At 39.3% G+C, this 115343-nt stretch carries 87 protein-coding genes and 6 pseudogenes (1 of these 93 running past the window's edge); 20 read left to right on the top strand and 73 right to left on the bottom strand.

Features of this window, described 5'->3' with window-relative positions:
* Positions 1-38: the beginning of a DegV family protein gene (locus tag CE058_RS16410; protein WP_163144117.1), read on the bottom strand. It extends 802 nt beyond the left edge of the window; 38 of the gene's 840 nt are visible here — the first part of the coding sequence; the start codon lies at positions 36-38; its stop codon lies beyond the left edge, outside the window.
* Positions 39-253: 215 nt separating this feature from the next.
* Between CE058_RS16410 and CE058_RS16405 the strand changes: the two genes are divergently transcribed.
* Both CE058_RS16405 and CE058_RS16400 read left to right on the top strand, forming a co-directional pair.
* A complete protein-coding gene (locus CE058_RS16405) occupies positions 254-532 on the top strand; it encodes a hypothetical protein (protein WP_163144115.1) in 279 nt (92 codons plus the stop codon).
* A gap of 146 nt (positions 533-678) precedes the next feature.
* The gene (locus CE058_RS16400; protein WP_095243406.1) at positions 679-870 is read left to right on the top strand and encodes a hypothetical protein; all 192 of its coding nucleotides are present in this window, start codon (positions 679-681) and stop codon (positions 868-870) included.
* 2 nt (positions 871-872) lie between these two features.
* On the opposite strand, the gene CE058_RS16395 is transcribed toward CE058_RS16400, so the two are convergent.
* Positions 873-1553: a response regulator gene (locus CE058_RS16395; RefSeq protein WP_163144113.1), complete on the bottom strand. Its 681-nt coding sequence runs from the start codon at positions 1551-1553 to the stop codon at positions 873-875.
* Positions 1554-1611: 58 nt separating this feature from the next.
* On the bottom strand, positions 1612-2751 hold the full coding sequence (locus CE058_RS16390; protein ID WP_048009872.1) for a sensor histidine kinase: 1140 nt from the start codon (positions 2749-2751) through the stop codon (positions 1612-1614).
* Between the two features lie 408 nt (positions 2752-3159).
* Between CE058_RS16390 and CE058_RS16385 the strand changes: the two genes are divergently transcribed.
* Both CE058_RS16385 and CE058_RS16380 read left to right on the top strand, forming a co-directional pair.
* A complete protein-coding gene (locus CE058_RS16385) occupies positions 3160-3798 on the top strand; it encodes a YigZ family protein (protein WP_163144111.1) in 639 nt (212 codons plus the stop codon).
* 87 nt (positions 3799-3885) lie between these two features.
* Entirely contained in the window at positions 3886-4968 is a 1083-nt protein-coding gene (locus CE058_RS16380; protein WP_163144109.1) for an LCP family protein, read from the top strand.
* 376 nt (positions 4969-5344) lie between these two features.
* On the opposite strand, the gene CE058_RS16375 is transcribed toward CE058_RS16380, so the two are convergent.
* The 6 genes from CE058_RS16375 to CE058_RS16350 form a co-directional block, all read right to left on the bottom strand.
* Positions 5345-6406 carry an MraY family glycosyltransferase gene (locus CE058_RS16375; RefSeq protein WP_048009875.1) on the bottom strand — a complete coding sequence of 354 codons (1062 nt, stop codon included), beginning with the start codon at positions 6404-6406 and terminating at the stop codon, positions 5345-5347.
* A 251-nt stretch (positions 6407-6657) separates the two neighbouring features.
* A complete protein-coding gene (gene csaB, locus CE058_RS16370; RefSeq protein WP_163144107.1) occupies positions 6658-7776 on the bottom strand; it encodes a polysaccharide pyruvyl transferase CsaB in 1119 nt (372 codons plus the stop codon).
* Between the two features lie 3 nt (positions 7777-7779).
* Entirely contained in the window at positions 7780-9642 is a 1863-nt protein-coding gene (locus CE058_RS16365) for a DUF5693 family protein (protein WP_163144105.1), read from the bottom strand.
* Positions 9643-9673: 31 nt separating this feature from the next.
* Positions 9674-11239, bottom strand: a complete 1566-nt coding sequence (locus CE058_RS16360) for a putative polysaccharide biosynthesis protein (RefSeq protein WP_163144103.1) — start codon at positions 11237-11239, stop codon at positions 9674-9676.
* A 1-nt stretch (position 11240) separates the two neighbouring features.
* The gene (locus CE058_RS16355) at positions 11241-11972 is read right to left on the bottom strand and encodes a WecB/TagA/CpsF family glycosyltransferase (RefSeq protein ID WP_163144102.1); all 732 of its coding nucleotides are present in this window, start codon (positions 11970-11972) and stop codon (positions 11241-11243) included.
* A gap of 415 nt (positions 11973-12387) precedes the next feature.
* Positions 12388-15525, bottom strand: a complete 3138-nt coding sequence (locus CE058_RS16350; RefSeq protein ID WP_163144100.1) for an SH3 domain-containing protein — start codon at positions 15523-15525, stop codon at positions 12388-12390.
* 493 nt (positions 15526-16018) lie between these two features.
* Here CE058_RS16350 and CE058_RS16345 point away from each other — a divergent pair, with 493 nt between their 5' ends.
* Together CE058_RS16345 and CE058_RS16340 are read left to right on the top strand one after the other, a co-directional pair.
* Positions 16019-17560 (top strand): glycosyltransferase family 2 protein, encoded by a 1542-nt coding sequence (locus CE058_RS16345; RefSeq protein ID WP_163144098.1) that lies wholly within the window; start codon positions 16019-16021, stop codon positions 17558-17560.
* A 75-nt stretch (positions 17561-17635) separates the two neighbouring features.
* Positions 17636-18643, top strand: coding sequence for an acyltransferase (locus CE058_RS16340; protein ID WP_163144096.1), 1008 nt, complete (start codon positions 17636-17638; stop codon positions 18641-18643).
* Positions 18644-18678: 35 nt separating this feature from the next.
* Here the strand turns inward: CE058_RS16340 and CE058_RS16335 are convergent, their stop codons facing one another.
* The 5 genes and pseudogenes from CE058_RS16335 to CE058_RS16315 form a co-directional block, all read right to left on the bottom strand.
* Complete coding sequence (locus CE058_RS16335; RefSeq protein WP_163144095.1) at positions 18679-21102, bottom strand: C39 family peptidase; 2424 nt, start codon at positions 21100-21102, stop codon at positions 18679-18681.
* Between the two features lie 222 nt (positions 21103-21324).
* Positions 21325-22134: a teichoic acids export ABC transporter ATP-binding subunit TagH gene (tagH, locus tag CE058_RS16330; protein ID WP_163144094.1), complete on the bottom strand. Its 810-nt coding sequence runs from the start codon at positions 22132-22134 to the stop codon at positions 21325-21327.
* A gap of 16 nt (positions 22135-22150) precedes the next feature.
* Complete coding sequence (locus CE058_RS16325) at positions 22151-22960, bottom strand: ABC transporter permease (RefSeq protein ID WP_163144093.1); 810 nt, start codon at positions 22958-22960, stop codon at positions 22151-22153.
* Positions 22961-23051: 91 nt separating this feature from the next.
* Positions 23052-24245 (bottom strand): annotated as a pseudogene (locus CE058_RS16320) (CDP-glycerol glycerophosphotransferase family protein); the annotation flags it as partial.
* A 36-nt stretch (positions 24246-24281) separates the two neighbouring features.
* On the bottom strand, positions 24282-27599 hold the full coding sequence (locus CE058_RS16315; protein ID WP_163144091.1) for a CDP-glycerol glycerophosphotransferase family protein: 3318 nt from the start codon (positions 27597-27599) through the stop codon (positions 24282-24284).
* 495 nt (positions 27600-28094) lie between these two features.
* Here CE058_RS16315 and tagD point away from each other — a divergent pair, with 495 nt between their 5' ends.
* The gene (tagD, locus tag CE058_RS16310) at positions 28095-28493 is read left to right on the top strand and encodes a glycerol-3-phosphate cytidylyltransferase (protein WP_163144089.1); all 399 of its coding nucleotides are present in this window, start codon (positions 28095-28097) and stop codon (positions 28491-28493) included.
* Positions 28486-29658, top strand: a complete 1173-nt coding sequence (locus tag CE058_RS16305) for a CDP-glycerol glycerophosphotransferase family protein (protein WP_163144087.1) — start codon at positions 28486-28488, stop codon at positions 29656-29658. The genes tagD and CE058_RS16305 overlap by 8 nt, the downstream gene beginning before the upstream one ends.
* Positions 29659-29692: 34 nt before the next feature.
* Here the strand turns inward: CE058_RS16305 and CE058_RS16300 are convergent, their stop codons facing one another.
* The 3 genes from CE058_RS16300 to CE058_RS16290 all read right to left on the bottom strand — a co-directional run bounded on the left by CE058_RS16300 (position 29693) and on the right by CE058_RS16290 (position 35106).
* Complete coding sequence (locus CE058_RS16300) at positions 29693-32035, bottom strand: N-acetylmuramoyl-L-alanine amidase (RefSeq protein WP_163144085.1); 2343 nt, start codon at positions 32033-32035, stop codon at positions 29693-29695.
* A 290-nt stretch (positions 32036-32325) separates the two neighbouring features.
* On the bottom strand, positions 32326-33366 hold the full coding sequence (locus tag CE058_RS16295) for an acyltransferase family protein (RefSeq protein ID WP_163144084.1): 1041 nt from the start codon (positions 33364-33366) through the stop codon (positions 32326-32328).
* A gap of 294 nt (positions 33367-33660) precedes the next feature.
* Positions 33661-35106: an N-acetylmuramoyl-L-alanine amidase family protein gene (locus CE058_RS16290; protein WP_163144083.1), complete on the bottom strand. Its 1446-nt coding sequence runs from the start codon at positions 35104-35106 to the stop codon at positions 33661-33663.
* 260 nt (positions 35107-35366) lie between these two features.
* Between CE058_RS16290 and tagU the strand changes: the two genes are divergently transcribed.
* The gene (tagU, locus tag CE058_RS16285; protein ID WP_163144082.1) at positions 35367-36305 is read left to right on the top strand and encodes a polyisoprenyl-teichoic acid--peptidoglycan teichoic acid transferase TagU; all 939 of its coding nucleotides are present in this window, start codon (positions 35367-35369) and stop codon (positions 36303-36305) included.
* A gap of 1882 nt (positions 36306-38187) precedes the next feature.
* Positions 38188-39579: a right-handed parallel beta-helix repeat-containing protein gene (locus CE058_RS16275; protein WP_204260548.1), complete on the top strand. Its 1392-nt coding sequence runs from the start codon at positions 38188-38190 to the stop codon at positions 39577-39579.
* 340 nt (positions 39580-39919) lie between these two features.
* On the opposite strand, the gene rfbB is transcribed toward CE058_RS16275, so the two are convergent.
* From rfbB to CE058_RS16200, 15 genes and pseudogenes are all read right to left on the bottom strand, one after another.
* Positions 39920-40939, bottom strand: a complete 1020-nt coding sequence (gene rfbB / locus CE058_RS16270; protein WP_163144079.1) for a dTDP-glucose 4,6-dehydratase — start codon at positions 40937-40939, stop codon at positions 39920-39922.
* A gap of 1 nt (position 40940) precedes the next feature.
* Positions 40941-41795 (bottom strand): dTDP-4-dehydrorhamnose reductase, encoded by an 855-nt coding sequence (gene rfbD / locus CE058_RS16265; protein WP_163144077.1) that lies wholly within the window; start codon positions 41793-41795, stop codon positions 40941-40943.
* Positions 41796-41799: 4 nt separating this feature from the next.
* On the bottom strand, positions 41800-42360 hold the full coding sequence (gene rfbC / locus CE058_RS16260) for a dTDP-4-dehydrorhamnose 3,5-epimerase (RefSeq protein WP_163144075.1): 561 nt from the start codon (positions 42358-42360) through the stop codon (positions 41800-41802).
* Complete coding sequence (gene rfbA, locus CE058_RS16255) at positions 42360-43259, bottom strand: glucose-1-phosphate thymidylyltransferase RfbA (protein ID WP_163144073.1); 900 nt, start codon at positions 43257-43259, stop codon at positions 42360-42362. Before rfbA ends, rfbC begins: the two co-directional genes overlap by 1 nt.
* 118 nt (positions 43260-43377) lie before the next feature.
* Positions 43378-44796, bottom strand: coding sequence for an MATE family efflux transporter (locus CE058_RS16250; protein ID WP_163144071.1), 1419 nt, complete (start codon positions 44794-44796; stop codon positions 43378-43380).
* A 170-nt stretch (positions 44797-44966) separates the two neighbouring features.
* Positions 44967-46286 (bottom strand): nucleotide sugar dehydrogenase, encoded by a 1320-nt coding sequence (locus CE058_RS16245; protein WP_163144069.1) that lies wholly within the window; start codon positions 46284-46286, stop codon positions 44967-44969.
* 66 nt (positions 46287-46352) lie between these two features.
* On the bottom strand, positions 46353-47354 hold the full coding sequence (locus CE058_RS16240; protein WP_163144067.1) for a glycosyltransferase family 2 protein: 1002 nt from the start codon (positions 47352-47354) through the stop codon (positions 46353-46355).
* Positions 47344-48516, bottom strand: coding sequence for a glycosyltransferase family 4 protein (locus tag CE058_RS16235; RefSeq protein ID WP_163144065.1), 1173 nt, complete (start codon positions 48514-48516; stop codon positions 47344-47346). Before CE058_RS16235 ends, CE058_RS16240 begins: the two co-directional genes overlap by 11 nt.
* 125 nt (positions 48517-48641) lie before the next feature.
* Positions 48642-49967 (bottom strand): O-antigen polymerase, encoded by a 1326-nt coding sequence (locus CE058_RS16230; RefSeq protein ID WP_163144063.1) that lies wholly within the window; start codon positions 49965-49967, stop codon positions 48642-48644.
* Positions 49968-50091: 124 nt separating this feature from the next.
* Complete coding sequence (locus CE058_RS16225; protein WP_163144061.1) at positions 50092-50982, bottom strand: glycosyltransferase family 2 protein; 891 nt, start codon at positions 50980-50982, stop codon at positions 50092-50094.
* A gap of 144 nt (positions 50983-51126) precedes the next feature.
* The gene (locus tag CE058_RS16220) at positions 51127-52257 is read right to left on the bottom strand and encodes a glycosyltransferase (protein ID WP_163144059.1); all 1131 of its coding nucleotides are present in this window, start codon (positions 52255-52257) and stop codon (positions 51127-51129) included.
* 8 nt (positions 52258-52265) lie between these two features.
* On the bottom strand, positions 52266-53123 hold the full coding sequence (locus CE058_RS16215) for an NAD-dependent epimerase/dehydratase family protein (protein WP_163144057.1): 858 nt from the start codon (positions 53121-53123) through the stop codon (positions 52266-52268).
* Entirely contained in the window at positions 53120-53749 is a 630-nt protein-coding gene (locus CE058_RS16210) for a sugar transferase (protein ID WP_163144054.1), read from the bottom strand. Before CE058_RS16210 ends, CE058_RS16215 begins: the two co-directional genes overlap by 4 nt.
* 372 nt (positions 53750-54121) lie before the next feature.
* Positions 54122-54316, bottom strand: a complete 195-nt coding sequence (locus tag CE058_RS16205) for a hypothetical protein (protein ID WP_163144052.1) — start codon at positions 54314-54316, stop codon at positions 54122-54124.
* A 384-nt stretch (positions 54317-54700) separates the two neighbouring features.
* Positions 54701-55366 (bottom strand): annotated as a pseudogene (locus tag CE058_RS16200) (UTP--glucose-1-phosphate uridylyltransferase); the annotation flags it as partial.
* On the opposite strand from CE058_RS16200, the pseudogene CE058_RS25115 reads away from it, so the two are divergent.
* Positions 55360-55505 (top strand): annotated as a pseudogene (locus CE058_RS25115) (UTP--glucose-1-phosphate uridylyltransferase); the annotation flags it as partial. The pseudogenes CE058_RS16200 and CE058_RS25115 sit on opposite strands and share 7 nt — an antisense overlap.
* Here the strand turns inward: CE058_RS25115 and CE058_RS16190 are convergent.
* The 5 genes from CE058_RS16190 to CE058_RS16170 form a co-directional block, all read right to left on the bottom strand.
* On the bottom strand, positions 55434-55580 hold the full coding sequence (locus tag CE058_RS16190; RefSeq protein WP_163143973.1) for a hypothetical protein: 147 nt from the start codon (positions 55578-55580) through the stop codon (positions 55434-55436). The pseudogene CE058_RS25115 and the gene CE058_RS16190 sit on opposite strands and share 72 nt — an antisense overlap.
* Positions 55581-55592: 12 nt before the next feature.
* Complete coding sequence (locus tag CE058_RS16185; protein ID WP_163144051.1) at positions 55593-57413, bottom strand: polysaccharide biosynthesis protein; 1821 nt, start codon at positions 57411-57413, stop codon at positions 55593-55595.
* 327 nt (positions 57414-57740) lie between these two features.
* Positions 57741-58502 carry a tyrosine-protein phosphatase gene (locus tag CE058_RS16180; protein WP_163144049.1) on the bottom strand — a complete coding sequence of 254 codons (762 nt, stop codon included), beginning with the start codon at positions 58500-58502 and terminating at the stop codon, positions 57741-57743.
* 97 nt (positions 58503-58599) lie between these two features.
* Positions 58600-59304 carry a CpsD/CapB family tyrosine-protein kinase gene (locus CE058_RS16175; protein WP_163144047.1) on the bottom strand — a complete coding sequence of 235 codons (705 nt, stop codon included), beginning with the start codon at positions 59302-59304 and terminating at the stop codon, positions 58600-58602.
* A complete protein-coding gene (locus CE058_RS16170) occupies positions 59294-60034 on the bottom strand; it encodes a YveK family protein (RefSeq protein WP_163144045.1) in 741 nt (246 codons plus the stop codon). Before CE058_RS16170 ends, CE058_RS16175 begins: the two co-directional genes overlap by 11 nt.
* 213 nt (positions 60035-60247) lie before the next feature.
* On the opposite strand from CE058_RS16170, the gene CE058_RS16165 reads away from it, so the two are divergent.
* Complete coding sequence (locus tag CE058_RS16165) at positions 60248-61048, top strand: SGNH/GDSL hydrolase family protein (RefSeq protein WP_163144043.1); 801 nt, start codon at positions 60248-60250, stop codon at positions 61046-61048.
* A gap of 46 nt (positions 61049-61094) precedes the next feature.
* Here CE058_RS16165 and CE058_RS16160 read toward each other — a convergent pair whose 3' ends face one another.
* From CE058_RS16160 to CE058_RS16140, 5 genes are all read right to left on the bottom strand, one after another.
* Positions 61095-63149 carry a hypothetical protein gene (locus CE058_RS16160; protein ID WP_163144041.1) on the bottom strand — a complete coding sequence of 685 codons (2055 nt, stop codon included), beginning with the start codon at positions 63147-63149 and terminating at the stop codon, positions 61095-61097.
* A gap of 174 nt (positions 63150-63323) precedes the next feature.
* Positions 63324-65057 carry a glycoside hydrolase family 26 protein gene (locus CE058_RS16155; RefSeq protein WP_204260547.1) on the bottom strand — a complete coding sequence of 578 codons (1734 nt, stop codon included), beginning with the start codon at positions 65055-65057 and terminating at the stop codon, positions 63324-63326.
* A gap of 232 nt (positions 65058-65289) precedes the next feature.
* Complete coding sequence (locus CE058_RS16150; RefSeq protein WP_163144039.1) at positions 65290-68115, bottom strand: Ig-like domain-containing protein; 2826 nt, start codon at positions 68113-68115, stop codon at positions 65290-65292.
* Between the two features lie 165 nt (positions 68116-68280).
* A complete protein-coding gene (locus CE058_RS16145) occupies positions 68281-68931 on the bottom strand; it encodes a class D sortase (protein WP_163144037.1) in 651 nt (216 codons plus the stop codon).
* A gap of 1 nt (position 68932) precedes the next feature.
* Positions 68933-69961 carry a processed acidic surface protein gene (locus CE058_RS16140; RefSeq protein WP_163144035.1) on the bottom strand — a complete coding sequence of 343 codons (1029 nt, stop codon included), beginning with the start codon at positions 69959-69961 and terminating at the stop codon, positions 68933-68935.
* A gap of 165 nt (positions 69962-70126) precedes the next feature.
* Between CE058_RS16140 and CE058_RS16135 the strand changes: the two genes are divergently transcribed.
* Positions 70127-70384 carry an excalibur calcium-binding domain-containing protein gene (locus CE058_RS16135; protein ID WP_445662652.1) on the top strand — a complete coding sequence of 86 codons (258 nt, stop codon included), beginning with the start codon at positions 70127-70129 and terminating at the stop codon, positions 70382-70384.
* Between the two features lie 38 nt (positions 70385-70422).
* Here the strand turns inward: CE058_RS16135 and CE058_RS16130 are convergent, their stop codons facing one another.
* Positions 70423-72435: a penicillin-binding transpeptidase domain-containing protein gene (locus CE058_RS16130; RefSeq protein ID WP_163144031.1), complete on the bottom strand. Its 2013-nt coding sequence runs from the start codon at positions 72433-72435 to the stop codon at positions 70423-70425.
* Between the two features lie 216 nt (positions 72436-72651).
* Positions 72652-72873 carry a hypothetical protein gene (locus tag CE058_RS16125; protein ID WP_163144030.1) on the bottom strand — a complete coding sequence of 74 codons (222 nt, stop codon included), beginning with the start codon at positions 72871-72873 and terminating at the stop codon, positions 72652-72654.
* Positions 72874-73066: 193 nt separating this feature from the next.
* Between CE058_RS16125 and CE058_RS16120 the strand changes: the two genes are divergently transcribed.
* A complete protein-coding gene (locus CE058_RS16120; protein WP_163144028.1) occupies positions 73067-73354 on the top strand; it encodes a hypothetical protein in 288 nt (95 codons plus the stop codon).
* A 307-nt stretch (positions 73355-73661) separates the two neighbouring features.
* Here the strand turns inward: CE058_RS16120 and CE058_RS16115 are convergent, their stop codons facing one another.
* The 3 genes from CE058_RS16115 to CE058_RS16105 all read right to left on the bottom strand — a co-directional run bounded on the left by CE058_RS16115 (position 73662) and on the right by CE058_RS16105 (position 75321).
* The gene (locus CE058_RS16115; RefSeq protein ID WP_163144026.1) at positions 73662-73892 is read right to left on the bottom strand and encodes a hypothetical protein; all 231 of its coding nucleotides are present in this window, start codon (positions 73890-73892) and stop codon (positions 73662-73664) included.
* 45 nt (positions 73893-73937) lie between these two features.
* A complete protein-coding gene (locus CE058_RS16110; RefSeq protein ID WP_163144024.1) occupies positions 73938-74825 on the bottom strand; it encodes a helix-turn-helix domain-containing protein in 888 nt (295 codons plus the stop codon).
* A 343-nt stretch (positions 74826-75168) separates the two neighbouring features.
* The gene (locus CE058_RS16105; protein ID WP_156185131.1) at positions 75169-75321 is read right to left on the bottom strand and encodes a YwzD family small protein; all 153 of its coding nucleotides are present in this window, start codon (positions 75319-75321) and stop codon (positions 75169-75171) included.
* Positions 75322-75651: 330 nt separating this feature from the next.
* On the opposite strand from CE058_RS16105, the gene CE058_RS16100 reads away from it, so the two are divergent.
* The 3 genes from CE058_RS16100 to CE058_RS16090 all read left to right on the top strand — a co-directional run bounded on the left by CE058_RS16100 (position 75652) and on the right by CE058_RS16090 (position 78136).
* Positions 75652-76533, top strand: coding sequence for a helix-turn-helix domain-containing protein (locus tag CE058_RS16100; protein WP_163144021.1), 882 nt, complete (start codon positions 75652-75654; stop codon positions 76531-76533).
* A 141-nt stretch (positions 76534-76674) separates the two neighbouring features.
* Positions 76675-77739, top strand: a complete 1065-nt coding sequence (locus CE058_RS16095) for a LysM peptidoglycan-binding domain-containing protein (RefSeq protein ID WP_163144019.1) — start codon at positions 76675-76677, stop codon at positions 77737-77739.
* 97 nt (positions 77740-77836) lie between these two features.
* Positions 77837-78136, top strand: a complete 300-nt coding sequence (locus CE058_RS16090) for a hypothetical protein (protein ID WP_163144017.1) — start codon at positions 77837-77839, stop codon at positions 78134-78136.
* A gap of 41 nt (positions 78137-78177) precedes the next feature.
* Here CE058_RS16090 and CE058_RS16085 read toward each other — a convergent pair whose 3' ends face one another.
* The 10 genes and pseudogenes from CE058_RS16085 to argH all read right to left on the bottom strand — a co-directional run bounded on the left by CE058_RS16085 (position 78178) and on the right by argH (position 89684).
* On the bottom strand, positions 78178-79392 hold the full coding sequence (locus CE058_RS16085) for an efflux RND transporter periplasmic adaptor subunit (protein WP_163144015.1): 1215 nt from the start codon (positions 79390-79392) through the stop codon (positions 78178-78180).
* A 14-nt stretch (positions 79393-79406) separates the two neighbouring features.
* Positions 79407-80069, bottom strand: a complete 663-nt coding sequence (locus CE058_RS16080; RefSeq protein WP_163144013.1) for a hypothetical protein — start codon at positions 80067-80069, stop codon at positions 79407-79409.
* Between the two features lie 512 nt (positions 80070-80581).
* Positions 80582-81871 (bottom strand): hypothetical protein, encoded by a 1290-nt coding sequence (locus CE058_RS16075; protein WP_286168029.1) that lies wholly within the window; start codon positions 81869-81871, stop codon positions 80582-80584.
* A gap of 74 nt (positions 81872-81945) precedes the next feature.
* Positions 81946-83024 (bottom strand): annotated as a pseudogene (locus CE058_RS16070) (isocitrate/isopropylmalate dehydrogenase family protein).
* 11 nt (positions 83025-83035) lie between these two features.
* Positions 83036-83284, bottom strand: a pseudogene (locus tag CE058_RS16065) (SDR family oxidoreductase); the annotation flags it as partial.
* A gap of 264 nt (positions 83285-83548) precedes the next feature.
* Positions 83549-84811: a PTS ascorbate transporter subunit IIC gene (locus CE058_RS16060; protein ID WP_048009154.1), complete on the bottom strand. Its 1263-nt coding sequence runs from the start codon at positions 84809-84811 to the stop codon at positions 83549-83551.
* A gap of 124 nt (positions 84812-84935) precedes the next feature.
* Positions 84936-85205, bottom strand: a complete 270-nt coding sequence (locus tag CE058_RS16055; protein ID WP_048009155.1) for a PTS sugar transporter subunit IIB — start codon at positions 85203-85205, stop codon at positions 84936-84938.
* 13 nt (positions 85206-85218) lie between these two features.
* A complete protein-coding gene (locus tag CE058_RS16050) occupies positions 85219-87336 on the bottom strand; it encodes a BglG family transcription antiterminator (protein WP_163144009.1) in 2118 nt (705 codons plus the stop codon).
* A 203-nt stretch (positions 87337-87539) separates the two neighbouring features.
* Positions 87540-88103, bottom strand: coding sequence for a hypothetical protein (locus CE058_RS16045; protein ID WP_163144007.1), 564 nt, complete (start codon positions 88101-88103; stop codon positions 87540-87542).
* A 90-nt stretch (positions 88104-88193) separates the two neighbouring features.
* Entirely contained in the window at positions 88194-89684 is a 1491-nt protein-coding gene (gene argH / locus CE058_RS16040; RefSeq protein WP_163144005.1) for an argininosuccinate lyase, read from the bottom strand.
* A 508-nt stretch (positions 89685-90192) separates the two neighbouring features.
* On the opposite strand from argH, the gene CE058_RS16035 reads away from it, so the two are divergent.
* From CE058_RS16035 to CE058_RS16025, 3 genes are read left to right on the top strand one after another with little or no spacing between them, the layout of a single operon-like run.
* On the top strand, positions 90193-91161 hold the full coding sequence (locus CE058_RS16035) for a nuclease-related domain-containing protein (protein WP_163144003.1): 969 nt from the start codon (positions 90193-90195) through the stop codon (positions 91159-91161).
* A 60-nt stretch (positions 91162-91221) separates the two neighbouring features.
* Positions 91222-91482, top strand: a complete 261-nt coding sequence (locus CE058_RS16030) for a CGCGG family putative rSAM-modified RiPP protein (RefSeq protein ID WP_163144001.1) — start codon at positions 91222-91224, stop codon at positions 91480-91482.
* Entirely contained in the window at positions 91467-91742 is a 276-nt protein-coding gene (locus tag CE058_RS16025; protein ID WP_163143999.1) for a hypothetical protein, read from the top strand. The genes CE058_RS16030 and CE058_RS16025 overlap by 16 nt, the downstream gene beginning before the upstream one ends.
* Positions 91743-92434: 692 nt before the next feature.
* On the opposite strand, the gene CE058_RS16020 is transcribed toward CE058_RS16025, so the two are convergent.
* The 16 genes and pseudogenes from CE058_RS16020 to CE058_RS15945 form a co-directional block, all read right to left on the bottom strand.
* Entirely contained in the window at positions 92435-94432 is a 1998-nt protein-coding gene (locus CE058_RS16020; RefSeq protein WP_163143997.1) for a HAMP domain-containing methyl-accepting chemotaxis protein, read from the bottom strand.
* Positions 94433-94445: 13 nt separating this feature from the next.
* Positions 94446-94982 (bottom strand): annotated as a pseudogene (locus CE058_RS25350) (methyl-accepting chemotaxis protein); the annotation flags it as partial.
* A gap of 572 nt (positions 94983-95554) precedes the next feature.
* On the bottom strand, positions 95555-97012 hold the full coding sequence (locus CE058_RS16010; protein ID WP_163143995.1) for a CoA-acylating methylmalonate-semialdehyde dehydrogenase: 1458 nt from the start codon (positions 97010-97012) through the stop codon (positions 95555-95557).
* Between the two features lie 21 nt (positions 97013-97033).
* The gene (locus CE058_RS16005; protein ID WP_163143993.1) at positions 97034-98383 is read right to left on the bottom strand and encodes a GntP family permease; all 1350 of its coding nucleotides are present in this window, start codon (positions 98381-98383) and stop codon (positions 97034-97036) included.
* A gap of 15 nt (positions 98384-98398) precedes the next feature.
* The gene (locus tag CE058_RS16000; RefSeq protein WP_163143991.1) at positions 98399-99595 is read right to left on the bottom strand and encodes an iron-containing alcohol dehydrogenase; all 1197 of its coding nucleotides are present in this window, start codon (positions 99593-99595) and stop codon (positions 98399-98401) included.
* A gap of 151 nt (positions 99596-99746) precedes the next feature.
* Entirely contained in the window at positions 99747-101546 is a 1800-nt protein-coding gene (locus tag CE058_RS15995; RefSeq protein ID WP_163143989.1) for a sigma 54-interacting transcriptional regulator, read from the bottom strand.
* 489 nt (positions 101547-102035) lie between these two features.
* Complete coding sequence (locus CE058_RS15990; protein ID WP_163143987.1) at positions 102036-103346, bottom strand: GntP family permease; 1311 nt, start codon at positions 103344-103346, stop codon at positions 102036-102038.
* Positions 103347-103542: 196 nt separating this feature from the next.
* A complete protein-coding gene (locus CE058_RS15985) occupies positions 103543-104550 on the bottom strand; it encodes a LacI family DNA-binding transcriptional regulator (protein WP_227888460.1) in 1008 nt (335 codons plus the stop codon).
* 48 nt (positions 104551-104598) lie between these two features.
* The gene (hisD, locus tag CE058_RS15980) at positions 104599-105882 is read right to left on the bottom strand and encodes a histidinol dehydrogenase (protein WP_163143983.1); all 1284 of its coding nucleotides are present in this window, start codon (positions 105880-105882) and stop codon (positions 104599-104601) included.
* Between the two features lie 57 nt (positions 105883-105939).
* Positions 105940-106701 (bottom strand): SDR family NAD(P)-dependent oxidoreductase, encoded by a 762-nt coding sequence (locus CE058_RS15975; RefSeq protein WP_163143981.1) that lies wholly within the window; start codon positions 106699-106701, stop codon positions 105940-105942.
* Between the two features lie 18 nt (positions 106702-106719).
* Positions 106720-107655, bottom strand: coding sequence for a 3-hydroxyacyl-CoA dehydrogenase family protein (locus CE058_RS15970; protein ID WP_163143979.1), 936 nt, complete (start codon positions 107653-107655; stop codon positions 106720-106722).
* A 1002-nt stretch (positions 107656-108657) separates the two neighbouring features.
* Positions 108658-109725: a M42 family metallopeptidase gene (locus CE058_RS15965; RefSeq protein ID WP_048009173.1), complete on the bottom strand. Its 1068-nt coding sequence runs from the start codon at positions 109723-109725 to the stop codon at positions 108658-108660.
* Between the two features lie 58 nt (positions 109726-109783).
* The gene (locus tag CE058_RS15960; RefSeq protein ID WP_048009174.1) at positions 109784-111403 is read right to left on the bottom strand and encodes an ABC transporter substrate-binding protein; all 1620 of its coding nucleotides are present in this window, start codon (positions 111401-111403) and stop codon (positions 109784-109786) included.
* Positions 111404-111839: 436 nt separating this feature from the next.
* Positions 111840-113105, bottom strand: a complete 1266-nt coding sequence (locus tag CE058_RS15955; protein WP_163143977.1) for a cytosine deaminase — start codon at positions 113103-113105, stop codon at positions 111840-111842.
* Positions 113095-114363: a cytosine permease gene (gene codB, locus CE058_RS15950; protein ID WP_163143975.1), complete on the bottom strand. Its 1269-nt coding sequence runs from the start codon at positions 114361-114363 to the stop codon at positions 113095-113097. Before codB ends, CE058_RS15955 begins: the two co-directional genes overlap by 11 nt.
* A 337-nt stretch (positions 114364-114700) precedes the next feature.
* Positions 114701-115057 (bottom strand): SpoIIAA family protein, encoded by a 357-nt coding sequence (locus CE058_RS15945; RefSeq protein ID WP_048009177.1) that lies wholly within the window; start codon positions 115055-115057, stop codon positions 114701-114703.
* Positions 115058-115343: the final 286 nt, after the last annotated feature.

Here is a 115343-nt window from a genome sequence, read left to right as displayed (position 1 = left end):
ATGTATGCTGTACTATCCGTTACAACAGCCGTTTTCATAAATAGAGGTACCATCCTTATCTTTTTTCTCTACTGTATGTTCCATTTTATATGATAGCGGGGGAAATTGCATTAAGTTATAGAGTCGGGAAGTAAATAATCCTATGCCCCATTATGCCTACTTTTAAGACCTGGTAATTTTTTACCTTAAATCCTTCCCATGTGTATGATAAAATGCTCCTTGTGTCTTTATTTTGTAAAGGAGCTGTAACACATTGATTAAAAGCATTTCTTCCACAAATACCACCGTATCTAATAAATACAGCTTAGATATCCTTCATCAAATGCTTAATAATGAATTAAGTAAGTATAAACACATTAAAGTTCCTAATATCAACCATTCTGTCAGCGGGACAGAACTTGCTTCATGGCTGATGGACAGTGCATCCCCCAAAGAAATCGAAGAGCTTGTTCACATGGTGAACCAGGCTAAAAAAAGATCTTCCAATACAAAAGCTATTTTTCAAATAGCCGCAGCCGCACTTATAAAATAAACACGCCAAGGTGAGTGCTACACGCACTAATTTGGTTAATATTTCAAGAAAAGTGTATAAATGCCTTTAAATCATATGATCTATCCGTTATCATTAATATATATAAGTAAATTTCCATTTGAAACAATAAAGAATAGAGGTAAATCATGGCGCAAGCAATCACAATTATTCTTTCTTCGTTTATAATTTTTTTATTAATTGAGGAGATTTCCCATCTTGCCTTTAGAAGGTATTTAAATGGTCCTTTTGTTTTCTTAGGAAATTTAATGAGATTATTGAGTAAAGTTAAAAATAAAAAAGAAAAAGCCCCTTCCAAAAAGGACTTTTTCTCTCAATAATATTATCGAACCTCTACCCAGCCGTTCTTAATAGCTACAACAACTGCCTGAGTACGGTCATTCACATTCATTTTTTGCAGGATATTGCTCACGTGATTCTTTACCGTTTTTTCGCTTATGTATAAAGCTTCCCCAATTCCGCGGTTGCTTTTGCCATCAGCCAGGAGCTGAAGCACTTCACATTCGCGGCGTGTCAGCAAGTGAAGAGGACGGCGGATTTCCACCTGTGAGTAAGATGTTGTTCCTGTGCCTTCTGCTGCAAGTCTGCGGTATTCATTTACCAGGTTGTGTGTCACCTTCGGATGTAAGTAAGATCCTCCATCAGCGACAACCTTTACAGCTTCGACTAATGCATCTGCATCCATTTCTTTTAAAAGGTATCCGCTAGCTCCAGTCTTAAGGGCGTGCGTTACATAGTTCTCATCATCGTGGATGGAAAGAATGATTACCTTAGATTCTGGATATTTATTAATCAGCTGGCGGGTCGCTTCCACACCATTCGTATTTGGCATATTGATGTCCATGATGATGACATCTGGATCATACTCTTCGACAAGAGCCATGGCTTCACTGCCATCATCGCCTTCTGCCACTACACTAAAGCTCTTTTCGAAATCTAAAATGCGTTTTACCCCTTCTCTGAATAATTGATGGTCATCAATTATGACGATCTTTGTATTCAAATGCTTCGCCTCCCAAATCTCCAGTTCGTTTTATCTATCTCTATTCTTAAGATGTTTCCTATTTCAATGGCACCTGGATTATGACAATGGTTCCTTTTCCCGGTTTGGAATCTATGGACATCTGGCCTTCCAAAAGTTCCAGCCTTTCACCCATCCCCATAATTCCAAAAGAGCCCGGACGCTTCTCGCGTATATTGAAGCCTTTCCCATCGTCTTTGACGACTACTGCTACCCTAGTGCTGTTTATCTCTATTTTCACTTGAATTTCTTTAGGATCCGCATGCTTGAGAGCATTTGTCACAGACTCCTGAATCAAACGGAACAATGCGACTTCATATTGTGGCGGCAATCGCCTTTCTTCGCCAACATTCGCGAAATATATCTTGGTACTCCTGTGATACTCTTCGATCGTTGTTAAGTATTTTTTGAGGGTAGGTATTAAACCCAGATCATCAAGAGCCATTGGACGCAAGTCATAAATAATCCTTCGGACCTCATATAGAGCATTGCGGACCATTTTTTTCAGGTCTTTTATTTCCGTAATGGCTTCATCTGCACCGCGTTCTTTGTATACCCGCTCAATTAAATCGGATCTCATCATGACATTCGCCATCATCTGGGCAGGTCCGTCATGGATCTCACGGGATACTCTTTTCCGCTCTTCTTCCTGTGCTTCGATGATTTTCAGGCCAAAATCCTGTTTCAGCTTCGCATCTTCAATGATTTCGCCCATTTGTTTCAAGTCACTTGTCAGATAATTCATTACAACCGTAATTTGTGAAATAAGAACTTCCGATCTATCGATGGTGTCATTAACACCTACAAGCCGTCTTTCAATGTCATCACGACGATCCCTCAGCTGTTTTTCAAGCTGACGGTTCATGGATAAATCCATTTGAAGCTGATGGGCTTTCTCATAGGCTTCACGGACTTCAGACTCAGAATAATCCTTAAAATGCATGCTTACTTCAGAAAGGCGCTTTCTTGCAAAACGGGTTTGCACCTCCAGCCGATCCCCTTCTTCAATTACTTTAAGGACCATTTGTTTTACTTCCATCAATTCTTCCGTCAGGGTCTCGTAATCTTTACGGCATTGCTCTCCTATACGGAATATTTCATCTTTACTGGTACCTACTGTTTGAACCATTTTTTCAAGGATAAGATCCAGAGTCTTGGAATCGAATTTCTTAATACTCATTTACATTCCTCCAAGGGCGTAACCCTTCCGCTATGTACCTTTATTTTAGCGCTAAATGAGTTAAGATACTATCTTTCCAGTCTGAAAATTATACCAAGTTACCTAAAATTCGGTAAAAAGGCTTAGGCTTGTGATTTCACCCTATGTCTTATATCCTATATAAAAGCAGGGTAAACATGACTACCAGGGAAAATAATATGTATATTTATACCACTTAAAGATTAAAATCGGCACATTTTTATTATAGCAGCATAAACATCAGATTTGCTTACATTATAACATGGGAAAAAATGTTCTATATTAAAGTTTCATTACATTCTGTTAAAAAATTGATGTTGGGAAACTTGTCGAATTATAATGAATTTAGCTGAATTTTTTTGTACAAAGAGTTAAGAAAGGAGCGGTTCTGTGCTGCCCTCTTATTATACAGTTAAGGGATACGGAGAAAATGAAATTGAAATAGAAAGATCCAGGTTTATTGCTCATGTAGGAAGAGCAGAAACAGCAGATGAGGCCCTGGAATTTATTCAGAAGATTAAGAAAATGCATTCCAATGCCACCCATAATTGTTCTGCCTACTTAATTGGTGAAAACGATCAGATCCAAAAAGCAAATGATGATGGAGAACCAAGCGGCACCGCTGGTGTGCCTATTCTGGAAGTGTTGAAGAAAAAAAAGCTGAAAGATACAGTTGTTGTCATAACCAGGTATTTCGGCGGAATAAAATTAGGAGCAGGCGGATTAATCAGAGCTTACGGAAGGGCAACCTCTGAAGGCTTGCAGGCGACTGGAATAGTTGAACGAAAGCTCATGACAGTTATGAAAACAAAGATTGATTATACGTTGCTTGGCAAAGTCGAAAATGAGCTGAGATCTTCCATTTACGCGATAAAGGAAGTTCATTATCTTGATACAGTCACAGTTGAAACATTTGTTGAAGAAAATCAAACGGGGGCTTTTACTGACTGGATGACCGAATTAACAAATGGGGCGGGTAAAATTACTTTAGGTGATAGCCTATACCTGGAAGAAGAGGTAATACAATAGCCTACCCAAAGTTTTGTTTTACTAAACTCCCTAAAAATTATAAAATAACATATGGCACTCTTTACTTTTAAATAAAGGAGCATACAGATGTCTCATGATAGACGTTCAATAGTTATCGAAAAAAGAAAATCCAAAAGGAAGAGAAGAATCTTTTTATTTATTTTCCTTCCTATTATCTTACTGACACTCAGCGCAACGGCTTATGGAACATTTTTATATAATAAAGCACAATCAGTTATGGAAGATTCATATAATCCTATAGATCGCACAACAAAAAGAGCATCGGCAGCCCAGCCGGATATTGATAATATTTCTGTGCTATTCATCGGTGTGGATGACAGCAGCAAAAGGTCTTTCAGCACATCCTCCAGATCGGATGCGCTTATGCTTGCTACTTTTAATAAGGATTCCAAATCAGTTAAATTACTTAGCATCCCAAGAGACTCTTATGTTTACATTCCGAAATTGGGATACCAGGATAAAATTACTCATGCCCATGCGAATGGCGGTCCTGCAACCACCATTGAAACCGTGGAAGAGATGCTTGATATTCCAGTCGACTTTTATGTGAAAGTGAACTTCAATGCGTTCATCGATATAGTGGAAGCTTTAGATGGTATTAAAGTAGATGTTCCTTACGCTTTTTCAGAGCAGGACTCAAATGATACACCTAATGCCATAAGTTTAGAGCCAGGATACCAATTATTAAATGGTGAAGAAGCACTGGCATTGGCCCGTACCAGAAAAAAGGATAGCGATATCCAGCGCGGCGAAAGACAGCAGGAAATCCTGAAAGCCATTGTAAACAGAGCTGTTTCAGTTGGCTCTATTTCAAAGTATGCTAATGTTATAGAAGCAGTTGGAAAGAATATGGAGACTGATTTAACCTTTGATCAGATGAAGGCATTCCTGAACTATGCCACTGAAGGATCTTCGATAAACATCCAATCATTGAATATCGCCGGACAGGATATGTACCTGCCGAACAGCAACGGAAATCGCGTTTATTATTATGAATTAGATCAGACCAGCCTGGCAGAAATCCAGACCGAGTTAAAAACCCATTTAGATCTGAGCGATACAGAATTCGGACAAAATTCAATGGATGATGATGAAAATCAATTACAGAGTGATAGTCAGACAGACTATCAGGCCGAAAGTGAATATTAAAAATGCAAAAACCTCTCAACTCCAGTAAGAGTTGAGAGGTTTCTTTGTGATTTATCCTGGGGACAAAAAAATACAGCCTATAAATGCTGTATCAGTTTTAATTGATGATATTTTGATTTTTTAAAAAGACTGGAATTATAAGGTGATGTAGAGGCCGAGCATAGGATCGTGTTATAAGTCAAAAACCAAAACTGATGCCAACTAATCTTCATTTTCTTGACCATGTTATCACTCCTTAAGTTCCTTTATATAAAAAATAACATGGATTTGTTAAGCGAATATTATGTAAATGTTAAGAAAATTTTCAGATTTTTTTACATAAGTCCATTTGCACAAGCATAAAAATAAGCAACCTAATAAGGCTGCTTATATATCTTTATCTATTTTTGGCAGAGGAAGCAACTCTGCTTTTCAGCCTTTTTAACAGCGGCTGATAATCCTTACCCACTAATCCAATCACTTCCGCAAATAACTCAATTAAAAGCGCGATGACCGTGATGAATAATAGGGCCCCCCACACTTTTGCCTGAGAAAAGATGATCGCTGCAAGGCCGAAGAAAACTGAAATCGCATAAATCATCAATACCGTTTGCCTGTGTGTAAATCCTAAGTTCAATAAACAGTGATGCAGGTGAGATTTATCTGGTGCCGATAAAGGCTTTTTATTCACAATTCGTCTGATGATCGCAAAAAATGTATCTGATAGCGGCACACCCAAAATCAGAATCGGGATGATAAACGAAATCACTGTGACATTCTTGAAGCCCAATAGGGACAGCACACCAATGATATACCCTAAAAAAAGAGCTCCGGTATCACCCATGAATATCTTTGCCGGGTGAAAGTTGTAGAAGAGAAAGCCCAGTGTACTAACCAATACAAGGGTTGAAACAGCGATAACATAGGTATTCCCCATGATGATCGCCATACTTGATATGGTGATCAGCGCAATCGATGATACCCCTGCCGCCAAACCATCTAAACCATCAATCAGGTTGATTGCGTTCGTCACACCGACAATCCACAGGACTGTAATCGGAATGGCAAAATAACCAAATTCAATTTCCCCGCCAAAAGGAGTATTGATGGAATTAACATCCACTCCTCCCCACAAAACAACAATTAAGGCAGCTGCAATCTGTACAAGCAGCTTAATTCTCGCAGAAAGCTCATACTTATCATCCAATGCACCAAGAATAACAATCAGCAAACTGCCCGCCAGAATGGGAATATGGTACTCCTTGTCAGGCTGAAAAATGAGCATTCCAAGCAAAAAACTGATATATATCGCAAGCCCGCCTAATCGGGGCATTACTTTTTGATGAACTTTTCTATGGTTAGGCCGATCTGTAGCTCCTATTTTCAACGCCAATTTTTTTACAAAAGGGGTCATAATAACAGAGCATAAAAAACATAATACTAAGGTCAAGTAAAACATAAAGACCCTCCTTATGAGTATAATGCCCCCATTTCACTTTCGGAATCAGGCATATTTTTCCTAACAAATGTATGTATATACCGAGCCTAATTATATCATACATCTGCATCAAATAGCTTTTTTATTTTGACTTGGCTTCCAGGCATACTTACAATTTTTTCGAAAATTCCCTTCATCCTGATTCCTTATTTCGACATGAACTATGCATTCCTTTAATAAGACGTTCAAGGCGCCATAATAGTTACATGCTTTTAGCGTTTTTTCAGTGACCCCTCACCAATTTTATTCCCCCTCACCTCCTTTTCGAAATATTGAATAGCTTTTTGAGCCGTACTGCCAGCTTCCCGCTGAAGGTGCCCGATTGTTTCCTCAAGATGAGCAGATTCCGCACCTTTGTTTTGCAAAGCGGCTCTTATCGCTTGTGATAGAGATGATCCATTCCAGCTTTCGTCCATCACATGTCCTGCTACAGGCTGGCCGGCAATCTCAGCAAATGCTTCAATTTTCGGATCATAAGAGATAGCAATGAAAGGAGTATAGGTGATTGAAGAAAAGATCAGGGCATGCAGCCTCATTCCAACCAGCAGATCTGACTTTCCGATGATGGCTATTTTTTCTTCAATGGAGGCATCATAAGGAGCAATATAGCTTTTCTCCTTCATTTTTTCAGCCGTTTCTTTAGAAGCTTTTTCATCGTGTTTACCGTGCATAGGAACAAAAACAATCTGCTTTCCTTCCTGTGCAATCTTATCTAAAGCCTCTGCCAGCTTGTGTTTATAGTCTGCCGAAGACGGCCAATCTCTGACGGATACCGTAACAACAGAACCTGTAAAGGCCTGCTTCTCCCACCAGGTGCTGATTTGCTCTGCAAGCTTAAGCCCTAATACAGGATCGGGCACAATTTTAATTGGATTTTGGACTCCTATTCTTTCGAGCAGTTTCTTGGATGCCTGGTCGCGTACTGTTATCTCCGTTTTTCTTAATACTTTCTTTACAACAGCCCTGCTGAAAGGATGGTGCAGCGGACCAATTCCTTGTGCATAGATAAATACCGGTTTTCTGATAAGGTTAGCAAATTGAATCACGCCTGTGTAATAAGGAATTGACCTAAGTTTCGTCTCATCCTGCAGCAGACTGCCCCCTCCGCTTATCAAGCCGTCAGAAGCAATTAAGGCTTTGCATACTGCTAACATGCTCCAGCGGTCCACTGCCTTGACATCGTACGTTTTCTCTGTAAATGGCGGGTTATTCGATAGTACAGTTATTTCAATTCCTGGTTCATTATCCCGTAAAGCCTGGATGATCGAATAAAGAATCGCCTCATCCCCTACATTATCGAAACCATAATAACCTGAAAGAACTACCTTCATTGATTAACACCTCAGTTTCCATTTCTTCTCGTAAATGGACCGGCCCTGTTTATATAAAAAGATAAATATCAGGCCGATCACTAACCCTAATGCAAGGCTGTAAAAAGTCCTCAGAAGTGAAATATAGAGAGGTATATGCAAATGGGTAAAGGTGTTAACAATAGATAAATACCCGATTACACCCGGAATAAGCAAATACAAGCCAATCTTTTGATTTAGCGGATAGATGTACAGCGCAAGTACAAAGAACGGGAAGCCAATCAGGAATTCCTTCGTTCTCGGCCTTACATACAACACCTCTTCCAGCCATTGGCGAAAAGCCAGCTCAATGGAGGATACGCTCCCCGCATTTCCTGTCCGGCTTATATAGTACAAGCCGATAATGCCTATTAAACCTATAACAGCTAAATGCCAATACTGAACCTTCATGTTCAGAATGCCCTTGAGGTCCCGTAAAAGCGCATAAATCATGACAAATAGGATTGGAACGATGTAGGTCAGCTTAACCCCGCGGAACGCTTCAATCTTTACCAAATACTCATTTCCATTCAAAAGCGAAGTAATAATGATAATGCCCGCAAAGCTGATTAGAGCCGCCCGGCCATATGGCAGGAATATCCCTTTTCTATTTCTAATAGGGATGACAGCAAAAATTGGCGTAATAACGGCAACCAGTAAAGCAAGCCCCTGCAGCAGGATCTGGGCCTTCAGCAAAAAGGCTGCTGCTGCAATCAAAAAAGTGCCTGCAAGCGATGCATAGAATAAAGCCCGCCTGGAAAAAATCGCTTGTACAGCAAGTGAAATGAAAAGGACAGCAGCCATTAAAGCAGACAATTGACTCCAGAAAGGTACAAATATTTGATCAAACATTTGGGCTTTACCAGGTTTATAATGGACTGGCATTTGGCTATTTATCGCCTGAATAAACTCTTCAGTGTTCAAAAGTGCTTCCCCAGGGTCTGCCCCCTCCTCCACTCTAATGAACAGGGAGCGGATATTCCTTTCCTTTACGGCCCGAACAGCCCTATCCACGCCTTCCTCCATGCTTGGGACTTTATTCAAGTCAATGCTGTGCAGCCGGATTATATCAAAATCTATCGCTCTGGCCATCGTACCGATTCCAAGCTGATCGGCAAATTCAATGGCATAAACGGCTATATTCTCATCTTTAAGTTTTTGTGCAAAGCTTTTGATCTTTTCTGCATCCGGATAGCCGATGACTTCATCACCGGAAAACAAAAGGCGATTTGATTTCTCATCTGAAAGATCAAGCAGCTGGTTAAATACATATGGATTTTTTTCATTCAAAGAATTAGGCATTCTAAAAACGACTGAAAGATCTGCTCTCTTAATTTCATCTATAATTTCTTCCGTATAGCCAATAGGTGTTTCATTGAATTGGGCACTGTTCAGTGCAGGAAAGTGAATGAAATCCTTCTTGGAAATTCTGACTGTTTCTTCTGTCTGAAAAACATCCCTAAGCCTGCCTGTCAGCTCGTTTTCATTTTGGATATGTATATAAGCTCCTTCATTAGAAACCCGGTCAGCTGCATCTTCCAATTCACTATTCAGGATAGACATTTCCCGGATTCGCCCGCCGGTCAGGACGTTAATATCCCCTCTGTCCTCCAGGCTATTTAAAGTTTCAGGCTGTATACTGACAGCATGCAGCCCAGCACTTTTCAAATCCTGCAATACATCCTCCAATTGCAGACTGGGATCCATAGACACCAGTGATTGAATATCCTGAAACGGAATAATCGTTTCATAATTCCGATTATTCCATTCAGCCTGGTGCCTTTGCATAAGGCCAGGCAGCGCTAAAAGAAGAGAAAGAATCAATAAACCCAGAACTGCTTTTTTCAATCTCGACATCCTTTCAGAGAAGCTCCGAATGCTAATTTGTTCCTTTTGACTTCCATTTGTTTAATAAAGGCAAAGAGGCGATTTCTGTTTTATCAATACCCCTTGTAATAAATAAAAGGATAGAGTAGATGAAGGCACCTGCTATAACGGCAGATCCGGAAAATAATAAAGCTTTCATTCTGCTCCACTGTTCAACATCAGCATAAAAAACCAAAAGACTAATGAGCCCGCCCATAATAATGGAAGAAATCACCACAGCGGAATCCTTCCATTTCCAAACAGTGAACGGAACGGCCTTCTTAATAAAAATAGTATTGGCAATGAAAATGACCACATATACGGCCAGTGTCGAATAGGCTGCCCCGATTAGGCCAAACAGGCCGACTAGGATGATGTTAGCTGCTGCTTTAAGAACCACACCGCAGACAATGATATAGGCAGCCTGCTTGGCCAGATTGATTCCCTGCAAAATCCCTGTACCCAATACAGTTAACGAAGTAAATACAGAACTAAAGCCGATGACCGCCAGCACAGCACTTCCTTCCAAGTCTTTAAAAAGAGCCAGATTTAAAGGAATACTTAATGCCAGCAGCCCAAATGCTGCGGGCCATGACACAAGATGCGTCAGACGGTGGGTTTTTTCCAGGATTCCCCTTGCTTTTTGATGGTTCTTTTCCGCCAGCGTCTCTGTTAATAGAGGGATAAGCGGAAGCACGATCGAGCTTGAGAATACAGTAGCGATTTGAACAAGCGACAGTCCCCGCCCGTAAATTCCATACATGTAGGTAATATTTTGGTCAATATCTGCCTTCTTTAGACTATATGGAATGGTCACAGAATCCACGAAATTCAAAAGCGCCATCGTGATGGCCCCGATACAGATCGGCAGGGAAATATAGAGTATCGTTTTTCCTGTTTTCAGAAAATCGCTGTATGTATAGCGAAACCCTTCTGATATGGGCTTTAAAGAAGAACGGGCAAACAAAATCCGCAAATATACAGCGGAAGCAGCAGCCCCTAAAATGGAGCCAGCCATAATGCCCGCTGACACCGCCTCATCGGAATAATTTCTTTCAACGAGCACATAAGCAATGATTAGGATAAATGCCACCCGGATAAATTGCTCCAGCACCTGCGAAACGGCTGTTGGCCTAATATCCTGAAAGCCTTGAAAGTAGCCTCTATACACAGCCATATACGGTGCCACAAGAAGAGTGGCCGAAACAACAATTAATGCCAGCCGGGTGCTTGCGCCGCCCAGAATCGCCGCTATCGGTGCAGAAAAGCTATATATAAGCGTAAAACTGGTCAGCCCAAACAAAAAGGCCAAAATCACTGCAGTGACATATATCTTATGGACCTTCTCATGATCTCCATGCACATTGGCTTCAGATATCAATTTGGAAATAGCAATCGGAATTCCGGCAACTGAAAGAATCAGAGCCACCATGTAGACAGGATAGACTAAGCTAAAAATACCCAGCACTTCATCTCCGGCAATATTCTGAAGCGGAATTCTAAAAATGCTGCCAAGTACCTTTGATGCCAGCGTGGCTATGGATAAGATTAAAGTGCTTTTAATAAACGTTTGCTTCATGCTAGCTTCTTGCTTTCTGTGCTAAAATCTTGAAAGCGAATCTCGGGAGTGCCATCATCCGTCCAAAACGGCTTGGCTGCTTTAACAGCCTGTAAAACCATTCCAGATTCATCCTTTGCCAGATTTCCGGCGCTCTTTTCACGGTTCCGGCAATGACATCAAAGCTGCCCCCGACACCGACAAACACACCTTTGTCAAATTGGTGAATATTTTCAGCGATCCAATTTTCCTGCCTTGGAACGCCCAGTGCCACAAAAATGAGATCCGGCTGCTTTTCAGCAATTTCCTGCTGAATATGACTGCTTTTCCAGTCAAAAAACCCATTATGGGAACCGACTATTTTCAGCTGAGGAAATTGTTTTCCAATATTCTTTTCAGCCTTTTCCAGCGTTTCCTGCCTGGCCCCCAGCAGATACACACGGTGCTGGTGCCGGTCGGCTAAATGAAGCAAGTCCATCATCACATCATAGCCTGCCACTCTCTCAGGCAGCGGTTTATTTAACAGCTTTGCCGCTTTTACCACACCAATCCCATCTGCCGTTACATAGGTTGCCTGTTCCACCACCTTCATATATGACGGTTCTTCATTGGCTTTCATTACAATTTCAGGATTTGCCGTTATCACAAAGGCTTTTTGTTCTGCATTTATATGATGGTGCAATTGATCAACAAATTGAGAGCGGGTTGCATGAACAAAAGGAACACCCAAAATGTCCACATGTTCTAGTTTCATAAGAAAACTCCTTGTCAACTTAAATTTTCTCCATTAATATACCACAAAAGATGAAGGGCCAATAATTTGTACAAATAGATTTTATTGACAAGGATGAGATTAACAAATACTCCATTGCAGCGAGGTTACAAAAGAATTTCATTCATCTAGTGAAAAACATACTCCCCCTTAAGTAAATTATGAAACCTCCAAACCTTTTATCTCTCAAGGAGTAACTTTAACTAGAATATTTGATAAACAATGTGAAGTAAACAAGTGAGGAAGAAGTTTACGAATTTTAACAGGAGTGAAATATCAATATAAAAATATTTACAAATGGGGAGACTTTGTTTCCTGATTGGGTATATGTTCTGTTCCTTTAAGAAAAAAAAATGAGCATGGGGCAGTAACTCTCCCCATGCTCTAATAAAATGACTTAGTTATATTCAACAATCTCGAAATGCAATATTGGATTGTCCAATTTCTCGTATAAGTTTTTCAGACTTGGAACCTGCTTCACTGCCCATCCCATATCCGTTGCATATTGCGGGAACCAACCTCTATCGTCGGTGTATTTATGGTTCCATCTCATTTTATATAGTGTATTTTGTCCTCTGTCAAAATAACTGTTTGAGATAAATGAAGCCCCGCCAGTTATTGCCTTTTCTGGAGAAGTCCACCCGGCATTATAAGCATGAAATGCCCCTAATCTTTCAGGATCAATGTCTTTCGCCCCAATTCCAAACATGTTATAGGTCACTTTAATATCCGTTAAGCTTGACCTGTTGCTGCTTGTAACTAAGGTCAGTTCTCCGTTGCTGTTCTTCCCTACTTCTATACCAGTTGCTAACGTAGAAGTTCCATGCCCTGTTTCCAATAAAGCATGCGATATTAAATAAATTTCATTTACAGAATGAGTTTTGCCGGCTTCAATAAAGTCTTGTCCTTTACCGTCTAATATCCCTTTACCTGCGAGCACTTTATTTAATTCGACTGCTGAAACACCCACACTCTTATCAAGAAGCAGATGCTGAAAACGATCGTTTTGAGCAGGGTCAAGATATTTAAGGAAATCTGCTGTTTTAGCATTTCTCCAAACTGCGTTATATTGGATCTCAAACCATTGATTGCTGCCGCTCACGGTAGAACCGGATAGTTTTTTTACAAGTACATATTCAGAACCTGCCGATGCAATTCCATAGCTATGACTGCTTGTAGTAGCAGATTCTCTTACATTGGAGGCACTTTTCACAACAGCTACATCTGTAACCTTAACCAATGAACTGTGAATATATAGTGTCTTATTAGCGTAATTGATTTTGTACCAGATGTCGCTGCCGTCGAAAACGGTCCCTTTTACTGTTCCCAGGATAGTAAAGGTTGTTCCTTTTTTATATGTTCCGTACACATTGCTGTCATTGTCAAGATTTGGAGAAGTTCTAATTCTCACACCATCCGATGTCGTAGCACCTTTTTCCACAATATCAGCCAGGCTGCTATGAATAAATCCGTTAGCACCACTATATAGATCTGTCTGCGGTGGCGGATTTAATTGTAATTGCTTATTAACTGCCTCACTAAGAGTAAGGCCATACTGAGTATAGGAAACAATATTTGACGGCTCATTCCTAACATCGCTAACACTGATGTAGCCGGTACGTGCCTTTCCGTTAACATAAACCGTGGCTTTATGCCAGGAAGAAGTAAATGTCTGTACCTTAAGCTCACTTCCAATAGTATAGAATTTGAGAATAGAAGCATTTCGTGAGGCATAAGTATATACATTCACCCTGTCTGAACTTCCCCACACCGTAAGGGTAGAAGGAGACTTCACACTATTTTCAACGTCACTTGCCTTTATATAGCCCGTTGTCTTCTTCCCATTAATATAAACAGTGGCTGAATACCAGCCCGTAACAAAGGATTCATATTTTAAAATACTTCCCTGTGCATAGCTCTTTAAAGTGTTAGAGCCAGTAGAAGGGCTTTGATACACTTTTGCAGGTGCTGTTAACCCGACACCTATAAATTGCTCCGGGTTGGTTACTGAGTTTTCCACGTCGCTCACTTGTATATAGCCAGTTGTTTTCTTGCCGTTAATATATACAGTAGCTGAATACCATCCAGTTATAAAAGATTGGTATTTTAAAACCGTTCCATCCGGATATGACTTTAAGGTACTGGACTCTGCTGATGGGCGCTGATAAACTTTTGTAGGAGAGGCAGTCCCAACTCCAATATAAGTCTCAGGATTCTGAACAGCATTTTCCACGTCTGATTGTTTAATAAAACCTCTGACAGCTTTCCCTTTAATATATACTGTTGCTTCGTACCAGCCTGGTATTAAGGTAGAATACTTTAAAACTGAGCCGGCAGAGTAACTTTTTAGGACACCGGAAGTTGAATCAGCTCTAGAATAAACGTTAGTCGGCTGTTGTAAAGCGATACCATGTAAATCTATACGTGCTGCTGTTTGCTCCACATCAGTTCTATTTATATAACCAATTGTTGCAGTACCATTAATATATACCGTTGCCTCATACCAATCTGAAGTTAATGTTCTGAACTTCAAAACACTGCCCAGAGGGTAAGATTTTAGAACGGCAGAGCTGCGTGATGCTTTTGAGTAAACATTAACAGGTGATTTCACACCTACTCCAGTAAGGTCACGTTTAGTTTGTATATTTTCAACATCAGATACTTTAATGTAACCAACTGTCGCTTTACCATTGATATAAACGGTTGCCCGATGCCATTCTGCTGTATAAGTCTCATATTTTAGCAGCGTTCCCTGATCATAGCTTTTAAGAATGCCAGAGCCGGCGGATGCCTGCTTATAAACATGAGTTGGATTAGCTAACCCAATTCCCTGAAGACTTATTGATGCTGTGCTCATTAATGTCATGGTTTTCGAAGAGGATACTATATCAGCTTTAATGACAGGTTCTTCCTCTTCTTCCGTCTTGGCTGGTTCTTCAGACTCCGCTACTGGATCCTGCTCTGCTTCTTCACCTTCTGCTGCATTAATATCCCCAGCATCTGACTGTTCAGAACTGAGCAGATCTTCAGTATTATCGGCCTGATCAGCCGCTGATAGCTCATCTTCCTCTTTTGAAGGGAGAGTTTCCTCTTCTTCTGCGCTGCTGTCTTCTTCTTTATCAATCGGAAGGCCCATGTCTGAATCATCCTGTATAATTTCAGAAGATTCCTCAGAGTTTATCCTGCTGCTTCGGAATTCATCCGCTTCTAGAGTATCTACTAACTGAGCACTCTTTACATACCCATTCGAGATGCTGCTGCTTTCCGGATCAACATACTTTACAAAAGTAAATTCCAATCCTTCTTCTAAAACCGTAACTTCAGTGTCATCCTCTAAAAGGATAACGATCTCTGATTCAATGGACTTATCTTGATAAAGTTCAACTTCATCGCCTATTTTTTCAGCAAATACTACAGCTGTTTTAGGTTCTTCAATATCTGATGCAAATGCCTCAACTGGCTTAATGAATGCAGACTGCAATAATAATAGAAGAATAAGAAAATAGAAACTAAATGTTTTTACTGCTTTTTTCACTAATTGTATCCCCCATGTTAATCGCTTTCGCCTCACATGTAAGAACACATAAATAAGGTTTTCACTCATCAATGAATAAATCTATAATTATTCAAATGTCTTATTAAGTCCTTAACATGCTGGAAAAGAGCGCCTTTTTCTTAATTGGCTAAGGTCAATGTTTACCGATTTACCAGTGACAGAATGTACTTAAGACTTATCTTTAACCTCCCCTTTTTAGAGATATAATTAATTACCAACATTTCTATCTGAATACTAATCTACCAAATTACGACAAAATCCTCTACCCTTTTTTTAAAATACCAATAAAAATATGTAAGTTTTTTTACAAATTATACATTTACTTAACATAAGTAAATGTCTGATTTCGGGTATTATCCTTGATTAAATATCCACAGCAGGGTTAAAACTATATATGTGCATTTGTGTTATAATTTCGACAGAATCTGTTATTTATTTGGCACCTATTATAATAAGTTTAGGAGAGAAAACTATGCATGCTCCATTTCGTCAAAAAGCAAGAGAGATAATCCAGCACAAAAACTGTGAAATAACAAATCATCCTCACAGCCTGAAAAATAAAATCTTCGGGAAACGAAAAAAAGTTACTGTAGTTACTGCAGCTTTTAATGCTGAAAAGTTTATTAGCAGAACAATCGATTCTGTTATAAATCAGACGCTGGGCTTTGACCAAATCCAATTTATAATAGTAGATGACCACTCCTCAGATAATACACGAAGAATCGTGTCGGAATATGCGGCAAAGCACAAAAATATATGTTTAGTTTCACTGCATGAAAATACTGGATCTCCAGGCACACCAAGAAATGTAGGAATAGAATTGGCCGATAGTGCATATATCACTTTTTTAGATGCAGATGACTGGCTGGCTCCCGGGGGACTGCAAGAGCTGTGTAATATACTTGATGATACGAATGATGACTATGCAGTTGGTAAAACCATTAAAGTTCAGTCTGCTTCACAAAGCATAATTGGGGAATTTGCTTCCATAAAGGAAAGAAGGAGCATATCTCCATTTGACGTTCCTCACTTCTTTTACCATATGGGACCTACCGCAAGAATGGTTAGACTTTCCCTGATTAAAGAAAATGATATTGGTTTTCCCGAAATGGTTTTTGCTGAAGATAAATTATTTTTCTTTGATGTACTATTTAATGCCAAGGCTGTCTCAACAACTGCTAAACCAATCTACTACGCTAACCGGACAGATGAGAATACCGGCTCTCTAACTAGAGAAACAAATGTACTGGACAAGAGAAGATCCGATTTAAAAGTAATAGAGTATATTAAGTCAAAGAATTTACCTGCTGACTATGAAAAAGTTGCACTAAATAGGATCTATGAATATGATATCGTCAGAACATTTGACAGTATGCTTTTCGTAAATTCAAAAGAAAAACATGATTTTTTTGCTATTTTAGATGATGCTATAGAAACGGCAAAAAACCTTCGATATGATTTCAGGGATTCATTTCATACACCTTTGTATAAGGAAGCTGTCAATTTATATATGGAACAGCGCACCGAAGATTTTATTAAACTTTTTACCTGGCTAAAGAAAGATAAAAACAAAAAATATGCTGTGATTAACAATTTGCCTTACTATGAGGTCCCATTTTTACATGATGAAAAAAAACATATTGAAATTCCGATGCTGGCAAGAGCATTAGATTCTTATATCATTGATAATATTTATTATCAGGATGTAGAGGTATATGGAAGAGATATCAGCCAAATTAATTCGATTTTAGTACGTGACCGCAATCGGATAAATAATGAAATACTTGTTGATTTTGAATGGAAAGATAATAATCTAGGGTATTTTAAAGTAGAACTTAATTCTCTGGATAAATTAACGGACTCTCTATTTACTATTTTTATAAGATACAACGAATACCAAATCATAAACATAAAGAGAATATTGAGCAACCAGATATCCTATAAAGACAGAACGATCAAATTCTATACCACCATAGCAAACAATTTAGGGTTATCAATCAAAGCAAAAGAATAATAACACTTGGCCTTATGTCATAACTTTCACAACCTTGGTTATATTACACTTAAGACGTTTTAAAGGAGATTTAAATTGATTTTTTACGCAACAAAACTCAGAGCCATAGCTATAATAGGCGTGCTCTTAATACATATTTCCGCACGCCTTGTCACACAGGATGTAGGCACATATAATTGGTGGATCGGAAATATTTTTAATAGCAGCAGCCGATGGTCTGTTCCCATTTTCATCATGCTGAGCGGCATGCTCCTCTTGGGAAGAAAAGAGTCCCAATCACTTGTGATTAAAAAAAGAGTAACCAAAATTGCCTGGCCTTTTTTATTTTGGTCTTTTATCTATTTTGTTTGGATGTTTCGCTATGATATCGATGCCTTTTCCACTAAAGAGTTTCTAATTCGTTTTTTTGAAGGCAGCATAAAATATCACTTATGGTATTTATACACCATCCTGGGCTTATATCTCGCCATGCCGCTATTTAAAGCATTGGTTCACTCAAAAAAAACGGATATTCGATACATAATCGCTATTTCATTTTTAATCAGTGCCATTTTCACAACAATAGCTTTCTTATTTAATCTAAAGCCAGCTGGCGGTTTCGAGTTATTTTTGGGTTATGGCAGCTATTTTTTGTTAGGTTATTATGCAGCAAATACTGCAATATCCAAAAAGATATCTTTATTCATATATTCAGCAGGCATTATTTCCTTGCTGGCTACTATATTAGGAACATGGTTAGTCAGCAGCAGACAAGGCTCTTTAAATCAAGTGTTTTATGAATACTTATCTATCACAACTCCATTTGTTGCTATCGCTATTTTTCTTTTCATAAAGCAATATGGAAACCAGTCTTGCAGTACAATTACCAGCCTTACTGCCAAATACAGCTTTGGTATATATCTCGTTCACCCTATTTTTCTGGATATATACAGAAGCAAAGAGTTTATTGCAATGACTGGCATATCGCACAATTCGACACCTGTTTTGTATTATCTGGCATTTATGCTCCTGGCTGTATACGCTTCCAGTCTCTTAACTACGATGCTCATTCATAGAATTCCTTTTATACGGCGCATAGCATGATAAAAACCTCCGGAAGATTCCGGAGGTTTGTTATATTATCTTACCACTATCGATCTTCTATCAAATGAATCAAAAACTAAATTAAATTTACCTTCGCTTACTGAACTCACCCTTTGGCTGCCTACAGTATCCACAAATAAGTATTGGTTTGTAGACTCATTATAACCTGTCAAAGCAATGACATGATACTCTACCGGAGCATAAAGACGATTCGCCCCTGAATAGTACCATTTCCATCTGAGCGGCCTGAATTTGTGCACGACCCATACCAGAACAGGATTTCCCTGACGGAGTTCAGATTTGATCCGGGATTCACTGATACCATTAATGACTTCGCTATCAGGTCTGTATTTTTTCGCCTGGGCAATTAATCCTTCCGGGTAAATCAGGTTAGGATCTCCCTGCTGGCTCCTGAAAGGTGAACCAACATATCCCTTATATGGGTTACTGGCATAGGTCATCGTTTTGCCCATATATGTTTTATCCAAATTATACCCTTTAAAGTTCAAAGCCTGTGTTAACGATACTACTGAACAGCCCCAAGGCATGCCCGGATTTTGCATAATTTTAGGAACATTGAGGCTCATGCTCTCAAGCTTGCTCCAATGAGTTCCATATCTTGTTCCTGCACGGAAGCTGTATAATCCAAGGTTTTTCTGTGTCCCTTGTTCTCTAAGATTAGCTGTTCTTATGATCCCGCTGCTTGTAATATTAAAGTAGTATTTAATATTTTTAGCCCGATTAGCTGCAGTAGTTTTTGGATAGTATTCATAAGCTTTTAAAACATTGAAAGAATTCTCCTGACGAGTTAATGAACTAGTCATATATCCCGAACCATCATAATTATAAATATATTTAACCTTTGGACCCTGTTTGCCATAAATTGCTTTATCATAATATGAGTAACGGGCCACAACCCTTTTTGAATTCTTAGCTCTTTTAGATGACTGATATACATATCCGTTTTTATTCAAATTAAAGATATATTCAATATTGTTTCCTCTTGAATAAAAAGGCGTACTGCTGTAGTACTGATACCACGTCAGGATTCTCTGTGTGCCCTTTTCTCTTTGGGTTGCCTTGATTACATGTCCGGAGCGGTTCAAGTTATAAATATATTTAATATTCTTCCCGTGTGTTCCATAAACCGTCTTTGGATAATATTCATATCTGGAAGTGATTTGCTTTGTTCCCTTTTGCCTTTTGCTGGCTTGTGTTACATAGCCTTCATTATTAAAGTTAAAGACATATAAGATATTGCTGCCATGATTGCCATATCTGGTTTTAGGGTAATAATTGTATCTCGCTGTAATTTTTTTGGTTCCTTTTTGACGTTTACTGGCTTTTTCTATGAAACCTGCACTATTCAGGTCAAAGATATAGAGAATGCTATCTCCATGATTGCCATACTCAGTGTTCGGGTAATATTCATACCAGGAAATAATTCTCTTTGTGCCTTTTTCACGCTTAGTGGCCTTAGTAATAAACCCTTCGCCGTCAATGGCAAAAACATATTGGATATTAAATCCGTGATCACCAAACTGGCTATTAGGATAATACTGAAATCTTTGCTGAACTTTCTGATTTTCCTCTGTTAATTCCGCAGCCTCTGTCACGTTACCGTTAGGATCCAGTTCAAAGATATATTTAACTCTATTGTTTTTATTCTCATAATTCGTCTGCGGATAATATTCATAGTGACGGATAATTTGTCCTGATTCGTCTCTTTCTGCAGCTTCAACTATGTAATCCGCCTTCACGTTATATTCCTGCTTTACACGGTTTACATGATTTCCAAAAACAGTGCTCGGAAAGTATTCAATAAAACCAATTGTGTCCTGAGTGCCTTGTGCATTTTCTTTTGCGTATTCAATAAAATTATCGGCAGAAATATAAAATATCGTCTTGATATTTGCCTCTGCATCTTTAACAAGGGTTTTTGGATAATACTCCTGGATACTAACCAGCTTGCCATTATCAAATACTTCGGCATAGATTATTTCGCTGCTGCTGTTCAGATAATACTTAATATTTCCCTCTTCTACAATATTATCTGACAGGCTTTTGGAAACAGCCTGCTGGGATGAAGGTGAAGAATTTTCATCTTGAGATTCACTTTCCCCTTCAAGAGTTGAATCTGTATTAGGCTCCTCCTCTTGATTAGCGGGAACATTCTCCTCTTTCTCTTCTTCCTCTTCTTTCTGTTCCTCTCCTAAGCCTTTTTCTTCAATGCCATCTTCTTCAACTAATTCTTCACCAGCATTCTCGGCTGGGACATTTTGTTCAGAATCAGAAGCAGCAGGCTCATTAGCAGAACTCTCAGTACCTTCTGTTCCTGCTTGAGGATCGACTTCGTTATTCTGATCCACGTTATTAACTGTTTCAGCCTGTACCGCAGGAGCCACCCCTGTAAATAAGAGTACAAAGCTAAGCACTGATGCGATTATTTTCCTTTCCATCTTTTCCTTCCTTCCGCATAATTTCCAATATTTTTCATCATAGTTTCTAGTTTACATTAAACCTTAATTTCTTAAAAGTTATTTTACTATTAAATATTTTTCTATTATATTATGTAATAAAATACAGACGTGTTAGCGGATTTTACCCATTTAAGCATCGAAAGTGCATTTTTAAGCATAAGCGAACTAAAAAGACTGCTGCCCAATTCGGCAGCAGTCTTTTTAGTTTGCAGATACAGCAGCAGGTACACTTTGTTTGGATAATGCATTCTGTCTAAACTTCTTTTGCTCTTCTTTTGTCATGGCCTTATAATCTTTTAGAAATTTTTCATAGGCAGGTATGACTTCCTTAACATCACCGTACATCTTTAATTCTCCAAACTCAAGCCATACTGCCTTTTCGCAAAATTGTTTCATTTGACCGATAGAGTGGCTGACAAAAAACATGGTTTTCCCTCTGGCTTTGAATTCTTTCATCTTGGCAAGAGACTTTTCAGCGAATGCCTTATCCCCAACAGATAGAGCTTCGTCTATGATTAAAACATCCGGATCAATATTTACAGAGATAGAAAAACCGAGACGGGACTTCATACCGCTCGAATACGACTTTACAGGCTGGTCTATAAATTTACCCAGCTCAGAGAACTCAATAATCTCAGGCTCCAGTTTCTTTATTTCATTTTTATTAAATCCAAGCATCAGCAATTTCAATTCTATATTCTCACGGCCTGATAGCTCATTATTCAGGCCTGAGGCAACAGCAATTAAAGCAGTTTGACCTTTTACCTCCACCGAGCCGGAAGTTTCAGGAATAATGCCTGCGATTATATTCGAAAGAGTCGATTTCCCGGAACCATTAATTCCGACAAAACCGATAACGTCCCCTTCTTCTGCTTCAAAAGAAACATTCCTTAAAGCATAAAAATCTTCGCCATAACTTTTAGGCAAAAGAATATCCAGCAGCTTTTCAGAGTTTTTATTGTATAGTTTGTATTTTTTTGTCACATTATTAACAATTACGGATTTGGCCATTTATAACACTTCCATTTTATAAAAAGTCGACAAAATGCCTTCTGAATTTAACATGAATGGATGATCCCAGGATATAAAGAAAAATTACTACAGCCCAGAAATAGATCGTCAGCTGATATTCTGTAATAATATACCACTCTTGCCCAAGCAATGCAGCACGGTAACCTTCAACTAAGTAATATAATGGGTTCAATTTCATTATTGTCTTTATAGGACTAGGCAAGCTCATTGAGACCCAAAGGATAGGTGTCAAATACAATAGCATTCTCATCAGTGATTGAACAACCATCTGGACATCCCTAACAATAGTTGCCAGCGTGGATGTAACCAGGGAAATGGATACCAGCAAGGCTACAGTTGCAAATAGGAAGTATGGCAGCTGAAGATAATAAATGCTAACCGGGAATCCCATAAACTGCAAAACCACAATTGTAAATCCAAGAAGAAATATATGTGGATACAACTTTGAAAATATTACGTATGTTGGTATAACACTTAACGGAAAGCTCATCTTAGAGATCATGCGGATTCTTGAATAGATTGATTTTGACCCTTGTACAATAGAGGGCTGAATGAAAAACCATAATATAATTCCTGAAAGGAGCCAAGGAAAAAACGGAACACCATTTGCTGCCTCCCGGCCTCCCCTGATAATGAATCCAAATACGAACCAATAAATCGCAATTTGGATTCCCGGATTTAGTATTTCCCAGAATAGCCCCAGGTAATTATTATTGTTTTGACTTTTTAATTCATAGAGCGAAAGCCTTCTAACTAAATAAAAACTTTCAATTTGTTCTTTAAGAACTTTAATTGCAGATTTCATAAAAAAGTACCTTCCTAGTCAGCTTTCTTACTTAACGTATTAGATTATACACTAAATTACAGAATGAAAAAATTCTATTTAATTCCAGCATCTAATTGAAGACTTTCTCAACAACTCTTTTGCTGGAATCTCCTGATTCCAGATAACAGAATTTACTGTAAAACTCTTCAAAGTTATCCGGAAGCTTATAATCGCTCTGCTCTAATTTTAATATCTCAGAGATGCATTGTTCCGTAGTCTTAACAAGGGGGCCAGGAGCAGAATTCTCAAAATCAAAATAAAAGCCCCTAAGTTTATCCCGATATTCTTCAATATCATATACGTAAAAAATCATTGGCCGCCTCAAATTTGCATAGTCGAAGAAAACGGATGAATAATCTGTTATCAGAAGATCTGAAATAAGATATAGCTCACGAATATCTTCATGGTCAGATAAATTATATGCGAATCCATTGTATAAGGACAAATCCATATTTTCTGCAATTAAATAGTGCATCCTTAGCAGTACGATATATTCATTGCCCAGCTTTTTCCTCATCAAGTCCAAATTCAGCTTCAAATTAAATTTATATTTACCGACTTGATAAAACTCATTGTCTCTCCAGGTTGGAGCATATAAAATGACTTTTTTTCCAGCAGGAATTGATAATTTCCTCTTTATACTCTCAATCGTCACTTTATTATTGCAATTGTATAAAAAATCATTCCTCGGATAACCTGACTCAATCATGGTCTTCTGAAAATCAAATGCACTCCGGAAGATATCTGATGAATAGCGGTTGGGTGAAACAAGATAATCCCACCTCGATGATTCCTGAAGGAAGTTTTCCTTGTACTTTTCAGTTGTAGTTCCCGGCATATGGACTTCTTCCATATCAGCAGCTAATTTCTTCAGAGGTGTCCCATGCCAGGTCTGAACATAAACAGTATGCTTTGGTTTCGGTATCCAGCCTGGCATCCTGCTATTAAACACCCAATACTTTGCCCGGGCCATTACAAACAGCCATTTCAGAGAAAACCTGTGAAGAATCCTTACCCCCTTGTCCTCAAAAGATGAAGAATATCTGGGATCTACACTCCAATACATATCATATTCCGGACGGTTTTCTTTTAAAAACTCGTATACAGCTCTCGGATTACAGCTATATTGTTTTCCTAAAAAGCTTTCAAATACTATAATTCTCTGGTTTGGCGGAAATTTCCCTATCAGCCTGAACAATAGTTCATACGCCTTTTTAGTGAAATTTAGCCTCTTTAAATTTATCAACATGTTCTTTAGCATTGTTTAGTGATTACCTTCTCCCTAATTTCCGTATTTACATTAATTAAAGAAACGGTCAACAACTCTTTTGGAAGCATTCCCGTCTTCAAGCGGACAATACTTATCCCTAAAAGCAGAATATTTAGGTTTATATTCCTCTTTAACAAGATGAATATTTTTCATAGCATTTGTTATATCATCCGTATTAAATAGGAATGGACCTGGAGCTTCTTCTTCAAAATCCATATAAAAGCCGCGAATGTCATTTTTATATTGTTCAAGGTCATATGTGAAGAACAATAACGGTTTTCCGGTATTGGCAAAATCAAACATAACGGAAGAATAGTCAGTCATTAAAAGATCGCTGATAAGGTAAAGTTCCTGGATGTCCGGATAGCTTGATACATTATAAACAAAATCCTTAAGATCATCTGGAATACTTAATTTATTGCTTATAACGACATGCATTCGCATTAGCAGGATATATTCATTGCCCAGTTCTTCTTTAAGCTGATACAAATCCATATTTAAGCTGAACTGAAATTTATTCTTTCCCTTTGTTTCGTTATCCCTAAATGTAGGAGCATATAGTATGATTTTTTTATCTGCAGGTAATTTTAGCTGTTTTCTAATCCGATCTGCCAATTCCTGCTGGCCTGATTGATAAAACAAGTCATTTCTTGGGTAACCGACTTCAAGCATTTCCCCATTATACCGGAAAGCACTCCTAAAAGCATTAGTTGCATATTTACTGGGAGAAATCAAATAGTCCCAGTTCTTTGTGGCACTATGGACACGTTCCAGGTAAGTTTCATCTCTTCCCTGGATAGTTTCAATATCAAATAGCATTTTCTTTAAGGGTGTACCATGCCAGGTCTGAATATAAGTTGTTCCTTTTCTCTTGTTAATATAGGTAGGAAAGTTTTGATTGTTAATCCAAAAACCTGCTCTGGCCAAATAATAATAATATTGCGGGCTCAGCCTTTTAACTTTAATAGTGCCAGGGTCATTAAAGCGGATGTTTTTATTTATTACCCAAACCTTCTTATAATCCAAGCCTCTTTCCACAATTTCTTCATAAATGTTTCGCGGGCTGTCCGCATACTGCTTTCCTACTCCGCTTTCAAATAAAATCAGCCTATTATCAACAGGTAAGATAATTCTTGCAAGATAATAAAAAGCTTTCATGGCTGGAAAATAATATTTACTTCTTCTAAAGCGATTAAAAAAGCTAATTAGAATATCAATTTCTGAAATTTTTTGGATAACATTCTTTTTAACTTTAAAATCTCTGACCGCAGTGTAAATTCTTTCAGAAGATTTTTGATCCCTGTACATCAAAAATTTATCTGCTTTTCTTTTGTTTTCTTCTGATGCCTTAAAGTTATTCTTGGTATAATCTCTGATTTTTGAAATCAGCTGATGCGGATCATCAAAGATGTCACCAGGCAAATCATTATCCAAATCGAGATGTGATGGTCTTTTCCCAATAAAACGATTCCTGTCAAACTGATAATATAAAACAGGTTTATATAGGAAACTAAAATCAAAAGCAACACTTGAATAATCGGTCACCATCAGTGCACTTTCTTTCAGCAGGTGCTGCACGTCCACTTCCCCCTGATTGATTACTTTAACAGGGGCATCCTGGAAAAACGAAGTAAATCTTTGCATGTTAGGATGGAGGCATAAAACAATATCCAGGTTAAACTCTTCTTTTAACGCATGGAGCTCAGGATTATATACAAGCTCCCTGTATCTCTGAAAGTATTCACTTTCCAGGAAATCTGCCTCTGTTACAATCCAATCTCTCCAGGTTGGAATAATCAATATCTGTCTTTTTAACTCCACATCCTGATCAAATAGCCGGTCAAATCTGGACAAACCTGTTATCATCACTTCATCTTTATCGTAACCAAAGTCGTTCACAATCATTTCTTTTTCAAACTTAGAGCTGACAAGGAACAGATCTGTTTTAAAACCAGGTGCCTTCTTTCCATAATTGGCAATCATATTTTTGGTACCCATGACCCCATGCTGAAGGAAAACCTTGATCCCGCTGACAGCTTTCTTAAACCTTCTTGTTCGAACCGGGTATAGATAGTCAGGATGATGGGAACCGATAATCCGGCTCGCCATTAGACTTTTCAGGATATGCTCCTCGGATTTAAAAATGAGAACATTCCCCAGCGGCTCCACATTTCTGCGCTCAGGTGAATCTTCTTCAATCACATAATACACGTTTTTGTCCGGATGTGTTTTCCTCATATACTTGAAGAAATGATATCCAGTGTCCTGTGCTTTATATGGACGTTCTCCAATCAGCCAGATATCTTTAGTCTTTCCGAGTACATTGTAAAGCCAGGAAAACCTTAATTTTCGCTGTAAATACTCAAATGTGCTCTTATTAAATTCAAAAATCTCCAAAGATAAGTTCGAAGCCTTAAAGGTATAATAAGGAGTAATGATATAAGCCTTATTTTCAAGAAAAGCATAACATTCTTTTAAGAAGTGCCTTGCTCTAAATGCCGGTCTCCCTACTCTTAAATAGGTTTCTTCAGGCTGATCGTGAAAATCCAGCTTTAAAAACAGGTCATATACGTCTTCTTTAATGTTCTGAAGCACTATATGATCTTCAAAATTTACTAAGAACGAATAGAAATAACGATGCAAGCCATATTTTGCTTCCGTTTCTTCTTTATTTAGTTGAAAGGATAAAGGAAGTTCAATCTCTTTCTCATGGTTTCTTCCTTTCAGGATGACTGTACCGTTTAAAATTTCTGAGCCCTTAGAAAATAACTTTCCTTCAACTTTTAAGCTTTTCTTCGTTCCTTTAATCTTATCAATTTGCAATTTTGCCTTTAAAGCAGGAACCTTATCTAATAGAAGTGAAAGATTCCCCTTATCCGTCAGATAGCAAATTCCGGTATGTCCGCCTGCATTGACTGATTGAATTCCTTTGATATCAGTTGTTTTAAAACGGCCCAGCCTTATTAAATATTCTGCTTTCTCAATATCGCCTTCATTAATAAAGTCAGCTTTCTCCCTTAACTTATCAGCTGCAGCTTCACTTAATTCACTGACAGGAACATTAATCTTAAGAAACCAATCGAAGTTTTCATCCTGACACTCGTTGATTAAAGAAATTAAATGCTCCAAATTAGCATTAAATTTAAAAATATTTCCCTCAGAAGAATTCAAAGAAACTTTAAATTCCTTTTCCGTTTGCCTTGACTTCAGCCATAGCTCTTTTACTTTGTAGTAATCAAGTGATAAAGAGCCTTCAATAACAAGTTTTTCTTCTTGCTGATGAATTGTTATTTTTTCTTTTAATGGGCGTTTATTCTTATTACGTTTAAATACGTTTTTAAAGTACATATTTTAATCACCATTCAATTCTGTATTGAGGTATTTTTGCAATATCCTAATGATAAAACTTTTTATGTATTTCTACAACTAAAGCAATAAAAGCCTATTTTGAAACGGATTTAACCTTATCGTTTCCTATATATAGCCATAATAAGCACAAAAAGCATCCCAAAAAAGCCTTTGGAATGCTCAGAAAGTTATTTTGTTAAATCAAAGGGTACTTATATAAAATATACCAATTCAACCAGCAATACAGCTTGAATTCCCCTGCTATATACTTTAAAATGGAATAAGCGTGCTCATATTTTATACATTTTTCGACAAAAGTGATCTTAACAATTTGTAATTAGAGTATACTATACTTTTGTAAATAAATGATTAAATGTCTGTAAAGAGTTTGTAAGACTTTCGTTTAAAACATATGATAGATTGATTATATAAGAGATTTGAAGGTTATCAAAAATTAAATATCCGAGTAATAATTCTGTTTAGGAGGAGTTATATATGAAGAAAGTAATCACATACGGAACTTTTGATTTACTCCACTGGGGCCATATTAACTTACTAAAACGCGCAAGTGAACTTGGCGATCATTTGACAGTTGCCATTTCTTCTGATGAATTTAATAAATTAAAAAACAAACAAGCTTATCATAGCTATGATAATAGAAAAATGATATTAGAATCTATCAGATACGTCGATAAGGTGATTCCAGAAAACAACTGGGAACAAAAAATTCAAGACGTAGTAGAGAATGATATCGATATCTTTGTAATGGGCGATGATTGGAAAGGCAAATTCGATTTTTTAATGGACTACTGTGAAGTAATCTATTTACCACGCACAGTTGGGATTTCAACTACAAAAATCAAAAAAGATCTTTTCAAAGTGCAAAATGGCTAGGGAACTGGCAATTTCCATTTACCTATTTATTTTCTCTTTCATATTTAAATTAAGCAGTATTGTATCCTTAAAAAGAAAAATATTGTTTGTCGTTTCCTTCAGCGAAAACAATATAAATATATATGAAGAATATCAGCGACAAGAGAATTCTTGTCGCGCTATTTTTTTAACAACAAAGAAAATGTATCCTTTGTTTAAAAAATATAAAAGTGCCGACTGTACTGTGCTGCTATTCGAGCCTTCTTCTCCCATTCAATATATTAAAGGCATCTTTCACCTTGCAACTTCCAAAGTCATATTTGTGGATAATTATTACGGTTTCCTTTCTTCGATTAAGTTCCGGGAAGGCGTTACCTGTATTCAGCTTTGGCATGCTAATGGTGCAATAAAAAAATTCGGTCTTATGGATCCGTCAATTGAAAACCGATCTGAAAAAGCGAAAGAGAGATTTATAAAGGTTTATAATCAATTTCACAAAGTCGTGGCAGGTTCTGATGAGATGAAAACCATCTTCCAAAATGCCTTTGGTGTTCCTGAAGAAAATTTCATGCTAACCGGAATTCCACGTACGGATATCTTTTTTAAAACGAAAGAAATAGAAGAAACAAAAGATAAGTTATTCGAAAAATTTCCTTCTTTCAGACATAAGAAGATTATCCTATATGCCCCCACTTTTAGGGATGATAATTTGGACGATTATGAGATTAGAATTAATTTTGATCTTATGAAAGACAAATTAGGTGAAGAGTATCTGCTGCTATTAAAGCTTCACCCCGCGATTAAAAATAAAGTTGCCATAACTGAAAACCAGGCGGACTTTGTCGTTGATGTATCCGGGTATTCCAATACAAATGACTTATTGTTTATAACCGATTATTTAATTACTGATTATTCTTCCATTCCTTTTGAATTTTCATTATTAGAAAAACCGATGGTATTTTTTCCATATGATCTGAGTAAATATGTAAAAAAACGGGGAACTTGGGGAGATTACGAGGAAATAATGCCAGGTCCGGTTGTTTATTCTACAAATGATATTATCCATGCCATCAAGAGCAACAATTTTAACTATGCAGAAATAAGGGAATTCAAGGAAAAGTGGAATAAGTACTCAGACGGCAATGCCAGCAAAAGAATTGCAGATATTGTCTCAACGCTTATATAAAAAAATCCGGCCATTTGATGGCCGGATTTTTTTATTACAAGTTAAAATACTTCTCTAGTCCATTGTATATCCCGGTTGCTGCTTTTTTCTGATATGCGCTTGTTAAAACCGTTTCCAGCTCTGCCGGATTTGACAAGAAGCCCAACTCGACCAGGATAGCTGCATTTTTATTTTCTCTGATAACGTGAAAATCCCCAGTCTTAACACCACGATCATAGAGTCCAGTCTGCATAATAATTTCCTGCTGGACATATTTGGCCATAAGCAGTTCGTTTACATTTGATGCCAAATAATATGTTTCAATTCCATGCGGGTCAGGATTAGGATTCGAATTATAATGGATGCTCACAAACGCATCTGCATTATATTGATGACTGGTTTCGACTCTTTCAGAAAGGGTTAGGTAAACATCAGCAGTCCGTGACATAACTACCTTAGCACCTGCAGCTTTAAGTAGGGATTCCAGCTGAATCGCGGTATTTAAATTAAGGAGCTTCTCTACACCTTTAGCTCCATTATCCACACCGCCGTGTCCGGCATCCACTACAATGATTTTACCTTTTAATCCTTTTTCCAGAGAAGTCTTTTTAATATATCCTGTCACCGGCTTGTTATTTATATAGACAGTGACCTGGTGCCATTCTGAGGTAAATGTCTTGTATTTTAAGGTAGAACCCTTAGGATAAGACTTTAATACATCTGACGTAGCAGATGCTCTCGTATATACCCTTACTCCGGAAGGATCTTGTGCAGTTCCTGTTAAAGTAACCTGAGAAGTAACAGTATTTTCAATATCCTGCTTGTGAATATATCCCGTTACCGCTTTGCCATTAACATAGACCGTCGCCTGGTACCAATTGGCAGTATATGTCCTGTATTTAAGCACTCTTCCCTGTTCATAGCTTTTGATTACACCAGATGACCTGGAAAGAGAAGAATAGACATTTAGATCAAGCACTTTAACAATCCCTGATAACTCTTTTTGCGGATCATCCGGATTTAAGATTTCACTCTTATTGATATATCCTGTATGAGGCTCACCGTTTACATAGACTGTCGCTTCATACCAATTATCCGTGTAGGTCCTAAATCGCAGAACTGATCCTTCTGTATATCGCTTCAGCACCTGGGAGGCACCAGATGTTTTAGCATAAACATTAAGGCTAACAGGTTTTACAATCCCGGTAAGGTTTACTTGAGGTGTACCTTCTAAAACCACACTGCTTCTATGTATATATCCGACAGCAGGTTTTCCATTAACATAGACTGTGGCTTCATACCACTCATCTGTGAACGTTTTGAATTTTATTGAAGAGCCCTCTGAATAACTCTTTAAAACACTGGATGTGTTAATTGCCTTGGAATACACATTTAAACGACTTGTTTTGACAATACCTTTTTTCTCAGTTTGCGGTGAAACGGATAGAATGATATCATCCTTTTTGATATACCCTGTAGTTGCCTTTCCACCTACATATACCGTGGCTTGATACCAGCCTGTTATATAAGTTTGAAACTTTAAAATGGAACCTTCTGTATAACTCTTAAGGATGCTTGATGAAGATGATGCCTTGGAATGCACATTCAGATTGCTGTTTTTCACCACACCTCTTAAAGCAGCTTGAGGATCTGCAGGTTGTTCCACATCATTCTTATTAATAAAGCCTGTTTTAGCTTTTCCATTTACATACACTGTACATTGATACCAGTCTGAATCCGACGAATGATATTTCAGCAATGTCCCTTGTGGATAGCTTTTTAAAATGGCAGATTCAACATCATTGGAAGAGTATACGTGTGTGGGACTTTTTAAAGCAACTCCGCTTACAGTCACACTGCTCAAATTCTGCAAAACAGCTGATCTTTTGCTTTGTAAAGTGACCTGTGATGACGCCTCAGTACTTGCTTCATCTTTTTTCTGAAGATCTTCATTAACTTCTTCCGCAGCTTCTCTTACACCGCTGTCTGTCTGTGTACTTTCATTCTTTTCTTCTGGATGGATTTCTTCTTCAGCTATAGCCCCATCCTCATTTTCTTCCACCTGACTTTCAACAGAGGCGGTATCCTGGATTGATACATAAGGCTCTTGTATATACCCCAGTAGGTCTTCTCCATTCTCAGGGTTTTTATAAGTGACAAACCAATATTCATGCTCAAATTTCACTAATCCAACACTTGTTCCACTTGGTATGGATGAAAGCAGTTCACTGTTTTCATCAGGCTCAAGCATTAGTGGAATGTCATCTCCTGATGATGAAACCACTGTCCCTTTTGTCTGGCTTGCTTCTGTTTCCCCAAACACACCTCTGGGATAAACAGAAAAGAACATAACAAACAAGAGCATATAACTAAGAAGTTTTCTTGCTTTCCTTAACACGAAACTTTATTCCCCCTTTTAAAATAACAGACCATTCCATCTTTAAGAAATTTCGACAAAAAAGCCCATTTTTAGCCTAGGAATATATTAACATATAATTTTGCCTAGTCCTATATGGAAAATAATTCTATATTATTTTTTAAAAGTATTGAAAAAAAAGACGAGGAAAATAAAAGAATAATAGTTTACCAGGAAGCTCTCCCTTCCGAAAAACTGATAATCTTTACAAAATAGAAAAAAGGGTGCCTATAAGTAATACTTAAGGCACCCTTCTTTCAGTTTTTAAAAATTTATGCCGATGTTCTTAATTCACGAGCATCAACCACTTTTAGTGATTTAGTCTTTTTCACTTTGCCAATAATGAATTCACCTATCGAAACCATGGAAAATAATTTTATTATAGCAAGGGATAAAAGCAAAGAAACTGCAAATAATGCTAATACACGTGTACTGGTGTGTTGAAAATAATTAGCCAAATATGGTGCAGCAAACCTTTGGATCTGCCAATGAAGCAAGTAAATACCAAACGAATAATTACTGATTACAGTAATGATGTTGAATTTAGGTATGACCTGACCCCAAGCAAGGACTACAGCACATACTGACAGTACGAGCGGAAATAAATCCAGGCGCCTTGAATTGACGACTATTATGCCTGATTCATAGGATAAATAGACGATATAAAGCGAAATGGCAAGATAAACAAGTGTTAACCATCGATGTTTATAAAGTTTCTCTGCGATGATTTTATAATGTTTACCAATGATGAACGCTGCAGTAAAATACCCAAACCAGGCAAGGAACGGGAGCTTAAGCATATGGGTGTATCCGTCCATAAACTCCGGGGGATTTTTTATGATAGTGGAATACCAGATCATAACACCTATGCTTACAGGGAAAAGCCAAATCAGAGAAATCTTAAATTTAGTAATAATATAATGAAGAAGATAGAACTGGAAAATGACGATAATAAACCAGCCGACAAAATTTCCGGTAAAAATATTATCGAATATTTTTAAATCTACCATCACATTTGGATTTAAATAGTTTGAAACCAATGCATCTATGACAGCAAAAAAGAGAAACGGCGCAAGGATCCATTTGATTCTTCCGCTCCAAAATCCTTCAGGTAATCCATTGGCATACCGATTAGCCAGTATAATAACTGAAAGGACAATGAAAGCAGGTGTTGCATATGTTAAAAACACTCTATATAGATTGTAATGTTCAATTTGCGGGTAGCCAACTACTCTTGCCGTCTGGGTCGTACTATGCAATAAAACAATGCTTAGACAAGCAACAACTCTTAGTAAATTCCATTCTTTAATCATAGTTTACCCCTCTTAGTTGTTATTCTGCTATAACCTCTAAAAATATATGATATTTGTATACTAGAGTCAAAGTTTATTAAATACATTTATGGATTTTTCTTCATAATTCGACATTGTTTTTTCTTTACTAAAATGCCCTTAATTACTAAAGAGGCATCTCATTTTTATATAATGGGTTTTTCAAAGCCATCCCAGATAAGTTTGGGCGTAAACAATTGTGAATTCTGTAAGATTAGACAATTTCCCCATAAAAAAAAGGCGTTCCAAATATGGAACACCTATAAGATGATTTTATTATTTAAGAAAATACTGATTAAGGCCATCATAAATTCCCTTTGCAGCCTTTTGCTGATAATCAGCTGTTGCTACATGTTTTTCCTCATTGGGATTAGAGAGGAAACCTAATTCCAGCAATACTGAGGGCTGCCTGTTTGTCCTTAACACATGGTAATTTCCATATTTCGCCCCAAGATTTCTCATGCCCGTATGAACCAGTAAGCCATTATGAATGGATTGGGCAAGGCGTCCATCTTTGGAGTTATTATAGTAAAAGGTGATTATTCCGGAACTGGTGCTTGAATAGGCATTGTAATGGATGCTGATAAAAGCATCTGCTTTCTGTGCATGGCTAATATTTACCCGCTGATTGAGACTTAAATATTGATCATTAGAACGAGTCATAATTACTTTAGCCCCTGACTTTTGGAGCAGCGTTTTTAACTCCTGGGCTGTCTTTAGGTTGAGCGTTTTTTCTTTGTGGATTTTTCCGCTCGTACCATTATCATAACCTCCATGCCCCGCATCAATGACGATCACCTTCCCTTTAAGACCTGAATTGGAAGATGCCACTAGCCAGCCTGCAACCCAGCCTTCTTTTCCTTTGCTTGTTTTTACTTTGATCCAGTCCTTACTCTCTCCTGTTTTAACAAGAGAAGTGCCTGCCTTTTCTAAAGCAATAACCCCAAAGTTAGTGCCCGGGCCTTTTCGGATATTGCTGTTCTCTTTTAAGGTAATTCTTGTTTCTTTCACCGTGACGGCTTCCTTATCATCTACCGGCTTTTTTTTATCAATATAAGAAGAGGAAACCCATCCCTTCAATCCTTTAGCTGCAGTTATAGATGACCAATTTCCTTTCTGGCTATGTACTTCAACTGCCTCTCCTTCTGAGACCTTACCTAGAACTTTGGAAGATTCTGCTGCGCTGGCACGCACATTCAATATATCAGCAGTAACATAGAAGGTACCTAAGCTTTTAGGGGGAACAGCCGGCTTCTTCTTTGATACATAGGAAGCTGAGACCCACCCCCTGCTCTTTTTGCTCGGAATATACACTTTAAGCCAGCTTCCATCCTTCCCCTCTACCGTTACTGCCGTATTTACAGGTACTTTTGTTATGATGGAACCATTGGGATTAGGGAGCTTCCTAACGTTTAAGCTGTTGGCTGTTACGTAACCAGTCCAAGTAACAGGCGAAAGATAAGTAGAAGAAACCCACCCAGTCGTTTTGCCCGTTTTAATTTTGGACCATCCTTTTTGCTGTGCACTTACTGTAACGACCTGGCCTTTTTTCAGCTTTCCTATAACAGAGGAAGAAACTGTGGCCTTAGCACGGACATTCAGAATGGTGGCCGTTACCTTTCCCTCAAATGAATATGCTGCTTTCACTGACTGATTGTACTGAGGAACAAAATGAAACAACAAGACCAAAACAAAGAAGACTTTTACCAATGATGACTTCACTCATTACCCACCTTTTTTGTCGAATATTTTCCAAAAACCCATCTATTAAACTATAATACATGAAAAAGGAAAAATTCAGGGTCTTTTTTACTAATTATTGATCTTATTATCTAATTTTTATTACATTAGCCCTACCATACTCATTCCTTACTGGCAAACAATAGGGCGTTTATTCTAAATTTCTATATCCATTTAAAGTGAATTTTGATATTCTATAAGGTAGGATTACAAAACTTGTAAAAACGTGGAGGATTTAATAGATGAGAGCAGAAAAAAGAAAGAAAAAGCCGAAATGGCTGAAAGTGATCGGAATCCTATTTTTGGTTTTACTGATTGGCGGCGGCGGATATGCCTTTATGGTCTATAAATCTCTGACAGATGCTGTGGAAACCATGCACCAGCCGATTGACCGGGAAAAATCAGATAAGCGTCCTGAAAAAATTACACTGGCTAAAAAAGAGCCGTTCTCTGTATTGATGCTGGGTGTGGATGAGCGCTCAGGAGATAAAGGCCGCTCTGATACGATGATTGTCCTTTCCGTTAACCCGAATGATAAGTCCATTAAGATGCTCAGCATTCCCCGTGATACGAGAACGGAGATTGTAGGAAAAGGGTTTGAGGATAAAATTAATCATGCCTATGCATTTGGAAATGAAGAGATGTCTATGGCTACTGTTGAGAACTTCCTGGATATTCCGCTGGATTACTATATTAAAGTGAATATGGAAGGGTTTAAGGATATAGTGGATGCTGTAGGTGGCATTACGGTTAATTCATCACTTGCATTTAATCAAAGCGGATATCAATTTAATGAGGGCAGTAATAGCCTTAATGGAGATGCTGCTCTGGCATATGTTCAAATGAGAAAGCAAGACCCTAATGGGGATTTCGGCCGTCAGGATCGTCAGCGCCAAATTATCCAAGGTGTAATTAAAAAGGGGATAAGTGTGAACTCTCTGACAAACTTTGATGATATCTTTGGAGCACTAGGCAAGAATGTGAGAACTAATATGACATTTGCCGAAATGAAAGATATTCAAAAGAATTATAGAAATGCGGCAGGGAATATTGAACAGATGACCATATCCGGTAATGGGCAGACAATAAATAAAATCTGGTACCTGATCATTTCTAGTGATGAGCAGCAGCGAGTTCAAAATGAATTGAAAGCACATCTTGAATTAAAGAAAAAAAAGTGAAAGGTCGGCGCACCTTTCGCTTTATTCATTTAAGATAGGTGGCTTAACAGCCATTTATATTAAAAGTTTGACAAGTCTATTTCTTTGACTCTTAAATCAACAATAACTATAATAAACTGCGTATTCCCATATGCACATTTGGAGATTGCATGGACGTACCCCCTTCCATTTTGGAGGGGATTTTCTTGTTATTTTTCTTTGCCAGGCTCAAACAAATGATAGGTTTCAATCAAACATTTGATTATTATTAATGAAGTAAATTATTAATTAATCTTTTGACTCCTTCACCGATGCATCCGGAAGACCCACTATGACAATGGAATCCACTCCAATCAAGACTTTCACTTCCACATGGACAAGATATCCTTCCATTCCTCTTAGTTATACTGCTACTCTTGCACACATTGCAGCCCCTCCCCAATCAATTGTACGTTTTTTCTACAAACAGTTTATAGTGATTTTCACTGTGTTCCCGGAAATAAGATAAGGTTTTACTGTGGTATACGTGAGGATTTAACTCAAGAAGATAATAAAGGAGGAATAACTGCTCCACTGGTATCCTCCAAGTTTACGACCATCTTGACTTCCAGTAGTTTGCCATGGACATAACGGCTAACTTCCCAAAAATAAGTATCCGTTTCAATGAGCTTTGCACCATAACGGCCCTGAAAAAAATGTACATCTGTTCTCAACCACTAATTTAAATTAACAGCATAGCGGGATTGCATTTCTTTCATGATAGATTGAATATGGTGATAAAGAGTTTCCAGCTGAAGGTCTAAGTGGTTAGCCATGAGGCAATAGGAGTGTAAAATAAAAGGCATCCTGCGGAAATCTCCCAAAATAGTCAAATATGTTTGAAAATCTGCATGATTATGAAAAAAAGCTGCTCTGCGATTTCCTCTGGCAACAATGTGATACATTGCACAAGGATACCAAATCCGTCGTGGCCTAGATATTATAAAAGCTCCTTTAAACAACAGAACAAAACGAGCGTTCGATACCTTGCAGTCATTGACCGACTGATCCATCATTCTCATCTAGTAGTCTTCAACCGCTATAGACATAGTTATAAAGAGAATATATTAAAGAACTGGGTGGCTACATTATTAACTGCGCTTCATGCATCTTTTGCTTGCTAAATAAATATAAAAACTTATGTATAAAGTAGGAAATATTAGTACAAATGCTAACTTTATATCTGAACATAGGGAAGCGGAAGAACGAATTATTGAAATAGTTACACCTAAGTTAATTATGGATGGCAGGGCGTCGAATATACAAGAAAAGGACCTACTATTGGAGATATTGTAGCTAAGAAAGGAAAAGAAGAATGGTATATTGATTATAGATTCATTCGCACACGGGAAGATAATGATAAGCATTTTAGATACGTTAAGCCTACAAGAGAACTTTTATGGAGTAAAGACGATATTACCAAATATACAATAGCAGTAAGCAATGATAAAATATATGAGATCGTGCTTAAATACCAACCTAGATTGATACGGCTTAAAATTACTGCCATGCTTATTAATTTAGAAGAAGGCAAAATAATAGATGAAAAGCAATTAACAAAAGTTGAATTTAAAATTTATGAGAAATAAACCCGCCGAGCACATTAAAGCCAAACGGGTAAATGTCATTTTTCTATTTATTCCTCATGATTTTTCTCAAACCGCCATGAATCCCGACACATTGATATAAGATCGCGTTTAGCGGTCCAGCCTAGTTCCCTCTTTGCTTATGAAGCATCCTCATAGTATGAACCTACCATAGCCCTATGTCCTTCTGTGTTCTTGACTTTTTTGTGAAACCTTTTGTGTACATGCTAGTGTTATAATGTATAAATTATAGTTTCATTTCTCAAAAAGGAGTATTCATGGTGAAATTAACCAGTATTTTGATTAGTTCCTTATTTCTTATTTTGTTATTTATTGTTAAATCTGGTGGATTATCTTATTTATCCTCAGATGATGGTTTGACAGATTATTCAAAGGAAAATAAGTTGGAACAGAAAGCCGTCAATGTAAAATCGTTTGGTGTAATGGGTGACGGTGTAACCGACGATACAAAAGCCCTTCAAAGTGCTATTAATTCGGGTTTGCCTTTATATTTTCCAAAAGGTACTCATTGTGTAATTACATCGGCTTTATCTTCTCCGAACGGAAATATTTTAAAAATAGTAGGTTCGGGAAAAAACAATAGTTCAATTAAGCAATTGACTAAAGGGTTACGAATAATATATATCAACGGAAAGAATACAGAAATATCTAACATTTCATTCTATGGTACAGGTCAAGGCTTTATCGAAGGAGAATCGGAAAATGGAGCATTACTAGATTTTATTGGAAAAGGGGCAGTAATTGATAATTGTAGATTTGAGGATGCAGATTATATAAGTATCCTTGTAAAACCGACAAGTGGAAATGTTATCATTACAAATTCTTTATTCACTAATGCATGGGCTGAAGAAATTGCGTATTGGGCGAATACAGGATTAATTAAAGGAAACGTATTTAAAAATGGACAAAATAATGCGATTGTCACAAGAGGGGCAACAGATGTATTAATTGAAGAAAATATATTTGATAACATAGGGAGAGATATTGACGCATGTATTGATATTAGAAATAGTCACAATAATATATTCCTTCCTAGTAATCGAATTAAAATTCATAATAATATTTTCACTGATTGTTTTTTACCTATTAGCTCATCATCAGAAACTTCAGCAGTTCACAAAGATATTAGTATTACAGATAATGAAATATTTTCTGAAAGTGCACCAACATACGACATTTTAATCAGAATGTATGCAGTTGAAAATATTAAATTTAATAATAATAAAATTTATAAAGGTGGCAAAGTTCGCGCAGTATTGTTAGACGGTGAAAATATAATAGCAAACAATAATGAATTTGATAGTTTACCTGAAGCACTGAATATAAACGCAAATGGTCAAGTGTCTGTTGATGATAATACGTTTAAAAATATAACAGGTAGTGCATTAGTTTTGAGAGGGAAATCAACAAAAAGTTTCGTTTCTGTTAGAGAAAATAAATTTGATTCGGTTGGTATTGGTATTGATACCCCAAGCCTAAATATAGGAAATTTGTTGGTGAATGGTAATTTATTCAAGAACATTGCAACAATGAGCGTAAAAATTAATTATAATATTATTCGCCTTGAAACAGTTGGAAATATATTTGAAGATGGTCATACGAAATCTATACAAATATCAACAGCTCCTACTACCTGGATTAAAGAGTAAAATATTATTATTACTCAAAAAGTAGCGCTACGATAACAGACCAAGCAGCCAAATAGGCAAGCAATTATTTCTTTAACACTATGCTAAATAATTCGGTGTTAGATGTAGGTATTTAGCATGTTTGCCAGATACATCAATTCAAATTTATCATTATCCCCTCTAAACTCTTATTTATGTTATTTAAGATTTTGAACAAATCTTCTCAGTGTAACTATTTACAACTGTCATATTGTTGCATCATGTTTTCTTTATGTTGAAGAAATAATGTCTGCCTTTGAATTTAATAAATTCAAAAACATATAGAAATAAGCCTCCCTCAAAAAGAGGAAGGCTTATTTCATTACTTCGCACTATACTGCTTCTCAAAATACTTCTGATACTCACCGCTAATAATCTGTTCCCACCATTCTTTATTGTCCAAATACCATTGAATGGTTTGAGCGATACCAGTTTCGAAAGTATAAGTAGGTTTCCAACCTAATTGTTCTAATTTAGTTGGGTCAATTGCGTATCTTTTATCATGACCAAGACGATCTTCAACAAACTCAATTAAGTCTTCTGATTTATCTAGAGTCCTAATGATCGTTTTAACAACTTCTAAATTCGTTCGTTCATTATGCCCACCTACGTTATACACTTCTCCAGTTACACCTTCGTGTAATACCAGATCTATGGCAGCGCAATGATCTAACACATGTAACCAATCTCGAATATTCTTACCGTCCCCGTATACTGGTACCTTTTGATCATTCATCACTCTAGAAATAGTAAGAGGGATTAATTTCTCTGGAAAATGATAAGGCCCATAGTTATTGGAACAGCGAGTAATATTTACTGGTAACCCAAATGTCTCGTGGTAAGCACGCACTAATAAATCCGAAGATGCTTTGCTCGCACTATATGGACTGTTCGGTTGTAAAGGGGTATCTTCTGTAAAGAAAGTAGTCGGATCAAAGTCTAGTTCTCCATATACTTCATCTGTAGAAACATGAACAAATTTATTAATATTATTTACTTTTGCCGCATCGAGTAATACTTGTGTTCCAAGAACATTTGTTATAACAAATATTTCTGGATTTGTAATAGAACGGTCAACATGACTCTCTGCTGCAAAATGAACAACATAATCAAACTTTTCCTTCTCAAAAAGAGCTGAAATACTCTCCCGATCAGCAATATCTGCTTTTACAAAATGATAATTTGATTCGTTTTCAAATTCTCTATGTTTTGTTAAATCTCCAGCATATGTTAGTAAATCTAAATTATAGATTTCATATTCAGGGTATTTCTTCACCAAAAACTGAACAAAGTTTCCCCCAATGAAACCTGCTCCACCTGTAACTAGAATTTTCTTTTTCATTTTACTTCACCTCTTGGGATAACTCAGACATATAGCGTGCCAGCGCATCTTGCCACTCTGGTAACGGGTTAAAACCATTTGAAACTAATTTTACTTTAGACATCTGTGAATTTTTTGGTCTAACTGCTCGTGTTGGATATTCTTCAGTAGTAATCGCATTTACTTTTACTTCTCTATTAGACAATTTAAAGATCTCCGATGCAAAATCAGCCCATGTACAGAAACCCTCGTTCGAAGCATGATAGATACCAAAACGATCCGTTTGTACCATATCAATCAATAGACGCGCCAAATCCAACGTATATGTAGGCGAACCGTATTGATCACCTACTACGTTTAATTCATCTCTCGTTTCAGATAGTCTTAGCATTGTTTTGATAAAATTTTTTCCATTTATACCAAAAACCCATGAAATACGAACGATAAAATAGTCATTTAATAAAGATTGAACAATTTGCTCACCTTTATACTTTGTTTCCCCATAATATCCAATCGGATTCGGAGTAGTATCCTCTGAAAAAGGAATTTCCCCTTCTCCATCAAAAACATAGTCCGTACTAATATAGACAAACTTAGCATTCACTTCTTTTGCGGCATTTGCTAGATACTTTGTTCCATGTACATTCACATCATAGCAGCTCTCTTGATCCTCTTCTGCCTTATCCACGGCTGTATACGCAGCACAATGAATAATAGCGTCCGGCTTTACTTTATTGAGATATTCCGAAACCCTATTTTCTTCTGTAATATTTAAATCACTAGAAGTGGTACCAATCATCTCTAGTCCACGCTTAGCACCTTCCCTAACTACATCATAACCAAGCTGCCCACCATAACCCGTTACGAGTACTTTCATTCGCTTATTCACCACTCACGAAATTATTATCAGCATCTTTTAATAGTGGAGCAACCTCATCCTTAGCAGACAATACAGGTTCAACATCGATTGGCCATTCAACACCGATTTCTGGATCATTCCATAATATGCCCCGTTCATACTCTGGAGAGTATACTTCATCTACTTTATATTGAACTTCTACGTCATCCATTAAGGTTATAAATGCATGAGCAAAACCCTTTGGTACTAGCAGTTGCTTTTTGTTTTCGGCACTTAATTCAATTCCAAACCATTCCCCATAAGTTGAACTTCCTTTACGAATATCCACAGCCACATCAAAGATGGAACCCCTTGTACATCTTACAAGCTTTGATTGTGCTTTCGGATTTAACTGGTAATGTAATCCCCGCAAAGTACCTTTTATTGCAGAAAATGAATGATTATCTTGAACAAATTCTAAATCAATACCAAAATCAGTAAGAACTGATTTACTATACGTTTCAGTAAACCATCCACGGTGGTCTCCAAATACTTTGGGTTCTATCACTACAACTTCTTCAAATTTTGTTTTAGTAATCTTCACTATTTTACACCTACTAATTCTTTGTCTACTATTACTTGATCAGCAAGACGCAATAAATATTGACCATATCCATTTTTCTTTAAGGGTTCTGCTAGTTTAATTAATTGCTCTCTTGTAATATAGCCCTTTCGATAAGCAATTTCTTCTAAACATGCAACCTTCAAACTTTGTCGCTTCTCAATCGTTTCAATAAAGGTTGAAGCTTCTAACAATGACTCATGAGTACCCGTATCTAACCAAGCAAAACCACGACCTAGTAATTCAACATGAAGTTCATCTAATTTTAAATACTCTTCATTTACAGTTGTAATTTCTAACTCTCCACGTTCTGATGGCTTAATATTCTTGGCAATCTCAACAACTCGATTGTCATAAAAATATAGTCCTGTAACAGCATATAAAGATTTTGGTACTTTTGGCTTTTCTTCAATCGAAACAGCTTTACCATCACCATCAAACTCGACGACACCAAACCTTTCTGGATCTTTTACATTATAACCAAAAACTGTTGCCCCTGTTTCTCTTGAAGCCACTTTTTCCAATAGTCTCGTAAAACCATGTCCATAAAAAATATTGTCACCTAAGATTAGTGCAACATTGTCATCACCAATAAAGTCCTCTCCTATGATGAAAGCCTGTGCCAATCCATCCGGTGAAGGTTGAACAGCATAGCTTAAGTTTATCCCTAATTCTGAACCATCTCCTAATAACTGTTCAAAGCGTGGAGTATCACTTGGTGTTGAAATAATTAGTATCTCTCTAATCCCCGCTAACATTAAAATGGATAATGGGTAATAAATCATTGGTTTATCATAAATGGGGATTAATTGTTTTGAAATGGATCTTGTAATTGGATAAAGCCTAGTACCGCTTCCTCCTGCTAAAATAATTCCTTTCATTTTAACACCTCTAAAATTTTTTTTAAAAAACTAGTGGAACACTCAGTAAATACTTCAAAACTATTGATAGCTAATTACAGTATTTATAATAGTTTAAATATACAAATCTATGGTACTTTTAACCTTTTATTAAATATTTTATATTAATAACTGTTTCTTTAATTTCTCTTCTTTTAATTACCAAATAAAAACCATAACCGACTAGATAAAGTGCTATACCTATCCATGAGGATATATACCAACCGGTTAAAATAAATATTATTATCATTGCCGATTCAAGTAATATATCTTTATATACGGAGACATTAAGTAACTTTGAAAGAAGAATTTCTGCCAATACACATCGGAAAGCCAAAAGCACAACAATCGTTAAAACAGCCAATGATAAATTCACATAAACCACTGTAAAAAGAAGTGAAAGAATAATGCTTAAAATAACTGATGAAAGGTTTATAGTAAGCATTAGTTTCTCTTTTCTCAATGTTTTTAAATAAGTATTAATCAACAAAGCCATTTTACCCTCATAAACACATATTGGAAAAAGAAGTGCCATATACAAAAGACTCTCTGCATATTGTGGTAACCAAGCTGTTAAAGCAATCTTCAAAGGATAGTAAGACACAATTAACCCCAACAGAGGTACCACTAAGAAACTTCTCATGACTCTATAAATCTTAGGAAGGTTTTCTTTATCCGTCCTTCTCAAGACTGGAAACATAATGATTCCAACTGAATTAATAAATACCATCATTAGATTAGACACACTCAATGTTAGTGATACCTTACCGAACGTGGAAACATCCCATGTACGCTCAATCCCAAATCGAACAATTCCTATAACCAGTATGCTCGCTATATTAGCAAACATTAGCTTTATTCCAATACTAATGTTTTCAAATGTTTCTTTTATATCCAAATAAAGATTGCTGATTTTTTTGAATACAATTTCTCTACAACAATAAGTTGCATATATTAAAGATAAAAGTTTTCCTAATATATCAGCAAATATCAACAATTCAAATTGCCTTACGCCAACTAATAAAAATAAAATAATTAAAAAGCAGTAAAGCAACTTTTCCATCATTGTTATTTGTGCAAACTCTTTAATTCTATTTGTACCTTGCAATATATAAATTAACATATATCTGACATTTACTAAAAACATACAAAATGCAGTCATGTTAAGAATAAATACACGATTATCATTTGAATTAAGTGCAGTCGAAAGTACAATAATAATAGCTCCTAAAAAGAACTGAAGGATTACTAACGTCCAAAACTGCGAAAAGAATAGTTTTTTATTTAATTCCTTATATTCTTTGCCACCATATCTGAGATACACCCCATCATTCCAACCAAAATGTAAAAATCCCACATAAGAAGAATAAAAAAGATATAGCTGCCAATATCCATATTCTTCTACTCCTATTAATTTTGGAACTAGTAGTATGACTATTGTAGAAATCAACATTGATATTAGGTTTGAAGATAGAGTGTATGAAAAGTTTCTAATAAAAGTAATTGCCTTATTATTCAATAAGCATCCCTCGATCTTAATAACATATTTAGTTGTTAGAATAGCAATATAATCTAAATTCGTATTTAAATAAGTTCTGGTTTTCTCATTCGTGGAATTTTCTACAAGTTAGTACGAAAATCTATATAAATCTAACATCTTTAATTATTACAGGAATGCTCAGAAGAGAATTATAATCTCCAATAACTATATCCTTTCTCTTCAATCTCATATCTATTAAAGATACTTTTTACATCTATAAAAACTTTGTCCTTATTATCAAAGTCACCGTACAATGAGTCAATTTCATCCCAACTCATTTGCTTAAATACATCATGAGCAACCGCAAGCACAAGACAATCAGCATCTTTAACATCTTCCAAGTCTTTTAGATCAATTCCGTATTGGTGCTTAGCTTCACCGGCATCCGCTTGGGGATCAACAACAACTGGTTCAATACCATATTCTCTTAAGCTGTCAATAATATCTATAACTTTAGAGTTTCGTGTATCTGGTGTATTCTCTTTAAAAGTAATCCCGAGAATTACAATTTTTGATTGTGCTACTACCTTGTTGGCTAATATTAATTTTTTTATAATTGCATCAGCTACAAATTTACCCATGTTATCATTGATTTTCCTACCTGATAAAATTATCTGACTATGATATCCTAGTTTTTCAGCTTCATACACAAAGTAGTAAGGGTCTACACCTATACAGTGTCCTCCTACAAGTCCAGGATAGAACTTAAGTGCATTCCATTTTGTGTTCATAGCATCAATGACTTCTTTTGTGTCTATTCCCATTCGGTCAAACACCATTGCAAGCTCATTCATAAAAGCTATGTTAATATCTCGTTGGCTATTTTCTACAACCTTGGCAGCTTCAGCTACTTTAATTGACCCTGCCCTATAAACCCCAGCTTCAATTATTAATTCATAAATTTTTGCTATTACATCAAGACTCTCAGAATCCATGCCAGATACAATTTTAATGATATTTTCTAGTTTATGGACCTTATCTCCAGGATTAATTCTTTCCGGTGAATACCCAATTTTGAAATCAATTCCGCATTTAAGGCCAGACTCTTTTTCTAGAATTGGAACACATATATCTTCAGTGACACCAGGGTAAACTGTTGATTCATACACAACAATGGATCCTTTAGTGAGATTCCTCCCTATTATCCTACTTGCTCCTTCAACCGGATAGAGGTCGGGTGTTTTATCTGAGTTAATAGGAGTAGGTACAGCTACGATGTGGAATTTAGCCTCTTTAATTTTTGTTTCATCAGACGTAAATTCAACTGTAGTATTTTTAATTTCTTCATTACCAACTTCTTTTGTGGGATCAACCCCTGATTTGTATAACTCAACTTTTTGCTTATTTAGATCAAACCCTATTACATCAACTTTTTTTGCAAAAGCAACGGCTATTGGCATACCTACATAACCAAGCCCTATTACTGCGATTTTCTCTTCATTGTTTCGAATTTTTTCATATAAATTCACCTTTAACTACCTCTCTTCTTTACATATGGCTAAAATAGACCTTCCTGTCGATCTAGGCTTAAGCGACTATGCACATATTTTCAATAGTGATTTATAAAAGGTATGCGAATACAACCAAATCACTAGAGCCCTTTTAGGCCGATATACTAGCCCTTTTAAAAACAAAGAAAAGGAGTACTTGCAAATAAACCTTTCAAAAATACCGATTCTCTTTAAGTATTCAATTTTCTCTAGTCTTGTCATTTCATCAATATGATTTAATGTATAAGAGACCTGTATAATATAACTACTTATACTTTCTATCATCAGCTCAGGATCCCTATTTACCTTTAATTCGGTAATTAACTCATTTTCCTTTTTTGCATTTAATAAAAAAGGATTGAGTTTTTCAACAGAAAATTTACATACTGTACTATGATTGAATCTTTTGAAATGTGTATAGTGTTCATCAGGATTTATAACAAGTTTTTTTATATATTTAAATATTGATAAATTAAAATCAATATCTTCTCCACCAAATTTGAAGGCCCTATCAAAGAATAAATTATTATCTAATATTATGTCTTTTCTAATAAGCGAATCCCAAACATAAACAAAGATATTATTCCTTTTTAATGTTAAATAGTCTTTCGATATTCCATTCTTGTCAATTACTTGGAACGGAAGATCCCTAATTGGAATTTTTCGCTTTGACTTATTAGAGATTTCATAATACGAAACCCCATATTTAACTATATCCGCATCATATTGCTTAGCAATTTTGAAATTATCTTCTAATAAATTTCCAGAAAAAATATCATCATTATCTGAAAATGCTATATACTCCCCTTTAGCTACTCTTAAACCTGCATTCCTTGCATCTGAAATCCCACCATTATCCTTATGAATAACGACTACCCTAGCATCCTTTTGGGCAAATTCGTCGCAAATACTACCTGAATTATCCTTTGAGCCATCATTAATTAAAATCAATTCGAAATTCTCATAACTTTGATTAAGTATACTTTTTATTGCATCAGATAAGTATTCCTCTGAATTATATACTGGCATTATAATACTAATATCCATCATTAAGCCCCCTTTCCCTATTTTTTTTCACTTTTACAGTTTTATAAGCATCCATTACTTTTGTTGCTGTTTCTGTAATCGAAAATTTATTTGTTGCAGTTGAGTAAGCATTTTCAACAATCTGTTTACTTAGTTTTTTATTTTGTATAACATAAATAATTTTCTCTACTAAATCCATAAGGTCCCCTTGTTTATATAAAAAACCATTAACTCCATCTTCAATAAGTTCCAACGTTCCGCCGATGTTAGATCCTATTACAATTTGCTTATTAAACATAGCCTCAATGGTAACTCTCCCAAATGCTTCACTTTTTGAACATACCAAGGCAATGTCGCAATTTTTCCTAATATCTGTTACATCAGACTGATATCCGCAAAACTCTATAATATTATGAATAGAATGCATATTTATAAAATCTTCTATTTCTTTCATATACTGATGATCAACAACTTGTCCTACTACTTTGAGATTAATATTTTTCATTCCTTGATTATATAAGTATTCAACAGCACGTACTGCATCAAGCTGACCCTTTCCCGAATAAATTGCCCCTACAATGACAAGCGTTATCTTTTCTGGAAACAAAAAATCTCTTTCATTATTCTGGTAACTACTTGGGAATGTAAGGCCGTTATATATTACTTTTAATCTGGCTTCGTCGAATACTTTTGAGTAAACATTATAAGCTGCCTTAGAAATACCAAACATTAAAGTTGAATTCCCAACAACATCATAAACCAATGTTTTATTATAAAACTTTAAACTAAGTTCTTCTGGAAACTCTCTCAAATGCCATACATATGGTTTCTCATTTTTCTTCAGCAATCTTGCACCAACACCATACACAATAGAATTGTAGTGTACAATATCAAAACCTTCACTAACTATATAATTATAAAATTTATATTCTGCAAAAAAGTTAACAATTTGCTTGTATATTTTCTTCCATTTTTTCTCCTTCCCCTTTACCCCTGCCCATGTTCCAGAATAAATAACTTTATAATTAATGCCCTTTTCTATTAATGCATTTTCCAATTCACCATGCCTTGGTATCACCACAGTAACACTTTGCCCTTGATCCACTAATGCACCAGATAAGTCCAAAAGTGACCTATTTGCACCAGATAAATCATTTAAATGTGCAACTAAACATATTTTCATATTTGTGATACCCCCTTTCTGAATTAACCCCGCACTACTAACTTCATTATTCTAAAAGTTATTTACTAAAAAATAAGACTACCACTATATGGTTTTAATAGCTGAAAAATATATAAAATACAATGCTAGAATTTTATTTTAACTTTTAGCAACACAAAATATAAAAAAACTAAATATCCAATTCTAAGGAAATAACCTAATGATAAGACATTCATAAAAAATCTTTCTTCAATAGAGGACTCGATAATTGTCTGAAAAACTATTGCAAAAATAACAATATTTATAGATGGTTTATTTTTAACCTTAATGTTTAAATAGAGAAATGAATAAATTGCGCCTAAAAACATTTCTATAATAAGAAAGCCAAGGTATGAAAAATCCTTAATATACCTCATATATGAAGTATAAATATTTGTTTCATATCCCCCGATATTTACAAAATCAGCTATTCGTATTAAATTTGGAACATCAAAACCAAATCTTTGCAATATATCATAAATTCCAAATAAAGTATTCTCACCAAAAAAGTTCGAAAAATTATTAGTATAATTCTGCAAAAAAATGTCGAATGCAACAATTGGTGAGCCCACATAAATCGATATTGTCTCAAGTAAATTTAACTTAGCAGTTTTCCCAGTAAAATTACCTAAAAAGTAAAACACAACTAACATTACAATAAAAGTTATTATACCCACTTTTATATACTTTGAGTTTTTAGAATTACTCCAACCCGCTTTAATTTGATAAAATATTACACTAATTAAGAATAAAGAACTGACTAAATATATAAATTGCGTTCTTCCACCAGTAAGAACTACTTGGATTAAATAGATTACTATCGGAAGAATATATAAGATTAACCTTTTTCTATACTTTAGAATGATGGTATTGTATAGAACCACGTATATCATCAAATAAGCATAAGAGTAAGAAATTATAACAGCTTGACCTAACAATTTATTTGTACTAACACTTTCAGCAATATTAGTCGTTGTTGCAATTCTTGCATAACGCAGCATCGGTAAGTCGGATGATACTGTAAAACCAGCAGCATACGCAAAATCTAAAACCTGCTTGTAATAAAAATACGTAACAATTAACATAAAAATTATAAAAAACAACAAAATAGAGGTGTGTATATTAATAGGTTTTCTTTCATTATTTTCGTGTTTATTTAGAAGTTGGTTTTTTTTTCTATCGAGCATTTTTTTTTGATATAACTTTCTAACAAATAATTCACCGAAACCGAAAGAAAATAAACCTAGTCCAATTACTAAAATTGTTATAGCACTTAATTGGACATTCCACGATTCAATATTTGGAATGACGAATAAAGCACTTAAAAGGAACATACAACAACTTATTACCCAAGGAGATAATAAATCTTTTCCAGTTATAAAATAACTTATAATTAATATTATTATTAAAAATAATATAAGTAGATATATCATTGATTAGCCCACTTTCGTTTACTGTTTATTTCGGCTAAAAATGTTCATCTAAAAGTACAATTTAAACAAATATTGTTATATCTTAATGGAATTTAATTTACCAAAGCATTCCTAATTTCTAGGCTTACTTGATATATTTAATAACTTTAAATTTAAATCCATCTTTAAAGCCAAGTATTAAACTGTGTAATAATTTGAATTTGTTTTTTTCAACAAAAGGTTTTGGTAGCGACATCACCATTGTAAATGAAACACTCTTCATCATAGGTATATATTGGCTATATTTCCTAGCTATAATTATATTATTTCGCGTCATATAGTATTGTCTCAATAGTGAATGGTTACTTCGGTAATATCGTTTTATAGTCCACTTTCCAGAATTATCCTTATGCGGACGCATTATACAGGTCGGTTCAGCATGTCCTACTTCTTGCAATAAATATTCACGATTAACTCTTATTTGTTTATAACCGTTTAATTTTAGTCTAATACTATAATCAATATCCACAGCGTCTATGAAAAGATCATCGTAAAATCTACCTACTTTTTCCCATGTTTTTAATCTGATCAAAGACCCCGAAGTTATAGCCCAATTTACAGCAGAAGTTTCTGGCAACTTAAGTTCAGAATACTCATCAAATGATAGTTTATTAATGTCAATTATATACGGTGTAAGTAAGGCAACTGATTCATCCGATATATATTTTTTATAAGACTCAATAAGGTTTGGACTACAAACGCTATCCTGGTCTAACAGTAATACCCATTCATACTCATTTTTTTCTGCTATCTCACATATTTGGTTTAATGCTGTTGCAATACCTTTATTTTCATTATTTCTTACAATAATAAACTCTTCAGATAGCTCATATTCCTTAAGAATTTGATCCGAATTATTCGAATTGTTATCTATCAAAATAATCTTATTCACTTGTTCCTTTATTGCAGCTATATTATCTGTTAATCTATCAATTTCTGGGTTAAATAGAACTATTCCTGCACAACAATAATTCATGCTTATTTCTCCTTACCTTTTTGAACAAAGTGATTTAAAATACTTCATAATATAAGATAAAAATGCACCTAATAAAGCTTACTCACAAAAACGGGCAAGATACGCTACATATATTTTATTTAACATTTCCATAATCTAATATTATCAAGTTAGATACTTAACCCAATCGTTTAGTTTTTTGTTAAACGCTTCTAAAGAAAATAAACTATTAAATACCTTCGCTGTATTTTCTCTCATAGCCCGCAGTTCGGTGATTTCAACACTAGCTACCTTTCTGGAAACATATTCTAAATTATCAGATGTAACATTAAAACCTATATTATATTTCTCAACTAATTTAGATGTGTCAGCTTGTATATTATTTAGGATTGGTAATCCAGCTTGAAAATAGTCAATTGACTTCATCGTAAGGCCTACACAAACCGTACTTCTCATCATATTTATTCCAAAAGAACATTTGTCAAAAATCTCTTTCTTCTTTTCATCTTCATAAATTTTCCCATAATATTTTACATTTACTCCGACCTTCTTTATATCTTCTATAAATTGTTCTCTTTTTTCCCCATCACCAATAATGTGTAAAGTAACAGGTTTAAGTTTATTAATTGCCTCTAATAGTTGAACTATTGAAGGGATGTCTATAATACTATTAATTGATCCTAAATAGCAGACATTTACTGTGCTTGCATTTATTTGAGGGTCACTCCCTAGTTTACTTTTCTCTTTAGCCAGATATAATATGTCAGTATTCATTTTTTCTAATATAGGATTAAGTTTTTCTTGATACAGCCCACATTCTGTGAAGATTACATCTGCAACATTGAGGTTATCGTCTCTTAACCTTCTCCAATATTTAAATGGCGCTGCTAACATTTTCTTAGACGTAATTGAAGGAAACGTTTCAGGCCATAAATCGTAAATATCATAAACCAACTTCACCTTATTTTCTCTTTTATACTTAGTGGCATACCGCGCAAGAAAATTTGGTGGTAACATCACGTATAGTAGATCGGGGTTGATTTTTTTCACTTCTTTAAAAGCATCTTTTGCAAAAAAATAATGAGATAATAATCGTTGTGCTGATAGGTTTTTATAATAAGTTTTAACCTGTACTTGAATTGTATTTGGTCTATTAATTGAATATCTAACCTTATCGATATGATTAAAGTCAGATGTGATATAAATAACGTCGTATCCTATATTTCTCAGAAATTGTTCTACATACTTTAATCTGTTATCGTAATAGTTAAAACAGCTAATAAGAACTGCCTTCATACTAATATCTACTCCCAGCCCACTTCGGTTCTTTTTATTGATTCTTCAAAACCGATAACCATATAATTTGTTTTATATTCAGACATGCTCTTTTCGTAAACCAAACTACCAAACACCTTATTAACTAATCCAATTCTTCTTCCAATTAAGTTTATAATTGGATTAACTAACTTTGTCATTAACATCTTCTTCTCATGTAACCTAGAAATGAGAAATGCCATTTCACTACTATTTACGTACTCTGCATTCTGTGGGAAAAACACGCCACTCCCATGATCATCAATTAACAACCTAACAAACTCAGACAGATTATCAATATAAATCATACTACGTTTATTTTCTATACTAGGAAAGAAAGGAATTTTCACTGCAAGGTTTGATAATCTAACATAGTTACCTTTACATTCTTTACCATAAATCATAGGTGGGCGAATTATTGCAACTTTATAATTATCACGCTCTAAAGGTTTTATTAGTTCTTCTGCCTGAAGTTTTGACTTCCCATAATTACTTTTAGGATTGAGCGAAGAGCTTTTATCAATCACTCCATATTCAATTCCATAAACACTCATTGAGCTTAAAAATATGAACTGTTTGACCCCTTCCAATTTGGCCTTATACGCAACTTCATATGCCAGATCGCGATTTACTTTGTAATACATATCAGCATTTTCTTTTGTTTCTTTAATATGTGCTATCCCAGCAGCATGAAACACAATGTCATATTCAGAGAAATCTTTTTCCTTCCAGTATTCATTTCTCAAACTGATTGAATCTATTGAATATCTATCAGGATAATTTTCAAGCCACTTTTCAAGGCTCTTACCCACATAGCTGTTTTTTCCTGTTATCAATATTTTTTTCATTTAGTAATGCTCTCCTTAGTACTCGCTACTTCTTTCCCTGCTCCAGTTCCACCTTCGACAACACCGTCACTTTTCATAACACTAACGATGGTCCCAAAGAAACACTTAACATCCATCCAAAGGTTAATCTTCTCAACATAATCCCCATCCAACCTTGCCTTAACGTCAATAGGAAGTTCATCTCTACCATTAATTTGAGCCCATCCCGTCAGCCCCGGCGGTACATCATTAGCACGATACTTATCACGCTCTGCTATCAAATCATACTGGTTCCAAAGTGCTGGCCTCGGGCCGATAATACTCATCTGCCCAACAAAGATATTCCAAATCTGCGGAAGCTCATCAAGTGAAGTCTTTCTCAGGAATTTACCCATTTTTGTAATGTACTGATCTGGGTTTTCTAATAAATGAGTGGGAGTATCCTTCGGCGTATCAATTCTCATGGTACGAAATTTCAATATGTTGAAATGTGTCTTGTTAATTCCTACACGCTTTTGCTTAAACAGAACTGGGCCTTTTGATTCGAGCTTTATAGCAATAATTAGAATCAAAAAAATTGGTAATAATACTATAAGTCCAATTAAAGAAAGAATGATATCTATCAATCTTTTAACCTTCATATACATCCAGCTACACTCCTTAAAATTTTTTCTTTAGTAAATTAGGACTTAATTGGAAACTGAATTCACTTTCCAACCAACTACTAATCCACTAAGCTTATCTACTTCTGATACCTACCTCGTAATATCTATTCAATCTACCAAACAAATACGAAATAGATATTTACCTTTTAAGCACCTTAAACCGAGTGTGTTCCTAATATATATACCATTAAATCAATCTATAAATTTCACTAAAAACGCCTCGAACACCTATCCCGCAAGGTTTCTAACGTTCATTCTAGCTACGATACTCAGTTCCCCACGACCATTCAATTCAACTAAAGCGCAACTCCTACAATATGGTACACCTTCATCATCAGGACATACATCTCCATCTTAAGAATGAAGATATTGTAGAAACACCACTTGTGAATGCTCTAAAGACTCTAACCCCAAATAAGCTTCATAATATCTCCCCACCACAGCGATATTAACATTACAGACGTCAACCTTAGATTTTTCAATCATACCCAATACAGAAGGCAAAGCAATTCCTGCCATTATTCCAACAATGCGATAACCAATATTCATCTATCAAAGTAAATCCTTTATCTTCTTTCACCTCCATCTCCTCCTTACGGGTAAACCATTTCCGAAATAAAATTTGAGCTATAAAACATAGCTCGAAGAGCTATCCTTATACTTCTATAAATCATAAATTCATTTGCATCAGGCTTTCCGTAAAATAGTAAAAAAGGAAAAGCCTAGGACATCTAACCCCGCCTCACGCCACACCACTGACAACCCATCGTGTCTAAGGTTTCATACTAACCCACAGCATAGCCGAGTGCCTTCTTTGATGAAGGCAAGAAGGCATCACCTTTAATATATATAAAACATAAAAACTCTAGATATACCGATGGATCAAAGGCATATCTAGAATTTTTATATGATCATCTTAAGTTTACTTCTCAATTAACTCTCAATGACTTTAAATTCACTAAGCCTCTCATCCATAAACCGGATAAGTTTATCCTTCAAATCTTTATCTTTCAAAGCCATTTCAATTGTTATTTTAATAACCCAAACTTCTCCCCAAAATCATAGTGTACACCTTCAGAATTATAAGCAAACACACGAGGGATCTGGTTAAGCTTCTGAATCGCATAAGTCAGCTGTACTTCCCCACCTGCGCCTAGCTCTTGCTGCTCTAAGAACATGAAAATCTCTGGAGTTAAAAAAACATAACGGCCCATAATCACCAAGTTTGAAGGAGCAGTCCCTTGCTTTGGTATTTCATCAAAGTTGTTCACCTGGTACCTACGGCCACTTTGATCCGAAGGAACAATAACTCCATATCTGTGTGTCTCTTCAGGTTAAACTATCTGCACCCCAATAACAGAAGAAAGTGTCTCCTCATATCCATCCATCAGCTGACGCAAGCAAGGAGTGTCACTCTGTACAATATCATCTCCAAGCAGCACCGCAATAGGCTCGTTCCCAATAAACTTCCTTGCACACCATACTGCATGTAAGTCCTTTAGGCTTCTTTTGCCGTATATAGTGAATATCAGCTTTTGAAGGTTCTTTTACCTTTTCAAGTAAAACAAACTTCTGCTTTTGAATTAAGTTTTCAAGCAATGCCGAAGGAAATGCTGCGATTGTGGATAAGCCTACTTTTCAATACATTGTTGAAGAAGCTGCGGCATCAGGAATTAAAGATTTTATAATTATCACTGGTAAAGGCAAACGTGCGATTGAGGATCACTTTGACTACTCTTTGAACTAGATTTAGCAGGTAAAAACCTAATCCCAAACCAGCAGCAGGAATAATCGCTTTACGCACCCTTTTCATTCAAATTTCCCCTCATTTAGCAATTGAAAGAACTTTATTTTTTCTCCTATTAGCCAAATTCAACACAAACTTACTAATTTCATTTGTAGACATATCATCAAATCTCTCAATCAAATAATGAACTTCGTCTTCCTGATCCAAAATAGCCTTCCCAATAAAGATCTTCGGAAATACTGCTTCCTTATGAACTTCCTTCTCTCCAAGCAGTTCCTCGTACATCTTTTCTCCTGGGCGTATTCCTGAAAATTCAATCTCTATCTCTTCTTCTTTATAACCAGACAGAGTTATCAAGTTCTTTGCTAAATCAACAATTTTAACCGGCTCTCCCATATCAAGCACAAATATCTCCCCACCACGAGCAAGAGCTCCCGCTTGCATTACCAGTCTTGATGCTTCCGGTATTGTCATGAAATACCTCGTCATATCCGGATGTGTAACCGTCACCGGCCCCCCAGCCTGAATCTGCTTTTTAAACAACGGAATAACACTTCCACGGCTTCCAAGGACATTCCCAAATCTTACAGCTACAAACTTAGTAGTACTCTGTTTATCCAGCTCCTGAATCACCATTTCTGCAATACGCTTTGTAGAGCCCATCACATTCGTAGGGTTAACAGCCTTATCCGATGAAACTAAAACAAATGTACCTACACCAAAAGTGTCAGCAGCCTCTGCTACATTCTTTGTTCCCAGCACATTATTCTTAACAGCCTCTTTCGGATTGTATTCCATCAAAGGCACGTGCTTATGAGCAGCAGCATGATACACAACATCCGGCCGGTGTGCTTCCATTACCTCGAAAACCCGATCCCTGTCCTGAATATCCGCAATAACCGGCACAATTTCAATTTCGCCTTTATGCTTATTCCTCATCTCCATATCAATCAGGTATATGGAGTTCTCTCCATGCCCTAAAAGAAGGATTTTTTCTGGTTTAAATTTGCATACTTGGCGGCAAATTTCCGATCCTATTGATCCGCCTGCACCTGTTACTAAAACGGTCTTTCCAGTTAATTTTTCTGAAATACTGTCAATATCCAGCTTAACCGGTTCACGCCCCAGCAGGTCCTCTACCTGCACATCCCTGAATTGATTAACCGACACCTTCCCAAGCATTACATCTTCAATCATTGGCATGATGACTGTTTTGGCTTTTGTTCCGCCACACTCTTCAAATATTCTTTGCATCTCTTTTTTATTTAGAGATGGGATGGCAATTACAATTTTATCGATATTCAGAGTTTCCACTGTCTTCGAGATATGTTTGGAACCACCAACAACAGGTAAACCATGTATATGTAATCTATACTTTTTTGAGTCATCATCGATAAATGCAACTGGTTTGATTTCAGTGTCTTGATTTTTCAGAAGCTGTCTTGCCAGCATTGTTCCGGCAGCACCGGCTCCTACTATTAAGGCACGCTTTTGTTCTATATTTGATTTAATATATCGGTCCCGGTAGACACGCCAGGAGAAACGTGAACCTCCTATTAATAGAACGTGCATCATCCACGCAAGCATTAAAGCCCGGAAATAAACATCCCCTATTAACAGCTGCTGCATTATTCCTGTAGTCATGATAGATAGTGATACTGCCTTTACAATCGCCACGAGCTCTCCAACACTCGCATATTCCCATGCCTTGTTATAAAGCCTGTAAGCAGATGCGAAGAAATGATGGCTAAGGAGCAGCGTAATGGAGCTGACAAGCAATGTTTCAGACTTAATCCAAGCCAGCGTTGGGTGAAGCGTCAAAACACTTACATATATAGCTGATAAAACAATTAATGAGTCCAATAAAACCAACAGTGTCAGCCGCTTTTGGTACGTCAAATAAATAGCCTCCTTCTAAATTTTAGTTCTTATTACCTAGTAAAAATCCACAATTGACCAGCATTCAGGCAAAAATAAATATCTAATGGGAATACAGGAATGGTCCTGTACTTTCATTAGATATCTAGGACATTATCTAACAATATAATGTAAGCGGATTCCTATATGGATATTTTCACATATTTAAATTGGGGCATTTAACCCCTCCTCACACCATGCTAGTGACAACTGTGTGTCTAAGGTGATTTTACTCACCCACAGCATGGCCGAGTGCCTCCATTGATAAAGGCAAGGAGGCATCGCCTAGTCCTATGCAACATGCAATGGTTAAAAAATGCCAAGAAACCTTTTGCGTTTAATTCTCTCAGGCAGTTCTTTCATTATATTGCTGTTCTCAACTAGGAGCTCTGCATTCTCTTTAAAAAGATAAACCATATCGGGTCCATATTTAGAATCGACTAAGTCCAATGCTTCAGCCATTTTAAACGTGCGATTCTTCACGTTATGAGCATCAGAGGCGATAAAATGGGTTAAGTTAAACTCTATCAATTGCTCAGAAAACTTTTTAATATTCTTTCCGAAATACCCGCAAAGACTTGAGGCCGTCACCTGGGTTAACGCGCCTTTTTCAACAAATTGATATAAAAGATCCGGCTGTTCCATTAACTGCTTATTCCGTTCAGGATGAACAATAATTGGAATCAATCCCTGAAGCTGAATGTCAAACAGGAGTTTTTCAGCATATCTGGGTACATGGTTAGAAGGAAATTCAATAAACATATATTGGGAGTGACTAAGGGAAAGAATCTCTCCATTATTTAAACCTTCTACTATTTCCCCATAAATTCGAACTTCCTGACCAGGAAGGATTTCCAGTGGGATTGATGCCTCTTTCAAACTATTATTTAGATCGTTAACCGCAAAAATAATTTCATCTTTTGTATTATGATAAGACTGGTTATGATGAGGAGTGGCAATGATGGAGGAAATCCCCTCTCTAACCGCTTCTTTCGCCATGTCCAAACTGTCTTCTATTGTTTGGGCACCATCATCTATCCCCGGCAAGATATGACAATGTATGTCAATCATCCCTTCCACTCCTTTCAATATATGACAAAATATCCTTCTTCTGTCATGTTAACATTTTAACTTCAATACGGTAAAGGGTGTAATTTGTCGAATTCTGTTAATTCACACCGTAATAATAGTAATGCTGTGATTCTTTCATTTTCTTGTTGTTTAATACCACTCCTAATAGTTTCCCTTGAGCTGCTTCTAATAGCTCCTTCGTTTTCACCAATTGGTCTTTTTCCGCTTTTCCACTGCCCGCAACAAGAATGGTACCCTGGCACTTATTTGAGAGAATTTGAGCATCTGTTACCGCCAGTACAGGAGGAGTATCAAATAAAATGATATCGAATTCCTCTAAGGCTGCCTTCATAAAATAGTCCATTGCCTTTGATCCCAGTAATTCAGAGGGATTTGGCGGAATTGGACCGCTTGGAAGAATGAAAAGGTTTTTCATATCGATCGCCTTAACAGATTCCATAAGTGTCATCTGGTTTGTGAGCACACTTGTTAATCCGCTCGTATTCATAAGGTTAAATGTATAATGCACTGTTGGTTTCCGCAGGTCAGCATCTACCAGAAGCACTCTTTTGCCTTGCTGCGCAAAGACTACTGCGAGATTGGCTGTTGTAGTTGATTTACCTTCTCCTGGTCCTGATGATGTAACCATAATAGTGCGAATCTCTTCATCCACAGATGAAAATTGAATATTTGTCCGGATGGTCCGGTACTGCTCAGAAATTGGAGACTTTGGATCGTTCTTTGTAACAAGCTTTCGCTTGTGCTCCAATACTTTCTTCTTTTCTCCCTTTTTAAGAACCAACAGTCTCACCTCTTAACCTAGTTTTGCGGTCGGAACGGCTCCCGTTTTCAGCAGTGTCATCCATTTGAGCAATCACACCAAGGACTGGAAGGCCAATTGTTTTTTCAATATCTTCTTCGTTCTTAATGGTATTATCCAGATATTCAAGCAGGAACGCTAATCCTACACCAGCCATTAAGCCAACAACTAAAGCAATGGCGATATTTAATAGAGGCTGCGGTTTAACTGGAGCCTGATTTTCTCCTACTTCCGCCTTCGCTAGAATAGTTACGTTATTAACGTTCATAATTTCTACTATTTCTTTTTGGAACACTTCAGCTGTTTTATTGGCGATATCTGCTGCTCTTTTTGGATCTTCATCCTGAACAGAAATATTTACTACCTGAGAGTTTTGTTCACTCTGAACGGTAATTTTCTGATTCAGCGCAGCCGTTGTCATATCAAGCTTGAGATCTTCTTTTACTAATTCAAGAATGGCAGCACTCTTAATAATGACATTATATGTATTAATCAGCTGCAGGTTTGTTTGAACTTCACCCGCACTATATACACTTTGCTCATCTTTTGCCTGGTTTACAAGAATCTGTGTAGAAGTTTGATATATTGGTGTTAAGAAAAAGTAACTGACTATTCCGCTGATCATGACTGCCAGAATTGTCACTGACAGAATAAGAGTCACTCTTTTTTTCAGTGTATGGAATAGTTCTTTTAGACTAATCGTTTCTTCCATGATATCCTCCTAAGGAAAAATAAATAACAAAACCCAAAATATTATATCATAGCAAGTTGCCAATTTTGTGTTTTTTTGTCATAATTTTAATGAAAATGTAACTTATTTGTTATTACTATTCCTATTTAACTATAAAATGGCATTTTTTGATAGACGAAATTTTAAATTGGGAAATTTTACATTTATAAAATTAAATCCTTTGTGGAGGTAATTATGAAGAATTTTTTTATTTTATTGCTGGCCATTTCCTGTGGGGTGGTCTTATATTGGGGCAATTCCCATTGGAAGGAAAGAACTGTCCTTTCTACAGATGCTACTACTCAAGAAACTGAGAAAACCGCAGAACCCGTAGAAGAGGCGGAAGAGACTGACAAAAGAATAGATATTGAGGAATTTCAAAAGATATCCGTTAACTGGCCTGCCGAAGCCAAAAGAAGATTTGAACAGACACTCTTAGAAGACATCCCTTATAAAATCCTTCTTGCGGGATCGACTGCTTTAGGAAGTAATGACGATGGCTGGGCTTCCTCAGCAAAGAAAAAGCTTGAAGAGACCTTCGGGGAAGGCTCAATCGAGGTGGACATTCAAGTCTTTGACGGCACTTCAATGGAGTTTAGCGATCAGGATAAAGTTTCTGAAATGATTGCTGCAGAAGCAGATCTTATCATATTAGAGCCGTTCACTTTGCAGGATAACAGTTTTGTTCGGATCGAGGACTCCCATGATCACATTACGAATTGGATTTCAGCAGTAAAAGAAAAAAACCCTGATACCGTATTTATTCTTCAGCCTCCAAACCCAATTTATGATGCAAATTATTACCTTGTACAGATTGAGGAATTAGAGAAGTTCGCTGAAACAAACGATATTCCCTACCTTAACCACTGGTCTGCATGGCCCTCCACGGATTCAGAGGAAATCATTCCGTATCTGAACGAAGAGAATGAAGCTCCTAGTGAGAAGGGTCATGAATTGTGGAGTAAATATGTAACTGACTATTTCATTAGCAAATAAAGAAAATGCAAACCAGCCCAGCCGGTTTGCATTTTTTTCTGCTTTCCTACTTCTCCGCCTTATAGCTTACCTTCACACGGGCGCTTTCCTTCATACCATCACTTTGTACCGTAATATAAACACTGCCTGCTTTTTTGCCAAGCTGACTGATGCTGATTGCGGCAGATGTTTTTGTCACCTTGCCTGACTTAGCCAAAAGTTTGCCGCCTTTGGAGGCACTATAAACTTTGACAACATCCCCTTTTTTAAGCTTGCTTACAGTTATGACATCTTTTTTAGATTTATTGTTTGTCATTTTAACCTGGCTTGATTTAACTGCATTCGTCTGCTCACCAGTGAAAGATACAGCTGTCCTTTTACTTTCCGTCATACTTGACGAGGTAACTGTGACGTAGATCTTCCCTGCTTTTTCACCAATCTGATTCACACTGATGGTATCAGCTGATCCTGTGCTCGTTTTCTGGGCAATCAGCTTTCCTTTCGTTGAAGCATTGTAAACTTTGATCACATCGCCTTTTTTGATTCCGGAGATGCGAATGGAATCTTTCTTTCCTTTATGATTGGTTACTGTTATTTTACTTGAAGCAAGCCCTGGTGTTTGCATATAAAGCTTAAAGGAATATGGGATACCAGTACTGCCATAATAATAATTTTTGATTTTCAGATAGTATGTGCCTTTTTTCATGGATACCTGAAGACCTGCATTTCCCTTTACACTTCCACTTCCATTTGTGGATAAGTCTTTATACACTGTACCCGAGCTGTTTTGGATACTCGCATATAGCTCTAGCCCTGATTTCTGAGGTATTTGCAGGTTAACCAGTCCGTCCTTTGGAATAGAGAATTTATAAAAATCAAGATCTTCATCATATTGAAGATTCCCATAATATGATTGGTTTAGCTTTATCGCGGTCGCTGTTGTCAGATTATCATTAAACTCCTGCTCATAGTTGCTGCTGGATGTATATTTCACTAGAAATTCATAGGGGGTTTCATCTCCCCATGAGTAATAATTTTTTATTAATACATAATAGGTTCCCTTAGGCAATCCCACTTCCTTTTCTGCATCACCTTCGACCATTTCACTGTCATCTGTATTGAGGGATGCATAAGTGTTTCCTTTCGTGTCCTGTATATGGGCATACCAATTAACCCCCGCCTTTTGCTTGATTGATAGAGTTACTTTTCCCGGTTTTGATAATGTAACCTTATAGAAGTCCTTATCATCATCATACTGCAGGCTTCCTTTATAAATCTTATTAACCAGTATTCCATTTGCAGCTGTAATCGAATTATTAAACTCTTTTTCATAAAAATCTGAAGCTGTATATTCTAGCTTCATTTTATAAGGGTATGTGTATCCATGGTAGCCGTCCTTAATTTTTATATAATAGGTTCCTGCTGGGAGCCCTACTTGTGAAGCTTCATAGCCTGAGACCATTTCACTGTCATCACTATTGAGATAATTATAGATATTCCCTTTGCTATCCTGTATATGTCCATACCACTCGATACCCGGTTGGTTCTCCATTAATAGCTTAATATTACCTGGCTTTTCAAGGGTAAATTTATAAAAATCATTATCATATTCATCTCTTAGCATCCCCGTATAAAATTTGTTAAGCTCTATTGGATTGGCAGCTGTGAGCGAATCATTGAATTCTTTTTCATAGTAATTAGATTGTGAATACTGTACCTTAAATTCATAATTCACTCCTTCAGCTTCATAAGAGTCTTCTATTTTTATGTAATATGTGCCTACAGGAAGGCCCACTGATCTTGATGCATCCCCGCTTACCATTTCACTGTCATCTGTTGTAAAAGACTCATAAACCTGACCTGAGCTGTTTAGGATCTGTCCATCCCATGCTGAGTTGTATTTTTGTTTGATAGAAAGGGTAATATTGCCTGCAGCATTAATGGTAAACTTATAGAAATCCTGCTGATAATAATCTTCAAGGACCCCCTTATATGTCTGGTTTACATTAATTGCTTTTGCATCTGAAATAGACGCAGCGGCCTTTTCTGTTCCCCACATTAATATTGCACAACATGCAAGAAGTGCAATGAGGAAGCTTTTCATTGATTTAGTTACTATCACAAGTATCTCTCCTTTAATAAAATTAAGAATATTTTATCTTAAATTACTAATTTTGGATATAATTTATCTCTATTTAACCAGAACTTTTTTACTATTAAACAATAAACAAAAGAAGAGAAAAGGCGTTTGCCTCTTCTCTTCTTTTGGTCTGGGGGTGTTGAAACTTTGAAGCACTCAATAAAAAATATGCAAGTCTCTATTTCGAAATTCATACTTCATTTCGAAATGCTTTAGGATTTCAACAAGAGGAATGCCCTTTATCTCTCTTTTTTCAAAAAAGGCAGCTTTGTCTATCTTCATAGTCTCCGGCTTTACTTTTAGGCTTTCTCCTTTGTAGGCTACTTCATATGTTTGTTTATTTTCTTCTTTTACATCCATGTCCAGATAATCCCGTACAAACTGAAAATCCACGTATAATTTTCCATCATAGAAAAAGAGAAAGTCTCTGTACGAATAAGTATCATCCTTAGCTGGACTCTCTTGTACTTTTGATAAATAACGATCTGTCTTTATATTGTCTGAGTATGCATTGAGAATACTCTTTTTCTCTGTAATGGCGTAATTATTGATTTTCCTGCCTTCCGGCGCATTAACCAGGTTATTCACATCAAAATAGTAAATATATTTAACACGCGGATATAGTTCTGGAAGGTATTTGTATATTCTGGTTATCTTTTCAACTGCGAATTCATCATGATGCTTTCCATCTGTAACGGTGTAATTGGTTGCTCCGTACTCACCAATGACAATGGGCTTTTTATGGCTATATGTATTGTAGACATAGTCCAATAAGCGCAGCGGATCTTCAAAATCTGATCTTTCCTCGATTTTATCATTATGGTAAAAAACGTTATAAATGTTGACGCCAACATAGTCGACATATTCATCACCGGGATAGAATTCATCAATCGTTGATTCCGGCATCGTGAAGACATTCCACAGCATCATGACGTTAGGAGCTTCCCTCTCCATCACATCATGGACCAATTTCCACTTCTCAATGTATTGCTCGGAATGACCGGAATAAAAGGTCCAGGTTCCGTTCATTTCACTGGCATAACGCAAAAGGATTGGAACCTTTAATTCACCCGCATCCTTTGCGAATTGTCTCAAATACTCATCATCCTTTACTTCTTCCAGTCCATTATTAGGCTCCCATGCTACCTGCGGGAAGCCGCCTGCCGCGATGACTTCTTCAGCCCACTCCTTCGGAAATGGCTTTCCATACCCGACGTATCTGAAATAGGAGGCATGTGTTTTTCCTGTAAGCTTGTTGAATGTGTTCATACTCGTATTGATATATTCATCCTGCAAAACATAGCCGCCCAGGTAAATGCCGCTTCGCGGTTCATATTTTTCAGCTGGCACATTTTGCTTATGTACAAAAATCGTAGAGCCCAGTTCCTGATCATAAGGCTTTTTGGTTTGCTCCTCTGGACTTTTAATAGAGACAGTGTTCGTTTGCTTATCATAAAAAAAATCCATTTCAAACCCCAAATATTTTTCGACAGACTGATCGGGAATATAGATTATGTCGTCTATCATTTCATATCCGCACATTTTATCCTTAGTCAAATTACAATTTTGAATTAATCCATTGATATATGTAACACTTCTATCTTTATAACTTATTGTAAGCTCATCTTCCTTTTCCGCTGTTTTCATTAACGTGATGGCTTTTAAATCAGGCAGGGATATATAGAGGGAACCATTCTTTTCACCAATAGGGTGAAGTAATTTATAATGATTTCCGTCATATACAACATTGTCAGAATACCCAACATTCATTTCTTCACTGTTATGTTTAATTCTATTCCAGATTTCAGCAGGCTCTATAATGATGATTCCAAAGAGGCAGATAAGGAAAAACGCAGTCACAACAGAGAGTACCAGCTTTCGTTTCGACATCATATTAAATCCTTTCTTTACAAGTAATTGTCCATAAGACTGTTCTGGACAGTATAATTTCATTCTAACAATGTGCCTGATGGACAGCTGTAAAGATTCTGTTAATTTATAGAAAATGTTTGTAAATAGGATGTTTCAATGCTGTTATCTTTATTCACCTAGGGGCACTTCTTTCAGCCTATCAAAGCGACATAAAAAAGAGAAAAGGCCTCTGCCTTTTCCCTTCAATTTATTAACGCTTCTTCACTGTTATTTTTGCCGGCTTCCCGGTATTGCCTGCCTTGTCTTTAGCATAAACGTAAAGGATGTTTCCTGTTTTCTGTTTGGCTATCTTTACTGAAAAGCTGCCTGATTTGGATGCTTTAGCAGAACCAATTACTTTGGTGCCAGCTTTTACATATACCGTGGAATATGCTTCAGCTTTTCCGGTTACTTTTGTTGAGGATGATGTCACTTTGTTAACGGAAGGCGTTTTAGGCGGCGTTTTGTCCTTTACGGTGATTTTTGCTGCCTTACTTGTATTGCCTGCCTTATCCTTTGCTGTTACATATAGAACAGTCCCAGCTTTTTGAGCTGATTTGATTGTAACTGTGAACTTTCCATCTTTAGCTGCTGTAGCTGTACCGAGTATTGTGCTTCCTCTTTTCACAGTAATCCTGGACCCTGCTTCTGCTGTTCCTGTAATTTTTTTATCAGAGTCCTTCATTGCATTTACTTTTGGTGCGGCAGGTGCCGTCTTATCCAGAACTGTTACTTTAGCGGTTTTGCTTACATTACCGGCTTTATCTGCTGCTGTCAGATTCAATACTGTGCCGGCTTTTTGAGCATATTTCAAGCTTACAGTGAACTTTCCATACTTATCAGCAGCAGCCGAACCGAGTGTACTGCTTCCTTTCTTGACTGTCACTCTGGAACCGGCTTCTGCTTTTCCAGTTATCTTTTTGTCATAATCTTTTACAGGATCTGCCTTTGGCGCTGCCGGGGCTGTTTTATCTATTACCGCCACATTAGCCGCTTTACTCACATTGCCAGCTTTATCAGCGGCTGTAATTGTTAAGACCGTTCCTGCCTTTTCAGCAGCTTTTAAAGCTACAATAAACTTTCCGTCACTTCCTGCTGCAGCCGTGCCCAGAACGGATGAGCCTTTTTTCACGGTCACTGTTGAGCCCTCTTCTGCCTGGCCTGTCACCTTTTTATCATAGTCTCTTACAGGATCTACTTTAGGTGTCGCTGGCGCAGTTGCATCCTCTTCTTCACCCACAAAGGTATATGTAATATCCGCCCCTTTGTCCACTGGAATCTCGCTTGATGCCTGGGTAACAATGGCACCGCCACCCCTTAAATAGGTAGATGTTCCCGAATATAACCGCGGTTGCAGCGCATTAAAAGCCTGCTCGCCTTTAAATCCATATTGTCCGTCCTGCTGCTTCAAAAGAAGCGCTCCACGGAAATTTGTAATCGTTTTCCCGAATGTAAGTGACGGATCCACATATTTCTTCATGACATTTTCTACTGCCTTATAGTCATTATTGGAATCCTTCAAAATTTCTTTAAAAATGGCATTGCCTTTGTTCGCCTGTTGTTTTACATACTGTCCAAATAAATAGGATAGTGAATAGTTAGCAAGCGTGTCGCCATCATAGTCCCAATACAGGAGTGAGTGTCCTCTGGCAATTGAATTGGAATAGTTGTAATAATCAATTCTATCAGTCAGCGGCTGCCCTGTGTACACTTGTTCTGCCGCCATGGCCAAGGCTTCATCAAGCCAGATATCCATGCCGTCTTCATCGCCTTCAATGAAGACATTCTGGTTGAAGTTGACCATATGCTGAAATTCGTGAGCCAGCGTTTCATAGGATGCTGAAGGATCTTTTGCTGCACCGGTTCCCATTAGCGGATAGGTATCCACATAGAAGATCTCTGATTGATTTGAATACTGAATATTATACAGGTCCCCTGGATAGAAATATCCGGCTATATAACCTCCGCTTCCATTAAATCCATCCTGGATATCATAAGCAAGAATATTAATTTTCCCGTCCCCATTCACATCCGATTCACTTGCGAAATGGTTCGTAATAACGGGATGAATGCCTGCATCAAACTCTTTGCCAAGGTCTTCAGCCTGCTTTTGTGTCAGCTGGCTATTATTTACCCACACATTCGCTTTTGACCCGGAATAGAGCAGTGTTGCATTTATCTGGTAATCTGCATAGGAGGAAAAGTCGTACACCCAGAAATTCTTCAATTGTCCCAGCTGATAAGCAGATCTTTTGCTTTTATAGCTTCCCAGCTGCTTCCCTTTATTTTTCTTTACATCAAAGGGTTTCTTTACATCTAATCTATATGCATCTTGCTTCAACTTTTTATTGGAAGCATATTTATCATTATTGATAGAGAATTGCCCAGTGCTTTGATAGGAATCCCCTAAAACGGATTCATTGCTGATGATGGTATATTTGTTTGAGGGTCCTTCCTCTTCACCTTTATAGAATGGATTTTCAATTTTAAATATGAAGGCATCTGAATACTCAGTAGAAAAGCTCTTCGAAACTCCTAAGAGCATATAAATATGCTGCTGATCAGTAAAAGGTGCTTTACCGATATTAGAGCTCAAATTTGCATATTGTGTGCCGTTTAAATTAAATTCTGTATAACCGAGAAATTCAAAGCTATCATTTTCCTCACTATAAAACTCAAGGGAAATGATGGAGTCTTTATTATATGCAGCCGTAGATTGATAATATAAATCAACAAGCATAGAAGAGTCAGTATAATCTAGTATATTTTCATACCAAATATAATGATATTTATTTTGACTATCAATTAAAGAGCCTGCATAATCACCAGGTTCCACTAAAGGAAAGTCGTCTTTTGTTACTGACTTAATATCTTTTGAGGCCTCTTTAACCTTTTTCGGAGCTCCCTCTTTATGGATCGTTTCCTTCAAGAGACTGGCTTTTGAAGTATTCCCCTTCTCCACTCCCAAAACTGTGATGGGCTGGATTGCAAGAAGCAATACCAGAAACAGGCATATTACCCTTTTAAACTGACTCATCTCTTTTCCTCCGCTATTCAAATTCTATCACTCTACTCATTCATAAATTAGTAGATTATGTATATTATATAGGGATATTTATCTAATGGATGTCGAAAAATAGGAATGTGAAAAAAATTTTTCTATAAAAAAAGTCCCCTTGTTAAGGAGACTCTGAATATCCCTTTACTTTTTGGATAAGAGATGGGCAACCAGGATGTATCTTTGTGGTGCATCACCAATAAAATCAAATGGGTAGCAGGTAGTAACCGTAAGCATGGCACGCGGTTTAGGAACAATGACTGTCCTGTCGTCCGCATCCACAATCCGCACTTTATTGACACGGTACTCAAAGGTTCCGGCCTTTGTGGTTACTTCCAGAATATCTCCTTCACCTACTTCACCCAGCTTTCTGAAGACCGTATCTCTATGACCGGAAAGGACAGAGTTATCTTTTTCCCCTGGCATCACACTGCCGGCATAATGCCCTACGCCTTTTTCAAGCTCATCTTCATCTGTGCCATGGATAATCGGCAGAACGGATTTGATTTTTGGGATGTATAGCTCACCGATTTCCTCGCCAATTTCCGGCTTATCCGGGTATAAGACTTCTTTTTCCTCTTCCACTTTCTCCGCAGCAGAGACTTCTTTTTTTAGCTCCATTTCTCGTTCAGGCGCATTCATCTTATAAGAGATATACCCTTTTCCAACTTTATAGACGCTTGTGCTCGTAAACCAAAGCCCCAGCACAATTAAGCTCAAACTAAAGAAAAGAAGAAGCAGCCGCTTTCTGTGGCTGACTTCTCTATTCTTCTTTCGGCTTTTCTTCTGCCTCATATTATCTTTCCCTTACTCTGCGGAATAATGTCGTGCCGATCATAATACCGAGCAGTCCAAGAACCCCGTATATAAGATTGTTGGAAGCTGTATTTGGAAGCTTTCCGCCTTTTACTGTTTTATTTTCAGAGGAAGGCTTTTTCACCTTTTCGACTTTTTCAGCCGCATTTGTAATATCTTTGCCTGTTTCTTTAATTAAATCTGAATCAAACATTTCACCTGTGATGATGATATCTGCCAGGAATTCGCCTGCCAGATTATAAATGCTGATTTTCAGTTTGGCATTGATCAATTCCTTCATATTTACTAACTCAAGAAGAGTCAGGTTCTTTTCAGTACCTTTAGTGATTAGAGTGTACTCTGCTTTTACCTGATAAATGGACAGCAGTTCATCAAAGATTGACAGCAATTCCTCTACCTCTTCGGAACTCAGTTCCCCTGTCTCATCGAACTCTCCGATAGCCATCATCCGATAAGACAAATCCTCCAGCCGCTGCATGGTCTCAGGGCTCAAAAGGTCATCTTCTATTGAAATGAGATGATTCTTCAATCTCTCAATCTCTTCATCTGTTAAATCAAACTCAGCTTTGAAAACTTCTAATAGTTCCAGAATCATATCTTCATCCACAATCTCATCTGTCGTATAGAAAAATACGCTTTCCTCAAGATCACCGACAAAAATGTAATCTTCCAGTTCCTCACCAAATTCTTCAAGCAAGCTTCTTAAAGAATCTTCAGTTAACTCATAATCATCATAGATAAATTGGATGTTGCTTAAATCAGCTTTAATTACTTCGCCAAGGGAATCACTAAGCTCTTTAACAGAATCATAATCTTCAATGGATTCATCATACATGGAAAGAACCATTTCAATGTCTTCTTTCGTAACTTCAAAACCCCTGATTGCGCTAATGTCGCTTAAATACTGCTGAAATTCTTCCTCGAATTCCGGACTCTGAGCTGAAGCGGCAGGACTGAACAAACTGAAAATTAAGACTAAAACTGATAAAACAACGCCAAATTTCCTCATAATCTTCCTCATTTCACCATTTATTCAATACTTCTATATTATATTTCCTGTTCCTATTTTTTACAATAAACAATTTAAGAGATTTAAATTTTTATTGAATTGCCCATGTAAATAAATTATATTTATTACATATTAAGGAAAATAGGAGGGGTTATTTTGAAAAAATTGCTTTCAGCCATCATTACCCTATGTCTTTTAGCCTCACTGTCATTTAGTCCGGCAGCTTCTGCAAAAACTGCCAAAATCAAAACATATAAAAATTGCACAGAGCTAAATAAGGACTACAAAGGCGGAGTAGCACGATCAGCCGGCATAAAGAATAAAGGAGGCAAAACCAAATATAAACCGTATGTGTCAGCAAAACTCTACGATGCCAACAAGTCAAAAGACAGGGACAAGGACAAGATTGCCTGTGAAAGATAACAAAAAAAGGGAGGCAGCTGGCTGCTTCCCTTTTCTATTTAAAACCGATCTTTATTTTTTTCAAAGACCTTCTTAACCTTTTCCACGACAACCTTTGAACCGCCTTTATCTTCAACGCCTTCTATCATCATTGCAATCAGCAGTTTAGGATCCCCTGGATTATAGGCAACAAACAAGCCATTTTCCTGTCCTTTTTCCTCTGCACTTCTTTTCAGCTCGGCAGTTCCTGTTTTACCGGCAAGCGGATAATCCTTCATATTCGCTGAGTGAGCAGTTCCGGAAGGTTCCTGAACCACTTTGGTGATAGCTGTTTCTACAATATTGGCTGTTTCCTCACTGATAATATTTTCTTTCCATACCTGATTCTTTTCTTCTTCTCCCATTAATACTGGCTTTATAAGAGAACCTTTATTGACAATCGGCGTATAGGCTGCTGCCAGATGAAGAATGCTCATCTCTACTTCTCCCTGTCCATATCCTGAATCTGCCAGTTTGATTTCACTGTCCAGACCGCCAATCTGCGATGTCTCAATTGGGAATGGGAATGGAATCTCCTCATCAAAGCCAAACTTCTTTAAGCCCGCAGAGAATTTCTCTTTCCCTAGATCAAGTGCCTCTTTAGCAAAATAGATATTATCTGAAAACATCATTGCTTTTTCAAAATCAACAGGTCCGTTCGGATCCTTAACACGAGTTACCTGATAGCTTCCCCATGATTTGCTCTTCTGCCATTTTAGGCCTTTCACCTGAATAGTTTCATCAATTGTCAGTGTCTCTTCGGATAGACCAACCGCCCCTGTGATTGGCTTCATCACAGACCCTGGAGCATAGGTTTGCTTGAATCGGTTCATGAGCGGCATATCTTTGTTCTCTTCAAGCTGCTTCCACTCATCTGCGGTAAAGCCCAGCGAAGCCTCATTTGGATCGAAGCTTGGACTGCTGACTAAAGCAAGCGTATCCCCTGTAACCGGATCAATTGCTGCAGAAGTCCCCGGACTTCCCTTCAGTTCTTCATAAAGATCCTTCTGAAGAGTGATGTCGATTGTCAGCTCAATCGTTTCGCCATTTTCCACAGGTTTTTCTGCCAGTACAACTTCAGTTCCATCTTTCTTTGTGATGCCAATTTTGACACCGTTTGTTCCCTTCAGCCGTTCTTCAAGGACTTGTTCCAGTCCTCTTTTTCCAATGATATCAGTGGAGGAATATCCTTTTCCTTCGTTCTTCTTTAGTTCATCAGCTGTAATGGGGCCTACATAGCCGACCAAATGAGCTGATGCCTCGCCGAACGGATAAATTCTTCCTTTAACGTCCTGTTTCAAAACGCCTTTTAAAGCAAACACTTTATCCAATGTCGCCTTGTCATCCGGAGAAACTTTTTTGATTGGCACAAAGTATCCGGGCTGTACCCAGTCTGCATTCAGGCTTTTGCTGATTTGCTCTTCTGAGATGCCCAAGGCGGATGAGAGACCTTTAACTGTCTGCTCTTTTTGGCCTTCCATCTGCTCAGGAACAACACCAATTTCATATAACGTTCCGTTTAAAGCCAGCGGGTCACCTGTACGGTCCACTATATCCCCCCGCTGTGCCGGTACGGTGCTGTAGCTGATTTTATCCTCAGGTCCAAGCTCCGGGAAAATATACGTTGTATCCCATGCAACAAACCAGCTCTCCTCATCCTCTTTTTCTTCCTTCACCAGGCTGGCGTCATGAGTGAATTTAATTTTCCCTGCCGCGCTATCCATCGATGCCGAAAATGGAAGAGCAGCCTTTTCTTCCTTCTTATATTCTTTTTCCATATCGGGTTTATATGTAACTTTTAACTTGCTAATCTCTAAATCTTTATATACCTTCTCATAGCGCTCCACAAAGTCCTTCTTGCTGATAGACTTCTTGGCGCTTTCTGATAAAAATCCATACATTTTATCGAACTCTTGCTTATTCCAATGCTCAACATACTGGGCAAAACGGTCTTGAGGCTTAACTTCTTTATTGCATCCGCTCAGCACTGCCAAGAATAGAATAGAAATAAGTAAAATCAACCATCTCTTCATGGAAATCCCTCCTTCCTACATTTTACCATTTATGTTGGGAGCGATTCCATTCCTACCTCTTAATTTTTCAAGATATCAGCTGATTATTTTAATTGGTTCTGAATCGCCGCAATTTCTAGCATAGCAGACTAAATTCCCTATGCTAGAAATTGCGGCGAAACAGATTAAAATAGAAGATTTTATGCAGTTAGCACAAACATTTTTGGATTTCATTATTTAATGTACTTTGGATGAAGCTTTATTGGAAACTTTATAGAGGTTTTCGAGGCATTCTTTTTTGATGCGATTGTGGCACGTAAAGTCATAGCGAATTTCATTTTCTAGTTGTGGCACGATTTTAGATAAGTGTTGATCTTTGTTTTTCTTTAATTTCTTACTAGAAATGTAATTTTCAATTTTCTTTTCGAAATATTCAACAGATCCGAATAATGGGCTCAAATAGTTCTCCTCCTTATTTATTATTTCCCGCTTTTTTAACCATTTCCCCACTAAAACGCAACCAAACATAAATTTTCAGAAGGTTTGATCAATAAAATTTATAAACTTATTTTAGACAAGGATATATTGTTCACTTGATTCAGCTATCAAGTTTTATAATTAATTTTCAGACAGGAACAGGGGGACTATTAAAATGATATTTATCACTGCCGCTTTTTTATTAGCTGTCATTATCTTTCTTGTAGTATGGATAGTAAAATTGTATAAGCAAAAAAGGGAAGCTGCTATGGAACCTCCCAAACTACCCTTTGAGAATAAGCTTCTTATAGATAGTATACTTAATAATGATATTGATGGAGTTGTGAAAAGCTTAAATGATTATAGAGCAGCACCTCATTCAAAATCAGAGGCTGGGAATTCTGCCATGGAATTAGCCATTAGTCAGAACAACAAATTATTGAAAGCGGCAATCAGGAAATAACGGATTTAGTAATAACCGGGAAGCATCTGGCAATTATTAAAGAGTATGAGGTTAAGAAGACTAGTTTATAAACCCTATCAATAAGAATTCAATCCTTTTGATTTAACAGTTAAATAAGGAGACCTTCTTATAGCTGGGCATAAGATCTTTTTGCTGTCTGAGGGTTAAAAAGCTTCATTCCCACCAAAATTCGGACCAGAAAGAAACCTGGCTTACAACAGCAAATAAGGTCATTGAAAAAGGGCAGGATTCTTTAGCCAAAATAAAAAAACGGGAATATTCCCGTTTTAAATAGAAAACTAATATATTAATGCTCAGAAGGAATGCCCATTGTTGAATATGCCGGACTATGTTCTGAAGGAATACCAGCTAACTCAATCGTTTTGCCAACACTATGTTCTGATGGGATGCCAGCTAACTCTACAGGCTTGACAACACTATGCTCTGATGGAATTCCAGCCTCCTGGTTCCCCGCGAAAGATGCTCCAGCCCCAATTACCCCTAATGCCAATGCTCCGGCCATAATTAATTTTTTCACGACATTGACTCCTCTCTCATTCATAATTTATTGAATATTTCTATATTAACATTTGTTGAGTAATTTTTCCATTTCCGATTCGACAATTTGGATAAATTTATCATTTTTTTGCAGCTTCAGGATATAAATAGCTTTTTGAAGAAACTCTATTCCCTTTTCTTTATTGCCAAGTTTTATATGATTCTCTCCGCTTTGATAGTGCAGATTGGCAAACAGATATTGGATTTCTTCATGTATGCAGATATCAATTCCCTTTTGGCAATATACAAGGGATTCCTGGAATTCCCCTACCTCTGTCAAGGCCTGGGATAACCCGAATAGGATCCTGACTTTCCCTCTGCTTTCAAGGATATGCGGCAGCTTTTCCAAATCATTAAGTGCCTTTTTGAACATAGATATAGCTTCCTGATAAAGATTCATATCTTTATATAAAATAGCGATGCTTGCTAATATTTCGACTTCTCTTTCCGATAAGTTGACTCTTTTTTCATTTGTAAGGTCCAAAGCGCCGTGCAATAGTTGGATCGCTTTGTCAAAATCATTTTCAAGATAAAAAACGCAGATCCCCTGGTGCCAGACCAGGAATTGCTTCAGCATGACAGGCTGAAAAAGGGGATTATCCAGTTCCTTTTGAACAATTTCATAGATGGCCTTATAATTCCAATTCCGCTTATGCTTATTAATAATTTGCATAACAGCTGTAGAATAATTTATGGTAGACTTCGAGGCAATATTAAAGAAGTACGTAAGATCAATATTCATTTTATTGGCTAATTGATTCAGCGTTTCCAGACTTGGATACGCTTTCTCTCTCTCAAAAGAAATAAGCTCTTCCTCAGAACATATGCCCTCTGCCAGCTCCTTAACACTTAACCCTTTATACTGACGAAAAGATTGTAAGCTGTCGCCAATTAAATACTCACTTAAATTCATCAGCTTTCCCTCACTTAGTATGATTAATAGTATTATTTTACCATAAAAGGTATAATTTAGTTGAATAAAGTTTCAGGAGTGTTCAGGAACTGCATCAGTCTATATGCTGTTTGTGATAAGCATGCTTTAAAGGTATACTGATATGCACAAAAACATTTATGCAGCTACTTTAAAAATAGCCCCACTATATTATTATTCGATGTTTCCGGCAAATATCCTTTCATTAATTAAAAAATTTATAAATGACTTCCTTTAAAGTGTAGCCTGCTTTATCCAATCTAAAATAAAAACCCTTCTATAAAGGGTTATGTATACATCCATATTCTGTGTCTAGTTGATATTGTTAATTGCCCACGATTTTTCTCAGGTCATTTTCAATCTCTGAGAGAAGCTGGTTTACACTCATTTCTTTTTCCCCAACTCCGATTTCATATACTTTTGTAAGCATCTCCAAAAAAAGTTCATTTATCGTTCTACTACCCTCATTGTCCAGCAACTTTTCTACTCCTCCTATTTTCCTAGCAATCTTATGACAACATTCTATTTCTTTTTTTATCATTTGACAATATTTTTCCAATTAAAAAAAATAAAAAGAACCGCTTCCTCATTTGGAACCGGCAAAAATTGGAGATTTAAAAGGATGTAACTTCAGTTGCAGTTAGGGTTTCCTCCTAAAAGCAATTCTCATCTTTATTAAAACACTTATATGCAATTCATGAATCATTGATAATTACTCATTTTTCATGAGTTTCAGAGAGAAACCTCTTGTTTATATGGATTTTCAATAGTAAATATAACTATAAGAATATTTTTAGGAGGGTATCATTTGGACTTTTCTGTAATTGGAAAAAAAATCAAAGAGTTAAGAAAAGCAGCAGGTTTTTCCCAAAAAGACCTGGCAAAGGATATATGTACTCAGGCGCAAATCAGCAAAATTGAAAAAGGCGATGTCCTTCCTTTGGCATCCACTTTATATTTCATTTCACAGAGGCTGGGTGTTGATATCAATTATTTTTTTGAGCACGGAACGACCCCGAGGCTTGATTATGTGCAGGAGGTTAATAACCAGCTTAGAATCGCCAGGCGCAACCTTGATTACCCCCTCATAAAAGAGATTGTGAAATCCGAAGAAAAGAATCCCCTCTTTACATCAAACAAGAAAAATTTCCAGAACCTCCTCTGGCATAAAGGAATTTACAAGTATCATGTCGATCACCAGCTGGAGCAGGCACTTTCATTTATTGATAGAGCCATCAATTTGACATTTGAGAAGGTGTGGAGCGAAAGGGAAATCGAGATTCTGAATAGCAAAGGAATATTACTATATGAAGCAGGAAGATACACGGAAGCCCTTGATGTTTATCTTCAAGCAATGAATCATTTAGAGGGAATCATCTATTTGAATGATGAAACCGTCCGAAGCAGGCTTCTTTATAATACGGCCAAAACCTATACAGACTTAAAGGATTATGATCGCTCTACCAAGCTCTGCCATGAGGCCATCGAAAGCTGCTTAGAAAAGGATCAGTTATTTCTTTTGGGACATCTGCATTATCATATTGGATTTAATTATGAACTCCAGGAACGGTTTGTTTTGGCAAAAAAATATATGGAGCAGGCTCTTGATATTTTCCGTCTTCAAAGAGATGAACGATATAATGACTATATACGTGGTAAAGTGGCAATTTTCGACAGAAACATCCAATAGTCATCTCGACATAAGTCGACAGTCCTTCATTATTGTAAAATAATAGTTAGTTTTTTGTATAATGATGTAAAAATATGATCTTTTTGGACGATATATGTGGTAAAATAGTACAAAAATATGTCCAAGGAGTGATTCGGAAAAGTGAAAAAACAGATTGTCACAATTGCTGCTGCAGCAATGCTTTCTTCTGCCTTTGCCTCTCAGGCTTCCGCCGATACATACACAGTTAAAAAAGGGGATACCCTGTTTCATCTGGCTATCAAATACAAAACGACTGTTACAGATATTAAAAAAGCCAATAACTTAAGTTCCGATTTCCTATCAATCAATCAAAAACTTGAAATACCAGGGGCAGCAGCAGAGAAGCCTGAATCCAATCAGCCATCTGGCGGCACCACCGCACCTGCACCAGCTAATACGGCTAAAACTTATACCGTTAAAAGCGGGGATACTCTATCTAAAATTGCCTTAAGTCATAATATTAGTTTAAAAGATTTAATGAGCTGGAATGGCCTTAGCACCCACTTAATCTACCCTGGACAAGTCTTTAAGGTTTCAAAATCTGCTGGTAATACCTCAGGAGATACCGGAGAGCAGGCAGGTTCAGCACCTGCACCGTCAAGCCCTGCAAATGGCAGCAGCCCAGAGGTATATATAGTTAAAAAAGGGGATACTCTAGGTGGCATTGCTGCTAAATACAAGACTACTGTTCAGCAGATTAAAGCGTGGAATAAATTAAGCTCTGATTTAATCCTGATTGGACAAAAGCTTAACTTAAGTACAGACAAGGATTCAAATGAATCTGTTTCCAGCGGAAAGCCTGACAATAATGAGCAGACAAGCGGGGCAGCAGCGTCGGTTTTGGCTGAAGCACAGAAGCATGTTGGTGTTCCTTATCAATGGGGCGGCCAAACTCCTTCAGGTTTTGACTGCAGCGGGTTCATTTATTATGTTCTAAAGCAGACAGGCTCCAAAATGGTTCGCTACTCTTCAGAAGGCTACTACAGCCGCTCTTTTTACGTGAATACGCCGCAGCCTGGCGATTTAGTATTTTTTGAGAATACATATAAAAAAGGCATTTCACACTTAGGTTTCTATGTAGGAAATAATAAATTTATCCACGCCGGCTCATCAGGTGTTGAAGTCTCCAGTCTGGATAATTCTTATTGGAAGAAACATTTTGATGGATTTAAGAGATTTTACTAGGACACCTTTTTACAGGTGTCTTTTTTCATATTCTGGAAGGAATATACATATATTTTGAAGAATACTATAACTAGCGGGGTCTAAAGGAGGAGATGGAATGAACATCGTAGGCATTATTACATTTTTATCCTTATCTTTATTACTAATGAGTCTTCTTTTAATTTATTCCAAGTTCCATCATCAGACGCCAGGCAAGCTGGCTGCAATTATCGTTTTTTTCCTTTTGAATGCAGTCCCCCTTGTGTATATTGTCTATACCGAACAAAGCATGAATTATGCGAGCAACTCCTTTACACTTGGCTCAGCCTTTATGATTGTATGGCTGGTTACAGCCGTGGCTATGTTTATCGGCATTCTGTTCAGAGCCCGATCCGGTAACGAGGATCCTTATTATTAGGCCATAAAAGAACCAGCAGCATATATGGCTGCTGGTTTTCTCTATCTGGAAAGAAGTCCTCTGGCTGCGTATTTCAGCATGTCTTTCTTTCTTAAATCCTTTAAGTCTTTCTTTTTAAGCTTCGCCACTTCTAATGGTGTGGCGAATGGAAAGCCCGTTTTGAGAAATGGCGGCCGATCGAGAAGAACCAGTTCCCCCTTCTCCACCCCTTCTTTTACTTCCTGGGTCTGTCCGATTTTCAGCCCTGTTTCAATTACCTTTCGTTCAAGCCTGCCGTTTTGCTGGATGGCATATGTATACGTGCCTTTTTTCGCCTTCTTCACCGCTTGGGCTGGGACCGTCATGGTATTCTCCACTTCATTTGTAACAATCCGCAAATCAACGTGTTCTCCATGGAAACTTTCAAACTCAGGTGATTCATTCAGGCTAATAGTGAATTCATAACGGCTTTCTGTTTCCGCATGCGGTTCTGATGTTGGATAGTTTATGATTTTTTCAAGGGTACCGTCTATTTTTTTGCTGCTGCCTTTTGGAATGATGAATACTTTCATTCCTTCTGCTGCTTTATGAATTTCCTGCTCGGTAAAGATTCCTTCAACTTTCTGTTCATTTGAAATGATGGTTACAACCGGATTGGCAAGGTCATTCTGAATGCTTTTGACTGTTCCCGCTACTTCACTTTCCACCGTCAGATTTGAAAGACTCTCGTCCGCGGCATCCATCAAATCCTCATACTTCTCGATTTCACTTTCAAGCCTGCTGACTTGCAGCTCCTTTTCAGCAATATCCCGCTCAACCGTTTGAATCATATATGCATTTGGATTGGGTTCATCTTCTTCCGCAGGTGTAAGGGCAAGCGTTCTCTGCATGCTTTCCAACTCTCTGATATGACTTTCTATGCCAGTTTGTTCACGTTCCAGTTTTTCTTTTTCTATCTGAAAATTTTCCTTCGTCATGGCTATGTCATCCGGTGAGTATTCGAATAAGCCTGTCCCTGCCTGGACCTCGTCCCCTTTTTCTACAAGAAATCCCTTAAATGTGCCTGTTGTATTCTCATAGTATAGGTGATGCTCTTCCTTCGGAGCCAGAACTCCCTTTGCTGGCATAGTTTCAAGAAGGTCCTGTTTTTTCACTGCCGTCCATTCATCAATATAGTAGGTTCTGCCGATTTTATCACTTTTCAGGAAAATCAGGGCAATATTGCAAGCCAGGAAAAGCGTTACACCAATAATCAGCAATCTCACTTTCCATGTCATAGAAGATCCCTCACTTAAATTAACTTTTCCAATTGAATGGATGAGAGTAACGCTGAGACAATCACGAAAAACAGATGCGTTCCGATCAGCATGAATATAAGGAAGCGAGGGCTTCTTTCGGAAACGGCTTTTAAGTACTTATATTGCAGGACAAATGTCCAGATTTTAAATAGTGTAATGGCGGAAAACGTGTAGATCAAGAGATCTGGAAATGAGGCTGCCTGAGCAATGACACCGAATGAAAATAGTGATGATTCACTGTTTAATCCGAGAAAAAGAAAGAGCGGGATGTTAATGGCCTTTTCTATTAAGAGGATCAGCATAACCATCAGCTGAATGCTTATCAGCTTTTTGTATTCAACGTCAACCAGCGTCCAAAATAACAGGGAGGGTACGAAAATGATCATGGCAGCATAGATGATGCCGTAAACGATTTGTCCGCCGCCAAAGAACAGCTTGTACAGCTCATACTCGCTTCTGGACATATCAGTCAGACTTTTTGATGTCTGCTCACTCCCAATGCCAAAGTAAGCACTGAGTCCAAATATCAGTGCACTCAGCAGCATGATCAGCAGAATCTGCTTCCATAAACCTGATAGTCTCTCCTCTTTTCTCAGCTGATGTGAAATCATATAAGGTTCCTTTAACCCTCTAAGCAGCGGTACCCGATAGCCCATAAAGTATCCCCCAAAAAAATTATCTATTATTCTTTTATTTTAACTTAAAATCAAAATATTGGGAAATAGGTAGAATTGTGGAGAAACGGGTCCTATAACAGTTCAAATTATAGCAAAAGACCCTTAATACCCCATTTCCCCTGATGGTTAGTCTTTATTTTACAAAAATAAGTGTCGGAATTTGCAAAAACTTTTGTTGTTTCAAGTGACCAGAAAGGCGGTATAGTTAAGTAAGAATTTTACATCTATGTCCTTGTCACGAGAGAATTAAAAATCGAGGAGGGCTTACTAATGAAAATAAAAGCTGGAAACTGGACAATGCTGAGTGAGCAGGAGAAATTATTTATTTTGGAAGCTGTCAGCTTTTTTCAGTCTAGAACGAAGAAGAAGTCATAAGCTTTATGGGAATCTGTATCTTAAAAATAAATAGCAGTTAACAGGGCACCTTTCTATTTGAATACGAAAGGTGCCTTAATTTTTGTGGCTTAGCCGGCTCCGCACTCCACACCCTGCTAAAGCCAATTCAGTATATAAACATACAAAAAGGCCATCCCCGTAACAGAGAGAAAGTATGACCCATTCCATCTGAATGCAACGGTCAGCCCGTTTTTTTGAACACATTGGCTGATGATGATATTCATGGCGTTAAGAGGTGAAATGGAAGAAGAAAGCATCCAGGTGAATATGCACATAAATGCCACACTGACTACCGTAATATCAGGCATTTCCGCAAAGTTCAGCGAAGTTAGGATCAGCGGAATGACTATGATTTGATGGACTCCAAGAAAGGCCATAAACGTTACAAAAAGAATGATGAAGGAGAATAAAATCCCGATAGACTGCTGTGCTGACCAATGCATGGACCATTCCAGCAGCTGTTTTACAGGTGTATGTGATACAGCGTTGCCAAAAAGGCCCGCGCTTAAAAACAGGCAAATCTCCATCTTCTGTGCCAGTATTTTACTCTTATATAGTGAAATCTCTTCCTTTACAGCCTTCTTTTGATTCCTCAGAATCATCCAGCCTGCCGGCACAATGCAACAGACCATGCTTACCAGCAATAGCATCGATTTTTGGGTAACCTGCTCCATGACTATCAGCAGGAGCACCAGCCCAAAAACAAATCCCGCCAGAGTATACAAATCCCTTTTCCTGCCTTTTTCAGGCATTGAGTTTCCCGCTTCTCTCTCCATTGCAGCAGCAGTCTCCACAACCCCAGCCGGACGGAATAGAATCATCCCCACTGCCATCTGCAAAATCGCAAAAAACACACCAAAAGCTACATAAGAAAGATATGTGATATCTAAATAAAACAACACAATTCCTACTGAAGCAAAGAATGGAGACCAAATAACAGCCGGTGTAAATCCTACATAGTAAGACCTTGATAATAACTTGGATGGAATTTTGATGTTTTCGACAAAGCCGTGTACAATCCTTAAGGCCCCCATGTTCAAAATGGGAGCCAGAGTCAGCATAAATGAGCTTATGCCATAAAAAGTATGGGCGGGGCTGTTTTTCAGCTCATTTAAATACGTCATTACTGTGTCAATGATCCCTTCTCTTCTTAAAGGAATGGACAGAAGCGGTGCCAGAATGAGAATGGCCAGCAGGGCCATATTCTGAGTGATGCCCTCGATCAGCAGCATGCCCCTGTCTCCGACTGCATAATGAATGCAAATCCCCGCAGTGAATAGTCCCAGTGTAAATATCCTGCCCTTCCTATCCAATAAAGGCATCATGGTGAAAAATACAGCTGCAGCTGCCATTTTAAAAATGAGGCTAATGTACATATTGGGCATAAATGCCTCAAAAATATAAAGAAAACACATACTTAATACGAGAGAAAACCGTATCATAGGAACCCTTCTCTCTATTATTTAACTCCACTGGAAGGACTATTAACCTTAATCGGGGCATGACTGCTTAAAAGATTCATAAATTCATTGCCAAGCTGATCGGTTGAAGCTTTTCCGCCAAGATCCGGAGTTAGTGCACTCTTATGATGAAGCAGTTCTTTCATCGTTTTCAGGATGGCGCTTCCCCAAGCCGGTTCTCCAAAGTGATCCATCATCTGGCTGACGGACCAGATGGCAGCAAGAGGGTTGGCAAGACCTTTCCCGGCTATGTCTGGTGCGGATCCATGAATAGGCTCGAACATGGATGGAAACTCCCTTTCAGGATTGATATTCGCTCCCGCAGCCAGCCCGAGTCCACCTGTAATCGCAGCCCCCAGATCGGTTAGAATATCCCCGAATAAATTGGAGGTAACGACAATCTCAAACCTTTCCGGCTGCTGTACAAAGTAGAGGCTTGCAGCATCTACCAAATAGGAGTAAGTTTTAACATCCGGATATTCTTTCCCTACTTCAATAAATACCTCATCCCAGAACACCATGGAATAATTCAGTGCATTTGCTTTACTGATGCTTGTTAAGGTCTTTTTCTGTTTGCGGGCTTCTTCATATGCATAGCGAATAATGCGTTCTGTTCCTTTCCTTGAAAACACACCGGTCTGCAGGACCACTTCCTCAGGCTTTCCTTTGAATAGCCAATCTCCTGCTCCGGCGTATTCCCCTTCGCTATTCTCCCGTATCACCAGAAAGTCGATCTCTTTTTCCCCTTTGTTTTTAAGCGGTGTCAGCTCCGGGTGCAAAAGTCAAATTCCTTCCGGATCTTCAGAAGCAGCTCCCACAGTGAAATATGGTCCGGTACGCCAGGATAGCCTACTGCCCCTAAATAGATCGCATCAAATTCCTTTAATTGGTCAATCCCATCATCAGCCATCATCTTTCCATTATCCAAATAATACTCGCAGCCCCATGGGAACTCCGTAAACGAAAAGGATAGACCAGGATCCAATTCCTCAATTTTTTTTAATACTTTTACTCCTTCTGCCACAACCTCCGGGCCAATTCCATCCCCAGGGATCAGGGCAATTTTCCAATGCTTCATCTCATAACCTCCTATGCTTTTGGGCCACCGGCAACATACAGGACCTGACCACTAATAAATGAGGATGCCGGACTTGCAAAAAAGCTTGCCGCCTGTGCGATATCCTCTGGTGTACCTGCCCTATTAACCGGAATGTGCTTAACTTTGGATTCAATTAATTCCTGAAAGGAAATGCCCAGCCGTTCTGCGACTGATTTTGTCATATCTGTCATAATAAACCCGGGTGCAATGGCATTCACGGTAATATTGTATTTTCCCAGTCATGGTATTTCTTGCTTTTTGTAATATTCTAACTATATATTTAGCAGATAAATGTTGCAATACCGTATTAGGTGTTGCGGCAACGCATTAAAGGGTGAAGAAAAGAAAGTTTGCAAAAGGGAAAAGCAACACAGCACTTCTTGAATTTAATAAATAATATAATATGAGTATTAAATATAGTACGGACAGCCTCGTTCGAGATAGGCCTGCCCCCAGACAAAAAAGGGACTCCACATCAAAGTGAAGTCCCAATAATAACTGGATTAAGAAAATAGTTTAATAAGGAAGCTCAATAAAATCCCCACAACCCCAAAGTCCGAGTCTCCAAAGGTAGTTCCTTCAAATCCAAGTGACCCAAGAACCGGCAGCAATAAGGCCGGAAGGAATGAGATTAATAGACCGTTGGCAAAAGAACCGATCATCGCTCCCCGTCTGCCTCCAGTCGCATTTCCGAATACCCCTGCCGCCGCACCAGTGAAGAAGTGCGGAATCAGACCTGGCACAATTATCTTCAGGCCGAATAATGGAAGAAGGAACATAGAAAGCAAGCCAGCTACGAAGCTGAATAGGAATCCGATAATAACTGCATTTGGTGCAAAAGGGAACACTGCCGGACAATCAAGGGCAGGCTTCGCATCTTTTACCACTTTATCAGCGATTCCTTTAAAAGCTGGAACAATTTCCGCAATCAGCATCCGCACACCGGCAAGGACGACATAGACACCTGCTGCAAACGTAATGGCCTGCATGAGCGAGAATACAAGGAAGTTCACTCCGCCGCTCAATTCAGATTCTACATAGCCTTTTCCGGCGATCGGCGCCACAACCAGGAAGAGAATCGTCATTGTCAGAGACATCGCAACAGAGGTATCACGCAGGAATCCAAGTGATTTAGGCACTTTGATATCCTCCGTCGATTTGGATTTATCCCCTACACGCTTTCCGATAAAGCCGGAAACAAAGTAGCCGAAAGATCCGAAGTGGCCGACAGCGATGCTGTCATTGCCCGTAATTTCTCGTACATATGGCTGGACAAGCGCAGGCATAAATACCATTAATAATCCCAGAATAATAGACCCGATAATGATCAGCGGAAGCCCTGTCACTCCGCCGGTTGCAAATACTGCTGAGATCAGGCAGGCCATGAATAAAGTATGATGTCCGGTAAGGAAAATATATTTAAACGGTGTGAAACGGGCAATTATAATGTTCATGACCATCCCGAATAGCATGATCATCGCGGTTTCTTTCCCAAATGTCTGCTGGGCAATCGCAACGATGGCCTCGTTGTTCGGAATAACACCCTGGATATGGAATGCCTTTTCAAACATTTTTCCGAAAATATCAAGTGAGCCTATTAAGATGCTTGCTCCTCCATTCAGGATGAGAAAGCCCATGATCGTTTTAAGCGTGCCTGATATGACATCGGCAATACCTTTCTTCTGCAGAAGCAAGCCAAACAAGGCGAATAAGCCAACCAGGATGGCGGGTGTGCCCAATATATCATTCATAATGAAATCAAACATGTTAACCCCTCCTTTTTAAATCCTCTGTATCTCTCTTTTATCTAACCAGTTTTTTAGGTTATACTGTACTTGTTCTTTTTATTTTTCAGCGGGCGGATTTTTCCGCCTGCTCTTTTTTTCTCTATTAGGATAATTGTGATTCCAATGCCGCTTTTAGCTCATTTTGATCAAGGATGTTTGTCAAACCAATGATGGTTCTTGTTCCGTCATCCAAAGTGGAAATCAGGTCTTTAGACCCCAGGTAGATATCCGCTTTTTCAGATTTAGCCGTAGTTAAATCGGTATGTGAAACATCTGCTTCCACTCCCATCTGGCTTAAAACTGTTTTTACGTTCATTTCTACGATAAAGCTGCTTCCAAGTCCGTTTCCGCATACAACTAGAATTTTTTTCATTCTTATTTCCTCCTTAGTCTTGTGAATATTGATTAATAATTTCCAATACGTCAGCTGCTGTATCAGCATTCTGGAGTTTTTCTAGGTTATCGCTGTCAGACAGCATTTTGGACAGCTGGGATAATGCTTTTAAATGGGTTTCATTATCGATGGCTGCCAGCACAAAGAATAATCTAACCTGATGTTCCGGCTTTTCCGAAAAAGCACAGCTCTCCTTTAATTGCAGAAAGCTCATTCCCAGCTTGTTCACACCAGCTTCAGGGCGGGCATGAGGAAGGGCAATTCCAGGTGCGATGACGATATATGGACCCATTTCTTTCACATTTTCAATCATGGCATCAATGTAATTCTGGCTGATGGATTGATCAGCCAATAGCGGCTGTGACGCCATTTGCAGTGCTTCCTGCCAGCTTGCAGCAGAATCTGCAAATAAAATTTTATCGGCGGTGAGAACTTCATTTAACATTGGCTTTTGATCCACCTCACTTTTTGCTTCTTTATTTGATTGATAGTAAACTTTCAATTCCTGGATCAGCATGCTTTCGTCTTTTATATCTGCATGCTTCCGGATAATGTCCATCAATGCGTCTATGTTTTCTGATCTAGGCTTTTTTTCTGATGCCTGAACCTGCTTAAGCAGGGATTCCTTCTCAGATGGGTTAAGAATCGGATTTACAATAAACACCGGTACATTTTTCAGGGATACTGGCGTGGTCGAAATGACAAAATCCAAATCAGCCAGGGACGCTTTCTCATATTCACGGACGGTGTATACATTCGCCACATCGACAAACGGCATGAGATCTTCAATTTGTTTCTGAAGTATTCGGGACGTGCCGATTCCGCTGGCACACACCACAGCCGCTTTTTTGCGGGCTTCCACCCTGACGCCTTCTTTATCAATCCAGCCTCCAAAGTGCATCGCAATATAGGCCGCTTCATCATCCGATACTTTTTTGCCAAGCACGTATTCAAAATGATGAACCACCTTTTTGGTTAGAATAAACAGGTCCTGATAAGACTCCTGTACAGATTTAGATAATGGATTCTCCAGTTCAATCCCATATTTGATTCGGAAATAAGCCGGTTTTAAATGAATCAATAGATTTCGTTCAAGTTCCTTGCGGTTTTGAAAAAATACGCAGGCATACTTTTGAAAATCATCGACCATTCCTACTGCTATTGATTTGAGGATAGCAAGGTCCTGATTTTCCAGCTCATGTGTATCATAGTCGCTTATTTTCGCTCCTAACAGGTAAGTTGCAAGATAGCAGGCTTCATCATCAGGAACCTCAATATGGAAACCGCTTTCAATTTTCCGGCAAATAAATTGAGCAGCGGTGTACTCTTTCGTTTCTTTAATGACCTGTTTTTCAACAGGATCCATCTTGATGTATTTTTCCTGGTTAAACCTTTTGATGAGCATAAATATATGGGCGCTCAGCGTCTCCATCACTTCATCTGTGTAATGAACGCCGGAAAATGATTCACTTTCATTCAGAATTTCATAAATCGTCTCTAAATCAGTACGCTGAAACATTTCAGGTGACAGTCCAGGCGTGTCCTGGATGGTTAACTGGACTTCAGATAATAGATCATTCCAGCCGCGGTTGGTTAAAACCTGTGACAGGAAGTGTATCAGCATTTTCCTCTTATCCTGCTCTTCGCCGGCAATATAGTAGCCTGAAGGTTTATGGAAATTCAACTGAACCTGGAACTGGCTTAGCTGCTTTTTTAATTCCTTGATATCTGCCAGAAGCGTACTCCTGCTGACACCCAGCTTATCCATCAGGTCCTGAAGATAAATGGTTTTCTCACGGGTCAGGATAAGGATGGCAGTCCAGGCCATTCGTTCTTTGCGCGAAAACTCATAACTGCCAGCTTTATCAAACGAATGCAGCCGCTGTTTAATCTGCTGCTTTTCTTCTTCATCGAGAAAAAATCCAGCAGCACGAACATACTTCAGCTCATCTAAACCCTGGTCTTTTAGCCAGCTATTAATTTTGTCAATATCATAATAAACAGTCCGCTTGGAAATCTGTAATTCCTCCATCAGCTCCAGTGGAGAAACATGTGAAGGCGCATGGACCATTTTCGTCAAAATCGCCATGCAGCGCTGGTCAAGAATCATCGGGAGCGCTCCCTCCTTTACCTGAGTCTAAAAATTGTAAGTTTGCAAAAGTCAGACTCTAAATTCATCGAATTGTCTGCTTACTACGTATTATACTCCTGTATTACACAAAATGAAGTCCGAATTATGTAAGGAGGTTTTTGCAAAGACTGGACTCAAAGAATAAAAAAACTTCCTAACAGAATAGGAAGTGAGGGTTATACTTATTCATTTCCCTTAACAATGCGGCCTTCTGCATCATAAACAGTAACCTCAACCGGCAGTTTAATTTCATCTTTCTCGGAAACAGCATACCAAACCCACAAGTTATCACGAACCCAAAAACGGGATGGCTGGATATTGCCTTCACTGTTAATTACGATGGTCTTCGCATCATCCTCAGCAAATCCATATATGATGGAATGGCCCTTCTCAGACTTTTTATCTGCCCGCCAGTCGATGGCGCCCCTGTCTCCTTTTTCCTCGCTAAACTCCTGGAAATCCATCATCGGATAGATGAACTTCTTAAACTCTGTAAACTCCTGATTGGTCAAAACAGGGATAATTCCCGAATTGGTTTCTGCAAAAACCAAGCGTGAATGGGGGTCAAACAAAAGAATCCGCTGGCAGTCTTCGCCAAATTGTTCTGAAACTTTTTCACAGATGCTCTTTTCCATGGAAACAGTAGGGATAACCGGCTTTGCAGGTTCTGCAGTACGTGAAGCCAATAAATAAACAACAGCGAGTATTAATCCTAAGCTGAGTACAGCGAGTAAACTTTTTTTCATCTCACTCACCCCCTATAATTCTTATCATATTATATTTTTCATGAAATAAAAGCTTAAAAAAGGCGAACCCCGCAAGGTCTGCTTTTAAAATTAAATTTTATAATGGATCAAATCCTCCCGCTTCTCCTTAAGCCCTCTCACAGTCCCCTCATAGCTGAGCAGGTCCCCTGTGAGGGTTTCATTCCGACCCTTGATCATTCTCGAGACCTCATCCGGATTCGGTCCTCCCTGGAGGCTGCGGATCTGTACAAAGTATTCAGGAGAAATAATTTTCTTCCACTCTTCCTCTGACAGGGTAACAGGAACATATCCCTGAATAACTTCATTTACATCCTCCACTTTCCAGTCGCATAGCTCTTTCTGATCCTTCACCGTTTGTTTTGAAATATAGCTGGCAATGTAGTGAGCTTTCCGGAATGGGATGCTGTAGTCTCTTGCCAGGGTGTCAGCCAGTTCGGTGATCGTGATGCACGACTTTTTGGCCATTTCTTTCGCATGGTCTTTATTGACCTTTAATGTAGCAATCACGGCATACATCAGCTTTAATACCCGATTGGCATTATTAAAAGCGCGATACAGATGGGGCTGCAGATCATCTTCTGTATCGACGATATCGCCGAATGGCGTGTTATGGACCATGTTCATGGCAGCATACGCTTCACCATAGGCGCTGCTGGCAATGGATCTGGAGTGCTCAATGGAAACCGGGTTCCGCTTCTGCGGCATAATGCTGCTTACCTGTACGTAAGGATCCGCCACCTGGAAAGTGCCAAACTCTCTCGTTACATGCTGAAGGAAATCCTGAATCCACCGGCCGGTATTCACCATGCAGGTCATCAGGGCAGAGGACGTCTCCAGCAGGTAATCGGCTCCCGCAATCGAGTCGTATGAATTCTCGATAATTTCCTCAAATCCCAGCAGTTCGCGCGTGCGTTCCCTGCAAATCGGGAAGCCGGTCGTTGTAAGGGCAGCTGCGCCAAGAGAGGATTTGTTTACGGTTTTATAGGCTGCCCACAGCCGGTTGATATCCCTTTGAAGGACATCATAAACAGCCAGCAGGTAATGCCCTAACGTGGTCGGCTGGGCCGGCTGTGTATGGGTATACCCGGTCATATAGGTCTCTTTATGCTCATCCGCCTGCTCAAGCAATGCCTCACTAAGCTGATAGGCACTGCCCAAAAGCTGAAGCAGGTGTTCTCTCAGGACCAGCCTGTACATAGCGATCCCCATATCATTCCGGCTCCGGGCAATATGGATTTTCCCGGCCAGCTCATCACCGATCTCTTCTCCTATTTTCGCTTCCATCATAAAAAAGAGATCTTCAAATTGTGGCTGATAGGATAATGAGCCGGTGTCTGACATTGCCACTTTATTAATACCTTCCAGCATGGTTCTTGCTTCTTCTTTCGGAATGATTCCCTGTTCTGCCAGCATGATCACATGTGCCCGGTGGATATCGAACATGACATGGAACAGATAGTCACGCTGATCATTAAAAACGGGCTTTAGCAGTTCTTCTGCATATGTTTTGCCTGGAAAGACATGGCCTTCATTTTTAATAAACTCTTCTAATTTGCTCATTTTTTCAACTCCGTTTTATGACAATGATTCTGACCAAAGCATCTGGAGGCTTCTTCAATGAAATAAGCTATGGAAATATATATATCTTAGTATATGCGTGGGCAATTAAAATGCTGATTTTGCAGCTATTGTAAAAGGCACTTCATCCAGTCTTTAACTGGATTGGGATCAATCCGGGTTTCCATTGAATAACTTTTGTCCCCTCGCCCCTTGGTGATAGGCACTACCCGAAATTTGTCGATTGTGAACTTTGCAAATAGAGTGGGGAAGGTTGCAAATAGATGAGTGATTCTGCAAATAGAAGGGGATTTTGCGCAAATAGAACCGGAAAATTGCAAATAGCTACCTGCTTCCTGCAAATAGAGAAACCGTGGAAGTGCCCGCGGCTAATAGAGGTAGAGAATCTGCAAATAGAGCACGAAAACTTGCAAATAGACTCCCACCTAAAAGAGGTATATAGACATTTATATCGAAAATAACTAAGTAAACACAGAAAGGAGAGCTATACTTGATTAGTAAAAGTCTGAAAGTCCCCGAAATAAACCTCCAGCTTGAAGCGTTGGTAAGAAGAATCCCCGAACAGCACCCCTCACGTGAGAAAGTGATCTCAGAATATAAAAAGAGAAGCGCGGGATTTAAGGGAGAAGAAAGATTATTTTATTACTTAAGCTTTCTGGAACCTAAAAAGTATTGGATATTTCATGATTTGCGGTTATCAAACGGATCGCAATTTTTTCAAATCGATGCATTGCTGCTCACGGCAAATTTTGCACTCATATTGGAAGTTAAAAATTGGACAGGAACCTTGATTTTCAACCCTCATTTCCAGCAAGTCATCCGCATCCAAAACGACAAAGAGGAAGGATTTCCTGACCCCATTTCACAAGCACTTCATCAGACGAACCAGTTTAGAAACTGGCTTGATCTTAATGGATTTCCTCGCATTCCTCTTGATTTTTTAGTTGTAATCAGCCATCCTTCCACCATAATTAAGGCAGAGACAGATCCGCTGCAAATATCTAAGAAAGTCTTACACTCTCATCACCTTTTATCCAAAATGAATGGCATTGAAAATAAGTACCCTCAGGAAAAAACTGATTCTAAGGAGATTCGGAAGCTATGCCGGACTTTGTTAAAAAAACATACCCCGGTACAATCCGAGATTCTCGAGCAATTCAATGTCTCAGCTGAAGAAATTCTGACTGGTGTCAGCTGTCCTAAATGCACTTCCCTTCCGATGATATTCCATTGGGGGAAATGGCACTGTCCAATGTGTTTATTCTCCTCTCCCTTAGCCCATGAGGCTGCAGTCCAAGACTACTTCCGGCTTATTAAGCCGTCAATTACCAACTCGGAATTCCGCTCATTCACCCATATCCCATCCCCCTATACTGCTTCAAGAATACTCTCCAGGATGAACCTTCCTTCTAAAAGAAATAAAAGACACCGTATCTACGGAAAAACACTTGAACAGTGATGCACCTCACAATTTTTTCCAACAAGTTATTTTATAATTAAGCTGAATTGAGGTGCTAATATGGAAAAGAACTGGTCTATTTCACTTGAGCATGGTAATTACACTAGTGATTTGGAGCTTCTGATCAACGATGCGATGGCGGCAGTAAGCCAGACAGCTAAAGGGTATTATGTCAATATAGTTACACCAGCTGAGTTAGGAAATCCCGATAACTACCTAACTGAAGCACTGCTCATATTCTTCGGAAATAAAGTGGACTCTCAATTTATCGACCAATGCGGATGCGGGGGGTATGTTTTGAGGGTATGGAAAAACAAGTGAGGGACCTGACCATTTTGTGTGATTATAAGAACCGGCATGTTATTTTAAATTACTATTATGAAGATGAACTTATCGATCGGGATGGGATTAGTTTTAATGAGATTTATGTTCATCACGGAACGATTTACTTTATCAAGAATAGAAAACGGATCATAACTATCAACTCGAAGAAGTATCGTAATATATTGATAGGCGAGGATTTTCAAAATTACTATATTATGCGGAGAGATAAGAATCGGATTGATATCTATTTTCCTTAAACGGAGCTGCGAAAGCGCTGGATGCGCTTTTGCAGCTTTTTTTATTTGGGAGGAATGATCTCTATTTGCAGGAAGCCTGCGTCTATTTGCAAATTCCCGGTTCTATTTGCAAAATCTATGACTCTATTCGCAAGTTGATTATCGTATACTGTTCCCGGATTTCTTTCCTGCTCGTCTGTTTGCAGGAATCAGCTTGCTATTTGCAATTATCCAGTTCTATTTGCAGAATGAAGCCTGCTATTTGCAGCTTACTCCGTTCTATTTGCAGAATCTCCGGCTCTATTTGCAAATCTACTATGTGTGCCGTTTCCGTTCAATATGCAGTTCTTCTTTTTGCGGAATGCAGTCTGCTATTTGCAGCTTACTTCGTTTTTATTTGCAGAATCCCCAGTTTTATTTGCAAATCTACTATGTGTGCCGTTTCCGTTCAGTATGCAGTTCTTCTTTTTGCGGAATCCACGGTTCTATTTGCAAATCTACTAAGCAAGCCGTTTTCTGTTCTTATGCAGTTCGTCTATTTGCAGAATCCAGCTAACTATTTGTAAATTATCTGTTCTATTTGCAGAGTTTCCAGTCCTATTTGCAGGTTAAAGCATCTATTTGCCAGTTTCCGCAATCTATTTGCAGTGTTCACATTCCGAACCCGCGGCCACACAAAAAAAGACCCGCCAATCCTGGCGGGCCCATCCTATTTACTCCACTTTAAACCTCTTAATAGAATCCAGCAATTCCTCTGCCATACCCGAAAGTGATGCAGCCGATGCCGCAATTTCTTCCATGGATGCCAGCTGCTCTTCTGTAGCAGCGGATACGTCCTGGCTTTCGGCAGTGGTGACTGCGGCAATTTCTTCGATTGCGCTGACGAGTTCCACTACCTGGTCGGCGCCTTCGGCCATGTCCCTGATGGATGATGACACTTCTGCGATTTGGCCTGAAACGGTGTCGGCAAATTGCTGGATGTGGCTGAAGGCATCTCCGGCATTGTTCACCAGGTTGATTCCTTTTTCCACTTCAGCCGTGCCCTTTTCCATGGAAGAGATGGCTTTGTTTGTATCCGTCTGAATCGTTGAGATCAGTTCGCGGATGCTTTCGGTTGACTTGGATGATTGTTCTGCCAGCTTGCGGACTTCATCGGCTACAACGGCGAAGCCTCTTCCGTGCTCGCCTGCTCTTGCGGCTTCAATAGCTGCGTTAAGCGCGAGCAGGTTCGTCTGGTCGGCAATGGCAGAGATCACATTAACAATCTGGCCAATTTCCTCCGAACGCTTCCCTAATGTATGGACTATTGAACCCAGTTCCGAGACTGTTACATTAATATTTTTCATCTGGTTTGTTGAAAGGTCGATGGCTTTATTTCCTTTTACAACAACTTCATTTGTCTCATTCGCCGTTTCCGCAACAACATTTGTGTTACGAATAATCTGCTGAATGCGGCCGGACATGTCTTTGACGACAGAGGTACTTTCTTTCACTTTTTCTGTCTGCTGCTCAGTTGCCGAAGCTACTTCCTGGATGGAATTGGCCACCTGCTCTGTTGCCATGTTGTTCTGCTCAGAGCTTGCTGTCAGCTGTTCCGATGAGGATGCCAGGTGGACCGCTTTTTCGCTCACCTGGTTGATCAGCTGCTGCAGCGATAGGACCATCTTGTTAAAACTGACACCCAGTTTGCTGATTTCATCGTTGTTCCTGACAATAAACTTCTGGGTCAGATCCCCTTCGCTGACTTTATCGGTTGCGGCGATCAGCTGATTGAGCGGGCGGGTAATCGAACGGACAATAATGTAAGAAACAAGTGCACCCACAAGGACGAAGATTGCTATAAAAATGATTGTCGACACTAAAATAGGCTGGACAGCTGACGTCACTTCTCCCAGGTTCATCGTGCCGAGTACCTTCATGCCTGTCAGGCCATTGGTAGTAAAATGCATTTCTTTCTTTACGCCATCAAGCGTGTACTCAACCTGCCCTTTTTCCTTTTCCAGGACTTCCGGCAGCCAGCTTCCCTCTGCCTGTGTGCCCGGCTTCTCCTGCGGGTGTACTAAAAAGCTTCCCTCTGCACTTAAGATGGCAGGATATCCCTCTTTTCCAATTTTAATGTTATTGGATAGCTCACTAAGAGCAGATAGGCTTAAGTCAATTCCAATAACACCGGAGCTGTCGCCAAGCTTTTGAGCTACAGTAATGAGGATATTTCCGCTGACAGCGTCAACATATGGCTCTGTAATGAAGGCTTTTCCCTTTGCCTCCATTGCTCCCTGATACCAGGGGCGTGTGGTGGCATCAAAGTCAGCTGGCAGATCTGCACGGGGGTAGATAACCAAATCGCCATTTTCAGAGCCGGCATAAATAGCCACTGCCTCCGGATGGAGCTCTTTATACTGGCTAAAAGCATTTGTTGTTTTATCTAATTCTTCCTCTGTATAAAAATCTTTTTTGATCCGCTTGGAAAAGTAATTTGTATCCTCCATCTTAGGTTTAATAAAGTTCATAATAAATTGATCAAGAATTTTAACATTCTCATCTGCACTCATGGTAATCTGATTCTTTATCTCATCATGTGCTTTCTGATAGGATATGTAGCCGATTGAAATAGAAGGAATTAATAGAATAATAATAAATGAGAGCAATAATTTTTTTCTAATCGTAAATGAGAACAGTGACCCTTTTTGTTTCTGTCTTTTCTTTTTCATAGTTTTACCCCTTTTAGTAATTTACCGCCTTAACCTGCGAGATGGCGCCTTCAAGTTTCTCGTCAACCACCCTGGCATCGTCAATATGCCTCTGAATCAGTTCCTTCACTTGATCAAAAACAGACTTTGTATCCGCAATCTCACCAGCTACTTCCTCGGAATACCCCTTCTGAATGTTGATCATTTCAATCACTTCACCCACTTCTGATTCAACTGTACGGATCAGGTTCGTAATCGAATCAATTTTGCTGGTCGTTTGGCCGCTCAGGGACATGCCATTTTTAATTAACTCGGTGCTTGCGACTGTTGAGCTCAGTGTTGCTTCAATATCGTCCTGAATGTTTTTCGTTAGGGCGCTGATATTCGCTGTGCTCGTCGCTGTGCTTTCGGCCAGTTTCCGGACCTCATCCGCTACCACCGCAAATCCTTTTCCCTGTTCGCCTGCGCGTGCCGCTTCAATGGATGCATTTAATGCCAGGAGATTCGTTTGGTCCGCAATATCTTTAATGACCTGAACAATCATCTCGATTTCTTTTGACCGTTTGCTTAGCGCCTCCATTTTCTGTGAGTTCACTTCCAGCTGCTCTCCCAGCTGCTTAATCAGCTGTTCAGACTTGCTGACGGATCCGCGGCCTTCCTCCGAGCTTTTTACCATCTCTTTTGCAGATTGAATCAGATTTCCCCCTTTATCTGATAAAGTGAGGCTGTTTGAAAAAGTAGCTTCGCTATGTCTTTTTACATTTTCAAAACCGTCTTTTATTTTCAGAACCAGGTCGCCCAGCATATAATGCTGACCATTGACCATTTCATGCTGGCTTACTGTAGTTGTCAAATCTTCATTAAAAGAATTTATTAGTGTCTGGTAATATTTTTCTCTGCGCTGAAACTCTTCTTCAGCAACCTGGAGTTTTGCTTCCAGTTCCCGCTTTTCATCTTCCAGCTGCTTCAACTTTCCTTTTCCGAACATCATTGATCTCCCCATCTCTTATATACTCCTTTATTATATCGACAGAAAACGCGAAATTTTGTGACCTTTTTCACTCTTTTTTAAAATATCTGGGTCTATGTGTTCAAAAAAAGAGACACCCGCCTTTTATGGCAGGTGTCTCATCAATCTTATTTTTACCAGCGTGCAGTCAGCATCTTTCTCCTCGTATAGAATTCCACTCCATCCGTTCCATTTGCGTGGAGGTCTCCGTAGAAGGAGTTTTTCCAGCCGGAGAATGGGAAGAAAGCCATTGGCGCCGGTACGCCGATGTTCACTCCGAGCATGCCGACCTCGATGTTTTCTCTGAAGTAGCGGACGCTGCTTCCGCTGTCAGTGAATAGGCATGCACCGTTTCCAAAGTCCGATTTGTTCGTAAGCTCGATTGCTTCTTCAAGATTTTTTACACGTACCACAGAAAGTACCGGTGCGAAGATTTCTTCTTTCCAGATTTTCATTGATGGATCTACTTTATCAAAAATCGTTGGTCCAATGAAGTAGCCGTTTTCGTGGTATGCTTCGTCTTTGCGGCCATCACGGACAAGTTTTGCTCCTTCTTTTTCGCCAATTTCAATGTAATTGCTTGTGCGTTCCTTGTTTTCCTGGCGGATGACTGGGCCAAGGAATACATTTTCATCCAAACCGTTTCCGATTGTCAGCTGACTCGCCTGTTCATTTAATCTCGCAACAAGCTCGTCGGCAATGGAATCCACAGCTACTACTACAGAGCAGGCCATGCACCTTTCACCTGCTGAACCGTACGCAGCAGCGATAATTTCCTTAACCGCTCCGTCAAGGTCTGCATCAGGCAGCACGATTGAGTGGTTCTTGGCACCAGCCAGCGCCTGGACGCGTTTGCCTTTTGCTGTAGCTGATTTGTAGATATACTCGGCAACGGGCTGGGAGCCAACGAATGAGATTGCCGGTACATCCTTATGGTCGATCAGGCTGTTTACCACGTCATGTGCGCCATGAACAATATTGAAAACGCCAGCTGGAAGGCCCGCTTCTGTGAACAGCTCTGCCAGGCGGTTAGCAAGGATAGGCGTTCTCTCAGATGGCTTTAGTACAAATGTGTTGCCGCAGGCAATCGCGAGCGGGAACATCCAGCAGGGAACCATCATCGGGAAGTTGAAAGGTGTGATGCCGCCAATGACTCCGACCGGATAGCGGTACATGCCTGATTCAATGTTTGTCGCAATATCCGGCAGCTGCTTGCCCATCATGAGAGATGGAGCACCTGCAGCGAATTCCACACATTCAATTCCGCGCTGCACCTCGCCATAGGCTTCTTTATAGTTTTTGCCGTTTTCCTGTGTAATCAGCTTTGCCAGCTCATCCCAGTTATCTATTAAAAGCTGCTGGTATTTAAATAGAATTCTCGCTCTTTTTGGCACTGGCGTTTTACTCCAGACTTTAAAAGCTTCCTTAGCAGCCTGTACAGCAGTGTCGACATCTTCACGTGTAGAAATCGGTGTGCGGGCAAGCTCCTCGCCTGTTGCCGGATTTGGCACCACTTCAAATTTATCAGTATTAGCGTCCACCCATTCGCCATTAATAAAGTTTTTTAATACCGTTGTTGTTGTCGCTGTCATAAGTAAAATCCCCTTTCGAAATTAAAAGATTGAATATAAGAATATTGCCAGGAATAGTACAGCCGTTGGCATTGCTACACTTAGAATGAATATTGGCCAATAGGAGCGTTTATGGGTTTCTCCGCATATCGCCCGGATCGTTGTCACGACATAGCCATTATGCGGCAGTGAGTCCAATCCGCCGGATGCAAGGGCTGAAATTCTATGCATGGCACCTGGGTCCAGTCCTTGTGACAGATACATTGGCGCCAGAATCGGCAGCGCAATGCCTAAGCCGCCTGATGCCGACCCGGTAATACCGCATATCAGAGTAACGGCAATCCCCAGTCCCATTAATGGCGGTCCCGGGATATTTACCAGAGCATCCACAAAGGTGTCAAACGCAGCAACCTGAGCAGCAACACTTCCGAAGCCTACAACAGCACATGTATTAGCTGCGGCAACTAAGGCATCCTGGGCACCCTTGGCAAGCGCCTCCCAGAATCCGACTAAATATTTCATCATCAGCACACATGCCAGAACGATGCCGCTTGTCAGAGAGATCAATGCGGCCGCCGTCGAAGAAGTGAAGTTGGCAGCCGTATTTAAAATCGCAATTACTGATGCCAGCGGTAAGATGGCCATGATCACATGAGGATAATCTTTCCCTGCCGGAGCAGCATTTGGCCTTTGCATTTCCAGCTCCGATTCAAGAGCTGCTGCCGACTCATTGGCACCGGACGGCTGATTTGGCAATGAGAAAACCTCGCCATTTTTGACCGCTTTTTTCACCATCCGGCTAAGCAGAATACCGCCTATTACCATGATCAAAAGTGCCATTAACACCCCGATGATTCCGCCCGCTGTCGGCTTTGTTCCGAAAAACTCGGTCGGAATCAGGTTTTGGATCTCCGGCGAGCCCGGTGCTGTCATCGTAAAGGAGATGGATCCGAACACCAATGCCGCCGGGATAAAACGATGCGGCAGGTTGGCCACTTTAAATAGTGACACAGCAATTGGATAAACGGCGAAGCCTACAACAAACAAGCTGACGCCTCCGTAAGTCATGATGGCTGCTGCCGCCACGACTGCAAATACCGCTCTTGATGGCCCAAGTGTATCTTTGACCCAATTCGCAATGCTGTCAGCCGCCTTGGTTACCTGCATGATTTTTCCGAATATGGCTCCCAATAAAAAGATGAGGAACCACGAGTAAAAATAACCTGTAAAGCCTGTCATGTAATGCTCTGTCAGGGCTGTCTCAAGGTTAAGCCCTCCTGTAAGAGCAACCACAACTGCACTGATGATGGCGGCAATAATAATATTTACGCCTTTCATAGTTAAATACATTAATAGAAGCAGTGAAGCGATTAACCCCAGCATTCCAATCATCTGTATGTCCCCCTGTTACACTTTCTCGGTTTCAGAGGAAAACTGATAATCGTAGCAAACATGGTAAAGCTCTTCGAGTTCGCTCTTAGCCGGAACTCTTGGATTGTTGCCCGGGCTGCCGCTGTCGATCGCGTCGTCTGCCATTTTGCCAACCGCATTCGTAAAGGCTTCCTCGTCTATTCCCCATCCTCTTAAGTTAGGAATATTTAATTTTCGGCAAAGCTCTTTGACGGATTGAACAGCCACTTCTGCAGCTTCTTCATTGGTAAGGCTTTCATTATCAGGCTGAAGTACTCTTCCTATGTCCGCTAAACGGTCCACACATGCTTCCTGGCTGAACTCAAGAACAGCCGGCAGAAGCATCGCATTTGAGATTCCATGAGGAACATGGAATAATGCGCCAATTGGACGGCTCATCCCATGCACAAGGCATACCGATGCGTTCGAGAACGCCATTCCAGCCTGCAGGGATCCTAGGCTCATCGCCTCCCTGGCATCGACATTGTCCCCCTCATTGTATGCGGTTAAAATATTTTCCACGATCAGCTTCATGGCTGATATCGCCATTGTGTCTGTCATCGGATGTGCCTTTTTGGAGAGATACGCTTCAACCGCATGGCTTAGGGCATCGACCCCGGTTGCCGATGTGACATTCTTTGGGGATGAAAGGGTAAGCAGCGGATCCACAATCGCCACGCTCGGCATAAAAGCTGGCTGTTTGATCATCATTTTGACATCATTGGATGAATTTTTGATAACGGTTACATCTGTCGCCTCAGAGCCAGTCCCAGCAGTTGTCGGAATCGCTATGTGAGGAACCGGTGCATTCTGTGCCAGTTTCTTTCCTCCCATATACTCGCCGATATAGCCGCCATTTGTTGCTAAAACCGCTATGGCTTTTGCTGTATCGATACAGCTGCCGCCGCCTACTGAAATAACCAGGTCACATTGCTGTTTTTGAAATAGCTCGAGTGCTTCTGCCACATACTCGTCAGTCGGCTCTGATGCGACCCCCAGATAGACCTCACTTTGTACGCCCGCCTCCTGAAGATAGGTTCTGCATTCACTTACATATCCAAGCTGATCCATTATTTTATCACTGATTATTAATGCGTTTTTCCCTCTGAGCGCTGCTTCAGCACCAACTTTTTCGGAAGATCCCCTTCCATAAAAGATCGCTTCCGGCACCCGGAAAACTGCTGGTTTCTCCATTGGACATTCCACCCCTTTTTTTCTATTACTACTTATACTTGCAAGGAGCGTGCCAACTTTGAAACCCAGTAAAGCCAGTGTTTTCTTTTTGGAAAGTGTAGTCACTACACTACAAATGTAGATTTTTTGTAGCGACACCACTACACTACATTCAGGTTATTCTATGCTTTTTCAGTTTTTGATAGAGAGTTGTCCGATGAATTCCAAGCAAATCGGCAGCTCTCGATTTATTTCCGCCTGCTCTTCTTAATGCATCCAGAATAATTTCAGACTCTCTTTGGCTGCCCAGTAATTTAGCTTCCTCAATAGACCCTGCAGTCCGATCCACTTTTTTCAAAGTGGGTTCCGGCTTTCTCAGCATCTCCGGCAAATGATGATAGTCAATGACCTTCCCATCAACCAGTGTCACCAGCTGTTCCACCGTATTTACCATCTCCCGGATATTCCCTCTCCACGGATGCTGGACAAAAGCGTTCACCGCCTCAGATGTAAATAGTTTTCCAGGAACCTGGTACCGCTCACAGATTTCCTTCAGATAATGGACCAGCAGGACAGGAATATCCTTTTTCCGTTCCCGCAGCGGAGGGATATGGAGCTGGATGATGTTCAGCCGGTAATAAAGATCCTCCCGGAATTCTCCGGTTTCAACCATTTGCATTAGATTGCGGTTTGTCGCGGCAATAACTCGGACATTAATCTGATACTTTCTCACACCGCCGACACGTTCAGCTTCCTTTTCCTGCAGGACCCGCAGCAGCTTGGTCTGCATGACAAGCGGCATCTCTCCGATTTCATCGAGAAAAATCGTGCCATTGTCTGCAAGCTCAAACTTCCCGGGCTTGCCGCCTTTTTTCGCCCCGGTAAAGGCGCCTTCTTCATAGCCAAACAGTTCAGACTCGAATAAAGGCTCCGGAATGGCCCCGCAGTTAACACTGATGAATGGCCCGGTGGAAAATGGGCTGAGGTGATGGATGCTCTTGGCGAACATCTCTTTTCCCGTCCCGCTTTCTCCTGTTATAAGGACAGTAGCCGCAGTCCTGGCAGCCTTCCGTGCCAGCCGCTTCACTTCCGTAATTCCTTCACTTGTCCCAATGATCTGGTCAAGGGTGACCCGGCTGTCATTTTCCTTTTTCTTTGTGAAAAGATCCGGCTTGGCATCTTGATTTTCCTGCAGCTTTTCATAGATTTTATAAACTTCTGTGACTCCCTCAAAAATCAGCATTCCGATGGCGCCGGCAATCCGTCCTTCCTTCCAGAGGGGAATCCGGTGCACCACCATGTCATGGCCCTGGATGTTCTGGAGAACCCCCCGTTCAGCTATCCCGGTCTTGACCGTTTCATGAAGATGTGTGTTATCAATTACCTCTGTGACATGCCTGCCAATCGCATCCTCCCGCTTTATGCCGGTAAAACGGCTATAGGCTTCGTTAAATTCCTGCAGAATGCCGTTTTCATCGACAACCGCTATTCCCTCATAGGCACTTTCCAAAATAGCGCCAAGTGCACCCGCGGAATTATGCTGCTGCCTTAGCTTATACAGGTATTTGGAGAGCCCATCCAGAATATCTCTGGCTGTCAGAATGCCAAGGAGCTCGCCATCTTCACCCGTGACAGGAAGCTGATCGTAGGGAAGCGACATAATATCAAGAATGGAATCATCCGGCCGGACAGCTGCCTGATTCGATTTAGGAATGCAGCCAATTAAAGCATCACCCGGGTTGCCCTGGGCAAAGTAGTTAAGCAGCTTCCTGGAAGTGATCATTCCAACTAAGCGATTGCTCTCATCTGTGACAGGCAGGCTTTCCAGATGAAGATCCGCCATCATTTTTGAAGCTTCTGCCAGCGTCTGACCAGGCTGAATACAAAACGGGCTGGGTGTCATCCAGTTTTTCACTTTAAGGTGCTCATCATTTAGTAAATCCTCTTTCTTATCAGAAATGGATTGAGGCATACGGAACTCCTCCGGTAATTTTAATTTTCTAAATTATAACACTTTTGAAAGATAGATAGGTTCCAGTGTGGTGCCTGAGTGTGAACTTTACTAATAGGGATGGGAAACCTGCAAATAGAGATGCTTATTTTGCAAATAGATTGGATGAATCTGCAAATAGAATGGCCCTTCTCGCAAATAATGATGGTAATTCTGCAAATAGAGCAAGCCTGCACAGCATTTGCCGCCAAGTTTTATAGAAAATAACCCTTTTTAAAATAAACTGATTCCCGTTACGGAGTTTTGAACATTACTAATAGAAACGGGAAACCTGCAAATAGAGATGCTTTTTTTGCAAATAGACCGGGTGAATCTGCAAATAGCATGGCCCTTCTTGCAAATAGTCCCAGAAATTCTGCAAATAGCGCAAGACTGCACAGCAGATACCGCCCGATTTTAATAGAAAGAAAGACAGAGAGCCTGAACCCCTCTGTCTTTCTGCTAAGCAATTTAGAAAATCGAGAATAAAATGACCGCTACAATAACACCAAGTATCGGAACAATCACTGTCAATGCGCCAAATGCCGGATAGGCATCCTTATGGGACTCGCCGCAGATCGCCCGGATGGTTGTCACAACATAACCTCCATGCGGCAGGGAATCAATTGATCCGGATGATATCGCCACAACACGGTGTAGTTCACTTGCATTAACACCCATGTCCAGATAATGCGGAGCCAGAAGCGGCAGGGCAATCGATTGGCCGCCGGAAGCAGATCCGGTCAGACCGGCAATGACTGCAACAGCCAGGGCTCCGCCGATTAAAGGGCTGCCCGGAATGCTGGTCATGGCATCAACTGCACTGGCAAAGGCAGGGGTTGCTTTAGCCACACCGCCAAAGCCCACAACAGCTGATGTATTGGCAATGGCAATCAAGGCGCCGATCGTTCCTTCCGATACCGCTCCCCATACATTTGTAAAATACTTGCGGTTAAGAAAATAGGTGGCAAAACAGCCGCTCAATAAGGCAATAATCAAGGCTGACTGAGCCAATGAATCATGGAAAATAAACGAAATCACTAGGACGACTAAGAGCGGCACCATACTTAACATTGGGCTTGGCAAGTTTTCACGGATCAAAGCAGAATCCGTTTCTCTTGCCTCAAATTTTTCTCCATTGCGAAGCGCCTTGTTAATCATTTTCTTCAGCCACCAGTATCCAAATGCCATCATAAAGACAGCGACAATCAAGCTGACTTCCCAGGCGGCATATGGAGAAGTTCCCAGGAACTCAATCGGAATCCAGTTCTGGATCTCCGGTGAACCCGCAGACGTCATGGTAAATGTAGTCGAACCGAAGGCAAGAGCTGCCGGAATGAATCTTCTTGGCAGGTTGGCTTCCTTAAATAGGCTCAATGCCATTGGATAGACGGAAAAGGCTACAACAAACAGACTTACGCCGCCATAGGTTAAGACCGCACAGGCAATGACAACGGCTAATGCAGCCCGCTTCATGCCAATTTTATCGATAATCCATTTGGAAACACTGTCTGCTGCTCCGCTGTCTTCCATAAGTTTTCCAAAAATGGCCCCGAATAAGAACATCAAATACCACGATGTAATAAAGCCGGCAAATCCGTTCATATAGTTAGTCAGAAAATTGACCTCACCCTCCCCTGCCAGCTGAGGAAAAATCGGCAATCCACTGAATATTGCAACAATAAATGCTGAAAGAGGGGCAGCAAGCAGCAGATTCATCCCTCTCATCGTCAAATAGATGAGAAGCCCGATCCCCCCAAGCAATCCAATCATACTTAGCATAAAAAGCCTCCTATCAGAAAAGCGCAAGGCGCCCGCCTATCGGCGACAAGCATAAGACAAGCCGGCTGAAAGGTTGTTCTTTAACCTTTTGGACGGATTGGCTTATGACCTCGAGCCGATGGCGCCTGGAGCTAGACAATTATCGAACTTCAAAGATGAAAAATTAGTTTTACTAAAAACCCACACCTTCTCTCCATTACCTTCTGTCCGCTACTGATCCTCTTTCCACCAAATGGCCTTCTAATCTTTGGATTTCAGGGGTGTCCGTGTCCCCATTAATATGCTCCAAAAGAAGGTTAATCGAATAATCGACCATTTCGTCAACCGGCTGGTGCCAGGTGGTTAATTCATAAGATGACCAATCTGACATAGCCACATTGTCAAAGCCTACAACAGAGATATCCTCAGGGACTCTGATGCCCTGTTTTTTCAGATAATCCATTGCGCCAAAAGCGGATATATCATTTGCACAGAAGATGGCATCTATTTTTTTACTGCGTTCCAGTAATTTTTGGGCTGCCGCAAATCCTCCTTCATATGAATAAAGGCCGTTTTCGGTTAAAAAGGAAGAGATGCCGTGTTCTGCCAAAGCTTCCTGGAAGCCATTTTTTCGATCAACTGTTGTTGATGTATTCATCGGTCCGGAGATAAAGGCGAGATTTTCATGTCCTTTTTCTATTAAGTAGTGCCCAATCCTTTTCCCGGCAGCAAAGTTATCGCATACAACAGCACTGCTTAAGGAATCGTTCACATATCGGTTAAACAGGACGACCGAGATGCCATTGCGTGTAAATTTCTGCACAGTCGATGAGGTCAAAAGCGCATCGGTGATGATGGCTCCCTCAACGCTGTACTCAATTAAATGGCTCACTTCATCCTCTTGGATTTCGTTATTCTGGGAGTTGATAAACATAACCTTGTACCCTTTTTCAGCCAGCCTGCTGTAAAACTTATCAAGTATTTCCGGATAAAAAGGGTTCTGGATATTCCGCATGACAACGCCAATGATGCGGGACTGATTGGTAATCAGGCCCCGTGCTATGGCATTCGGCTGATATCCAAGCTGTTCGGCAGCATCCAGAATAAGCTGTTTCTTTTTTGATGAGATACTTGAATTTTCACTAAAAGCCCGGGATACGCTCGATTGGGAAACGCCTGCCAATCGAGCGACATCCATGGCTGTCACTTTTTTATTTTTCAACACATGTTCCTCCTGCCCGAATCTAGACAGAGAAATTATAACAGATTCTGCTTACTTCACGAGACTGCTGTAGCGTTTTACACGAAGATCAGCCTGTGCCTGGTGGCCTTTAAAGCCTTCAAGATCACATAGACGGGATGCATATTCACCGATTTTTGCACTCGCTTCAGGCGTTGTTCTCTGGTATGTGCATGTTTTTAAGAATTTGCCCACCCAAAGTCCGCCAGTGTAGCGGGCTGCTTTTTTCGTTGGAAGCGTATGGTTTGTTCCGATTACTTTATCACCGTAAGCCACATTTGTTTCAGGTCCAAGGAAAAGTGCACCATAGTTAGTCATGTTTTCAAGGAAGTAGTTCGTATCTTCAGTTAAAACTTCCACATGCTCATAAGCCAATTTGTCCGCTTCTACTACGGCTTCTTCCAGGCTGTCTACTAAGATGATGGAGCCGTAGTCTTTCCATGCCGCTCCTGCAACATCTGCTGTTGGAAGAGTCTCCAGCTGGCGCTCGATTTCTGCCACTGTTTCATTCGCTAATTTTTCAGATGTTGTAATTAGACATGCCGGAGAGTTTGGTCCATGCTCTGCCTGTCCTAAAAGGTCTGTTGCAATCATTTCCGCATCGGCTGTTTCATCTGCAATGACAAGGACCTCTGTTGGGCCGGCGAACAGGTCGATTCCGACTCTTCCGTACAATTGGCGCTTCGCTTCCGCCACAAATGCATTTCCTGGCCCAACGAGCATATCAACCGGCTCAATGGTTTCTGTTCCGATTGCCATTGCACCCATCGCCTGGATTCCGCCAAGCAGGTAAATCTCGTCAGCGCCAGCAAGATGCATCGCCGCAACCGTAGCAGAAGGAATTTCTCCTTTAATCGGAGGTGTGCAGGCAATCACGCGCTTAACGCCTGCCACTTTCGCAGTCAGAACACTCATATGGGAACTTGCAACCATTGGGTAGCGTCCGCCTGGAATATAGCAGCCAACACTGTTTACCGGAACATTTTTGTGCCCAAGGAACACACCAGGCAATGTTTCCACTTCAATGTCCTGCAATGCTGCTTTTTGATGTTCAGCGAAATTGCGGATTTGTTCCTGCGCAAACTTGATATCGTTGATTGTCTGTTCAGGTACAGATGCAACAATCTCCTGGATTTGCTCTTCAGTTAATCTGAATTGCTCTGGTGACCATTTATCGAACTGCTCGGAAAGCTTGCGGACTTCTGCATCTCCGTTATCCTCGATATTTTTAAGAATGGCGCTCACCGATTCTCTTACTTTTACATCTGCTTCCTGTACCTCTTGATCATTTTTGCCTTGTTTTAAGAAAGTTGCCATTTTGATATCACTCCTGTTTTTATTTTTGAATACGTATGCAAAATTAAGGAAAAAAATTTAAATGGCTGTCCAGCCGCCATCTACTTTTATTGTATCGCCTGTAATGAACTTTGATAGATTGGAAGAAAGGAATAGAGTTGCGGCCGAAACATCCTCGGCATCCGCAAGCTTTCCAAGTGGAATTCTGCCGTAGACTTCCTTTTCAAATTCCTTGTCCTCGAACATTCTTGAAGTCAGCTCGGTTTCGATGAAGGTTGGTGCCACCGCGTTTACATTGATGCCATGTGATGCCCATTCCACCGCGAGCGCTTTCGTCAGCTGCACCATGCCGCCCTTACTTGCACAATAGGCCGCCCGTTTGTAGTAGCCGACAAACGCCATCTGGGAAGCAATATTGACAATCTTGCCGGACTGATTCGGGATCATATACTCGGCTGCTTTCTGACTGCAGAAAAATGCTGCCTTCAAATTGGTATCAAGCGTCAGGTCCCAGTCCTCTTCGGTTACTTCCATGGCAGGCTTGGCCCGGTTAATTCCGGCGTTATTGATCAGCACATCGAGAGAGCCCATATAATCCACTGCTGCTTCTGTCATTCTTTTAATCTCTGAGACATTGTTCAAATCCGCTGCAACATAAAAACTATTATTATTTATTTTTTTCAGTTCATCGGTAGTCTGGCGGAGTGCGTCTTCATTTCTGCCCACGATCACAACCTTCGCTCCGTTTTCGGCAAAGGACATGGCGATATCCCTTCCGATTCCTTTGCTTCCGCCTGTTACGATAACCGATTTATTCTCCAGATCAGGAAAGTTCTTCATGCCATTCCTCCATCAGCTTTATTGGATTCCCAGATCCTTTTTTAGAAAACGGATTAGCTCAGCTTCCCTTTTCTGATTGTACTCTTTGGAAAAAGCCTCATCCCACTTGTAGTAGCCTTCACCCGTTTTATCGCCGAGCTTCTGTTCAGACACAAGCTTCTTTAGTGCCGGCAAAGATTCCTCTGCACTGGATAAGTGCTGGAACAAATAATCAGATATTGCGGAGAAGACATCCAGTCCGCCCATATCGGCCGTCATCAAAGGGCCTGAAACAGGGAGCCTGCGTCCAATGCCGTAAGTAACGGCATCATCAATATCTTCCTTGCTCGCGATGCCTTCCTCCAGAAGGTATTGGGCTTCACGGAAAAGTGCATATTGAAGGCGATTGCCGACAAAACCGGGAACCTCTTTTTTCACTTCAATCGGCTTTTTCTTCATTTGCTTTAAAAGCTGAAAGGATCTTTCCACTGCTTCATCGCCGGTCTTCTCACCGCGAACAACCTCGACAAGTGGAATTAAATGTGCCGGGTTCCAGAAGTGCGTCACTACCGTGCGTTCCGGATGGGCAGTCTCTGAAGCAATCTCCGTTGGACTAAGGCCTGAAGTATTGCTTGCGAGAATGACATCGGGATCACAGAGAGCGTCGAGACGTTTAAATAAGTCAATTTTTAATTGAATGTTTTCCGGTACAGCTTCCATCACGAAAGTAGCACCCTGAACTGCTTCTTCAACAGAGACAGTCATTTTAATATTTTCCTGAATGTGGCCAGCTTCCGATTCGGATAAAATACCGTTATTGAGCATAACCTCAAGCTTCTTCAGCATGTTGGTCCAGCCCTGTTCCAGGTCGGCGTCGCTGATTCCCTGCATCGTCACGCTCAGTCCGGCCCAAGCCGCATTAAGCGCAATTGAATGGCCCATCGTGCCGCACCCAAGTACAGCTATTCTCTCCAATCGCTCACCATCTTTCTGAAATTTCTAGTTTTTGAATACGTATTCAATATACAATGTAAGCGCTATAATTTCAACATAAAATTATAAATTGTTAAAATATTCATTTGTTTTTAGCTGAAGGATCAATCAAACGTTTGATTGATTTTAACAAAGTGACTGACAGATCAATCCCAGTCGGGCCGCCCTCTTCCCGTGAATGTGAACATTACTAATAGAATTGCGAATCCTGCAAATAGAGAAGCTTATTTTGCAAATAGATTGCTGGAATCTGCAAATAGAATGGCAAAACCTGCAAATAGAGGGAGAAATTTTGCAAATAGAGCAATCCAACACGGCAGATGCTGCCGGATTTAATAGAAAGGAAGATAGACTGATACCAGTTACAGGGTTTGGCAGATGTGATGTGTGAGTGTGAACATTACTTATAGAATCGGGAAACCTGCAAATAGGGAAGCTTATTTGCAAATAGATTGCTGGAACCTGCAAATAGAATGGCCAATCTGCAAATAGAGGGGGAAATTTTGCAAATAGAGCAATCCAGCACGGCAGATGCTGCCGGATTTAATAGAAAGGAAGATAGACTGATACCAGTTACAGGGTTTGGCAGATGTGATGTGTGAGTGTGAACATTACTTATAGAATCGAGAAACCTGCAAATAGGGAAGCTTATTTGCAAATAGATTGCTGGAACCTGTAAATAGAGGGAGAAATTTTGCAAATAGAGCAATCCAGCACGGCAGATGCTACCGGTTTTAATAGAAAGGAAGATAGACTGATTCCAGTTACAGGGTTTGGCAGATGTGATGTGTGAGTGTGAACATTACTAATAGAATTGCGAATCCTGCAAATAGAGAAGCTTATTTTGCAAATAGATTGCTGGAATCTGCAAATAGAATGGCCAAATCTGCAAATAGAGAGGAGAATTCCGCAAATTGGCCGTTTTGCACGGCTGCTGTCTATAAAAAAAGACAGAGAGCAAGCCCCCTGTCTTCTCTGATACGATTAAGTATCCAAAAACGTCTTCCCCTTCAGCTGATCCAATGTCACCACAAAGTCGTGCAGCAGTTTGTAGGAGTTTTCCATATCGTCCAAGTCGACTACTTCAATCGGCGTATGTGTATAGCGGGACGGGATGGAGATAACCCCTGCTGTGACGCCTTTGTTCGTCATATGGATAGCGCCGGCATCTGTTCCGATTCCCATGAAGACTTCATGCTGATATGGGATATCTCCTTCTTGCGCCACTTTTTCGAGGTGCTGAGTGACAAGCGGATGGGCAATCAGTGATTTATCAGCGATTTTGATGCAAGGGCCATTGCCCAGGATTCTTGTGCCTGTCATGAGTACGTCAAATGTGTCGCTGGTTGGTGTTGTATCCAGTGCCAGCGCAAAGTCCGGTTCTACAGCAGCAGATACAACGGATGCCCCTCTTAACCCAACTTCCTCCTGAACCGTAAAGGCACCGTAAATATCGCCATGCTGAGTCCCATTTCCTCCGATATTTTGGAGCAGACGAATCAGTAGGGCGCAGCCTGCCCGGTCGTCCAAAGCTTTGCCCGTAACGCGGTTTTTTCCTATTTTCTTAAACTCGGTGCCATAGCTGATGGGCTGCCCAACCTTGATTCCCATTTCCGCGGCTTCTTCTGCTGTACGGGCTCCGATATCAATATAAAGATCGCGGTGGCTGGAAATGCGTTTTGGATCATCCCACTTCACATAGTGAGCTGAAATGGTTCCGATCACTCCATCAATATTGCCTTTTTCAGAACGGACCTTAACCGGCAATGATAAAAGAATACGATCATCGAATCCGCCTAATTTCTCAAAACGAATTAACCCATTCTCTTCGATTTTTTTCACGATAAACCCAATTTCATCGGTGTGGGCCGCAATGACTAACGAAGGATAATCCGGGTTATTCCCTTTCTTTTTCACAATCAGGTTCCCGACTGAATCGACGTGGTATTCATCTACATAATCCTTTACTTCATTTAAGATAAATCGTTGGACATCCTGTTCAAAACCGCTTGGACCTACGATTTCGCATAACCCTTTTAATAATTCATACACAGTGAAACCCTCCCTTAGATATGAAAAGAGTCCCCCGCAAACGCAGGGGCTCTGGCTGTTAATTCGTCAAGTAAACCTTCGTAAAGTCATCATCTTCCATTGGGTGTGCAGTGAATCCCTGGACATAGGCCGCCATTGCGATTGGCGGTGTTGTATGTGCAAGCGTCACCCATGGGGCATCTTTGTGGAAAATTTCCTGGGCCTGCTGGTAAAGCTTTGCCCGTTCGTCCTGGTCAAATGTTACACGTGCGTCCTGCAGAAGCTTCGTGAATTCTTCATTTTCATAGAACGCACGGTTGCTGGCAGGTTTCTCCGTATTCGTTGCACTCAGGTTCGGGAACAGGAAGTTATCCGGATCGGCCATAACGCCTGTCCAGCCGTATAAGCCCATTGGATGTTCCCCGTTGCCAGACTTTTGAAGGTACGTTGCCCATTCATAGGTTACGATTTCAGCTTCGATGCCTACTTTTTTCAGATCTGACTGGATGGCTTCTGCCACCTTCATTGGCTGCGGCATATATGGTCTTGGGTTGCTCATAGCCCAAAGCTGGGTCTTGAATCCATCTGGATATCCTGCTTCTGCCAATAGTTTTTTCGCTTCTTCCACATTGAATTTGTAGTCCTCAATGCTGTCATTGTAGCCCCAAAGCACAGATGGGAATGGGTTTTTCGCCACTTCGGCATAGCCGTTATAAAACGCATCCACAATGGCCTGTTTATCAATGGCCATATTGACAGCCTGGCGGACTTTAACGTCATCGAAAGGCGCCATTTGAGTATTAAGAACCATATAGCCGATGTTAAAACTTGGGCGCTTGACAAGACTTAAGTTTGAATCAGCTTCAATGGTCGTGGCATCATCCGGATTCAGCCCATCAATGATATCAACTTCACCCGCTTGAAGTGCCGTAAGACGTGAGGAATTCTCCGGAATGACGCGGAAAATCAGTTCATCCAGATATGGACCTTCTCCTGCATAATTTTCATTTTTCTTTAGGACGATTTTGTCATTGGTTTTCCAGCTGACAAATTCGAACGGGCCTGTTCCCACTGGATGTTGATAGAATTTGTCACCATGCTTTTCGATCGCCGCAGGACTTGCGATTCCAAACATAGGAATAGCCAAATAGCTGATAAATGGAGCTGTCTTTTCCGTTAATTTAAACTCTACTGTTGATTCATCAACTGCTTTTACATACTCGATCTTATGGTTCGGGTCTCCTTTAAAGCCCCCGTACAAGAATGGGTAGTATGGAAAATCCCCTTTGTGGTAGGGGTTTTCAGGATCCATCCACCGATCGAAGTTGAACACGACCGCTTCCGCATTAAAATCGGTTCCATCCTGGAACTTGATGCCCTTTTTCAGTGAAATTGTCCATGTCAGTCCATCGTCAGAGACTTTGTGAGATTCCGCTAATCCCGGCTGGACTTCAAGATTTTCGTCATATACAAACAATGTTTCAAAAATATTGCTTGTTACACGGATAGATTCACCATCCGTTACATTGATGGGATCCAGCCCAATCGCATCAGCACCGCGGGCATAAATGAGTGAACCGCCCTCTTTTGGATCGCCGCTGCTGCCTCCGGATGCTTTTTCACCGCTGCCGGAACATGCTGAAAGCAGTAATGAAAGAATCAGTAAAATGCTTAAAACCAGTGAAGACTTGCCTTTCATTGTTTTTCCCCCTTGTGATTTTTATGTAGATGAAAGTAAGATAAAGTCTTATTTTTAGACTTTTCATACTTTTTAATAAAAATTAGTATATATTAGATTATCGAAATATTCTACTATATTTTTAGAGTCGAAATACTTATTTTTGAAAGCTTGTTTTACCAGCTTCTTTACTATTAAGGTTGTAAGCGATTACATTATTTTCGTGACTTTCTAATAATTTTCTTGATAGAAACAAAGGTGGAAGCGCCTTGATCAGCTCCGATAGGCATAACGAATCACACAGGAAATCTCGATTTCTGGAGTGATTTGGCTTATGACTGGGCGCTGAAGCTGGATGCAGAAAATCTTTCATCAACGTCATTCACATCGTTATATTTAATAAATTCCTAAACAACAAAAAAACTGACCCAGTCAGTCTGAGCCAGTCATTTTTCTATCATTTATGAAAATCCACATTCAATTTTTCTTCACCAAACACCACTGATGTCTGGCTGGGTTTCGTTTCAGCAATTATTTTTCCATTTCTTATTGAATACTTGACAGCCGCCTGCCTCCTAATCGCTTCATACTCATTTTCCGCATCAAGAATAATCAAGTTGGCCGGCTTTCCTTCTTCAATTCCATATTTCTCTTCAATACTTAAAGTTTTGGCACTGTTATTTGTAATCAGGTCAAACGAGTTAACAATCTGCTCATACCCCATCAGCTGTGACACATGGATGCCCATATGTAGCACCTGCAGCATATTGCCGGTGCCAAGCGGATACCATGGATCGAAGATGTCGTCATGGCCAAAGCTTACATTCAGCCCTGCTTCAAGCAGTTCCTTCACTCTTGTAATTCCCCTGCGCTTCGGATACGTATCAAAGCGTCCCTGCAGATGGATGTTTACGAGCGGGTTTGCGACAAAGTTTATGTTTGATAGCTTTAACAGTCTGAACAGCTTGTAGGTATAAGCATCATTATAAGAACCCATTGCCGTTGTATGGCTGGCTGTTACCCGGCTGCCCAATCCGCGTTCATAGGCTTCCGCAGCTACCACTTCCACAAAGCGCGACTGTTCATCATCGATTTCATCGCAATGGATATCGACAAGGCGGTCATATTTTTCCGCAAGATCAAAGGCCGTTTTCATTGAAGCAACGCCGTACTCCCTTGTGAACTCGAAATGAGGAATCCCTCCTACCACATCAGCCCCCATTTTCAGCGCTTCCTCCATGAGCTCTGCGCCGCTTGGATATGAATTGATTCCCTCCTGCGGAAAAGCAACCAGCTGGAGGTCCACATAGTCAGCCATTTCTTCTTTTACTTCCAGCAGGGCTTTTAAAGCAGTCAGACTGGGGTCTGTTACATCCACATGTGTACGGACATGCTGAATTCCCTGTGCCATTTGCCATTTCAATGCCGTTTTCGCCCTTGTTTTTACATCTTCATGTGTCAAGGTTTCTTTTCTTTGTGCCCATCTTTGAATACCTTCGAATAAAGTTCCGCTCTGGTTCCATTCCGGTTCTCCTGCTGTCAGGGTTGTATCCAGGTGAATATGGGGTTCGATGAAGGGTGCCGAAACCAGGGATCCGGCAGCATCCAGAATTTCCTGGCTGCCATTCGATTCCCCTTGTGTCAGGCTATGAATCTTTCCATCTTGTATCGCTATATTCCATAAGCCTTCCCGGCCTCTCAGTTTCGCGTTTTTAATAATCACTTCTTAGTTCCCCTTCCCGAACTGTATTTCTGCCTTGTAATGAAGCAGCCAATTTTGATACCAGGACAAAGGTGATTGCTGAACCTAACAGCGAGTTGACTGGCGGGATCCCCGGCAAGAAATTTGCAGCGGCTACCCCGGCTGCCCAGGCAAGAATCGCGATCCAGTTTACAGCCTTAAACTTCATATCTGCAAACTTCTTATATTCTCCGCGATTTACGATAAAGTAATCTGCCAGGATGATAGCTCCGATGGATGGCAGCGTCGATCCCAGAATCGTCAGGAACCCTACAAAGTTGTTGTACAGCCACATGGCCGCAATCGTTCCAACAATTCCATTGAAGATGACAACCTTTCCTTTTCGGATCTTTAAAATGCTCGCAAACCCTAAGCCTGATGCATATAAAGCGTTATCGTTCGTTGTCCAGATATTTAAACCAAGAACCAGAATCGCCGGGAAAATCAGCTTTTGGATGAACATGACTTCTGAAATATCCGATTGCCCTGTTGCAATTGCACCAATTGCACCGAACAGGAACATGATCGAGTTTCCGATGAAGAAGGCGATGACGGTTGATACTACCGCTGAACGCTTTGTATTTGAGAAACGTGCAAAGTCCGGAGTCAGTGTGCCCGCACTGATAAACGAGCCGACGCAAATTGTTAAAGCCGCAGCCAGACTAATGGCCTCTGTTGGCTGATATTGCATAAGCCCTTCCAGTCCTCCTGCAGTTTCGGTTGCTTTAAAAACGGAGAAGCTTCCCAGAATAGTGATTAAAGGTACTGCTATGAAGCTTAAGATTGCCAGTGCCTTCATACCGAAGAAGGCTGTGCCTGTCATTAGGAGGCCTGCCACCGCAATCAGGAGATACGCATCAATTCCTGTTACTTTCTGAACCGGCAGCGCAAACATCGCTACCCCAACTCCGAACCAGCCAACTTGAGTGGCAGCAAGCAGGAAGGATGATAGGTAGGACCCCTTTTCACCGAAAGCATAACGGGTGAGCAGGTGCGTTGATAGGCCTGTCTTTGCCGCGATATAAGCAAGTGCTCCTGTGTAAGCACCTAAAATCAAGTTGCCTGCCAGAACGATTCCGATAAACTGAATGAACGTTAATCCTGTTCCAAGCGTTCCGCCTGACCACATGCTGGCCGAGAAGAAGGTCAGGCCGAGCATCACCACAAGCATTTTCCAAAAACCATTGCGATGACTTTGAGGTACCGCTTCTAACGAAAAATCCAAATCTACTTTTTTCATACCAATTCCTCCAATCGTTTTTTGAACTGGTACCGAAGGATCTTCGATAGTAAGTGGATGGAAAAAGAAAAAGGCTTCTCGCCGTTTTCCGACAAGAAGCCTTTTTCCTGTATGAAGAACCATTGGGCAGGATACACCTCACCCATTGGTCATCATACTTCCGCTGTCCTTGTCAGCCTCACGGGACTGAATTAAAGGTACCAGTATTTAATTGTCTATTATTATTTCAGAAAATATCAGTGGTGTCAAGATGGTAAATTTTAGGGGACAAGTGTAGCAGGTTGCGAACCTGTTGTCACTGCCCGATATTCTGCGATCGAAAATAGCCCTTATTAGGCTATTTCAATATCCAGGCCCACGCTTCTTCAAGCTGATGGCCTTCAAAATATTCGACTGTAATTCCAGGCAGGTAGTTCGTGAGCTTTGATACAGTGCCAATCCAGTCTTTATCACTGACAACAGCGAATTTATTAAACTGCTTCCACCTTTTTATATCAAATTCCATTCCTTCCGTTGCTCCCTGGAAAGTTGTTCCATCTACATCCGTCATGATGGCCAGGATATTGAATTTCTGGTCATCTTTAAAATTTTCTCTTACGTATTGATCCAGCTTTTCAGCATCTTCCTTTGTTGCATTGCCATTGAATGCGAGGGCGATGGTAGAGGGAGAGCGGGATTCTATGAATTGAAGCATACTGATTACCTCCGAGTGGTTTTATTGAGGTAATTTCCCGATTAAGCGGGCTGTAAAACTAGCAGTGGGGAGTTTTTTATTGGATATGGAGTGTGCTATTTGCAGGTTTGTGATTCTATTTGCAAGTTTAGCGCTACTATTTGCAGAATGAAGAACCCTATTTGCAAGTTTGCGATTCTATTTGCAGAATGAAGAACTCTATTTGCAAGTTTGCGATTCTATTTGCAGAATGAAGAACTCTATTTGCAAGTTTGCGATTCTATTTGCAGAATCAAATACTCTATTT

Origin of the sequence: Bacillus sp. 22-7, assembly GCF_010628845.1 — a bacterium.
Classification (GTDB): Bacteria; Bacillota; Bacilli; order Bacillales; family Cytobacillaceae; genus Cytobacillus; species Cytobacillus firmus_B.
Note: the sequence above shows the minus strand (reverse complement) of the source record. Positions and strands in the feature narration are given on the sequence as shown.

What these genes read in the sequence shown, in the direction of transcription:
- CE058_RS16400 (WP_095243406.1), top strand. Translation starts at nt 679, where the DNA reads ATGGCGCAAGCAATCACAATTATTCTTTCTTCGTTTATAATTTTTTTA.
- CE058_RS16390 (WP_048009872.1), bottom strand. Translation starts at nt 2,751, where the DNA reads ATGAGTATTAAGAAATTCGATTCCAAGACTCTGGATCTTATCCTTGAA.
- CE058_RS16380 (WP_163144109.1), top strand. Translation starts at nt 3,886, where the DNA reads ATGTCTCATGATAGACGTTCAATAGTTATCGAAAAAAGAAAATCCAAA.
- CE058_RS16375 (WP_048009875.1), bottom strand. Translation starts at nt 6,406, where the DNA reads ATGTTTTACTTGACCTTAGTATTATGTTTTTTATGCTCTGTTATTATG.
- csaB (WP_163144107.1), bottom strand. Translation starts at nt 7,776, where the DNA reads ATGAAGGTAGTTCTTTCAGGTTATTATGGTTTCGATAATGTAGGGGAT.
- CE058_RS16360 (WP_163144103.1), bottom strand. Translation starts at nt 11,239, where the DNA reads ATGAAGCAAACGTTTATTAAAAGCACTTTAATCTTATCCATAGCCACG.
- CE058_RS16355 (WP_163144102.1), bottom strand. Translation starts at nt 11,972, where the DNA reads ATGAAACTAGAACATGTGGACATTTTGGGTGTTCCTTTTGTTCATGCA.
- CE058_RS16345 (WP_163144098.1), top strand. Translation starts at nt 16,019, where the DNA reads ATGCATGCTCCATTTCGTCAAAAAGCAAGAGAGATAATCCAGCACAAA.
- CE058_RS16335 (WP_163144095.1), bottom strand. Translation starts at nt 21,102, where the DNA reads ATGGAAAGGAAAATAATCGCATCAGTGCTTAGCTTTGTACTCTTATTT.
- tagH (WP_163144094.1), bottom strand. Translation starts at nt 22,134, where the DNA reads ATGGCCAAATCCGTAATTGTTAATAATGTGACAAAAAAATACAAACTA.
- CE058_RS16325 (WP_163144093.1), bottom strand. Translation starts at nt 22,960, where the DNA reads ATGAAATCTGCAATTAAAGTTCTTAAAGAACAAATTGAAAGTTTTTAT.
- CE058_RS16315 (WP_163144091.1), bottom strand. Translation starts at nt 27,599, where the DNA reads ATGTACTTTAAAAACGTATTTAAACGTAATAAGAATAAACGCCCATTA.
- tagD (WP_163144089.1), top strand. Translation starts at nt 28,095, where the DNA reads ATGAAGAAAGTAATCACATACGGAACTTTTGATTTACTCCACTGGGGC.
- CE058_RS16305 (WP_163144087.1), top strand. Translation starts at nt 28,486, where the DNA reads ATGGCTAGGGAACTGGCAATTTCCATTTACCTATTTATTTTCTCTTTC.
- CE058_RS16295 (WP_163144084.1), bottom strand. Translation starts at nt 33,366, where the DNA reads ATGATTAAAGAATGGAATTTACTAAGAGTTGTTGCTTGTCTAAGCATT.
- tagU (WP_163144082.1), top strand. Translation starts at nt 35,367, where the DNA reads ATGAGAGCAGAAAAAAGAAAGAAAAAGCCGAAATGGCTGAAAGTGATC.
- CE058_RS16275 (WP_204260548.1), top strand. Translation starts at nt 38,188, where the DNA reads ATGGTGAAATTAACCAGTATTTTGATTAGTTCCTTATTTCTTATTTTG.
- rfbB (WP_163144079.1), bottom strand. Translation starts at nt 40,939, where the DNA reads ATGAAAAAGAAAATTCTAGTTACAGGTGGAGCAGGTTTCATTGGGGGA.
- rfbD (WP_163144077.1), bottom strand. Translation starts at nt 41,795, where the DNA reads ATGAAAGTACTCGTAACGGGTTATGGTGGGCAGCTTGGTTATGATGTA.
- rfbA (WP_163144073.1), bottom strand. Translation starts at nt 43,259, where the DNA reads ATGAAAGGAATTATTTTAGCAGGAGGAAGCGGTACTAGGCTTTATCCA.
- CE058_RS16240 (WP_163144067.1), bottom strand. Translation starts at nt 47,354, where the DNA reads ATGGATATTAGTATTATAATGCCAGTATATAATTCAGAGGAATACTTA.
- CE058_RS16235 (WP_163144065.1), bottom strand. Translation starts at nt 48,516, where the DNA reads ATGAAAATATGTTTAGTTGCACATTTAAATGATTTATCTGGTGCAAAT.
- CE058_RS16230 (WP_163144063.1), bottom strand. Translation starts at nt 49,967, where the DNA reads ATGATATATCTACTTATATTATTTTTAATAATAATATTAATTATAAGT.
- CE058_RS16225 (WP_163144061.1), bottom strand. Translation starts at nt 50,982, where the DNA reads ATGAATTATTGTTGTGCAGGAATAGTTCTATTTAACCCAGAAATTGAT.
- CE058_RS16220 (WP_163144059.1), bottom strand. Translation starts at nt 52,257, where the DNA reads ATGAAGGCAGTTCTTATTAGCTGTTTTAACTATTACGATAACAGATTA.
- CE058_RS16215 (WP_163144057.1), bottom strand. Translation starts at nt 53,123, where the DNA reads ATGAAAAAAATATTGATAACAGGAAAAAACAGCTATGTGGGTAAGAGC.
- CE058_RS16210 (WP_163144054.1), bottom strand. Translation starts at nt 53,749, where the DNA reads ATGTATATGAAGGTTAAAAGATTGATAGATATCATTCTTTCTTTAATT.
- CE058_RS16205 (WP_163144052.1), bottom strand. Translation starts at nt 54,316, where the DNA reads ATGAATATTGGTTATCGCATTGTTGGAATAATGGCAGGAATTGCTTTG.
- CE058_RS16190 (WP_163143973.1), bottom strand. Translation starts at nt 55,580, where the DNA reads ATGAAAAGGGTGCGTAAAGCGATTATTCCTGCTGCTGGTTTGGGATTA.
- CE058_RS16180 (WP_163144049.1), bottom strand. Translation starts at nt 58,502, where the DNA reads ATGATTGACATACATTGTCATATCTTGCCGGGGATAGATGATGGTGCC.
- CE058_RS16170 (WP_163144045.1), bottom strand. Translation starts at nt 60,034, where the DNA reads ATGGAAGAAACGATTAGTCTAAAAGAACTATTCCATACACTGAAAAAA.
- CE058_RS16165 (WP_163144043.1), top strand. Translation starts at nt 60,248, where the DNA reads ATGAAGAATTTTTTTATTTTATTGCTGGCCATTTCCTGTGGGGTGGTC.
- CE058_RS16155 (WP_204260547.1), bottom strand. Translation starts at nt 65,057, where the DNA reads ATGTCGAAACGAAAGCTGGTACTCTCTGTTGTGACTGCGTTTTTCCTT.
- CE058_RS16150 (WP_163144039.1), bottom strand. Translation starts at nt 68,115, where the DNA reads ATGAGTCAGTTTAAAAGGGTAATATGCCTGTTTCTGGTATTGCTTCTT.
- CE058_RS16145 (WP_163144037.1), bottom strand. Translation starts at nt 68,931, where the DNA reads ATGAGGCAGAAGAAAAGCCGAAAGAAGAATAGAGAAGTCAGCCACAGA.
- CE058_RS16140 (WP_163144035.1), bottom strand. Translation starts at nt 69,961, where the DNA reads ATGAGGAAATTTGGCGTTGTTTTATCAGTTTTAGTCTTAATTTTCAGT.
- CE058_RS16130 (WP_163144031.1), bottom strand. Translation starts at nt 72,435, where the DNA reads ATGAAGAGATGGTTGATTTTACTTATTTCTATTCTATTCTTGGCAGTG.
- CE058_RS16120 (WP_163144028.1), top strand. Translation starts at nt 73,067, where the DNA reads ATGATATTTATCACTGCCGCTTTTTTATTAGCTGTCATTATCTTTCTT.
- CE058_RS16110 (WP_163144024.1), bottom strand. Translation starts at nt 74,825, where the DNA reads ATGAATTTAAGTGAGTATTTAATTGGCGACAGCTTACAATCTTTTCGT.
- CE058_RS16090 (WP_163144017.1), top strand. Translation starts at nt 77,837, where the DNA reads ATGAACATCGTAGGCATTATTACATTTTTATCCTTATCTTTATTACTA.
- CE058_RS16085 (WP_163144015.1), bottom strand. Translation starts at nt 79,392, where the DNA reads ATGACATGGAAAGTGAGATTGCTGATTATTGGTGTAACGCTTTTCCTG.
- CE058_RS16080 (WP_163144013.1), bottom strand. Translation starts at nt 80,069, where the DNA reads ATGGGCTATCGGGTACCGCTGCTTAGAGGGTTAAAGGAACCTTATATG.
- CE058_RS16075 (WP_286168029.1), bottom strand. Translation starts at nt 81,871, where the DNA reads ATGCCCAATATGTACATTAGCCTCATTTTTAAAATGGCAGCTGCAGCT.
- CE058_RS16060 (WP_048009154.1), bottom strand. Translation starts at nt 84,811, where the DNA reads ATGTTTGATTTCATTATGAATGATATATTGGGCACACCCGCCATCCTG.
- CE058_RS16055 (WP_048009155.1), bottom strand. Translation starts at nt 85,205, where the DNA reads ATGAAAAAAATTCTAGTTGTATGCGGAAACGGACTTGGAAGCAGCTTT.
- CE058_RS16050 (WP_163144009.1), bottom strand. Translation starts at nt 87,336, where the DNA reads ATGATTCTTGACCAGCGCTGCATGGCGATTTTGACGAAAATGGTCCAT.
- CE058_RS16045 (WP_163144007.1), bottom strand. Translation starts at nt 88,103, where the DNA reads ATGAAAAAAAGTTTACTCGCTGTACTCAGCTTAGGATTAATACTCGCT.
- argH (WP_163144005.1), bottom strand. Translation starts at nt 89,684, where the DNA reads ATGAGCAAATTAGAAGAGTTTATTAAAAATGAAGGCCATGTCTTTCCA.
- CE058_RS16030 (WP_163144001.1), top strand. Translation starts at nt 91,222, where the DNA reads ATGGAAAAGAACTGGTCTATTTCACTTGAGCATGGTAATTACACTAGT.
- CE058_RS16025 (WP_163143999.1), top strand. Translation starts at nt 91,467, where the DNA reads ATGGAAAAACAAGTGAGGGACCTGACCATTTTGTGTGATTATAAGAAC.
- CE058_RS16020 (WP_163143997.1), bottom strand. Translation starts at nt 94,432, where the DNA reads ATGAAAAAGAAAAGACAGAAACAAAAAGGGTCACTGTTCTCATTTACG.
- CE058_RS16010 (WP_163143995.1), bottom strand. Translation starts at nt 97,012, where the DNA reads ATGACAGCGACAACAACAACGGTATTAAAAAACTTTATTAATGGCGAA.
- CE058_RS16005 (WP_163143993.1), bottom strand. Translation starts at nt 98,383, where the DNA reads ATGATTGGAATGCTGGGGTTAATCGCTTCACTGCTTCTATTAATGTAT.
- CE058_RS16000 (WP_163143991.1), bottom strand. Translation starts at nt 99,595, where the DNA reads ATGGAGAAACCAGCAGTTTTCCGGGTGCCGGAAGCGATCTTTTATGGA.
- CE058_RS15995 (WP_163143989.1), bottom strand. Translation starts at nt 101,546, where the DNA reads ATGCCTCAATCCATTTCTGATAAGAAAGAGGATTTACTAAATGATGAG.
- CE058_RS15990 (WP_163143987.1), bottom strand. Translation starts at nt 103,346, where the DNA reads ATGCTAAGTATGATTGGATTGCTTGGGGGGATCGGGCTTCTCATCTAT.
- hisD (WP_163143983.1), bottom strand. Translation starts at nt 105,882, where the DNA reads ATGGCAACTTTCTTAAAACAAGGCAAAAATGATCAAGAGGTACAGGAA.
- CE058_RS15975 (WP_163143981.1), bottom strand. Translation starts at nt 106,701, where the DNA reads ATGAAGAACTTTCCTGATCTGGAGAATAAATCGGTTATCGTAACAGGC.
- CE058_RS15960 (WP_048009174.1), bottom strand. Translation starts at nt 111,403, where the DNA reads ATGAAAGGCAAGTCTTCACTGGTTTTAAGCATTTTACTGATTCTTTCA.
- codB (WP_163143975.1), bottom strand. Translation starts at nt 114,363, where the DNA reads ATGAAAAAAGTAGATTTGGATTTTTCGTTAGAAGCGGTACCTCAAAGT.
- CE058_RS15945 (WP_048009177.1), bottom strand. Translation starts at nt 115,057, where the DNA reads ATGCTTCAATTCATAGAATCCCGCTCTCCCTCTACCATCGCCCTCGCA.